This window comes from Streptomyces sp. NPDC018031 (assembly GCF_044327625.1).
Taxonomy (GTDB): domain Bacteria; phylum Actinomycetota; class Actinomycetes; order Streptomycetales; family Streptomycetaceae; genus Streptomyces.
Window position 1 is genome coordinate 1 of sequence record NZ_JBIRFT010000020.1, and the last position, 115,343, is coordinate 115,343.

Here is a 115,343-nt window from a genome sequence, read left to right on the forward strand (position 1 = left end):
GCGGTGCTGACGGCGATGGCGCGGCAGTCGCTGGACGAGGAGGCCGAGGCGGTGTTCGTGCCGGCCCTGCGGGCCCGGCATGCCGAGGTGGCCACTTTCGCCGGGTTCCTGGGACAGGCACAGCTCGCCGGGGCCGGGGTCGACTGGACCGCGTTCTACGCCGGTACCGGCGCCCGCCGGGTCGACCTGCCCACCTACGCCTTCCAGCGCGAACGCTACTGGCTCGCCCCCGCGGCGGACGCCGGTGACCTCAGCGCGGCCGGACTGGGCCAGGTCGAACACCCGCTGCTGGCCGGAGCCGTGCACATCGGCGACCGGGACGAGTGGGTCTTCACCGGCCGGCTGTCCACCGACACCCAGCCGTGGACGCGTGACCACGTCGTCCTGGGCGTGACCATCGTGCCGGGCACCGCGCTCGTCGAACTGGCGCTGGCCGCCGGCCGGCGCGCCGGCACGCCGGCCCTGGACGAACTGGTGCTGGCCGCGCCGCTGCTGCTGGACGAGGGCGTCGCCCTCCAGGTCCAGGTCACCGTCGGACAGGCCGACGACGACGGCCGCCGCGAGGTGGCGGTGTACACCCGGCCCGAAGCCGGCGGGGACGACGACCGCCCGGAGACCACCTGCCATGCGCGCGGCGTGCTCGCGCCGGAGGCCGAGCCCGCCGTCGACTGGCCGGCCGTGTGGCCGCCGGAGGGCGGGGAGCCGGCGTCGGTGGACGCGCTCTACGCGGGCATGGCCGACCTCGGCTACGACTACGGGCCGACGTTCCAGGGCGTACGCGCCGCCTGGAGCGTCGGGGGCGAGGTCTACGCCGAGGTGGCGCTGCCGGACGACACCGGTGGCGAGGGATTCGGGATCCACCCGGCCCTGTTCGACGCCGCCATGCACGGCGGACTGCTCAAGCAGGGCGAGGACGTCTCCGCGATCCTGCCGTTCTCCTGGTCCGGGGTGCAGCTCGGCACACCGGGGCTGTCCCGGGTGCGGGCCCGGATCGCCCCGGCGGGCGACCTCGCGTTCCGCATCGAGATCGTCAGCGAGCACGGCGAGCCGGTGCTGACCATGAACCGCCTGGCGATGCGTCCGGTGGAGCAGACGCAGCTGGAGAACGCGCAGCGCACCAAGCAGAGCCCGCTGTACCGGGTGGACTGGGCCCCGGTGCAGGCCGGCGCCGCCAGGCCGGTACGGCTGGCGGTCCTCGGTGAACTGGACGCGTCCGGCGAGCGGTTCGCCGACCTCGCCGCCCTGCGGCAGGCGCTCGCCGACGGCGCGGAGGCGCCCGACGCGGTGCTCGCCCGGATCGACACCCCGGCCGAGGCCGCCGACGCGGCCGAGAGCGCGCGGGCGGTCGGCGGACGGACGCTGGAACTGCTGCAGCACTGGCTGGCCGACGACGTGTTCGCCGACACCCAGCTGGTGCTCGTCACCCGGCACGCCGTCGCGGTGGGCGGGGAGGCGCCGGACGTGGCGCAGGCCCCGGTGTGGGGTCTGGTGCGCAGTGCGCAGTCCGAGCACCCGGGCCGGTTCCTGCTCGTCGACCTCGACGGCGGCGAGCCGGAGTGGGGCGCGATCCTCGACCTCGACGAGCCGCAACTGGCCGTCCGCCAGGGCGTGCTGTCGGCGCCGCGGCTCGGGCGTGCGGATGCGGCGTCCGATGCGGCGCGGCCGGTGGATCCGGACGGCACGGTGCTGATCACCGGTGGTACCGGTGGTCTGGGCGCGCTGTTCGCCCGGCACCTGGTCGAGCGGCACGGTGCCCGGAACCTGCTGCTGGTCAGCCGGCGCGGCCCGGCCGCGGACGGTGTCGAGCAGCTGGTCGCCGAGCTGGACACGCTCGGCGCCCGGACCCGGGTCGAGGCGTGCGACGTCTCCGACCGGGAGCAGCTGGCGCGGCTGATCAAGTCGCTGGAGCAGCCGCTGACCGCCGTCGTGCACGCCGCGGGCGTGCTCGACGACGGGGTGATCGAAGCGCTCACCCCGGAGCAGCTGGAGCGGGTGATGCGCCCCAAGGTCGACGCGGCGTGGCACCTGCACGAGCTGACCGCGGACACCGAACTGTCGGCGTTCGTGCTGTTCTCCTCGATGGCCGCCCTCATCGGCAGCCCGGGCCAGGGGAACTACGCGGCCGCCAACGCCTCGCTGGACGCCCTCGCCCAGGCCCGGCGCGCGGCCGGGCTGCCGGCCGGCTCGCTGGCCTGGGGCCTGTGGGCGGACGTCTCCGGCATGGCCGGCGAGCTGGACGAGACCGATCTCGCCCGTATGGAGCGGACCGGTATCAGCGCCCTCTCCGCCGAGCTCGGTCTGGACATGTTCGACCGGGCGCTCGGGCAGGACACGGCCCTGCTGGTGCCGGTCCGGCTGGACTCCGCCGCGCTGCGCAACCAGGCGCGGGCGGGTGCGCTCCCGGCGCTGCTGCGCGGGCTGGTGCGGGTCCCGGCGCGCCGGGCCGACTCGGGCGGTTCGCTGGCCCAGCGGCTCGCGGGGGTCGCGGAAGCCGACCGCGAGCAGATCGTGCTCGAGGTGGTGCGGACCCAGGTCGCGGCCGTGCTCGGGCACGCCTCGGCCACCGCGGTCGACCCCGAACGGGCCTTCAAGGAGCTCGGGTTCGACTCGCTGAGCGCCGTCGAGCTGCGGAACGGCCTGACCCAGGTCACCGGGGTCCGGCTGCCCGCCACCCTGGTGTTCGACTACCCCACGCCGGCCGCGATCGCGCAGTACCTGGTCACGGCCGTCACACCGGCGTCCGGGCCGGCGAAACGCCGCTCGGAGGAGGACGACATACGCGCCATGCTGGCGTCGATCCCGGTCGCCCGCCTGCGCCAGGCGGGGTTGCTCGACACCCTGCGCGAGCTGGCCGGCGGCGACCCGCTGGAGAGCGCACCGGCCGAGGGGGCACCGGCGTCGATCGACGACATGGACGCCGCGGCTCTCCTCCGGATGGCTCAGGGGGACATGGCGTGATGTGCCCTCGTGACCGCGATCGTTCAGCCGGCCCGGCCTCCGGGGCCTCGCCGGATCACCTTCTTCCTCCCACAGTTGGAGGTCGGCCGTGCTGATTCGCCTCGCCGACCTCACGATCAGGCGGCCCAAGCGGGTCCTGCTGATCACGCTGCTGGTGGTGATCGGCGCCGGAATTCTGGCGGCCGGACTGACGTCGCGGCTCACGATGGGTGGCTACGAGAGCTCCGAGACGGAATCCGCCCGAGCGGCCGAAGTGCTTGAGGACCACTTCGGCCAGGGGGCGCCCAACCTGGTGATCCTGGTGGCGGATTCCCGCGGGGTGGACCACGCGGACGTCGCTTCGGCCGGCGCCTCGCTGACCGACCGGGTCAGCCGGGAAAAGGGCGTCAGCAATGTCGTCTCCTACTGGACGAGCAAGTCCCCGGCAATGCGCGGTACGTCGGGGGACGAAGCGCTGGTGCTCGGCCGTATCGACGGTGATTTCGACACGGTTCAGGACCGTTCCGAGGAACTCAAAAAGGAATATTCAGGGACGGTTCACGGCCTCGAGGTCAAACTCGGCGGCAGTGGACTGATGTGGCAGGAGAACCTGTCCACGGCGGCCGAGGACGCGCTGAAGGCGGAAGCCGTCGTCGTACCGGTGGTCCTCCTCCTGCTGGTCATCATCTTCAGGAGCGTCCCGGCCGCGCTGGTACCGCTGGCGGTGGCGATCGCCACGACGGTCGTCGTGATGGGAATACTTTTCGTCATTTCCCTCTTCCTGGAGACCTCGGATCTGGTCACCAATGTCACGACATTCCTCGGCCTGGGCCTTGCCGTCGACTACTGCCTGCTCTTCATCACGCGCTACCGGGAAGAGCTGGCCGGCGGCTCCGCCATCCCCGAGGCGATTCGCACCACCATGCAGACGGTCGGCCGCACGGTCATCTTTTCCGCCACCACGCTGGCCGTCGCGCTCGGCTCCATGCTGGCGCTGCCGTTCACCATCTTCCATTCGGCGGCGATCGGCGCCATTTCCACGGGACTGGTGTCCGCGGCCGCCACGCTGGTGATCGCGCCCGCCCTGCTGGTCTGGATGGGGCCGCGGATCGACTCGCTCCGGCTCGGCCGCGGGCGGGCGGCCCAGCCGCCCGCCGGCGGCGGCTTCTGGCGCCGGCTCGCCCTGTTCGTGATGCGCCGCCCGGTGCCCATCCTGCTGGCGGTGGTCGCGTTCCTGCTGCTGCTGGCCTCTCCGGCGCGGGACATGAAGCTGCGGCTGCCCGACGAGCAGGTGCTGCCTGCCTCGGCGCAGTCGGCCCAGGTCGCCAAGGCGGTCGGGAAGGGGTTCGACAACCGGGAGCTGGACGTCCTCCAGGTGGTGGCGGAGGACACCGGCGGCGACCCCGCCGGCCGCAGGGCCGAGATCGACGCTTACGCGGCGCGGCTGTCGAAAATCGAGAACGTCGCCAGAGTGGACGCCCTGACCGGAAGTTACAGCGCAGGCCGGAAAACGGCGCCGCCGAATGCCGGTGCGCAGCGGTTCGCGGTCAAGGACGCCACATATCTCTCGTTGGTTCCCAAGGTCGACGCCTATGGCGAGAGCGGTGAGCGGTTGGTGCGCGCGGTGCGCGGAACCGAGGCGCCGTTCCCGGTCCGGGTCGGTGGCACGCCGGCCGTTTCGGTGGACACCTTCGACCTGCTCGGCGACCGGTTGCCAATTGCCTTGATAATCCTGGCGATCGGGAGCTTCGTGCTACTGTTCCTCTTGACTGGAAGCGTCCTGTTGCCCATAAAGGCGATTCTGATGAGTGCGCTGAGTCTGTCGGCCACCTTCGGCGCTCTGGTGTACATCTTCCAGGAGGGGAACCTCACGTGGCTGGTCGGTGATTTCGTCGTCACCGGCGCCATCACCTGGCTCGTGCCCATCATCGTGATCGCCATCGCGTTCGCGCTTTCGCTCGACTACGCGGTCTTCATCCTGTCGCGTATCATGGAGGAATACCGTCGAACTCATAAGAATGAGGAGGCGGTTGCAGTAGGACTGGAACGTACCGGCCGAGTCGTGACCTATGCGGCGCTGGTACTGTCCCTGGTATTCATCGCACTCGTACCGTCAAGCATCAGCTATATGAAGGCCATCGGCATTGGCCTGCCCTTGGCGGTACTGCTCGACGCAACCCTGGTCCGCGGTCTGCTCGTACCCGCCTTCATGCGGCTGCTGGGCAAGGCGAATTGGTGGGCCCCTGGCCCCTTGCGGCGGATTCACGCGCGATTCGGGATCAATGAATCGCATGAGGTCAAGCACAACGTGGTCGCCCCGGGGCGCCCCGAAAAAGAGGTGAACGAGACATGACGATCGATCAGAACGAGTTCGTCGAGGCGCTCCGAAAGTCGCTGAAGGAAACCGACCGGCTGCGGCAGGAGAACCGCCGCCTCCTGGCCCAGTCGAGTGAGCCGCTGGCCATCGTCGGCATGAGCTGCCGCTACCCGGGCGGGGTGACCTCCCCGGAGGAGCTGTGGGAGCTGGTCGAGTCCGGCCGGGACGCCATCTCCGAGCTGCCGACCGACCGCGGCTGGGACGTGGAGCGGCTGTTCGACCCGGACCCGGAGCAGCCCGGCAAGGTGTACACCCGCGGCGGTGGCTTCGTCGACGAGGTGGCCGACTTCGACGCCGAGTTCTTCGGCGTGAGCCCCCGCGAGGCGCTCGCCATGGACCCGCAGCAGCGACTGATGCTGCCCGCGGCGTGGGAGGCCCTGGAGAACGCCGGCATCGACCCCACGTCCCTGCGCGGCAGTGACACCGGCGTCTTCTGCGGCGTGGTCAGCTCGGACTACGGCAGCGGCACCTCGCTGCCCGAGCTGGAGGGCTACCAGCTGACCGGCAAGGCCACCAGCGTGGTGGCCGGCCGGGTCTCCTACACCCTGGGCCTGGAGGGCCCGGCGGTGTCGGTCGACACCGCGTGCTCCTCCTCGCTGGTGGCGCTGCACCTGGCGTCGCAGGCGCTGCGGTCCGGCGAGTGCTCGCTGGCCCTGGTCGGCGGGGTCACCGTGCTCGCCGGCCCGTTCGTGTTCCTGGAGTTCAGCCGCCAGCGCGGTCTGTCGCCCGACGGGCGCTGCAAGGCGTACGCGGCCGGCGCCGACGGCACCGGGTTCTCCGACGGCGTCGGCATGATCGTCGTGGAGCGGCTCTCGGACGCCCGGCGCAAGGGGCACAAGGTGCTCGCCGTGGTGCGTGGTTCGGCGGTGAACCAGGACGGTGCGAGCAACGGTCTGACCGCGCCGAACGGCCCCTCGCAGGAGCGGGTGATCCGGGCCGCGCTGGCCAACGCCGGCCTGAACCCGGCCGACGTGGACGCGGTCGAGGGCCACGGCACCGGCACCACGCTGGGCGACCCGATCGAGGCACGCGCCCTGCTGGCGACCTACGGCCAGGACCGGGCGGGCGACCCGCTGTGGCTGGGATCGATCAAGTCGAACATCGGGCACGCCTCGGCCGCCGCCGGTGTGGCCGGTGTCATCAAGATGGTGATGGCGATGCGGCACCGGACGCTGCCGCGCACGCTGCACGTCGACGAGCCGTCCCCGCACATCGACTGGCAGGACGGCTCGGTGGAGCTGCTGACCGAGGCGCGGGAGTGGACCGCCTCGGAGCAGCCGCGCCGCGCGGGCGTGTCGTCGTTCGGTGTGAGCGGTACCAACGCGCACGTCATCCTGGAGGAGGCGCCGGCCGAGGACCAGGCGCCGGCCGAGACGCCTGCGGAGCGCGCCCCCGGCGCGGTGCCGGTGGTCGTCTCCGCCCGCGGCGCGGCCGCGCTGCGCGCCCAGGCCGAGCGGCTGCTCGCCCACCTCGTGGCGCGTCCCGAGGTCACCCTGGAGGACGTCGCGTTCTCCGCCCTGACGACGCGGGCGCAGCTGGAGAACCGCGCGGTCGTGGTGGCGTCCGGCCGGAACGAGCTGCTGGCCGGCCTGGAGGCGCTGGCCGCGGGGGAGACCCCCGCGGGTGTCGTCGAGGGACGCCCGGCCGGCGACAAGACCGCGGTGCTGTTCACCGGCCAGGGCTCGCAGCGCGCCCGGATGGGCGCCGAACTGGCCGCCGCCCACCCGCGGTTCGCCGAGGCGCTGGACGCGGTCTGCGCGGAGCTCGACCCGCTGGTGGGCCGGTCGGTGCGGGAGCTGCTGTCGGCCGAGGAGGACTCGGCGGACGCGGCCCTGCTGGACTCCACCGAGTTCACCCAGGTGACCCTGTTCGCCGTCGAGGTGGCGCTGTACCGCCTGGCCGAATCGCTCGGCATCCGCCCGGACTTCCTGATCGGGCACTCGGTCGGCGAGATCGTCGCCGCGCACGTCGCGGGCGTGCTGTCGCTGGCCGACGCCTGCGCCCTGGTGGTGGCGCGCGGCCGGCTGATGGGCGCGCTGCCCGCCGGCGGCGCGATGGTGGCCGTCCGCGCCGAGGAGACCGAGATCACCGCCTCGCTGGCCGGGTACGAGGGCCGGCTGGAGATCGCCGCGGTCAACGGGCCGCGCGCCGTGGTCGTCTCCGGCGACGCGGACGCGATCGAGGAGTGGCTGCCGCAGTGGCAGGACCGCAAGACCACCCGGCTGCGGGTCTCGCACGCCTTCCACTCGCCGCGCATGGAGCCGATGCTGGCGGAGTTCCGGCAGGTGGCCGAGGGGCTGCGGTTCGCCGAGCCGCAGATCCCGATCGTCTCCAACGTCAGCGGCAAGCTGGTGTCCTCGGAGGTCTGCGACCCCGACTACTGGGTGGCGCACGTGCGCCAGGCGGTGCGGTTCGCCGACGGCGTGCAGACCCTGCACGGCCTGGGCGTCCGCCGCTTCCTGGAGCTGGGACCGGACGCCGTGCTGACCGCCATGACCCGCCAGTGCCTGGAGGGCCTCGACGAGCACGAGGCGGTGGTGGTGCCGGCGCTGCGGGCCCGCCACGCCGAGACGGAGTCCTTCGCCGGATTCCTGGGGCAGGCGCACCTCGCCGGGGTCGGCGTCGACTGGACCGCGTTCTTCGCCGGTACCGGCGCCCGGCGGGTGGACCTGCCGACCTACGCCTTCCAGAACGTGCGCTACTGGCACGCGGGCAGCGGTGCCGGTGACGCCGCCGCGGCCGGGCTCGGCCCGGTCGAGCACCCGATCCTGGTCGGCGCGGTCCAGGTGGGGGACCGGGACGAGTGGCTGTTCACCGGCCGCCTGTCCACCGACACCCAGCCGTGGGCCCGGGACCACGTGGTCCTCGGCGCGACCATCATCCCCGGCACGGCCTTCGTCGAACTGGCCCTCACCGCCGGCCGGCAGGTCGGCAGCCCGGTGCTGGACGAGCTGGTGCTCGAGGCGCCGATGTTCCTGGACGAGGGCGTGACCCGCCGGGTCCAGGTCGCCGTCGGGGCGCCCGGTACCGACGGCCGCCGCGAGGTCACCATCTTCTCGCGCCCGGAGACCGACGCCGAGGACGAGTCGCACCAGGTGACCTGCCACGGTCGCGGCTGGCTGGCGGAGGACAGCGAGCCGGTGGAGCCCGCCGAGGGCCTGTGGCCGCCGGCCGAGGCCGAGCCGGTCGCGGTCGACGGGTTCTACGACATGCTGTCCGAGATCGGCTTCGACTACGGCCCGACCTTCCGCAACGTGCGCGCCGTGTGGCGCGCGGACGAGGACATCTTCGCCGAGGTGTCGCTGCCGGACGACGCCTCCGTCGCCGGATTCGGGATCCACCCCGCCCTGTTCGACGCCACGCTGCACGGCGGGATGCTCGACACCCGGCCCGGCGAGTCGGTCGGCCTGCCCTTCGCCTGGTCGGGCATCCGCCTCGCGCGGACCGGCGCGACCAGCCTGCGGGTGCGGATCAGCCCCGAGGGCGAGTCCGCGGTGCGCCTCCACATCTCCGGTGAGGCCGGCGAGCCCGTGGTGAGCGTGGACAAGCTCGCCGTCCGCCCGGTGGAGCCGGCGCAGCTCGGACGGGCCCAGGAGAACGCCCAGCGCTCGCTGTTCCAGCTCGACTGGACCACGGTGTCGGCCACCGCGGAGCGCGAGGTGCGCCTGGCGGTCCTCGGCGCCCCGGTGGCGTCGGGCGAGCGGTTCGGCAGCCTCAACGAGCTGGAGGAGGCGGTCGCCGACGGTGCGCTGTTCCCGGAGGTCGTCATCGCCTCGGTGGACACCCCGTCCGGTGACCCGGCCGAGGGTGCGCGGAAGGCCGCCGCGGCGGCGCTGGACCTGGTCCAGCGGTGGCTGGTCAGCGAGTGGCTGGTCGACGCCCGCCTGGTCGTGGTGACCCGGAACGCGGTGGCGGTCGGCGAGGAGAAGGCCGACCTCGCCCAGGCCGCGGTGTGGGGTCTGGTGCACAGCGCCCAGTCCGAGCACCACGGACAGTTCGTGCTGGTGGACATCGACGGCGGCGAGGAGCCGGACTGGGCCTCGGTGCTCGAGACCGGCGAGCCGCAGCTGGCGGTGCGTGAGGGCCGGCTGCTCGCCCCCCGCCTGGGTCGCGTCACCCCGCTGCCCAGCGGTCCGTGGCGGCTCACCGCCCGGCGCAAGGGCTCGCTGGAGGACCTGGAGATCGTCGCGTCGGACGGCGACCGTCCGCTCGGCGCCGACGAGGTCCGGATCGCGGTGCGCGCCTCGGGCCTGAACTTCCGTGACGTGCTGATCGCGCTGGGGATGTACCCCGGCGAGGCCGCGATGGGCACCGAGGCCTCCGGCGTGGTGCTCGAAGTCGGCCCCGAGGTCACCGACCTGGCGCCGGGCGACCGGGTCTTCGGCCTGGTGGGCGACTCGTTCGGCCCCGTCGCGGTGGTCGAGCGGAACATGATCGCCCCGATGCCGGCCGCCTGGTCGTTCGCCGAGGCCGCCTCGGTGCCGGTGGTGTACCTCACCGCGTACTACGGGCTGGTCGACCTCGCCGGGCTGCAGCCCGGGGAGCGGGTGCTGGTGCACGCCGCCGCCGGTGGTGTCGGCATGGCCGCCGTCCAGCTGGCCCACCACCTCGGCGCGGAGGTCTTCGCGACCGCGAGCGCGCCGAAGTGGCACGCCGTGCAGGGGCTGGGAGTCGCCGAGGAGCGGCTGTCGTCCTCGCGTGACCTGGAGTTCCGGGAGAAGTTCCTGGCGGCGACCGACGGCGCCGGCGTGGACGTGGTGCTGAACTCGCTCGCCGGTGACTACGTCGACCAGTCCCTGGCGCTGCTGCCGCGCGGTGGCCGGTTCCTCGAGATCGGCAAGACCGACATCCGCGACGCCGAGGTCGTGGAGGGCGAGCACGACGGCGTGCGCTACCGGGCCTTCGACCTCATGGAGTCGGGGTCGGAGCGGATCCAGCAGATGCTGCGCGACCTCACCGCGCTGTTCGAGCAGGGCGCGCTCAAGCTCTCCCCGGTGCGGTCGTGGGACGTCCGGCAGAGCCGCGACGCGTTCCGCTTCCTCCGCGAGGGCCGCAACATCGGCAAGGTGGTGCTGACCATCCCGGCCGCGCCGGAACTGGACGGCACCGTCCTGATCACCGGTGGCACCGGCGGTCTGGGCGCGCTGCTCGCCCGTCACCTGGTCGAGCGGCACGGCGCGAGCCGGCTGCTGCTGGTGAGCCGCCGCGGCCCGGAGGCCGAGGGCGCGGCCGAACTGGTCACCGACCTGGAGGCGCTCGGCGCCGAGGTGCGGGTCGCCGCCTGCGACGTGTCCGACAAGGAGCAGCTGGCACGGCTGCTGGGCTCGCTGGAGCAGCCGCTGACCGCGGTCGTCCACGCGGCCGGTCTGCTGGACGACGGCGTGATCGAGTCGATGACCCCGGTCCAGCTGGCCCGGGTGATGGGCCCGAAGGTCGACGCGGCGTGGCACCTGCACGAGCTGACCGCGGACATGGAGCTGTCGGCGTTCGTGCTCTTCTCCTCGGTCGCGTCGCTGATCGGCAGCCCGGGGCAGGCCAACTACGCGGCCGCCAACGCCGCACTCGACGCCCTCGCGGCGCGCCGCCACGCCGAGGGACTGCCGGCCAGCTCGCTGGCGTGGGGCCTGTGGTCCAGTGCCGCCGGCATGGCCAGCCAGCTGGACGAGGCGGACTTCGCGCGGCTGGAGCGGATGGGCGTCCGCTCGCTCGACGCCGCGCTGGGCCTGGACCTGTTCGACCAGGCGCTCGCCCTGGACCTGGCGCTGCTGGCGCCGGTGCGGCTCGACCTCGCCGCGCTGCGCGGCCAGGCGGCGTCCGGGATGCTGCCCCCGCTGCTGCGCGGCCTGGTGCGCGCGCCCTCGCGCACCGTGGAGACGGGTGAGTCGCTGGCTCAGCGGCTGGCCGGGGTGGCCGAGGAGGACCGGGAGCAGACGGTGCTGGACCTGGTCCGCACGCACGTCGCCGCGGTGCTGGGGCACGACTCGCCGGAGGCGATCGACCCGGAGCGGGAGCTCGCGGACTACGGCTTCGACTCGCTGAGCGCGGTCGAACTCAGCAACCAGCTGACCCGGTCCACCGGGCTGCCGATCGAGTCCTCCCTCGTGTTCGACCACCCCTCGTCGGGTGCGATCACCACGCACCTGCTCGGGCTGGTGGAGCTGGACGCGGTCGTGGCCGCGCCGGCGTCGGAGGAGGACGAGATCCGCGCCATGCTGGCCTCGATCCCGATCAGTGAGCTGCGCGAGGCGGGGATGCTCGACGCGCTGCGCGAGCTGGCGAAGGGCGGCGCACAGCAGTAGCCCGGGTGACGAACGCACCTTCCTCCCTGACCTGACCGGTGCTCGGCCGGTCCACGAAAGGCAAGGACAGATATGGATACTTCCAACACGCCGCCACAGAACGTCATACCCTCCAGCGCACTGCCGGGCCCGCGGGCGCCGATGATCTACCAGGGCATCAAGATCTTCCAGCAGCCGACGGGGTACACCCGGGACCTGCGGGAGCGGTACGGCACCCGCTTCCGGCTGAAGATCATGCCCCCGTACAACCTGTACGTGCTCTCGGACCCCGACGACGTCAAGGCGATGTTCCTCGCCCCCCGCGACGTGCTGCACACCGGCCGGGGGAGCGCCGCGCTGGAGAAGTTCACCGGCCAGACCGGTCTGGCGTGGCTGGACGAGGAAGAGCACCTGGCCCGGCGCAAGACGATCATGCCGAGCGTGCGGGGCGGGGCCTTCAAGCGGATCGAGGACTCGGTCGCCGAGATGGCCGAGCGGATCGTGGCCACCTGGCCGCGGGGCGAGCTGGTCTCCCTCTACCCGCACGTCCACCGGTTCACCATCCAGGTGATCCGCGAGGTGGTCTTCGGCAAGCACGTGCCGTCCGTGTGGGACGAGCTGTTCGAGGTCATCTGGCAGATGCTGGGCCTCAACCGCCGCCTGGCGTCGATGATCGAGACGCACAACATGAAGCCCCTCTCGGTGAAGATGCTGAGGGCGATCAAGCCGCTGGGCCTGGACACCTTCTTCAAGCAGCGGGACCGGGCGGACGCGCTGCTCGCCCAGGCCGTCCGGGAGCGCCTGGACTCCGGGGAGTCCGGCGACGACATGCTCTCGGTGCTCCTCAACATCACGCACGAGGACGGCTCGCCGGTGAGCGGGGTCGAACTGCGTGACGAGATGATGACGATGTTCCTCGCGGGCACCGAGACGACCACCGCCGGCATCTGCTGGGCGCTGGAGTACCTGAGCCGGGAACCGGCCATCCTCCAGCGGGTGCTGGACGAGATGGAGGAGGGCACCGACGACGCGTACCTCACGGCCGTGTGCCACGAGGTGCTGCGGGTGCGCCCGCCGACACCGCAGATCATCCCCCGGGAGGTCGTGAAGCCGATCGTGATCGGCGGCGTGCGGTACGTGCCGGGCGACTGGCTGTGGGCCAGCGGCTACCTCATCCACCACGACCCGGCCCTCTACCCGGACCCGGACGTCTTCCGTCCCGAGCGCTTCCTGAACGTCAAGCCCGGTGCCTACACCTGGATCCCGTTCGGTGGCGGCCACACCCGGTGCCTCGGCGACCGGATCGCGATCCTCGAGATGAAGGCCGTGCTCCGCCAGGTGCTCACCACCTGCGAGCTGCGCCGGTCCGACCCGAGGCCGGAGGCCGCCAAGAGCCGCACCGTCACCATCACGACCAAGCACGGTACGCGCCTGGAGCTCCGGCCCAAGGCGGGCGCCGTCGCCGAGAAGGCCGCGAGCTAGCACCGCACCACGCGACATCGGTACCAGGAGGGGGGAGGTCGGCCATGAGGCTGCCGGACACGGCGCACACCGCCACGCCATGGCGGATCCACGAGTTCACGAGCGACTTCACGCTCGAGGACGTGTGGGCGCTGCCGACGCCCGGTGGCCCGGACGACCTCCCCCGCCTGGTCCGGCAGTTCACCTCCGACGACGACGCGGAGCTCTCCGAGCTCGTCATCAGCACCCTGTTCGCGATCCGGTGGAAGCTCGGCGCACTGCTCGGCCTGGACAAGCCGGGGAACGGACTGGGAGAACGGGTGACCTCGCTGCGCGAACGGTTGCCGGACGACCTGCGGGACGGGCCCCGCGGCCCCGACCTGCAGGTGGTTCCCTTCCACTCCGTCTACCAGACCGACACCGAGTGGACCGCCGAGCTCGCCAACCGGACCGTGCACGCGTTGATGCACATCGGCTGGGTCCCGGACGGGGCCGGCCGGTACCGCGGTCAGATGGCGGCGCTGGTGAAACCCAACGGAGCGCTCGGTGAGGCCTACATGGCCGGGATCAAACCCATCCGGCGCACCCTGGTGTACCCGTCCCTGATCCGGTCGATCGGCCGGAACTGGCCGCGTTACACCTGAGTGGTACCCCGGGACGGCGGCGATCAATCATGCGCCGGCCCGCCCCGAAGAATTCGAAAGCTTGACGAAAAGAAAGGTCCACGCACCATGACCGCCACGCCGGGTTGGAATTTCGACAAGTTCGCCGAAGGAATCCGAGGCCTCGGCATCAGCGGCCCGCCGGTGTCCGGCGTCATTCCGGGCGCGATGCACGGCACGGACGAGCTGATGACCAACTTCGCCTCCGTGAACTTCCTGGACCTCCAGCGCCGGGACGACGTCATGCAGGTCCTGCTGGACGCCACCCGCCAGTACGGCCTCGGCAGCGGCGGCTCCCGCATCGTGCAGGGCGTCACCCCGCCGCACCTCGACATGGAGGAGACGGTGGCCGCCTACCTCCAGAAGGAGGCGGCGATCAGCTTCGGCACCGGCACCCTCGCCAACATCGGCTTCATCAACGCGCTGTCCGCCACCCAGTCCTTCATGTCGGGCCTGGCCATGGTGAACCGGGACACCGTCTTCGTGTACGACCGGGACGCCCACTGGTCGCTGTGGAAGGCCGCCGAGGGCCTGAAGTTCGGCGAGCGGCTGTTCTCCTTCAAGCACAACTGCGTGGAGAGCCTGGAGAAGGTCCTCAAGGAGCTCCAGGGCAAGCGGGTCGTCGTGGTCTTCGAGTCGGTGTACTCGATCGACGGCTCCGTCGCGCCGATGCACACGATGGTCGACCTGTGCGAGCGCTACGGCGCCCTGTCGTACGTGGACGACGCCAACGGCTTCCTGGTCTACGGCGCGCCGCACCGGAAGTTCGCCGAGGAGTACGCCGGCATGCTCCGGGCCACCTTCATCATGGTCTCCATGAAGAAGGCCGTCGGCCTCGAGGGCGGTCTGATCGCCGGGCCGCGGGACGCCATCCAGTCCTTCGAGATGCTCTCCGGCACCGGGTCGTTCACCGCCGGGATGTCCGCGCCCGCCGCGGCCGGCGCCGCGTACATCACCCGCCTCCTCACCGAGAGGGAGCCGGAGATCGTCGACGACTACCTGGTGAAGGTGGCCGCGTTCCGCGAGCGGCTGCTCGAGGCGGAGCTGCCGGTCACCGACACCGAGACCTGCTTCTCCTCGATCGTGGTCGGCGACGAGCGCAAGTGCGTGGAGCTCTACGGCGCGTACCTGGAGCACGGCATCCGGGTTCCTCCGTACCTGTACCCGGCCGCCCGCAAGGGCCAGGCGGTGCTCCGCATCATCGTCAACGCGTCCCACACCGAGGAGCAGGTCGACGCCTTCATGGACGTGTCGAAGAAGCTGAAGGACCAGAACTACTTCTCGTAACCCGAATCAGCAGGTGGCGCGGCGACATGCCGGTCGAGTGACCCGAGGGTGGCCGTCATGACGGGGAAGACACCCGTTCGTTGGTTTCGCGAAACACATATCGAAGCTTGTGCTTCCCCGGCTGGGAGAGGTCTGAACTGATGCACGTGAATCAGGTCGAAGGACGATCCGATCGTCCGTTCGGGCATGCCGTCGCCGTCGTCGGGGTGGCGTGCCGGGTTCCGGGGGCCCAGGACCCCCGGGCCTTCTGGCGGCTGCTGCGCGACGGCACGGACGCCATCACAGACGCTCCTGCCGAGCGCCGGCACGACGTCCCGGAACTGGAGCAGTACAGCCGGGGCGGCTTCGTCGACCGCGTCGCCGAATTCGACGCCGGGTTCTTCGGCATATCCCCGCGCGAGGCCGCGGCGATGGACCCGCGCCAGCGCCTGGCGCTGGAACTGAGCTGGGAGGCGCTGGAGGACGCCTGCGCCGCGCCGGAGGGCCTGCGCGGCAGCTCCACCGCGATCTTCCTCGGCGCCACCGGGGACGACTACGCCTCACTCGTCCACCGGCACGGCCCGGACGCCGTGTCCCACCACTCGCTGGCCGGCCTGAGCCGGGGCGTGATCGCCAACCGCATCTCCCACCAGCTCGGCTTCCACGGCCCGAGCGTGACGGTGGACACCGCACAGTCCTCCTCGCTGGTCGCCGTGCACATGGCGTGCGAGAGCCTGGTGTCGGGCGAGACCCGCCTGGCGCTGGCCGGGGGCGTGCACCTGAACCTGGTGTCCGAGGGGACCCTCGCGCTGGCCCGGGCCGGCGCCCTGTCCCCGGACTGCCGCAGCTACACCTTCGACGCGCGCGCCAACGGCTTCGTCCGGGGCGAGGGCGCCGGTGTGGTCGTGCTCAAGCGGCTGGAGGACGCGGTCGCCGACGGCGACCCGGTGTACTGCGTGCTGCTCGGCGGCGCGATGAACCACGACGGCGACGGCCAGGCGCTGACCGTACCGGACGGCGACGCGCAGCAGGCGCTGCTGCGGGAGGCCTACGCCCGGGCGGGCGTGCGTCCCGAGGAGGTCCAGTACGTCGAGCTGCACGGCACCGGCACCCGGGCCGGCGACCCGGTCGAGGCGGGCGCCCTCGGCTCGGTGTTCGGCCCGGCCCGTGAGGCCGGCCGGCCGCTGCTCGTCGGCTCGGTGAAGACCAACATCGGGCACCTCGACGCCGCCGCGGGTGTCATCGGCCTGATCAAGGTCGCGCTGTCGATGAAGCACGGGGAGCTCCCGGCGAGCCTCAACTTCGCCCAGCCGCACCCGTCGATCCCGATGGACGAGTGGAAGCTCCGGGTCAACGCGGCCACCGGGCCGTGGCCCGAGGGCCGCCGGCTCGCCGGTGTCAGCTCCTTCGGCGTCGGCGGCACCAACTGCCACCTGGTGGTCGCCGACCACCCCGCCGCGCCGGAGCCGGCCACCGCCCCCGAGCAGGACACCCCCGTGCCCGTGGTGGTGTCGGGCCGGTCCGCGGCGGGGCTGCGTGCCCAGGCGGAGCGGCTGAAGGAATGGCTGGAGTCCGCCCCCGAGCTGCGCACCGCGGACGTCGGCTACTCCGCGGTGACCACCCGGTCGGCGCTGAAGCACCGCGGCGTGGTGATCGCCGCCGACCGCGCCGAACTGCTGGCCGGGCTGACGGCCCTGGCCGCGGGCGAGGCGTCCGGATCGGTCGCCACGGGCTCCGTCGCCACCGGCTCCAAGGTGGTCTGGGTGTTCCCCGGCCAGGGGTCGCAGTGGCTGGGCATGGCCCGCGGACTGTGGGACTCCTCCCCGGTGTTCGCCGCCCGGATGACGGAGTGCGAGGAAGTGCTGAGCGGCCTGGTCGACTGGTCGCTGCGGGAGGTGCTCGACGACGAGGCCGCGCTGGCACGCGTGGACGTCGTGCAGCCCGTGCTGTTCGCGGTGATGGTGTCCCTGGCCGAGGTGTGGCGGGCGGCGGGCGTGGCGCCCGACGCGGTCGTCGGGCACTCGCAGGGCGAGATCGCCGCCGCCTGCGCGGCCGGCATCATCTCCCTGGCCGACGGGCTGCGCCTGTCGGTCGGCCGGAGCCTGGCCATCGACGCCGGGCTGTCCGGCCGCGGCACCATGGCCTCGCTGGCGATGCCCGCCGAGGACGTGGACCGCGACCGGGTCTCGGTCGCGGCGGTCAACGGCCCCAACGCGGTGGTGATCTCCGGCGACGTCGACGCGGTGCACGAGGTGGTCGCCGAGTGCGAGGCGCGCGGCATCCGCGCCCGGGTCATCCCGGTCGACTACGCGTCCCACTCCGCGCAGGTGGAGGAGATCCGGGACGAGGTGCTGCGGGTCGCCGAGGGCATCGTGCCGACCGACAGCGGGGTCGCGTTCTACTCCACCGTGGCCGGCGGCCGGGTGGACGTGAGCACGCTGGACGCCGACTACTGGTACCGGAACCTCCGGCAGGAGGTGCGGCTCGCGGAGACCGTGAAGGTGCTGGCCGACGCCGGACACGGGGTTTTCGTCGAGGTCAGCCCGCACCCGGTGCTGACCATGGCCATCCAGGACACGGTGGACACCGTCGTGGTCCAGGGCACGCTGCGCCGGCAGGAGGAGGAGTCCCGCCGCCTGCTGCTGTCCATGGCCGAGCTGTACACCAAGGGCGTCGAGGTGGACTGGCGGCCGCTGTTCGCGGGCGCCCGCCGGGTGGACCTGCCGACCTACGCCTTCCAGCGGCAGGAGTTCTGGGTCACCGGCGAGCGCGTCGAGCCGCGGGCCCTGCCGGCGGCCGGCGCCCCGGAGGCGGCACCCGCGGCCGACGAGCCCGCCGCCCGGCTGACCGAGCAGGACCTGTGGACGCTGGTCCGCTCCCAGGCGGCGGCCGTCCTCGGCCTCGCCGACCCCAAGCTGGTCGAGGCCGACAGCACGTTCAAGGAGCTCGGCTTCGACTCGGTGACCGCGGTGGAGATGCGCGACCGGCTGAACACCGCGGCCGGGCTGCGCACGCCCACGTCACTGCTGTTCGACTACCCCACCCCCAGCGCGCTGGTACGGCACCTGAACGACCAGCTGACCGGCCGCGACGCCGGCCCGCGGGTCCACCAGGTGTCCACCGCGGACGCCGACGACCCGATCGCGATCGTCGGCATGAGCTGCCGGCTCCCCGGCGGGGTCACCTCGCCCGAGGACCTGTGGCGGCTGGTCTCCGGCGGCGAGGACGCGATCGAGCCGTTCCCGGAGGACCGCGGCTGGCCCGAGGACCCCGGTGCGCGGCACGCCCGGGCCGGTGGTTTCCTCAGCGGTGCCGGGGACTTCGACGCGGGGTTCTTCCGCATCAGCCCGCGCGAGGCCCTGACCATGGACCCGCAGCAGCGGCTGGTGCTGGAGGTCGTGTGGGAGGCGCTGGAGCGGGCCGGCCAGGACCCGGCGGCGCTGCGCCGCAGCCGGACCGCGGTCTTCATGGGCGCCATGAGCCAGGACTACCTGCCGCGCCTGCACGACGTGCCGGACAACCTCGGCGGCCACGCCCTGACCGGCGGTGCCTCCAGCGTGGTCTCCGGCCGGGTCGCCTACACCCTGGGCCTGGAGGGGCCGGCGGTGAGCGTCGACACGGCGTGCTCGTCGTCGCTGGTGGCGCTGCACCTGGCGGCCCAGTCCCTGCGGTCCGGTGACTGCTCCCTGGCGCTGGCGGGCGGTGTGACGGTGATGTCGACCCCCGGCATCTTCGTCGAGTTCGCGCGGCAGAGCGGGCTGGCGGCCGACGGCCGCTGCAAGGCGTTCGCGGACGCCGCCGACGGCACCGGCTGGTCCGAGGGCGTCGGCGTGCTGGTGCTGGAGCGGCTGTCGGACGCGCGCCGCAACGGCCACCGGGTGCTGGCGGTGCTGCGCGGCTCGGCGATCAACCAGGACGGTGAGAGCAACGGGCTCACCGCCCCCAACGGCCCGTCCCAGGAGCGGGTGATCCGGCAGGCGCTGGCGAGCGCGGGGCTGTCCACGGCGGACGTCGACGCGGTCGAGGCGCACGGCACCGGCACCACGCTGGGCGACCCGATCGAGGCCCAGGCGCTGCTGGCGACCTACGGCCAGGACCGGGAGCAGCCGCTGTGGCTGGGCTCGGTGAAGTCCAACATCGGGCACACCCAGGCGGCGGCGGGCGCGGCCGGCGTGATCAAGATGATCATGGCCATGCGCCACGGCGTGCTGCCGCGGACGCTGCACGTCGACGAGCCGACGCAGCACGTCGACTGGGCCTCCGGCGCCGTGGAGCTGCTGACCGACGAGCAGGTCTGGCCGGAGGCCGGCCGGCCGCGGCGGGCCGGTGTCTCGTCGTTCGGCATCAGCGGGACCAACGCCCACGTGATCCTCGAACAGGGCGACCTCGACGAGCCGGTGGAGCGGGACGGTGACGAGCAGCCGGCCGGCCTGGTGCCGTGGCTGGTGTCCGGCCGGAACGCGGCGGCGCTGACCCGCCAGGCACAGCGGCTGTGGACCGCGGTCTCCGGCGACGACGCACCGCACGCGGCCGACGTGGCGCTCACCCTCGCCACCGAGCGGACGGCGTTCGAGCACCGCGCGGTGGTGCTGGGCTCGGACCGGGCGGAACTGCTGTCCGGGCTGGCGGCGCTGGCCAAGGGCGACCGGTCCTCGGGCGTCGTGGTGGGCGGTGCGGCGGTCGCACCCGGCGTCGGCGTGCTGTTCTCCGGACAGGGCAGCCAGCGGCTCGGCATGAGCCGTGAACTCATCGAGGCGTTCCCGGTGTTCGCCGAGGCGTGGCAGGCGGTCTGCGCGGAGTTCGCCCCGCTGCTGGAGCACTCGATCGACGAGGTGGTCTCGGCCGCCCCCGACTCCGACACCGCCCGGCTGCTCGACGAGACGGCGATGACGCAGCCCGCGCTCTTCGCCTTCGAGGTGGCGGCGTTCCGGCTGCTGGAGTCGCTGGGGGTCGCCCCCGCCGTCCTGGTGGGGCACTCGATCGGTGAACTGGCCGCCGCGCACGTGGCGGGGGTGTTCTCGCTCGCCGACGCGGCCCGCCTGGTGGCGGCCCGGGGCCGGCTGATGCAGGCCCTGCCGCGCGGCGGCGCGATGGTGGCGCTGCAGGCCGAGGAGGCGGACGTCCGCGCCGCGCTGGACGGTCAGGAGGAGTCCGTCTCGATCGCCGCGGTGAACGGCCCCACCTCCGTGGTGATCTCCGGCGCCGAGGACGTGGTCCTCGCGGTGAAGTCGAAGTTCGCCGGCGAGGGCCACAAGACGCAGCGGCTGCGCGTCTCGCACGCGTTCCACTCGCCGCTGATGGAGCCGATGCTGGAGGAGTTCCGGCAGGTCGCGAAGTCGGTGTCGTACGCGGCGCCGCGCATCCCGGTCATCTCCAACGTCACCGGGGCGGCGGCCGAGGACGGCGCGCTGGAGCAGCCCGAGTACTGGGTGCGGCACGTCCGCGAGGCCGTGCGGTTCGCCGACGGCGTCCGCGCTGCGGTCGCGGCCGGCGCCGAGGTGCTGGTCGAGGCCGGCCCCGACGGCGTCCTCGCGGCCATGGCGCAGGAGACCCTGGCCGAGAGCGGCACCGAGCTGCCGGTGGTCGCCCTCGCCCGGAAGGACCGGTCCGAAGCGCGTTCGGCCGTCGAGGCGCTGGCCCGGCTGCACGTCGCGGGCGTGCCGGTGGACTGGCGGTCCTACCTCACCGCCGCCGAGGTCGCCGGACACCGCGTCGACCTGCCCACCTACGCCTTCGACCGGCAGCGGTACTGGGTCGAGCCCGCGAAGCCGCTGGGCGATGTGACCGGTGCCGGACTCGCCGCGGTCGAGCACCCGTTCCTCGCCGCCGCCACCGACCTCGCGGTCGGCGACCAGCTGGTGCTCAGCGGCCGGGTCTCGCCGGCCGACGACCCCTGGCTGGCCGACCATGTCATCTTCGGCAACGTGGTGTTCCCGGGCGCGGCCTTCCTGGAGATGGTGCTGCACGCCCTGGACGACGCCGGCTGCCGCACCGTCGAGGAACTGACCCTGCAGGCGCCCCTGACGCTGGCCGACGACGACGTCCGGCTCCAGATCCTGGTGGGGGCGGCCGAGGAGACGGGCCGGCGGCCGATCAGCGTCCACTCCCGTACGGCGGTCGCCGGGGCGGGGGCCTGGACGCAGCACGCGACCGGTCACCTCTCCGCCGACCCGGCCCCGGCCCCGGAGGCCGCCTCCTCGGAGGTGTGGCCGCCCGAGGGGGCCGAGGCGGTGGAACTGACCGGCTTCTACCCGGAGCTGGTCGACCGCGGCTACACCTACGGGGACGCCTTCCAGGGGCTGCGCGCCGCGTGGCGCCTGGGCGACGAGATGTACGGCGAGGTCCGGCTGCCCGAGGACGTCCGGCACGCCTCCGGCGGGTTCGCCCTGCACCCGGCGCTGTTCGACGCGGCCCTGCACCCGATGCTGGCGCTGCTGACCGGCTCCGACCCCAGCCAGGTGCTCCTGCCGTACTCCTGGTCGGGCGTGTCGTACCACGCCCTCGGCGGCACCGAGCTGCGGGTCCGGATCGCCCGCAAGGGTGAGCAGGAGGTGTCCTTGCGGATCACCGGCCCCGGGGGCACCCCGGTGCTGTCGGTGGACTCGCTGGCGCTGATGCCGGCCTCGGTCGAGCAGCTGGCCGGCGGAACGGCGGCCGACTCCCTGTTCGCGCTGGACTGGACCCCGCTGACCGGCACGGACGGTGCCGCCGGGCCGTCCGCGGAGCTGGAGATCACGCACCTGGCCGCGGACGGGGACGGAGACGTTCCGGCGTCGGCCCGGGCCACCGCGCACGAGACCCTCGGCCTGGTGCAGAAGTGGCTGCGGGACGAGCGGTTCGGCCAGGCCCGGCGGGTGTTCGTGACCCGCAACGCGGTCGCGGTCGGCGCGGACGAGAGTCCCGAGCTGTCCGCCGCTCCGGTCTGGGGCCTGGTGCGGTCGGCCCAGGCCGAACACCCCGACCAGTTCGTGCTGGTCGACACCGACGGGCACGAGGAGTCGCTGCGGGCCCTGGAGTCGCTGGACCTGACCGGTGAGCCGCAGCTGGCGATCCGCCGGGGCGTGGCCTATGTGCCGCGGCTGGCCGCGGCGCCGCAGGCGCGGGCCGCGCAACCGGCCTGGGACGAGCGGGGCACGGTCCTGCTCACCGGCGCCACCGGCGGACTCGGCGCGCTGTTCGCCCGGCACCTGGTGGCCGAGCACGGCGTGCGGAACCTGCTGCTGCTCAGCCGCCAGGGATCGGCGGCCCCCGGCTCGGCCGACCTGGTCGCGGAACTGACCGCGCTCGGCGCCGACGTCACCCAGGCGGCCTGTGACGTGGCCGACCGGGAGGCGCTGGCCGGGACGCTCGCGAAGATCCCGGAGGACCGGCCGCTGACCGGGGTCGTCCACCTGGCGGGTGTGCTGGACGACGCCAGCACCGAGACGCTGACGCCGGAACAGCTGGACCGGGTGCTCCGGCCGAAGGTCGACGCCGCCTGGCACCTGCACGAGCTGACCGAGGACCTGGACCTGTCGGCGTTCGTCCTGTACTCGTCCATCGCCGGCACCATCGGCACGGCCGGGCAGGCCAACTACGCGGCGGCCAACACGTTCCTGGACGCGCTCGCCGCGCGTCGCAGGGCGGCCGGGCTGCCGGCGGTCTCGCTCGCCTGGGGCCCGTGGGAGCTCGGTATGGCGGGCACTCTCGGCCAGGTCGACCTGTCGCGGTTCAAGCGCAACGGGATCGTGCCGCTGGCGGCCGCGAAGGGCACCGCGCTGTTCGACACGGCGCTCGCCCTGGACACCGCGGCGCTGGTGCCGGCCGTGCTGGACCGCACCGCGCTCGCGCAGCTGGACACCGTGCCGGCGCTGCTGCGCGGCCTGGTCAAGCCGCAGCGCAAGCGGGTCGAGGAAGCCACCGAGCTGCCGCTGGTGCAGCGGCTGACGGAGCTGTCGCCCGCGGACCAGGTGAACGAGCTGCTGGAACTGCTGCTGGAGACCGCGGCGATGGTGCTGGACTACCCGTCCGCGGACGACATCGACGCCGACCTGTCCTTCAAGGAGATCGGCTTCGACTCGCTGAGCGGGGTGGAGTTCCGCAACCAGGTCAAGAAGGACACCGGGCTGCAGATCCCGGCGACGGTGATCTTCAACTACCCGACCCCGGCCGCACTGGCCGAACATCTGCGGGACCGGCTCTTCCCGGAGGACGGGCCGGAGCAGGAGCCGCAGGACAACGACGAAGACACGGCAGCGGACGAAGTGGATGACGAGATCGACGCCTTGGACGTCGAGAACCTCATCCAGCGCGCGTTTGACGAGTAGATGGTGGGACGATGAAACCTGAAGACCTGAAGACTGTTCGCCAGTTCGTCAAGAACGAACTGAGCGGTGACAACGCGCAGGTGGATGTCCTGACGGACAAGCCGCTGCAGGTGTACGACACGTTCCGGGAGACCGGGCTCGCGAACTGGTGGCTGCCCGAGGAGCTCGGCGGCCGCGGGCTCACCCTCGAGGACAGCGTCGAGATCGTGAACGAGATCGCCTACGGCGACGCCGGTGTGGCCTTCACGCTGTTCATCTCGATCCTGGGCACCAGCATGGTGCAGCTGTACGGATCGGACGAGCTGAAGGAGCGGTACCTCAAGCCCATGGCGGCCCGCGGTTCGTTCTGCGCCACCCTGGGCAGCGAGCGCAACGCGGGCAGCGAACTCAGCAAGATCGAGACGGTCGCCACCCGGGAGGGTGACGAGCTGGTCCTCACCGGGGAGAAGTTCTTCTCCACCAACACCGACTTCGCCGACTTCATCATCGTCGTCGCCCGGGCGGTGGAGGACCCGGACGTGTACCGCGCGGTCGTGGTCCCGCGGGACACACCGGGCGTGGAGATCGTCAAGCGGTGGGACGTCATCGGGCTGCGGGCCTCGCACACCTACCAGGTGAAGCTGGACCAGGTCCGGGTGCCGGCCGGCAACGAGCTGGAGGGTTCCGGGCTCCGGCTGCTGGAGATCGGCCTGAACGCCAGCCGGATCCTGATCGCCACCACCGCCATCGGCATCGCCCGCCGGGTCCGCGACCACTGCATGACCTATGCCAAGAACAAGCCGTTCCGGGACGGCACGCTGCTCGACAGCCCGGTCTTCGCGCAGCGGCTCGGGCAGATGGAAATGCAGATCGACGTCATGAAGAGCCACTGCCTGCGGGCGGCCCGCGACTACGACGCGATCATGCAGCGGCCCGACGCCGCCGCCTTCTTCGCCCGGCAGGGCACGCTGAAGTCGGCGCTGACGGCGAAGATGTTCTGCGGCCAGGCCGGCTGGGACGTGGCGAGCGTCGGTTCCGAGATGTTCGGCGGGTTGGGGTACACCAACGACCTGCCGATCGGGAAGCTGATGCGGGACATCCGGTACGTCTCGCTGGTCGAGGGCGGCGACGACGTCCTGCGGGAGCTGGTGTTCAGCCGCTACGTCATCCCGGTGCCCCGCCGGTCCTAGCGCCCTTCGGCCCCCGCCCCTCCCGGGCGGGGGCCGGTCCCGGCCTCGGGGCCCGGCAGGGTCCCCGGGGCCGGGGGAGCCGTGTCATCCGGCGGGGTTCTCGGTGCCCAGCCGCACCTGTTCCTCCAGCCGCTCCAGGCTCCGGTCCAGGGCGTCCCGCACGGCGTCGCCCGGGGGAGCGTGCCGCGGGTCGAAGAAGGACAGGTGGACGGTGACCTCACTGGCACCGCTGCCCAGCCCGGCGACCTGGAGCCATCCGGCGTACCTGCCGGTCTCCCGTGTCCCCCACTCCAGCCGCAGCTGTTCCTTGCGGGCCCGGAACAGCCCGCGGGCGTCCTCCCCGGTGCGGTCCTCGTGGACGGTCACCGCGGGGAGGTCGTCGACGCGCACATGGAGATCCCTGGGGAGCCAGCCGTCGAGCTGGTCCACCCGCCCGGCTTGGTCGAATACGTGTTCGGGAAGAGCCGGCATGGTGCGGGAACGCTCGTATTCGGTCATCGGCGGCACCGTCCTTCCGGAAGCGTCGCCGGTCGAGTGCCCAGATCCGGGCGAAGCAAGCCCCCGGGACACCCGCCCCCGGTGCACCCGCGCCGCCGGCCCGGCGGGGCGGCGGCGAGCCCCCGGGCGCCCGGGCCCGCACACCGCCGGGGCGCCCGTACCCGGCCGGCAGGCCCGGGCCCCGTACCGCCGGGGCGCCACGGGCCCCGCAGTCGGCCGGACACGCCCGGCCTCAGCCCGCCGGGGAGAGCGCCGCCCGGGCGGCCCGCGCGGCGCCCCGGAAGGTCATCCGGGCGCCCCGCCGGAACGCCTCCGCGAACGCCGCCTCGCCCAGTGCGGCCGTCACCGCCGCCGTGATCCGGTCCACGTCACCGCGCTCGGCGGCCGGCAGCGGCGCGCCGACACCGCGGCGGGCAGCGTTCGCCGCCCCCAGCAGCAGGGCCGCGCAGCCGGCCCGCCCACCGCCCCCGGGCAGCGCCACGGCTCCCGCCAGGCCCTCCAGGGACAGCGCCACGGCGCGCGGCTCACCGAGCGCACCCGCCACCGCCAGCCCCCGGAGGTGGTGACCGGTGGCCCCGGCCGCGTCCCCGCGCAACTCGGCGACGAAGCCGAGCTCCGCGCAGAGCAGGTGCTCGCCCGGCACGGAGGACGGATACCCGTCGCGGAGCCGGGTCAGCTGGGCCTCGGCGGCGTCGAGGTCACCGGCCCGCCGCGCCCCGAGCGCCAGCCCCATCAGCGCGTGCACCTCGCCGTAGAGATGGCCCTGCCCGGCGGCGAGCCGCCGGGCCTCCTCGTGGAGGTCGCCGGCCCGGTCCCACTCCCGGGCGAGCAGCGCCAGCCTGCCGAGCCCGGACAGCCGCGCGGAGACCTCCGCGGCGAGCGCCAGCTCCCGCGCGATGCGCAGCCCCTCGCGCTGGCGCCGGGTCGCCTCCGGGTAGTCCCCCCGGATCTCGGCGAGCGCGGCGAGCGCCGGGACGGTCTGCAACTCCCCCCACCGGTCCCCGAGGTCCCGGAAGGCCAGGGCGCTGCTGCGGCCGTCGCGTTCGATGGTGGCCAGGTCCCCGCGGATCAGCGCGTGCGTCGACCGCAGCGCGAGGACCGCGGCGGTGCCCCAGCCGTCGTCCGCGGCAGCGAACAGCTCCAGCGCGCGGGCGTTGGACTCCTCGCTCGCGGCGGGGTCGCCGGCGCAGAACAGCGCGTACCCGGTGAGCCAGACGGCCCGGCCGAGCCGCGCCGGGTCCCCGGCCGCCGGGGCGGGGTGCCCGTCCGGCCCGGGCCGGTCCCCGGTCATCAGCGCGAACGCCCGGTGCAGCGTCCGCAGCCCGGCGTCCCCGGGAACGACCGCGCACACCGCGGACAGGGCGCGGCGGCCCTCGTGCAGCCGGCCGCGCAGCAGCCACCACCAGCACAGCGCGGTGGCCAGCCGTACCGCCTCGGCCGTCGCGGCGCGCCGTACCGCCTCGTCCAGCGCCGCGCGCAGGTTGGCCGCCTCGGCGTCGAGGCGGCCGAGCCACTCCCGCTGCTCCGGCCCGCGCAGCCGCGGCTCGGCCCGCTCGGCCAGGTCCAGGTAGTGGCGCAGATGGCGGCCCCGGACCGGGTCGTGGTCCGCCGCCTCGTGCAGGCGCTCCAGCCCGTACTCGGCCACCGACTCCAGCAGCCGGTAGCGGGGGCCGGCCGGCCCGTCGACCATGGTGACCAGCGACCGGTCGACCAGCCGGGTGACCAGGTCGAGGACCTCCTCCGCGGCCACCCCGTCCCCCGCGCACACCGCCTCCGCGGCGTCCAGGGTGCAGCCGTCGCCGTGCACCGCGAGGCGGCGCAGCACGATGCGCTCCGGCACGGAGAGCAGCTCCCAGCTCCAGTCGATCACCGCCCGCAGCGTCCGCTGGCGGGCCGGGGCGCCGCGCTGTCCGGTGGTGAGCACCCGGAACCGGTTGCCCAGTCGCGCCGCCAGCTCCCGTACCCCCAGCGCCCGGACCCGGGTCGCGGCCAGCTCGAGGGCGAGCGGGATGCCGTCGAGGCGGCGGCAGATCTCCGCCACCTGCCGCTCGGTCTCCCCGTCGGCGCCGTCGAGCGAGAAGCCCGGGGCGGCCGCGGCGGCGCGCTCCGCGAACAGCCGTACCGCGTCGGCCGTCGCCAGCGGCTCGACCAGGAAGACCGTCTCGCCGGTCAGGCCGAGCGGTTCCCGGCCGGTGGCCAGCACCCGCAGGCCCGGCGCGGCCCGCAGCAGCAGCTCGACGAGTTCGGCGGCGGGCTCCACGACGTGCTCGCAGTTGTCCAGCACGAGCAGCATCCGGCGGTCCCGCAGCGCGGCGGTGAGCCGGTGCCCGGGGCCGTCCTGCCCGGGCGGCCCCGAGGCCGGGCCGGGGGGCGCGTCGTCCCGGATGCCGAGCACCGTGCAGGTCAGCTGGACCAGGTCGGCCAGGTCCCCGTGGCGGCCGGCGAACTCCACCAGCCACACCCCGTCCGGGTGGTCGCCCCGGTCACGGGCCGCCCGGGACGCGACCTCCACCGCCAGCCGTGTCTTGCCGACCCCGCCCGGACCGGTGAGGGTGACCAGCCGGGCGGTGTCCAGCAGGGCCCGCACCTCGGTCGCGGTCCGGTCGCGGCCGACCAGCGCGGTCAGCGGGGCCGGCAGCCGCGGTCCGCCGCCGGTGGCCGGCGGGGCGGCGGCCGGGGCCGCGGCGGCCGCCGGGGCCGGGGCGGTGGCGGGGTCCGGCGCCGGGACCAGTGACGCGTCCTGGCGCAGGATGGCGTCGTGCAGCGCGGCCAGCTCCGGCCCGGGGTCCAGCCCCAGCTCGTCCGCCAGGCGCTCCCGCAGCTCCCCGTACGAGGCGAGGGCCTCGCTCTGCCGGCCGGTCAGGTACAGGGCGCGCATCTGGACCGCGCGCAGCCTCTCGCGCAGCGGGTGACGGGCCACCAGGTCGGCGAGTTCGCCGGTGAGCAAGGTGTGGTCCCCGCACTCCAGACGCGCCTCGGCCTGCTCCTCCACGACGGCCAGCCGCTGCTCCGCCAGCCGCTGGGCCGCCGCCTTCACGAACCCCTCGTCGGCGAAGTCGGCGTACGCCGGGCCGCGCCACAGCCCCAGCGCCTCGGTGAGCAGCGCCGCCCGGGCCCGCGGGTCGTCCGCCAGCCGGGCCCCGGCCACCAGCGACCGGAAGCGGCCGGCGTCCACGTCGTCCCCGCCGGGGTCCAGGCACAGCCGGTAGCCGGCGGCCTGGTGCACCACCCGGCCGGGCCCCAGCACCCGGCGCAGCTGGGAGACCTTGGCCTGCAACGCGTTGGCGGGATTCCCCGGCAGCCGCTCGCCCCACAGGTCGTCGATGAGCCGGCCGGCGGAGACCGGCCGCCCCTCGTGCACCAGCAGGTCGGCCAGGAGTGCCCGGACCTTCGCCTCGGGCACCTTCACCGGCTCGCCCTCGCCGTTCCACACCACCAGTGGTCCCAGCACCCCGTATCGCATGAGGGCACGCTACACAGCGCTGGTCAACGGGGTGTCAGCGGACCGTCAGCGCCTCCGAAGCGCCTCCCGGGAGAGTCCTCCGTGTCGGAAACACCCCCCCGAAGGGGCGGGGACGCACGGCGGAGACCGCCGGCGGGCCGACACCGCGCACCGCGACCGGAACGACAGGAGCACCCGACATGTCCAGCACCGAGCAGACCGCCTCCGCCCGCCGCCTCTTCCAGCCCGCCCGCCTCGGCGCGCTGGACCTGCCCAACCGCCTGGTGATGGCTCCGATGACCCGCAACCGCGCGGCGGCCGACGGCGTCCCGGAACCGGTCATGGCCACCTACTACGCGCAGCGCGCCTCCGCGGGACTGATCATCGCCGAGGCCGCCACCCCGAACGCGGTGGGCGTCACCTACCCCAACATCCCCGCGATCCACCAGGACCGGCACGTCGCCGGCTGGCGGCGGGTCACCGACGCGGTGCGCGCCGCGGGCGGCCGGATGTTCCTCCAGCTGCAGCACGGCGGCCGGGTGGGCCACCCGGACAACAACGGGGGACTGACGCCGCTGGCACCCTCCCCGGTACCGCTCCCGGACACCATCCACACCCCGGGCGGCCGCCGGCCCTCGGTGGTCCCGCGGGAGATGACGGTCGCGGAGATCCGGTCCACCGTGGCCGACTTCGCCGCCGCCGCCCGCAACGCCGTCGAGGCCGGCTTCGCCGGGGTGGAGGTGCACGGCGCCAACGGCTATCTCCTGCACCAGTTCCTGGCCGACGGGACCAACCTCCGCACCGACGCCTACGGAGGCTCGGTGGCCGGGCGCATCCGGTTCCTGGTCGAGGTGGTCCGGGCCGTCGCCGAGGAGATCGGCCCGGACCGGGTCGGGGTGCGCATCGCGCCCGGGGTCACCGCCAACGGCATGAGCGAGAGCGACGCCGGCAGCGTCTACCCGGCGCTCGTCGAAGCCCTGTCGGGGATCGCGCCGGCCTATCTCCACGTCGTCTTCGCCGACCCCGACCAGCCCCTCTTCCGGCGGATCCGGGAGGGCTGGCAGGGCACGCTGATCGCCAACCCGGCGCTCGGGTGGGGCGGTCCGCTGCCCGCCGACGGCGGCCGGCGGGCCGGCGAGCGGCTGCTCGACGCCGGGGCCGACCTGATCTCGCTGGGCCGCTCCTTCCTGGCCAACCCCGACCTGGTCGAGCGGCTGCGCACCGGGGCGCCGCTCAACCCGCTGCGCGACCAGGGCCTGATGTACGTGGGCGGGGAGACCGGATACACCGACTACCCCACGCTGGCCGAGACCGGCCACCGCGCCGGGGTCCCGGAACCGGCGGCGGCGTGACCGCGCCGGGCGCCGGCCCGCTCGCGGTCGCGCCGGGCGGGACACCGCCCCGGCCGAGGCCGGCCACGCGATGACCACCGGTGCGCTCCGGGCGTCCCGCACGGCCGGCCTCGCCGTCCCCGGCCGGAACCCGCCGCCCGCCCGGTACGTTCGTGCACCACGGCTGCCGCCGCCCGCTCCTGACCACCCGCACCCAGCGGGTACGGACCCCGTACCCCGGTCACTTCCCGAAAGGCCCGGACCATGATCGTCGTCGCCGGTGAAGCCCTCATCGACCTCGTCCCCACCGGGCCGGCCGCCGACGGCGAACTGCCCGCACTGCTGCCCAAGCGCGGCGGCGGCCCCTACAACACCGCCGTCGCCCTGGGCCGCCTCGGTTCCCCCGTCGCCTTCTGCTCCCGGCTGTCCACCGACCACTTCGGCGCCGCGCTGCTGCGCGGCCTGACGGCGGACGGGGTGGACACCTCCCTGGTGCAGCGGTGCGCCCGGCCCACCGCGCTCGCGGTCGCGCACATCGGCGCCGACGGCTCCGCGGCCTACGGCTTCCACACCGAGGGCACCGCGGACCGGTTCTTCCGACTCCCCCCGGCCCTGCCGGAGACCACCCGGGCGGTCTCCTTCGGCACCTGCTCCCTGGTCCTGGAACCCGGCGCCGGCGCCTACGAGCAGCTGCTGCGCCGGGAGGCCGGGCGCGGCGTCTTCACCGCCCTGGACCCGAACATCAGGGCCGGCCTGATCCCCGACGCCGACGCCTACCGGGAACGCTTCCGCAGCTGGCTGCCGTCGGTCGCCCTGCTCAAGCTGTCCGAGGAGGACGCGGCCTGGCTCGCCGGGCCGCGGGACCCGGCGGCCGCCGCCGCGCGGTGGCTCGCCGCCGGCCCCCGCGCCGTGGTGCTCACCCGGGGCGGGAAGGGGCTGACCGTGCTGACCCGGGACGGGCTCGAAGTCTCCGTCCCCGGCGAGCCGGTGGAGGTGGTGGACACCATCGGCGCGGGGGACACGGTGAACGCGGCGCTGCTGCACCGGCTGGACAGCCACGGAGCGCTCACCACCGAACCCGGCCCCGGACTCGACGCGGACCGCTGGCGCGACATCCTCGGCTACGCGGCCCGGGCCGCCGCGATCACCTGCGGCCGGGCCGGCGCCCAGCCGCCGTACGCCGCGGAGCTCGGCGCCGGGACCGGCTGAGGGGCGCTCCGGCCCGGCCGGCGGCTCCGCCGCCCGGCCCGTGATCGGAAGTTCGCGGCGGCAGGCAACCCCCGCGCAGCGGTCACCGTCCTCCGGGAACGGGGAGGCCCCGGGCGCACCCGGGGTCCAGGAGCCGGACCGATGCAAGGAGGACCACCTTGATCAGTGTCCCGCGCATGGTGACCGCCACCGCGGCGGTACTCGTGCTGGCGGTGGGGACGCCGGGACCGGCGCACGCGCGATCCGACGACACCCGGGCGTCCGCGCCACCGGTCAGTGCCGGCACCCCGCTCCCGGCGGGCTGGCAGCTCTCCGGCGACGGCCCCCGCGAGCAGCTGGTGTGGCGCTCGAACGACCCGGTGCCGATGGGCGACGCGCGCGTCGGGTTCTACGCCGGGGAGCGGCTCCTGGGCCACCCGGTGGCGGACCCGGACGGCCGGACGTTCCGGCTGGACCTGGCCGGCGCGTCCGTCGGCTCACCGGCCGAACTGCGGGTCCTGGCCGGCGGGCGCCGGCTGGACGCCGCCGGTCCGGCCCACGGCCCGCGGCCGCTGCGGCCCGTCACACCGGCCCGGCCGCCGGCCCCGCTGCCGGCGAACGAGACCGACCCGGGAGTCCCCGGCCGGTACCGGACCGTCAGCGGTGAGTACGACCTGAAGTCCGTGCGGCTGCCGGGCTTCCCGGCACCGGTGGAGATGCGCGCCACCGTGGTGGGTCCGGCCGACGCCCCGGGCCGCCGCCCGCTCGCGCTGTTCCTGCACGGCCGCCACTACACCTGCTTCAACGACCGGGGCGACGAGGGCGGCGACTGGCCGTGCCGGACCGGTTCGCGGCCGGTGCCCAGCCACCGCGGCTATCTGCGCGACCAGGAACTCCTGGCCTCCCAGGGCTACGTCACGGTGTCCGTCTCCGCCAACGGCATCAACGGGCAGGACCACGCGGCGGAGGACGGCGGCGCGCAGGCCCGCTCCTCCCTGGTGCGGCGCCACCTCGCCCGCTGGGCGGACTGGAGCTCCGGCCGCGCCAAGGCGCCGGAGGCGGTGCGCGCGGTGTCGCGGGCGGACCTGTCCCGGGTCCTGCTGGTCGGCCACTCCCGGGGCGGGGAGGGCGTCAACCGGGCGGCGCTGGACAGCCTCTACCGGGCGCCCGCGGACCAGGACGGTTCCCGCGGGCCGGTGCGCTGGAAGATCCGCGGCACCGTCCTCATCGGCCCCACCATCTTCGGGCAGAACCCGGTCCCGGACGTGCCGTCGCTGACGATCCTGCCGGGCTGCGACGGCGACGTGTCGGACCTCCAGGGCCAGATCTACGTGGACGGCACCCGTGGTGTCGGCCGCGGCACCGCCCTGCACAGCGCCGTGTACATGGTCGGCGCCAACCACAACTACTTCAACAGCGAGTGGACCCCCGGACAGGCCGAGGCGCCGGCCGACGACGACTTCTGGTCCGGTGACACACCGGACCCGCTGTGCGCGGCCGGCAAGAAGAGCCGGCTGACCGCCACCCAGCAGCAGACCGCGGGCGCCACCTACGTCGCCGCGGCCGCGCGGCTGTTCGTCGCCGGTGACGACCGGGTCCGCCCGCTGCTGGACGGCTCCGGCCGCCGCGCCCCCTCCGCGGACCCCGCGCGGGTGCTCAGCCACGCGGTGGGCGCGAACCGCGGGCCCGCGTTCCTGCCGGACGACTCGGTCACCGTCACCGGCGGCCGGCTCTGCGCCCAGGTGCACCCCGAACCCGCGAAGTCCTGCCTGTCCGCGACCAAGGACGGGGTGTCCCCGCACTTCGCCGGCTGGGAGACGTCGCCGGAGCCGGGCCGCCACGCGGTCGCGATGCGCTGGTCGCAGCCCGGCTCGGCGGTGCGGATACGCCCCGCGCGGCCGGTGTCCGTGGCGGGCGCCGAGGCACTGACCCTGCGGGTGATCGTGCCGCCCAACACCACCGGAACCCAGCTCGACGTCGCGCTCGGCGACACCTCGGGCCGGCGTGCGACGCTCGGCCGGATCCGGGTCGACGGCCTGCCGGGCACCGACCGGACCGCCTCCGCCTGGGCCCGTGAGGTCCGGGTGCCGGTGTCCGCGGCCGTCCGCGCCGGGCTGGACCTCCGGCGGGTCGGGACCCTGGAGCTGACCCCGCGCAGCCGGTCCGGCAGGGCCTGGCTGATGGACGCGGCCGGCTGGCGCCCCGGCACCCCGGCGGTGCGGCCGGCCGTGCTTCCGCGGGTCGACATCGGCCGGCTGACGGTCGACGAGGGCGACTCCGGCTCCCGCACCCACCACGTCCCGGTGCGGGTCACCGGGCACGGCAAGGGCCAGGTCCGGCTGTTCGTCGCGGACCCGGACTCCGGACGGGTCACCTCCCGGACGGTGACCGTGGGCACGGGCAGCCGGGAGATCAAGGTGCCGGTCACCGCGCGGGGCAACACCCGCTACGGCTACGACGTCTCCCACGAGGTGTTCGTCAAGGCGGTCCGCGGCGCGGTCGTCGGTGCCCACCGCGGCGGTGTGACCGTGCGGAACGACGACCCGGTCCCCAGGATCACCGTCAAGCCGGTCAAGGACCAGGTCACCGAGGGCCAGAAGCTGACCTGGCGGATCACGCTCTCGGAGAAGGCCGACGCGGACCTGATGGCCGACATCGCCATCCTGCCGGTGACCCAGGGCGCGGAGCTGTCGGGCGAGGACGTCGACCGGAGCTGGCTGGAGGACATGTTCGGCGAGTCGGCGAGCCGCGGCGCCCCGCTGTCCCGGGTGACGGAGGAGCCGTACCTGGGGGCCGAGATCCCCGCCGGCAGGTCCGGCGCCGAGGTGACCGTGCCCACCGTCAGGGACCGGGTCGGCGAGCCGGTGGAGTCGGTCCGGATGCGCCTGATCACCTATGACGAGGAGGGGGAGCCGCAGGAGGGAGCGGTGTTCACCGGCCGGGTGCGGAACGTCTCCTGATCCTGCCGCCGACGCGCTCCCGGCCCCCGGCCCGCACGGCCGGGGGCCGGGAGCGCTTCCGGGCCGTCCACGCGTCGCCGCTTCCGGGCCGGCGGGTACCCCGGCACCCGGCCCCGGCACCGGTCCCGGCCCCGGCCGGTGCTCAGCGGACGGCGACGGCGAGATCCGTGACGTAGTGCTCGTCGATCCAGCCTTCCGGGAACAGCCCGGTGAGGCGGTCGCGCTCGGCGGCGAGGAAGTCGTCCGTGCCCGGCCGGCCGATCAGGAACAGCGAGTGCGTGGACAGCTTGGCCAGGTGGGTGGCGACCGGTACCCGGCGGGACCAGGCCAGCCGCCGCCGGGTGAACTCCAGCCCCGGCGCGGACCGCGCCCGCTCGTTGATGTACCAGCCGGGACCGAACCGCGCCTCGATGCGCGCCTGCTGGGCGGCGATCCACTCCACCGTGACGTCGGGGTCGTTGCACCAGACGGCGAGCGCGCCACCGGGGCGCAGCACCCGCAGCGCCTCCGGGACCGAGCGGGCGGCGTCGGTCCAGTGCCAGGACTGCGCGTAGGTGAGGAAGTCCAGCGAGGCACCGCGCAGCGGGAGCCGGTCGCCGTCCCCGCGCACCAGCGGCAGACCGGGGTTCCGGCGGCGGAACTCGGCGGCCATGCCCGCCCCGGGCTCCACCGCCAGCACGCGGGCGCCCCGCGCGGCGAGCTGGGCGGTGGCGATGCCGGTGCCGGCCCCGACGTCGGCGACCCGGGCGCCTGCGAGGGACCGTCCCGCCAGCTCTTCGACGGTGTCGAAGAGCCCGGACGGGTACGGCGGGCGGTGCGCGGCGTAGCGCGGGGCCGCGGAACCGAACGATCGGGCACGGGGTCCGGTGGTCATGTGCCCATCATGAACCGGTGCGGGCGCCGCGCGGCACCCCGCTCAGCGCCCGGCCGAACCGTTGCCCCGGGCTCCCGGCCTCCGGGTGCCTCTCCGGGAGGCGGAGTGCACGGCCCCCGGTGCCTCCCGCCGGCCGCGGGCGCCCCGCCGCCGCACCCCGCCGGCCGCAGGAGCCCCGCCACGCACCCCACCGGTCACCGGAGCCCCGCCCGCCCCGCGGGCCGCAGGCGCCGAGCCCCGCCGGACGGCAGGCGCCCCCGCCCCCGCCGGACCGCCTCGCCCGGCACCCGGTCGCCACCGGTCTGAGCTGCGGCGCGGAGGCCGGGCGAGAGACGATGGAAGCCGCGGCGGAAGGAGCGGCTGGATGGGCGAGACCGGTATGCCGGCCGGCCCTGGCCCGGCAGGCGGCACGGAGCAGGGCTCCTCCCCGCCGGGCGGGCTGCTGGACGTGCTGGGGGTGGCCGCGATCGTGCTCGACGTGGACGGGCGGATCGTCCTGTGGAGCCCCCAGGCGGAGCAGTTGTTCGGTTACAGCGCCGCCGAGGCGCTGGGCCAGTACGCGGCCCGGCTGATGGTGGACGACAGGCACCTCGCCATGGTGCTGAAGCTGTTCGAGAAGGTGATGCGGACCGGCGAGAGCTGGGCGGGCGCCTTCCCGGTGCGGCACAAGGACGGCGGCACCCGGCTGCTGGAGTTCCGCAACATGCGGTTGCAGGACGACCTCGGCGACCACTACGCCCTGGGACTCGCCTCCGACCAGGCGAAACTGCGCAGGGTGGAGCGCGACCTGGCGCTCTCCGTCCAACTGGTGCAGCAGTCCCCGATCGGCGTCGCGGTGCTGGACACCGAGCTGCGGTACGCCTCCGTCAACCCCGCGCTGGTCGAGCTGGACGGCCTCACCGCCGAGCAGCACCTGGGCCACCGGGTCGGTGAGGTGCTGCCGAGCGTGGACACCGTGGACATCGAGAGGATGATGCGGGAGGTGCTGGCCACCGGCGTGCCCGTGGTGGACCGCGAGATGGTGGGCCGGACACCCGCCGACCCCGACCACGACCACGCCTGGTCGGTGTCGCTGTACCGGCTGGAGTCGGCCGACGGCCGGGTCCTGGGCCTGGCCGCCTCCGTCATCGACGTCACCGACCGGCACCGCGCCGCCGCCCAGGCCGAGCAGGCACGCCACCGGCTGGCGGTGGTCGCCGACGCCTCGGTGCGCATCGGCACCACCCTGGACCTGGAGCAGACCGCCCACGAGCTGGCCGAGGTGGCCGTGCCGGAGCTGGCGGACGTGGCCGCCGTCGATGTGCTCGACGCCGTCCTGAACGGCAGGCCCAGCCGGGTGCCGGCCGACGGTCCGGCCACCTTCCGCGCCCTGGCGGTGGCCTCCGCCTACCCCACCGTCGCGGTGGAGGCGGCCGACCGGCCGGGGGAGCAGGCCCGCTACGCCGCGGACCGGCTCGTCACCCGGTGCGTCAACACCGGCCGGCCGGTCACGGTGCCCCGGGTCACCCGGGAGGACCTGACGGCCATCGCCCGCGACGGCGAGGCCGCCGCGCTGCTCGCCGAGGCCGGGGTGCACTCCTACCTGGCGGTGCCGCTGATCGCCCGCGGCGAGGTGCTCGGCGCGCTGGACCTGAAGCGCGCCCGCACCCCGCACCCGTTCAGCCCCGACGACGTGCTGCTCGCCTCCGAGCTGGCGGCCCGCGCCGCCGTCTGCATCGACAACGCCCGCTGGTACCGGCGGCAGCGCGACGTGGCCCTGACCCTCCAGCGCAGCATGCTGCCCCAGCCGCCGCCCAGCCAGCCGTGGCTGAAGGTCGCCTCCCGCTACCAGCCGGCCGGCGCGGGCAGCGAGGTCGGCGGCGACTGGTTCGACGTCATCCACCTGCACGACGAGGCGACCGCGCTGGTCGTCGGGGACGTCATGGGCAGCGGGATCAACGCGGCCACCACGATGGGACGGCTGCGCACCGCCACCCAGACCCTGACCAAGCTCGGACTCGATCCGGTCGACGTCCTCACCCACCTGGACGAGATCACCTCCGGTTTCGACCCGTACATCGCCACCTGCCTGTACGCCGTGTACGACCCGAAGCGCCGGCAGTGCCGGATGGCCACGGCCGGCCACCTGCCGCCGGTGGTCATCCGCGGCGACGGCACCCCGCGCCTGATCGACCTGCCCACCGGCGCGCCGCTGGGCGTCGGCGCCACGCCCTACCAGGCGGTCACCGTGCCCCTCGACCCCGGCGACCGGCTGGTGCTCTACACCGACGGGCTGGTCGAGAGCCGGCACGAGGACATCGACAGCCGGCTCGAGCTGCTGCTGTCGCTGCTGCACGTCCCGGACCCGTCCCTGGAGGCCACCTGCGACCGGCTGCTGCGGGCGCTGCGCCACCCGGAGGACCACGACGACGTGGCGCTGCTCATCGCGAGCCCCTGCTGAGCGCGGCCCGGTGACCGGCCGCGGCGGGCGGCCGGGGGGCGCCCGGCGGGGCGCCGCCGGACGAGCCGGGCGGCCGGGGCGCCGGGCCGGGCCCGACCGGCCCGGGTGACGGCGGGCACAGCTGCAGGGTCCCTGTCGAACAGGGGTCGATCACGAGATATCTTGATGTCGAGCAATGTTACAGACGTGGAGCGGAGCACCCGGTGACTGACTCGACCATCATCTACACCCACACTGACGAGGCCCCGGCCCTGGCGACGTACTCGTTCCTGCCCGTGGTCCAGGCGTACGCCTCGACGGCCGGGGTCACTGTGGAGACCCGTGACATCTCCCTCGCCGGGCGGATCATCGCCGGTTTCCCCGAGTACCTGGAGGAGGGCCGGCGCATCGACGACGCGCTGGCCGAGCTCGGTGAGCAGGCCAAGACCCCGGCGGCCAACATCATCAAGCTGCCCAACATCTCGGCGTCCATCCCGCAGCTGAAGGCCGCGATCGCCGAGCTGCAGCAGCAGGGCTACGCGCTGCCGGACTACCCGGACGACCCGAAGACCGACGAGGAGCGGGACATCCGCGCCCGTTACGACAAGGTCAAGGGCAGCGCCGTGAACCCGGTGCTGCGCGAGGGCAACTCCGACCGCCGCGCCCCCGCCTCGGTGAAGAACTACGCCAAGACGCACCCGCACCGCATGGGCGCGTGGACCTCCGACTCGAAGACGAACGTCGCCACCATGGGCGTCGACGACTTCCGCTCCACCGAGAAGTCCGCGGTCGTCGCCGCGGACGGCGCGCTGCGCATCGAGCTCAAGGGTGACGACGGCTCCACCACCGTGCTGCGCGAGTCGGTGCCGGTGCTCGCGGGCGAGGTCGTGGACGCGTCCGTGATGCGCGTGGCGGCGCTCCGTGAGTTCCTGACCCGGCAGGTCGCCCGCGCCAAGGCGGAGGGCGTGCTGTTCTCCGTGCACCTGAAGGCCACGATGATGAAGGTCTCCGACCCGATCATCTTCGGTCACGTGGTACGCGCCTTCTTCCCGAAGACGTTCGCCGAGTACGGCGAGGTGCTCGCCAAGGCCGGCCTGACCCCGAACGACGGTCTCGGCGGCATCTTCAAGGGCCTGGAGTCGCTGCCCGAGGGCGCCGCGATCAAGGCGTCCTTCGACGCCGAGCTCGCCGAGGGCCCCGAGCTGGCGATGGTCGACTCCGACCGCGGCATCACCAACCTGCACGTGCCCAGCGACGTCATCGTCGACGCCTCCATGCCGGCCATGATCCGTACCTCCGGCCACATGTGGGGCCCGGACGGCCAGGAGGCGGACACCCTCGCGGTGCTCCCCGACAGCAGCTACGCCGGCATCTACCAGGTCGTCATCGACGACTGCCGCGCCAACGGCGCCTTCGACCCGGCGACCATGGGTTCGGTGCCCAACGTCGGCCTGATGGCGCAGAAGGCCGAGGAGTACGGCAGCCACGACAAGACCTTCGAGATCGGGACCACCGGTACCGTGCGGGTCGTCGACGGCGCCGGGAACGTCGTGCTGGAGCAGGTGGTGAGCGCCGGCGACATCTTCCGCATGTGCCAGACCAAGGACGCGCCGATCAAGGACTGGGTGAAGCTCGCCGTCACCCGCGCCCGCGCGACCGGGGACCCGGCGGTGTTCTGGCTCGACGAGAACCGCGCCCACGACGCGAACCTCATCGAGAAGGTCAAGGCCTACCTGCCCGAGCACGACACCGAGGGCCTGCAGATCGAGATCAAGTCCCCGGTGGACGCGATCGCGTTCTCGCTCGACCGCATCCGCCAGGGCCTGAACGCCATCTCGGTCACCGGCAACGTCCTGCGTGACTACCTGACCGACCTGTTCCCGATCCTGGAGCTGGGCACCAGCGCCAAGATGCTGTCGGTCGTGCCGCTCATGAACGGCGGCGGCCTGTTCGAGACCGGTGCCGGCGGTTCCGCGCCCAAGCACGTCCAGCAGCTGGTCAAGGAGAACTACCTGCGCTGGGACAGCCTCGGCGAGTTCCTCGCCCTGGCGGTCAGCTTCGAGCACCTCGCGCAGACCACGGGCAACGCGCGCGCCCAGATCCTGGCCGACACCCTCGACCGTGCCACCGCGACGTTCCTCAACGAGGACAAGTCGCCGAGCCGCCGCCTCGGTGGCATCGACAACCGCGGCAGCCACTTCTACCTCGCCCTGTACTGGGCGCAGGAGCTGGCGAAGCAGACCGGGGACGCGCAGCTCGCCGAGGCGTTCGGGCCGCTGGCCAAGACGCTGACCGAGCAGGAGAAGACCATCGTCGACGAGCTGATCGCGGTGCAGGGTTCGCCGGCCGACATCGGCGGCTACTACCAGCCCGACCCGGCCAAGGCCGCGGCCGTCATGCGTCCGTCGGCGACGTTCAACCAGGCGATCGCGACCCTCGCCTGACGCCTTCCGCCCCACCCCGACCGCCCCGGCAGACCTCCGTCCGCCGGGGCGGTCCCCTTTCTCCGGCCGGCCTGGCCGCGGCGCCGGCCCGCCCCGCGCGCGGGCCCGGCCGGGCCCGCGCCGGGCCCGGGTGCAGCGCCGCCAGGTGGTCGGTCCGGGGTGACCGCGAGTCACGGCGGAGATCGGCGACAGACATCTGATATGGGTGTATTTCGCATGGTTTGTGACTCGGGTCGGGTGGCCCGCGGCGCACGCGCTCTGTCTCCTCCGAGTCGTCCCCGATCCACCGCCAGGCCTGTCCCCCCACTGGAGGTTTGAGTTGAAGCGCAGAAGTCTACGGACGCGTGGTGCGGTCATCGCCGGTGCCGGGGTGGTGGCGCTGACCACCGCCGCGCTCGCCCTGCCGAGCGCCACCGCCGCTCCCGGCGCCGCCCCCGAACCGATGACGGCCGTCGCGGCCGGGCAGCTGGCCACCACCATCAACTCCGATCTCGGTGCCGACATGGCCGGGTCCTACTACGACGCCGAGGGCCGGGCCCTGGTGGTCAACGTGATGAACGACGACGCCGCGGAGCGGGTCCGGGAGGCCGGCGGCCGGCCCAGGGTCGTCCGGCACTCGCTCGCCTCCCTCGACGAAGCCCGCGCGACCCTGAAGGACCAGGCCGCGATCCCGGGCACCGCCTGGGCGATGGACCCCAGGAGCAACCGGGTCGTCGTCACCGCCGACAGCACCGTCAAGGCCGCCGACATGACACGGCTCAACACGGTGGTGTCCTCGCTCGGCGGCCGCGCCGCGGTCCGCAAGACCACGGGCACGCTGCGTCCGCTGATCGCCGGCGGGGACGCCATCTGGGGCGACACGGCCCGCTGCTCGCTCGGCTTCAACGTGCTCCAGGACGGCGAACCGCACTTCCTGACGGCCGGTCACTGCACCAACCTGGTGCAGATCTGGTCCGACGTCCGCGGCGGCTCGGAGGTCGCCCGGACCGAGGCCGGCAGCTTCCCCGGTGACGACTACGGCCTCGCGGAGTACACCGCCGCCATCGACCACCCCAGCGCGGTCAACCTGTACGGCGGCGGCACCCAGGCGATCAGCCGGGCCGGTGAGGCGATCGTGGGCCAGCAGGTGCAGCGCAGCGGCAGCACCACCCAGGTGCACGGCGGCGTGGTCACCGCGCTGAACGCCACCGTCAACTACGAGGAGGGCACGGTGGAGGGCCTGATCCGGACCACCGTCTGCGCCGAGCCCGGGGACAGCGGCGGCCCGCTCTTCGCGGGTGACACCGGGCTGGGTCTGACCTCTGGCGGCAGCGGCGACTGCACCTCCGGCGGCGAGACCTTCTACCAGCCGCTCACCGAGGCCCTGCAGGCGACCGGTTCCGAGATCGGCTGAGCCGCAGCGCGGTGCCGTCCAATGGCGCGGCTCACCGCCACCGGACGCCCGCGGCACCGCGCCGCCCCCGCCCGGGGCCGCCCCCGCACCGGGTGCCCGCACCGGACCGGGACGCCTCCCCGGCCGCCGGCCCGGCCGACCTCACCGTCCGTCCGGCCGGCGGCCGGTTCCGCTCCGGGCCCGGGTGCCGCGGGCCGCCACCGGTGGCCCGCGCCGCGCCCGCCCGCCGCGCGGTCCGGCCGTCAGAGCTGGAGGCCGCCGAGCCTGCCCTCCAGCAGGACCAGCAGCTCGGACAGCTGCTCCGCGAGGTTTGTCCGGCGCCCCTCGTCCAGGCCCGCCAGCAGGCTGGACTCGTAACCCAGCTGACGCGGCAGCAGCCGGTCGATCAGTTCCCGCCCCGGGTCGGTCAGCGACAGGTGGGACACCCTGCGGTCCCGGGTGTCCGGGCGGCGCTCGACCAGGCCCCGGCCCTCCAGGGTGCGCAGCCGCTTGGTGACCGCCGCGCCCGAGGCGAAGGTCTCCCGGGCGAGCTGTCCCGGGGTCAGCTCGCGGCCGGTGCGCCGCAGGGTCCCGAGGATGTCGAACTCCGGCCGGGTCAGCCCCTCCTGCACCAAGGGGGCGTCGGCGGCCTGCTGGAGGAGCGCGGCGCAGCGGTTGAGCCGGCCGATGACCCCCATCGGCTCGGTGTCCAGTCCGGGATGGACCTGCTGCCACTGCCGCAGTACGCGGGCGACGATGTCCTCGGCCACCTGGGTCTCCTCTCGCCGATGTCCCGGCCCGGGCTCAGCCCAATTCTGCCGTCCACCGGCCGCCGGGCCGCCGCCGGACCAGCTCGGCGAGCAGCCGGTGGCCCTCCCGCTCGGCGGTGGCCGCCCGTTCCTGTGTACCCGCAGGTTGCCACCACTCACCGGAGGCCACCTCGACCGCCTCCCGCAACTCCACCAGCGCCGCCCGCAACCGGTCGCGCACCGGGTCCCCGGAGGTCGCCGGACCCGCCGCCGGGGTGGGGAGCGTGGCGGTGGCCGCGCCCGGGCCGGCGGCCGGTCGGGTGTGCGGGCCGGCGCCCGCGGGGCGGGACCGACGGCCGTCCGGGCCGTCGGGGCCGTGCCGGGTGGCCAGGGACCGCCGGGCCTCGGCCATCGCCCGGTCCGCCTGCCGCAGGGCGGTGCCGACGCGGTCGGTGGCCCGCCGGTTGGTGACCGCGCAGCAGACCAGCATCCCCAGGCCGGCGCCGACCAGGGTGTCGATCCAGCGGGCGCCGATCAGCTCGCCGGCCGGCCGGCTGCCGGCGAACTCGGTGAGCAGCAGCGCCATCGGGGTGACGCACACGCTGCCTAGCCAGTAGTTGCGGCCGATCAGCGCCTCGGCGCCGATCTGGAACGCCAGCGCGAGCAGCACCATCGCGAGATGACCGGTGCGGATCACCGGCAGCAGCGCGGTGAAGAGCACCAGCCCCAGCAGGTTGCCGAGGGTGCGCTGGACGGCCCGCTGCCAGGAGAGGCTGGTGTTGGCCTGGTGGATCGACGCCGCGGTGACCACCGCCCAGTACGGGCGTCCGACCCCGGCCGCGAGCGAGACCCAGCCCGCCAGGGCGCAGCTCGCCGCCACCCGCGCCGCGACCGGCAGCAGGGGCGAACCGGGGCCCAGCGAGCGGAGCAGCCGGCGGCTCCCGGCCGGTCGCCGCGGGCCGGCGGCGGGCCGGCCGCCTCCGGCCCGCTCGATCGCGATCCCGGCGAGTTCCGCGGCCTGCGCGTCGGTGACCGGGGTCCGCGGCAGCGGCCTGCCCGTGCGCAGGTCCCGGGCCCACCCGGCGTACCGCAGGGCCTCCGCGGCCGGGTCGGCGGCCTCCCCGGCCAGCGCGGACTCCGCCCGGACCAGCAGCCGTTCCAGCCCCGCGCGGTGGTCCGCGGCGGTGCGCCGCCCGGGGGCCCGCCGGGCGGCCGGCCGCAGGGTGTGCCAGGCGGCGTTCACGGCGGCGGCGGTGGCGTGCCGGGCCCGCGGCAGGTCGGCCGGGGCCGCGCGCAGCAGCCCGGCCGCCGCCTCCAGCGCCCGGGCCGTGGCGATGCGCTCCGGGCCGTGCGGGCGCACCACCGCCGGGGCCATGCAGACCAGCCAGGCCAGCGCGCCGCAGGCCGACGCGAGCAGCAGATGGCCGGGCACCTCCGGCAGGCGCTGGGGGACGAAGCAGGCGGACGCGGCGATGAAGGTGAGGATCAGGCCGCCCGGCGGGCCGATCCGGGTCGCGTCGCACACCGCCTTGTGCACCGCGGCCAGCAGGGCGGCGAGCAGCACCAGGACGGGGGCGGAGCCGGTGGTGGCGGTGGCCGTCAGCGCCACTCCGAGGCCGGCGACCATGCCGAGCACCACCCACAGCAGGGCGCGGGCACGGGCGGCGTACGGCAGCCCGTGCCCGTAGAGCGCGCACATCGCCCCGGCGGAGGTGTACAGGGCCAGGTCCAGGCGGTCCAGGGCGAGCAGGGTGACGTGCGGGACGGCGAGGGCTGCCGCCGCGCTGAGGGCGGGCTTGTGCCAGCCGTCCACGGCCCGGGTGAGTCGCACGGTGCCGCGGAGCCCGGGCAGCCGGAGGGGTCCGCCCGGCCGCCCGGAGGTGTCCTGGGGCTTGTTCGGCATGCCAGAAGATTAACAGGTGTTTTACTCGTAAAGGATTGGTCGGAGTGCCAGGAGTGCCACCTACCGCTCCCGCGGTCACTCCCCGAGGAGCTCCAGCAGACGGTCCAGGAACACCCGCTGTCCGGCCACGATCCGCTCCCGGGCGTCCCCGGGCCGCCACCAGGCGACCCGGTCCACCTCCGGGAAGCTCTCCTGCCGCCCCGACCTCGGGGGCCACTCCATCGTGAACGTGCCGGGCACCACCGCCCCGGGGTCCAGGTCACCCTCGACCGCCCAGGCGGTCACCCGCTTGCCCCCGGACTGCCGTACCGAGCCCAGCGGGAGCAGCGGTCCCGGAGGCGGCGGCAGGCCCAGTTCCTCCGTGAACTCCCGCCGGGCGGCGGCCTGCGGGTCCTCCTCGCCCGGCTGGTACTCGCCCTTCGGGATCGTCCAGGCCCGGGCGTCCTTCCGGGACCAGAAGGGGCCGCCCATGTGCCCCAGCAGGACCTCGGGGCCGGTGCCGTCCCCGTGCCGGAAGACCAGCAGCCCGGCGCTGTGCTTGCCCGTCACAGGGCCGAGTGTGCCGCGCGTCGGACGCCGCCGCACCGGCGAGGGGTTTTCTGCCGGTCCGGGGTGGATACTGGTGGTGAGTCGTGGAAGCAGTCCGGGCGTCGGGGCCAGCCGGGAAACGAGGCGAAGCAAGGCAAGGACAGTGCCATGAGCGAAATGGGCGACGAGGTCTACCAGCCGGACGGCTCCGAGGTGCAGGACGACGCAGGACTCCTGGAACCGGAGGACACCCTCGTCGACCGGGGCCTGGAATCCGCCTTCGACGAGGGGTATTCACCCCCCGAGCGCCCGCTGGCGGTGGAGAGCTGGGGCACGACGGCGTCCGAGCAGCACACCGGGCGGTCCCTGGAGCGGCGGCTGGCCGACGAGCTCCCGGAAGTCCGGCCACCGGAGGGCGACGGTATCGGCGACCAGCCGTACGGCGACGGCGAGCCGCTGGACGGCGAGGTCGGCGCGGCGCGGGCCGGACGCCTGGTCGCCCCCGACGAAGGCGCGCACAGCGACACCGAGAAGGACCTGATCGGCCGCGACGTGGGCATCGACGGCGCCGCCGCCTCGGCCGAGGAGGCCGCCGTGCACATCGTGCCCGAGGCCGAGCTGGGCTGACGGGCACCCGGAGCGGACCCCTCAGACCTTCCGGTAGCCGTACGCCGCCTCGGCCGCCTCCACCACCGCCTCCAGGCCGGCGCCGGTGGAGGCGGTGACCACCGCGGCCACCGCGCCCTCCAGGAACGGCGCGTCCACCAGCCGGGCGCCCGGAGGCAGTTCGTCCCCCTCGGCCAGCAGCGTCTTCACGGTCAGCACCGCGCTGCCCAGGTCGGTGAGGAGCGCCACGCCGGCGCCGCGGTCGACACCGCGCGCCGCCTCGGCCACCCGTTCCGCACTGGTGCCCACCCCGCCGTCGGCGGTCCCGCCCGCCGCGGCCACCGGGAGGTCCGCCGGCGCGCCCGCGAGGCCGGCCGCCAGCGCGGCGACGGACTCCGCCACCGCCGCACTGTGCGAGACCAGCACCACGCCCACCCGCCGCTCTCCCGTGCCCGCTCCACTCATCACGCGCCTCCGTCCGGTGTCACCGGTGCCCGCCCGGTGCGTCCCGCGGCTCTGCCGAACCGCCCGGTCGCACCGCGGCACCGCCCGTTGTCACGCCGCGGTCTCCGCCAGGGCCGCGATCAGCAGGGCCGAGGAGGCGGCACCGGGGTCCTGGTGCCCGATGCTGCGCTCGCCCAGGTAGCTGGCCCGTCCCTTCCGCGCCTGGAGCGGCACGGTCCCCAGCGCGCCCCGCTCGGCCGCCTCCCGTGCCGCGGCGGGCGAGTCGCCCAGTGCCTCCACCGCCGGGACCAGCGCGTCCAGCATCGTCTTGTCACCCACCGCGGCCCCGCCCAGCTGGGCCACCGCGGCCACTCCGGCGCGCAGTGCGTCCTGCAGCTCCCCGGTGCCGACCCGCTCCGCGTCGCCCAGCGCCTTCCCGGCGCGCCGCAGCAGCGTGCCGTACAGCGGACCGGAGGCGCCGCCCACCGTGGAGATCAGCTGGCGCCCGGCCAGCACGAGCACGCCGCCCGGTGTGTCCGGCGGCCCCTGGTCCAGGGCCGCGCGCACCGCCCGGAAGCCGCGCTGCAGGTTGCTGCCGTGGTCGGCGTCGCCGATCGGGGAGTCCAGCTCGGTGAGGTGGCCGGCCTCCAGCTCCACCACGTCCGCGGTCCGGATGAGCCAGCGCCGGACGAAGGCGGCGTCGTAGCCCGGCTCCCCGGCGTCGTCACTGTCGGTCACGAATCCTCCTGTCCTGGCGGTGGCGCGGCCCGGCACCGGATCAGCATCCCCAGCGCAGCCCCGGGGTCGCCACCGGGGCGTCCCACAACCGCACCAGCTCCTCGTCCGCCTCGCACACGGTGACCGACGCGCCGGCCATGTCCAGCGAGGTGACGTAGTTGCCGACGAGGGTGCGCACCACCGGCACCCCGCGCTCCCCGAGCACCCGGTGGACCTCCGCGCCGAAGCCGTACAGCTCCAGCAGCGGGGTGGCGCCCATGCCGTTGACCAGCAGCAGCACCGGACTGTCCGGCCGCAGGTCGTCCAGCACCGCGTCCACCGCGACATCGGCGATCTCGCCCGAGGTCATCATCGGCCGGCGCTCCCGGCCGGGCTCGCCGTGGATGCCGATGCCCAGCTCCAGCTCGCCGGGCGGCAGGTCGAAGGTGGGCCCGCCCTTGGCCGGGGTGGTGCAGGCGCTCAGTGCCACCCCGAAGCTCCGGGAAGACTCGTTCACCTGCCGTGCCAGGGCCGCCACCCGGTCCAGCGGCGCGCCCTCCTCGGCCGCGGCGCCCGCGATCTTCTCCACGAACAGCGTGCCGCCGGTGCCGCGCCGGCCCGCCGTGTACAGGCTGTCGGTCACCGCCACATCGTCGTTGACCAGCACCTTGGCGATCTGGACCCCCTCGTCCTCGGCCAGTTCGGCGGCCATGTCGAAGTTGAGCACGTCACCGGTGTAGTTCTTCACGACGAACAGCACGCCCTGGCCGCTGTCCACCGCGGCCGCCGCCCGGGCCATCTGGTCCGGTACCGGTGAGGTGAACACCTCACCCGGACACGCGGCGTCCAGCATGCCGCGGCCCACGAACCCGCCGTGCAGCGGCTCGTGCCCCGAGCCGCCGCCGGAGACCAGCCCGACCTTCCCGGCGACCGGCGCGTCCCGCCGGACCACCACCCGGTTCTCGACGTCCACGGTCAGCTCCGGGTGGGCCGCGGCCATGCCCCGCAGGGCGTCGGCGACGACCTTCTCCGGCACGTTGATCAGCATCCTCATGACTACCTCCTGGCCGCCGGTCGTGTGTCCTGCGGGTGGCGGGCGAAGCGGCCCCCTTCCGGCAGTATCGGCGCTCCGGGGGCGGCGGTCACGTGCAGCGACGCTCCCGGGTGCCCCGCGGCCCGGCCGCGGGCCGTCGACCGGGTGCCCGGGTCCGCCCCGCCGAGGCCGCCGACCGGATCGCCGCGGCCGCTCGCCGGCGGCCCGGCGCGGGCCGGGCGCGCGCCGCCGGTTCCGGTGTGCGGCCCGCCGACCGCTGTCCGCCATTCGCCTGCCGCCTGCTGTCCGCCGCCTGCTGTCTGCCCCGCTGTCCGCCGCCCGCTGTCCGCCGCCCGTCGCTGGCTGTCGGTCGTCCGCGCCCGCCGCCCGCACGCCCGCCGTCTGCTGTCCGCCCCGCTGTCCGCCGTCGGCCCCGCCGTCCGCCGCCGGTCCTGTCCGCCGTCCGCCGTCCGCCTCGCCGTCCGTCGCCTGCCGTCCGCCGCACGTCCGCCGGCCGCCCGGCCCCGCCCCACCGCCCGACACCCGCCGTCGGTCGTCCGCGCCCGCCGGGCGGCCCGGCGGCCGGCGCGCGGCCGGATGCGCCCAGGAGGATCATTCACGACAGAAGATGTCGGGTATCCCGCCGAGGATGGCGCCATGACGACCCATTGGAACGACTTCCGCACCGCCGAACCCGCGCTCGCCCGCACCGTCGAGGAGCGCTTCGCCCGGTACCGCCACCACGTCCTCGCCACGCTCCGGTCGGACGGCTCACCCCGCGTCACCGGCATCGAGGCGGACTTCCGCGACGGGGAGCTGTGGCTGGGCATGATGCCGGGCTCCCGCAAGGCACGGGACCTGCACCGCGACCCCCGGTTCGCGCTCCAGGCCAACCCCGGGCCGGACGAGGGGATGGACGGCGGTGACGTGCGGGTGAGCGGGCGAGCCGTGGAGGTGACCGACCCGGCCGCGGTCACCCGGTACGCCGGGGAGATCGGGCAGCCGGAGCCGTTCCACCTCTTCCGCGTCGAGGTCACGGAGGTGGTGCGGACCACCGTGGACGACCCCGATCTGGTGATCCAGGCATGGCGGCCGGGCGGGCCGGTGCGCACCGTGCGGCGCGGCACCGACGACAGCGCGCCGCGCGTGGTCGGCTGACCACGCCCGGCGCCCCGGCCGGCGGCGGCCCACCGTGCGGCCCCCGGGCGCGCTCCGGGCGCGGCGCCGCGGAGGCCGCAGCCCGGCGCGGCACGGGGGGCGCCGCGGGCGCACACCGCCCGCCGGACGGCGCCCCGGCCGGTCTTCCCGACCCGCCACCGGCCCGTCGTCTCCCACCCCGCGCCGATCGGCCGCCATACTGGACGCGGGGCGAGCACGACCGGTACGCGGAGAACGGCGCGGCCCGGGTCCGGTGACGACGACGGGCGTCGGACCGGGCCGGTGGCGCGCGGGCCGGTCGGACGTGGTGCTGCGATGGGAGGGCAAGGAACGGGGGCGGCGGCGAAGAATGGCTGAGACCAGGCTGATCCAGGGCCGGTACCGGCTGCTCGACCTGATCGGGCGCGGGGGCATGGGCGAGGTGTGGCGGGCGCGCGACGAGTCGCTCGGCCGCCGGGTCGCCGTCAAGTGCTTCAAACCGCTGGGCCCGCAGCGCGATTCGTCCTTCATGCGGATACTGCGGGAGCGGTTCCGCCGCGAGGCCAGGGTCGCCGCGTCGCTCCAGCACCGCGGGGTCACCGTGGTGCACGACTTCGGCGAGGACGACGGCGTCCTCTTCCTCGTCATGGAGCTGCTGGACGGCCACAACCTCAGCCAGCTGCTGGCGGACCGCAAGGCGGAACCGCTGCCGGTGCCCGATGTGGTGGACATCGCCGACCAGGTGGCGGCGGCCCTGGCCTACACCCACGGGCAGGGCATCGTGCACCGCGACCTCAAACCGGCCAACATCATGCGGCTCACCGACGGCGCCGTGAAGATCTGCGATTTCGGCATCGCCCGGCTCGGGCACGACATCGGGTTCACCGCCCGGCTCACCGGCCCCGGCAGCGGCATGGCGATGGGCACCCCGCACTACATGTCGCCGGAGCAGATCGAGGGCGCCGCCATCGACCACCGCAGCGACCTCTACTCACTGGGCTGCGTGCTGTACGAACTCGCCACCGGGGCACCGCCGTTCGACCTCGGGGACACCTGGTCCATCATCGTCGGGCACCGGGACACCCCACTGGTGCCACCGCGCCGGCACCGCCCCGAACTGCCCGCGCCGATCGAGGAGATCATCGTGCGGCTGCTGGCCAAGGAGCCCGGCCGGCGACCTCAGGACGCCGCCGACCTGCCGCGGCTGATCGACGCCTGGCGCACCGCCGAGGTCCGGCGCGGCCCCGCTCCGGCCACCGGCGACGGCGGGACCGGCACCCCGGCCGGCCCCGCGGTGGAGCCGCCGGGACCGGAGCCGCTGCCCGGCTGGGCGCGGTCCATGACCACCGGCCGCAAGGTCGGCGCCGCGCACGGCGACGGCCCGGCCGGCCCGCCCGCCGCCCCCGCCGACGGGCTCACCGGAGTCTGGACCGACACCTTCGTCCCCGCGGGCGCCGCGGCGGCGCCGCCCGGCGACCTCGCGCGGCGGCACGGCACCGGGCTCGAACTGGCCCGGCTGGGCCGCTGGGAGGAAGCCCTCGGCGTGCACGGCTCGGTGGCCGCCGAACGCGCACGGACGCTGGGACCGGACCACCCCGACACCCTGGCCAGCCGGTACGAGGTCGCCTACGTGCTCAGCCGGGCCGGCCGGCACGAGGACGCGCTGCACGAGTACCGGTGGGTCGCCGACGGCCGGGAGCGGGTGCTGGGCACCGAACACCCCGACGCCCTCGCCGCCCGCCAGGAGACCGCGTTCGTCCTCGGCGAGCTGGGGCGCCACGACACCGCCCGGGAGGTCTACACCGCCGTGCTCGCCGTCCGGGAGCGGACCATGGGCACCGAGCACCCGGAGACCCTGCGCTGCCGGCACAACCTGGCCTTCACCCTCGCCCGGCTGGGGCGGCTGGAGGACTCCTACGCGATGGCCGGGGCGGTGGCCCGGGCCCGGGCCCGGGTGCTCGGCCCGCGCCACCCGGACACCCTGGTCACCCGGTACGAGGTGGCGCATGTGCTCGGACGGCTGGACCGCTGGGAGGAGGCGCTGCGGGGCTACCGCGAGGTGGCCGAGGCGCGCGCCCGGGAACTCGGCCCGGACCACCCCGACACCCTCGCCGCCCGCTACGAGGTGGGCATCAGCCTGGGACGGCTCGGCGACAGCGCCGGAGCGCTGGCGCTCTACCGGGACCTGGTCGGCGACCGGGCCCGGGCCCAGGGGCCGGACCACCCCGAGACGCTCCGCGCCCGGCACGGGCTGGGCGTCAACCTGGGCAGGCTCGGCCGCTGGACGGAAGCCCTCGCCGAGGCCCGGGAGGTCTGCGCGGCGCGGGAACGCGCCCTCGGTCCGGACCATCCGGACACCCTGATGAGCCGGCGTGAGATCGCGGTGGGGCTGAGCTGGCTCGGCCGCTGGGCCGACGCGCTGACGGTCTACCAGGAGGTGGCCCGGGCCCGGGAACGGGTGCTGGGGGCCGGCCACCCGGACGCCATCACCAGCCGCACCGACGAGGCGCAGTGCCTGGACCAGCTGGGGCGGCGGGAGGAGGCGGCGGAGGTCTACCGCCGGGCGGCGGAGCTGAACGGCGGAACGGTGGTCCCGCGGCCGTGACGCCCGGGCGTTCCGCCGCGATCCGGCGGTTCCGGCCCCGCCCCCGCCGCCGCCCCCGCTCCCGCTCCCGCCGCCCCGGGCCCGCCGCGGCCCGCCGCCTCCGCCACCGGCCGGCGCCCCGCGCCTGCTTCCCCGCGCCCCGGCCGGCGTGCTAACCAGGGCCCATGCCACCGAGCGAGAGCTATGACGCGGTCGTCGTCGGCGGCGGCCACAACGGACTGGTCGCCGCCGCCTACCTGGCCCGGGCGGGGCGCAGTGTGCTGGTGCTGGAGCGGCTGGACCACACCGGCGGCGCGGCCGTCTCCAGCCGCCCGTTCCCCGGCGTCGACGTGCGTCTGTCGCGCTACTCCTACCTGGTCAGCCTGATGCCGCCGAAGATCCTCGGCGACCTCGGGCTGCGCTTCGCGCTCCGCGGACGCGCGGTGTCCTCGTACACCCCGACGGTCCGCGCGGGGCGGCCCACCGGGCTGCTGGTGGAGCGCTCCGGCGGGCACCGCACCCGGGAGGCGTTCGCCCGGCTCACCGGTTCGGACCGGGAGTTCGACGCCTGGCAGCGGTTCCACGCGATGACCGGCCGGGTGGCGGAGCGGGTCTTCCCCACCCTCACCGAACCCCTGCCGACCCGGTCCGCGCTCCGTGCCCGGATCGCCGACGACGCGGCCTGGCGGGCGCTGTTCGAGGAGCCGCTGGGGGTGGCGGTGGAGTCGGCGTTCGCGGACGACCTGGTGCGCGGGGTGGTCCTCACCGACGCGCTGATCGGGACCTTCAGCCACGCCCACGACCCGACCCTGCGGCAGAACCGCTGCTTCCTCTACCACGTGATCGGCGGCGGAACCGGCGACTGGGACGTGCCGGTCGGCGGCATGGGCGCGCTCACCGACGCGCTGGCCGGGGCGGCCCGTTCGGCCGGCGCCCGGATCGCCACCGGCCGCACCGTGACGGCGATCGCCACCGACGGCAGGACGGCGGAGGTGACCTACCGGGACGCCGGCGGGGAGCGGCTGGCCGCCGCCCGCCACGTGCTGGTGAACGCCTCTCCGTCCGGGCTCGCCGCACTGCTCGGCCGGACGCCGCCGGCGCCGCCCGAAGGCGCCCAGCTCAAGGTGAACATGGTGCTGCGCCGGCTGCCCCGGCTGCGGGACCCGGACGTCGAGCCGCGCGAGGCGTTCGCCGGGACCTTCCACGTGGCGGAGGGGTACGGCCAGTTGGCGACGGCGTACCGGCAGGCGGCGGCGGGCCACCTGCCGTCCGCGCCGCCGTCGGAGGTGTACTGCCACTCGCTGACCGACCCCTCCATCCTCGGCCCGGAACCGGCCCGCGCCGGGACCCACACCCTCACCCTGTTCGGACTGCACACCCCCGCCCGGCTGTTCACCGCGGACAACGAGCGGACCCGGGCGGCGGCGCTGGCCGCCACCCTCGCCCAGCTCGACGCCCAGCTCGCCGAGCCGATCGCGGACTGCCTGGCGACGGACGCCGACGGCCGGCCGTGCGTCGAGGCCAAGACCCCGGTGGACCTGGAACGGGAGCTGTGGCTGCCGGGCGGCAACATCTTCCACGGCGACCTCGCCTTCCCGTACGCGGACGACGACGCGGGGGAGACGGACGGCAGCGCCGCCGCCCGCCGCTGGGGCGTGGCGACCGAGCACGCCAACGTGCTGCTGTGCGGGTCGGGCGCGGTGCGCGGCGGCGGCGTCAGCGGCGTCCCCGGCCACAACGCGGCGATGGCGGTCCTCGGCCGGTAGCCGCCCGCGGACGCTCCCGAAACCCGGGGCCGGTGGTCGCCCGCGGACGCCCCCGGAACCCGGCCCCGCGCTCCGCCCGCGGAGCACCGGCCCGGCACCTCGCCCCCCGGAACGTGCCCCGCACCCCGCCCGCGCGGGTCGGCCCCCGGACTCCGGCCCGCCGGCGCGTCGCGTCGTGGCCGGGGGCAGGGCGCGGGACCGAGGCTCCGCGTCGGCCGTCCGGTAGCCTCACCCATATGAGTGATCTTGCGGCCGTCCGGGTCGACGGGGTGCGACTGGCCTACCGGACCTGGGGCACCGCAGGCGGCGGCACCCCCGTCCTGCTGCTGCACTGCCTGGGCGCCGACGGTGCCGACTGGGCGGCCGTCGCGCCGGCGCTGGCGACCGGGCGTCAGGTCATCGCGCTCGACCTGCGCGGCCACGGGGCGAGCGACCGGCCGGGGGAGTACGCGCCGGAGCGGGTACGGGACGATGTCATCGGCTTCGCCGAGGCGCTCGGTCTGGACCGGACCGTGCTCATCGGCCACTCCTACGGCGGGGTGATCGCCTACCTCGTCGCCCAGGCCCGCCCGGCTCTGGTGACGAAACTGGTGGTGGAGGACGCGCCGGTGCTGCTGCCCCAGGACCCGCCGCTGGCGGTGCCCGAGCCCCCCGAGGGCCCGCTCACCCTCGACTGGGGGGTGAAGACCCGGTTCACCGAGGCCCGCAACGCCCCCGACCCGCGGTGGGCCGAGGACCTGGCGGCCGTCACCGCCCCGACGCTGGTGATCGCCGGCGGACCGGCGAGCCACATCGCCCAGCCCGAGGTGGCCGAGCTGGCGGCCCGGGTCCCCGACGGCCGGCTGATCACCATCGACGCCGGCCACCTGGTGCACGAGCGGCGGCCCGAGGAGTTCCTCGCCGCGGTACGGGAGTTCCTCGACCCGCCGCGGTGACCGCCGCGGACGCGCGGGGCAGCGGGGCGCGGCATGACCGGTCGGTCCCGGCCGCCCCGGCCCGCGGCATGGCCGGTCCCGTCGCCGGGCAGCCTGCCCCGGGCAGGCGCCTCGGCGCCGACGCCCGCCACCGAGGTCCAGGGAGGACGACATCCGTGCCGAACCCGTCCGGGCGGCTCACCCGCCCGCTGCGCCGAGCGCTGACCCTCACCGCGGCCGCCGCGCTGCTCGGCACCTCCGCGGCGGTCGCGGCGCCCGCCCCGGAGCCGGCGCCGTCCGGCGCCGCCGCGCACCCGTACCGCGAACTGCTGCCGTTCGCCGACCTGTCGGCCCGCCGGCTGCTCACCGCCGATCTGGTGGCCGCCGCCAAGTGGGGCACCGGCAGCCCCGTCGACGACCCGGTCCGGGAACGGCAGGTGCTGGCGGAGGTGGCGCGGCAGGCCGTGGCGGTCGGTGCCGACCCCCGGCTGACGGTGCGGATCTTCCGCGACCAGATCGAGGCCAACAAGAGCGTGCAGCGCGGCCTGTTCGCCCGGTGGACCGCCGACCCGGCGAGCGCCCCCGCCGAGCGCCCCGATCTGGCCCGGGTGCGCGAGGAGATCAACCGCCTCGACCGCGCGCTGGTCCTGACCGTGGCGGACACCGCCGGAGCCCGCGCCGGCCGCTTCTGCGCCGGCCTGCTGACGGCCGGAGCCGCCCGGGTCGCGCACGACCGGCGGCTCGACGCGCTGCACACCGGCGCGCTGGCCCGCGCGCTGCCGTCGGTGTGCGAACGGACGGCCGGCTGACCCGGGTGCCCCGGTGGGCGGCCCGGCGCCGGTCACGGTCACCGGTGGCCCGGGGTCACTCCGCCGGGCGGCACAGATCGAGGCTGTACTCGGCGGAGCAGTCGGTCAGATGGGGCACCACCCCGCTGCCGCGGACCACCTGGAAGACCCCCACCAGCACCAGCACGGCGAGCAACGCCTTGACCTTCGCGGTGAGTTCACCGTCGACCCGGGCGGCGGAGCGGGCCCGGAACGCGTACCCGACGGCGACGAGTCCGCCGACCAGGGCGGTGAGGTCGAGATAGCTGTAGGAGGTGAGCTCCCCGTTGGTGAACTCCTCGCTCTCGATGGTGACGGGGACGAGGAAGGGCAGTGCGGCGACCACGGCGATCGCGACGGCTATTCGGGTGGCCCGGGGGCGTCTCCGGAGGGATTCGACCATGGTGCGAGGGTAACGGCGGACCGGCGGATACCGGCGGATACCGGTGGCCGCCGGCGGAGCGACGTGCGCGACCGGGGACGCGTGCGCGAACCGGTGAGCTGGCGGGTGCCACGGCCCGGCCGGCCCTCCCGCCGGGGGCTCATACCACACCGGCCGGGTGCGTTGCGGCGCCCTGTGCGCGCCGCCCGCAGATCGCTAGGGTGGGGCGCGGACGACGACCAGGGAGGAGCTGACGACGTGGCCGACACCACCACCGAACAGCGGCTGAACGGCGGCAAGAAGCCGGACCTCGATCTGACCGACGCGCAGTGGCGGTCGAGCAGCCAGGGGGCGGGCGATGTCGAGATCGCCTTCGTCGAGGGGTACATCGCGATGCGGGACGGCCGCAACCCCGAGGGCCCGGCTCTGATCTTCACTCCGGCCGAATGGCGCGCCTTCGTGCTCGGCGCCCGGGACGGCGAGTTCGACCTGACCTGAGCACCCGGCGCTCACCGGCGAGGTGCCCGGCGGCGGGAGCGGGCCCGGCCCGGGCCGCTCGCGGCGGCGGGCACGGCCGGCCGCCGCACCGCTCGCGGGCCCGCCGGTGCCGCCGCCCGCCGGTGCGCGGACCCGCGGCGCGCGGATACCCGAAGCCGCCCCGGGGGCGTCAGGTGAGGACGACGCAGCCGCGCTCCCGCAGCCCGCGCAGCCCCTCGTGCCCGAGGTCGAAGCCCATCCAGCGCAGGTCGAGCTTCTCCAGCGCCGGCAACGTGCCGAGCCAGTCTGGGAGTTCCCGCAGCCGGTTGCCCCGCAGATCGATCCGGCGCAGCCGGGGCAGGGCGCGCAGCGCCTCGGGAACGGTCTCCAGGGCGTTCTCCCGCAGCTCCAGCTCGCGCAGCTCCCGCAGCGCGGCCACCGAAGCCGGAAGCCCGGTCAGCCGGTTGCCCCGCAGCCACAGCTCCCGCAGCCCGGTGAGCCGCCCGATGGTACCGGGCAGCCGGGCCAGCGCGTTGTGCTGCGCGCGGAACTCGACCAGCCCGGTCATGCCGCCGATCTCCGCCGGCAGCCGGACCAGGCGGTTCTCACCCACGTTGAGGTAGCCGAGCCGGGTCAGCCGGCCGAGGGCGGCCGGGAGTTCGGTGAGCAGGTTGTCGTGCAGGTACAGGAACCGGCTCAGGCCGGTCAGCTCGCCGATCTCCCCGGGAAGCCGGGTCAGCCGGTTGTGGCCCAGGTCCAGGGTGTGCAGCCGGGTCAGCCCGCCGATCGCGGCCGGCAGTCCGGTGAGCCGGTTGTCCGCGAGGATCAGCACCCGCAGGTCGGTGCGGTGCCACACCTCCGGCGGCACGTCGCTCAGCCCGGCCTTCCACAGGTCGACCGTGCCGGACCGCGGTCCGGCGCTCATCGCGGCCCCACCAGTCCGGCCTCGTAGGCGATGATGACCAGCTGCACCCGGTCGCGGGCGCCGAGCTTCGCGAGCAGCCGGGTCACGTACGTCTTGACGGTGGCCACGCTGATCACCAGTCGGGCGGCGATCTCCGGGTTGGACAGCCCGCTCCCGACCAGGGTCAGCACCTCGCGCTCGCGGGCGGTGAGGCCCTCGATCGCCCCCCGCCCGGCGGCGGACGCCTCCGCGGGCCGCCCCGCGGCGGGCTCGGGGCGGCCGGCGAACTCCGCGATCAGGCGCCGGGTGACGCTCGGCGCGATCAGCGCGTCCCCGGCGGCGACGACCCGGATCGCGGCCAGGATGTCGTCCAGCGCCATGTCCTTGACCAGGAAGCCGGACGCGCCCGCGCGCAGGGCGCCGTAGACGTGGTCGTCCTCGTCGAACGTGGTGAGGACCACGACCCGTGCGGTGCCCGGCCCGGCGGTGATCAGCCGGGTGGCCTCGATGCCGTCCATGCCGGGCATCCGGATGTCCATCACCACCACGTCCGGCTCGGTCTCCCGGGTCAGCCGGACGGCTTCGGACCCCGTCCCGGCCTCGCCGACGACCCGGAGGTCGGGCGTGTCAGTGACCACCATCTGCAACGCGGTGCGGATCAGCGGCTGGTCGTCGGCGAGCAGCACCCGGACGGTCATCGCACGGCCGCCGGCACGGGCAGCAGGGCCGCGACCCGGAAGCCGCCCCCGGGCCGCGGCCCGGCGGAGAACTCGCCGCGCAGCAGGCCGACCCGCTCCCGCATCCCGGCGAGGCCGTAGCCGCCGCCGGACGGGACGCCGGAGCCGCCGCGCCCGCCGTCGACGACCTCGATGGCCAGGACCTCCGCCCCGCAGTCGATGGAGACCCGGCAGGAGCCGGTGCCCGCGTGCCGCACCACGTTGGTGACCGACTCCTGGACGATCCGGAACGCCGACAGCTCGATCTCCGGGGGCAGCGGGCGCCGCCCCCGCCACCGCACGTCGACCCGGACCCCGGCCGCGGTCGCCGCCGCGGCCAGCCGGTCGACATCGGCCAGCCCCGCCGCCGGGGCGAGCGACCCCGGCTCCGGCCCGGTGCCGTGCTCGGTCTGGCGGAGCGCGCCCAGCATCCGCCGCAGCCCGGCCAGCGTCTCCCGGCCCGCCTCCTCCACCGCGCCGAGCGCCTCCCGCGCCCGGGCCGGCTGGGTGTCGATGACCCGCCGCGCCGCGCCCGCCTGGAGGGCGACGATGCCGATGGTGTGCGCGACCATGTCGTGCAACTCGCGGGCGATCCTCAGTCGTTCGGCGGTCACGGCCTGCACCGCGGCCTGTTCGCGCACCTGCCGGGCGTGCTCCCGGGCCTCGCGCGCCGAACTGCCGATCAGCCAGGCGATGACGGCCGTCAACGCCACTGCCAGCTCCGCCGAGGTGCCCACCTCCCACCCGCACAGCAGGCGGGTGGCGAGGTAGCCGGCGAGGACGCCGAGCGCCATGGCCAGGGCGGTGATCCCGGTCCTGCGCGGCCGGGTTGCGGCGATGAGGTAGAGCGCGACGTCGACCGCCAGGAACTGCGCCATCGGGATCTCGCCCACGCTCAGCGCTATCGACGCGGTCGCGGCACCGGCGAGCAGCAGGCCGATGGCCGCCAGCGGCCGGCGGGCCAGCAGACCGCAGCCGCTCAGCGCCATGGCGGTGGCCACCGTGAGCGTCGCCAGGCCGTCCCAGCGGTAGAAGAGGACCCCCGCGTTCACGGCCGCCTGGCTCTCGCCGGGCAGCCGGGTGCGGATGAGGAACGTGAACGCCGCGCCCGCACACCAGGACAGCGCCGCCAACCACCCCGGCGGCATCCGCCACCACGGGCGGGGGAGCAGGGGAAACGCCCTCGCAGGCGGCGGGGCGGACGGTGCGGCAGCCATGGGCCGCATCGTAACCAGCCGATCCGCGCCGGGCATCGGACCGGGGTCGTACACCCCTGGGTGACCCGCGCGGCCGGGATTGTCCGCCGCGGTCCGACGACGTGCCCGGGCCCGGACCGGCACCGTTGCCCATGTGATCGAAGTCAACGACCTGACGAAGCGTTACGGCGCGACCGCCGCCGTCAAGGGCCTCACCTTCGCCGTGCGCCCCGGGTGCGTCACCGGTTTCCTCGGCCCCAACGGCGCCGGCAAGAGCACCACCCTGCGGCTGATCCTCGGCCTGAACGACCCGACCGGGGGGAGCGCCACCGTCGGTGGCCGTCCGTTCCGGGACCGCCCGCGCGGGCTGCGCCATGTCGGCGCGCTGCTCGACGCGGGCGACGTGCACGGCGGACGCCGCGCGCGGGCCCATCTGTCCGCGCTGGCCCGGGCCAACCGCATCCCGCCCGCCCGGGTCGAGCGGGTGCTGGACGAGGTCGGGCTGGCGGCCGCGGCGGACCGCCGTATCGGGGGGTTCTCCCTCGGCATGAAGCAGCGGCTCGGCATCGCCGCGGCGCTGCTCGGCGACCCCCCGGTGCTGATGTTCGACGAACCGCTCAACGGGCTGGACCCGGAGGGCGTCAAGTGGGTCCGCGGACTGTTCCGGCGGCTGGCCGCCGAAGGCCGCACGGTGTTCGTCTCCAGCCACCTGATGTCCGAGATGGAGAACACCGCCGACCAGCTGATCGTGATCGGGCGGGGCGAACTGATCGCCGCGGAGAGCCTGTCGGACTTCGCGGCCCGCGGCACCCGCCGGAGCGTGACGGTGCGCACGCCCGGCTCCGCCGCGCTGGCGGACCTGCTGACCGGCGAAGGCGCGGCGGTCGACCGGGACGGCGACGCGCTCACCGTGACCGGTCTGGCCGCCGAGCGGATCGGCGAACTGGCGCTCCGCGACCGGGTCGTGCTCCACGAACTGACCACGCACACCGCCTCCCTGGAGGAGGCGTTCATGGAACTCACCGCCGACAGCGCCGAATACGTCCCGGGAGAAGCCCGATGAGCACCCTCGCCCGCTCCGCCGCGGAGCCCCGAGCCCGGTTCCGCGATCTCCTCGCCGCCGAGTGGATCAAACTGTGGTCGCTGCGTTCGACGCCTTGGGCCTGCGTGATCACCGCGCTGGCCGTCGTCGGGTTCAACGCGGGCACCGCGTACGACACCTACCGCTACTGGCCCGCGGACGATCCCCGCCACCGGGCGGGCTTCGTCCGCGACGGCATCGCGCTGACCCATGCCTTCACCGCCAACGCGGCCCTGGTCCTGATGCTCGCCGCCGCGGCCATCGGGGCCGCCGCGGTCGTCGGCGAGTACAGCAGCGGGCTGATCCGCACCACCTTCGCGGCCGTCCCCGCCCGCCGCTCGGTGATGGCGGCCAAGGTGGCCGTGGTCACCGCGGTCACCACCGTGCTGGGGGCGGTGATCGCGGTGGCCTCGTTCGTGGTGACGCAGGCCATCCTGTCCGGGCGGGGCGCCGGCGTGCCGATGAGCCACCCCGGCGCCTGGCGGGTCCTGGTGGCCTCCGCGCTGCTGGCGCCGGTGTGCGCGCTCACCGGCATGGCGATCGGCACCCTGGCGCGGCACATGGGCATCACCCTGGTCGGCGCCGTCGCGCTCCTGCTGCTGCTGCCGCTGGTCTTCACCGACGACCGGTACTGGGCGGCGGTCGTCGACCACGCCCTGCCGGCCGGCGCCTGGGACCGCCTGGTCGCCGTCGGCTACACCCCGGCGGCCGAACGCTGGCCGTCGACGGTCGCCGGAGCCTGGACGGTGGACGCGGTGTGGCTGCTGGCCGCGGCCGCCCTCACCGTCGCCGGGGTGCACCGCCGCGACCAGTGACCGGGGCGGTCCGCGGCCGGGCACCGCGGCGCCCGGCCGGCGGGGTCACCGCGGGCCGCCGAGGTCCCCCCAGGGCCGCTGCCGCCCGCTGCGCACCGCGTCGACGCCCCGCTGGTCGTAGCGCGAGGTCTCCAGGGACCAGGCGAGACTGCCGGCCATCACGTGCCGCATCCCCTCGGTGTACCGGGCGGCGTGGCGCAGCACCTCCGCCGGGGCGCCCTCCTCGGAGAGCACCGAGGGCAGCCGGGCGGCCAGTTCCTCGAAGCGGCGGTACCGGGCGTTGGCGAGTCCGGCGACCCGGCGGACCGCCTCGTCGAGGGTGCCGCCGTGCCGCTCCCGGTGCAGGATCACGCTGTTGTGCACATCGCCGGCGGCCAGCTCCTTGTCGAGCGAGACGATGTCGTTGACGAAGATCACCACATCGTCGGTGGCCTCCCGCATCGCGGCCAGCGGGCCGCCGCCGTGCACCGCGGGGGGCAGGGTGAACCCGCCGAACCGCTCGTGCAGGTCCAGACAGGGCTGGACGCCCACCGAGTGCCGCTTCACCTCCAGCAGGGCCTCCAGGGACGGCAGCGGCCGCCCGGTGCGGTCGCGCGCCTCCCGCTTGTGGGCCTCCAGGTAGCCGCACCAGTGCCGGCGGAACCGGTCCCGCCACACCCGCGGCATCCCGGCGTTGATGCGCCGCCACAGATCGCGGAAGCTGGCCAGCAGCGGACCGGCGTCCCGCGGGTCGGCGCCGGCGTCCTGCCCCGGGGGCTCCCAGGCGATTCGTACGACGCTGTCGACCAGCCGCGCGACCGCCTCCGGCCGGCACCCCAACTCCCCGTCGAACTGGTCGTCGAAGACGAAGAACCAGCCGTTGAGGTCGTTGGCCAGGGCGAGTTCGGCCCCGACGGCCCGCGGGTAGAACAGTGCCGAGAGCCGGTCCAGGCGCAGGGCGTCGTACTCGGCGACCGCCGCGTCCCCCTGGAACACCCCGAAGCGGCACAGCCATCGGATGGTGTGCAGCCGTGCCGCCTCGGCGTCCCGGCTCGCCGCGACCCCCACCGGTATCTCGAACAGCGCCGCCCGTCCGGCGAGATCCGGACCCGGAGCGAGTGCCGTCGACGTGTCCATCGTTCCCCACCTGTTCCCGACGCGATCCATGCAGCCCGTATGAGCCCGATCACCGGTGCGATCGAGCCAACTCCAGCCACGACATCGTGCCGCGATCGGCAATCGATCGATAGTACGTATCCCGAATTGGCTTGTGCCACTGGCTCATGCACACGAAGTTTTTCGGCGCGGGGTGCTACGGAGCGTCCCCTGAGGCTACGCTCAGCGTTACCTGTCGGAGGGGACGGAACGTGAACGAAGGCGCGGAGAACAGGGGCCGACCGGACCGGATGCTGGTCGAGCGGGAACGCGAACTCGACGCCGTGGACCGGGTGCTGACCGAACTCACCGGCTCCGGCAGCGGCACCGGCACGCCCGGCACCGGCGGGGTGATCGCGTTCGCCGGCCCGGCCGGCGGCGGCAAGACGGCGCTGCTGGGCGAACTGCGGCGGCGGGCCGCCGGCCGCGGCTGCACCGTGCTCTCGGCACGCGGCGGCGAGCACGAGCAGAGCGTCGCCTTCCACGTTCTGCGCCAGCTCGTCCAGCCGGTGCTCGCCACCGCGGGCGAGGCCGAGCAGCGCCGCGTCCTGGGCTCCTGGTACGACATCGTCGCGCCCGCCGTCGGGCTGGTCAGGTCACCCGACGGCGGCACCCCCGACCCGCAGGGCGTACGGGACGGCCTGGACTGGCTGGTCACCCGGTACGTCGTGCAGAACGGGCCGGTGGTGACCATCCTCGACGACGCCCACTGGGCGGACCCCGAGTCGCTGGACTGGCTCACCGGGTTCGCGCCGCGCACCCAGGACCTGCCGCTGCTGCTGGCCGTGGGCTACCGCCCGGAGGACCTGTCCGCCGACGCCGTCGCCTTCCGCCGGCTCGCCGAGCGGCAGGGCTCCCGGCCCCATCTGCTGGCCCCGCTGACCCCGCAGGCCGTCGGCCGGATCGTCCGCGACAGCCTCGGCGAGGACGCCGAGGACGCGTTCTGCCGCGAATGCTGGGCGGTCACCGGCGGCAACCCCTTCGAGGTCGTCGAGCTGACCGCCAAGATCCGCGACCGGGAACTGAAACCCCAGTCGGTCAACAACGCCGAACTGCGCGGGCTGGTGTCCACCGCCCGGGACAACGGGCTGATGGACCGGCTCGAGCGCATCGGCACCACCGCGGTCCGCCTCGCCTGGGCGGTGGCCGTGCTCGGCACCGAGGCCACCCCGGCGCTCGCCGCCAACCTCGCCGCGCTCTCCGCCACCGAGACCGCCGACCTGGTCGCGCGGATGCGCGACGCCCGGATCCTGGGCCGCGGCACCGCCGGCCGCGACTCACTGGAGTTCCTGCACCCGCTGATCGCCACCGCCGTGTACCGGGCGATCCCGCCCGCCATGCGGGTGGCGATGCACGGCCAGGCCGCCGCGGTGGTCATCGGCGCCGGCCTCGGCGCGGCCGCCGCCGGGCGCCACATGCTGGAGATGCATCCCGAGGCGGACTCCTGGGTGGTGGAGAAGCTGCGCGAGGCGGCCCGCGAGGACCTGCGGGCCGGTGCTCCGGAGGCCGCCCGCCGCTGCCTGGAACGGGCGCTGCGGGAGCCGCCGAGCCTGGAGGACCGGGCCGCGGTGCTCTTCGAACTCGGCTGCTCCGCGTCGCTCGCCGCACCCGCCACCACCGTCAACCACCTCAGGGCCGCGCTGGAGGAACCGCTGCTCGACCCGGCCCTGCGGGAAGCGGTCACCGTCCGCCTCGCCCAGGCGTACGGGCACACCGGCCGCATGGAGGACGCCGCGCGGCTCGTCGAGGCCGAGGCCCGGCGGGCCACCAGCGCCCGGACCCGGCTGCGGATGCAGGCCGAGCAGTTCATGTGGAACGCCTTCCGCGCCGACGAGCAGGACTCGCCCGCCCGCTCCCGGCGGCTCGCGAAACTGGTGGACCACCTCAGCGGCCGTGGCGTGGCCGAGCGCTATCTGCTCGGGCTGCGCGGCTGGGACGCCGTGGTGCGCGGCGAACCGGTCGCCGACGCCCTGGGGTACGCCGAGACCGCCCTCGGCGACGGCCTGAGCTGGACCGACGACGACTGGGGCTTCGAGGTGCCCATCCTGGTCGCGCTCACCTTCATGTACTGCGACCAGCCGGGGCGGGCCGAGGAACTCTTCCAGGCGGGCATCGGGGAGTGCGAGCGGAAGGGCTGGCGCGGCTCCCACCTCGCCTTCGGCCTCACCCTGCTCGGCTACATCCGCTACCGGCGCGGCCGGCTCGCCGAAGCCGAGGACCTGGTCCGCGAGGGGCTGCGGATCGCCGACCGGGTGGGCGCCTCCACACCCGCCCACTGGGCCGCCGTCGGCACCCTGGTCCAGACCCTGCTGGCCCGCGGCCGGACCGAGGAGGCCCAGCGGGTGGCCGAGGCGCACGACTACGGCAGCGTGGTGCCCAGGGCCGTGGTCTACCCCGACGTCCAGGCCGTCCACGGTGAACTGCTGCTCGCCAGGAACCTGCACCGCGAGGCCCGCCAGCAGCTCACCGCGGTCGGGCGCCGGATGGACGGCCGCGGCATGCGCAACCCCGCATGGTGCCCCTGGCAGCTCCACCTGGCGCAGGCCGTCGCGCTGACCGACCCGGCCCAGGCGGTGGAGCTCGCGGACGAAGCGGTGCGCCGCGCCCGGCAGTTCGGCGCGGCCTCCACCGTCGGACAGGCCCTGCACACCGCCGCCTCGGTGGCCCGCGGCCCGGAACGGATCGGGCTGCTGGCGGAGGCGGTCAGCCGGCTGGAAGGCTCGCCGTCCGCCTACGACCTCGCGCTGGCCCTGGTCGACCACGGCGCCGCGCTGCGCCGCATCGGCCTGCCGCAGGAAGCCGGCGACCGGCTCTACCGCGGGCTGGAGGGCGCGCTCCAGTGCGGCGCCGAGACCCTGGCCGCCCGGGCCCGCGACGAACTGTCCGCCGTCGGGCTCCGCCCGCTCCAGCTGGGCGCCGACGCGACCGGCAGCCTCACCCGGCAGGAGCTGGCCGCCGCCGAGCTGGCCGCGACCGGCCTCGGCGACCCGCGGATCGCCGAGGAACTGGGGGTGCCCGAGCCGGACGTGGCCCGGCTGCTGTCCGGTGTCTACCGCAAGGTGGGCACCGACCGCACCGGGCTGGCCAAGGTGATGCGGGTGGAGACCGACACCGGCTGGCGGTACCGCTGAGGGCCCGCCCCGGCGCCCCTCCCGCGCGGCGCCGGGGCGCCCCGGGCACGTACCATGTCCGCATGTCGTTCCTCCGCCGCCGCAGCGCTGCCACACCCACCGGCCCGGACTTCGACGTCCTGGCCATGGACCCGGGCGACTGGCCCGGAGATCTCGGTGCGGGACTGCTCCCCGCGCCGGACGGCAGCTGCCAGGGGGTCTTCCTTCGCTACGACCTGTTCGGCGGCCGCGGACCCGCCATGATCATCGGCAATCTGCCGGCGGGCTCCCCGGTCCGGGAGCTGGCCGAGGGCCAGGTGCCGTTCGAGGTCACCCAGCTCCTGTCGGCGCTCGGCAACGACGAGCCGGTGCGGGTGGTGGAGTCCGAGGACACGCCCGTCATGCACGAGGACAACCTCCTCATCGTGCGCCGGATCAAGCTCTCGGAGAGCCGGATCTCGTGCGCGCAGTTCGACCGCAGCGACGGGGTTCTCGTCACCATCGCCAGCTGGGACCGGCCCATCACCGACGACCTCTACCGGCTGCTCAAGCCGCTGCCCGCGGAGATGTTCCAGCAGGGCTGACGGGGGCACGGCGCGGGACCGCCGGCCCGGGGCCGGATCGCGGGCGGCCGTACGTTCGGCTTGGCGAAGATTTCCTCCACCTGGAAGCTACCTAGAAGTAACTTCAACTGCTTGGATGTGCGGCGTCCCCTTCCCCCACGCACTCCAGGAGATGCAGTGCCGCACTCCACGCTCCGCCGCGCCGCCGGCGCCGCGCTGGCGACCGCCGCCCTCGCCTCGGCCGCGCTCATGGCCGCCGGCCCCTCGGCCGGCGCCGCCCCGGCCGCCGCCCCCGGGCTGAACGTCCTCACGTACAACACCTTCCTGTTCAGCAAGACCCTCTACCCCAACTGGGGCCAGGACCACCGGGCGAAGGCCATCCCGGCCGCCGACTTCTTCCGGGGCCGTGACGTGGTGGTGATCCAGGAGGCGTTCGACAACTCCTCCTCCGACGCGCTGAAGGCCAACGCGGCGGCGGCCGGGTACCCGCACCAGACGCCGGTGATGGGCCGGAGCAAGGACGGCTGGGACGCCACCGGCGGCGCCTACTCCGCCACCACGCCCGAGGACGGGGGAGTCACCGTCCTCAGCAAGTGGCCGATCATCCGCAAGGAGCAGTTCGTCTACCGGGACGCCTGCGGCGCCGACTGGTACTCCAACAAGGGCTTCGTCTACGCCGTCCTGGACGTCGACGGCAGCCGCGTGCACGTGGTGGGCACCCATGCCCAGTCCACCGACCCCGGCTGCGACGCGGGCGAGGCGGCACAGACGCGCAGCCGGCAGTTCCGGGAACTCGACGCGTTCCTGGACGCCAAGGCCATCCCCGCGGGGGAGCAGGTGATCGTGGCCGGCGACTTCAACGTCGACTCGCACAGCCCGGAGTACGCCTCGATGCTCGCCGACGCCGGCCTCCAGGACGCCCCGCGCACCGGCCACCCGTACTCGTTCGACACCCGGGACAACTCCATCGCCGCCGAGCGCTACCCCGACGACCCGCGCGAGGACCTGGACTACGTGCTGCACCGTCAGGGCCACGTCCGGCCCGAGGGGTGGCACAACGACGTGATCAAGGAGAGCAGCGCGCCCTGGACCGTCTCCAGCTGGGGCACGCGGTACACCTACACCAACCTCAGCGACCACTACCCGGTGACCGGGTCCTGACCCCACCGACCGGGCGGGCCGGCCCGCGGCCGCGTCGCCACGCGTCCGCGGGCCGGCCCCTCGTGCGCCGACCGGCCTCAGCGGCCGGACGGCCGGACCGACACGTCCGACGCCTTGACGAAGGCCACCCGGTGTCCGAACTGGATCTGGTAGTACGCCTCCTGACCCCGCACCACCCGGTGTCCGGCCGGGTCGAAGGTGGTCGCCCAGAGGTACTCGCCCCGGGTGCGCAGGCCCAGCGCGTACTCCTGTCCGGCGGGCAGCGTGTACTGCAGCGGGGAGACCGCCTGGGCGGGCACGCCGTCCGGGTACGCCGACTTCTCCGGATAGGCGCGCCCGTACACCGGCACCTCGGCCACGCCCGGCTTCGGGGTGACCACCAGCCCTCGGGCGTTCACCGCCGTCCGCTGCTTCGGGGGGTTGTGGAACCAGGCCTTCTGCCCGAGATACCACACCGCCGTCCAGTCACCGGCACGGTCCGCCACCGCGAACCGCTGACCGGTCGACGCGCGCGCCCCGGTGTCGTTGACCCCGTCGGTGGACGCGCTGCCGTCGGGCCGCAGCCCGATGTCCTTCACCAGCGGCGCGTCCTGGCTCGGGCCGGTGTGCAGCCGCACCGCGCCCGAGCCGTGCGGCGCGCAGGCGACCTTGGGCTTCTCGCAGCCGGTGTAGACCGGCTGGTGCGTGTCGTAGTCGGGGCGGATGGTGACCAGCCCGCCGTCCGGCCCCGCGGTGGGGTGGAAGGGCGCGCCGATCAGGGTGAAGTAGTGCGCCCAGTCCCAGTACGGGCCCGGGTCGGTGTGCATCCCCCGGACGGCGGACGCGGTGGAACCGGGGACGTTGTCGTGCCCCAGGATGTGCTGCCGGTCCAGCGGGATGTCGTACCGGTGGGCCAGGTGGCGCACCAGCCGGGCCGAGGTGCGGTACATCGCCTCCGTGTACCAGGCGTCCGGGGTGGCCAGGAAGCCCTCGTGCTCCAGCCCCACCGACTTGGCGTTGACGTACCAGTTGCCCGCGTGCCAGCCGACGTCCTTGACCGGCAGGTGCTGGGCGATGTGCCCGTCCGAGGAGCGCAGCGAGTAGTGCCAGGACACATAGGTCGGGTCCTGCACCAGCTTGAGCGTGGTGTCCCAGGTCGCCTCGGTGTCGTGCACGATGATGTAGTCGATCTCCTGCGACACCGGGCGGTCGCCCTTGTCGTGGTTCCCGTAGTCGCCGCCGCCGAGATCCTGGTACGGGGCAGGGATCCACTCGCAGGCCACGCTCCGCGGGCACTCCACGCGGTCGTCCCGCGGCGCGGCGCGCAGCCCCAGGAGGTCGAGTTGCCCGGTGCGCGGGGTGACGCCGGGGCCGGCCTCCAGCACCACCTGCTGCCCCGCCTCGGTGGTCCGCCGCTCACCGCCGCGGATCACGTCGTACACGTCGTCGGCGAAGACTGCGGCGCTCGCGGCGTCGTCCGCCCCGGAGTAGCCGGCCACCGCCGCGTACCAGTCCGCCGGGTCGTCGCTGAACGGCAGGCCCAGCCGCCGCTGGGTGTCGGCGAGCAGCGCCGCTCCGCCGCGGATGTTGGCGGCCTCGTCCCGCCGCAGGTCGTCCGCCGGGAGGCCGGTCAGCGCCGCGGCCCGGTCGAGGGTGCGCAGCCGGGCCGGAAGGTCGGCCGGCTCCGGCAGGTCGGCCTCGGCGGTCCGCGCGGGCCGCGCCGAGTCCCCGCGGGCGTCCTCGTCGCCGTGGCTGTGGTGCGGGGCCTCGGCGATGGCGGTGCGCGCGTCGGTCAGGTGCATCGGACCGTAGCCGCCGGTGACGCTCGGAGCGCCCCGGTGCCCGTCCCACCGGGACTCCAGGTAGGAGACGCCCAGCAGGACGCTCCGCGGGACGTCGTACTCCTCCGCCGCGTCGGCGAAGGCGCCCTGGAGGGCACCGGACCGGGGCTGGTCCGCGGTGGCGGCCGGGGTGGCGGAGATGAGGGGCAGCAGCAGCGCCGCGGACGCGACGGCGCCCGCGGCGCGCCGGGCCAGGGGACGGGTGCCGGGTCTGGAGCTGGTGCGTGCCTGAGCGGAACCTCGCAAAGCAGCCTCCTGAGGTGGGCCGTGCCCTGCGCCGGCTGGGGCGCGGGGGGCCGGACGCACCTACAGGTATCCGCTGTTCGACGTCGCGTCAATCATGTTCGGGCCGGGCGCGTTTCGCCGCCGGTCGCCCGGATCGGTGACTTTCCCGCCCCGGGCGGGCCCGGCCTGCGGGGCGTCAGCGGTCTGGACCGCTGACGCCCCCGCGCGGTCAGCGGGTGCCCACCGCGGCCCGCACCGCACGGCGCGCCATCGCGCAGTCGTCGTGCAGCCGGCGCAGCAGCAGCCGCTGCTCCTCGCTCGCCCCGCCGGCGCCGGGGACCGCGGGGGCGGGATCCGTCATGGTGCGGTGCACCGCCGTCTCGTAGGTGCGGATCTCCCGGGTGAGCACCAGCATGAGGTTCACCAGGAAGGCGTCCCGGGCGGCCGGGCCGTCCTGCTGCGCGAGGGCGCTGATCCGGCGGCGTGCCGCCGGGGCGTCGCCGAGCGCGGTCCACAGGGTGGCCAGGTCGTACCCCGGCAGGTACCAGCCCGCGTGGTCCCAGTCGACCAGCACCGCGCCGGCGGGGGAGAGCAGGACGTTGTTCAGCAGCGCGTCGCCGTGGCAGAACTGCCCCCTGCTCTGCCGGCCCGGCGCGTGCGCCAGCCCGTGCAGCAGCTTCTGCAGGTCGCCCATGTCGCGGTCGGTGAGCAGCCCCAGCTCGTGGTACCGCGCCAGGCGGGCGGGGTAGTCGATCGGCGCGTCGAACCGGCCCGGCGGCGGGCGCCAGCCGTTCACCCGGCAGACGGCGGCCAGCGCGGCCTCGATGTCCGCCCGGGGCGGCGGATCCACCGGATGCCGTTGCAGGGCCGCCACCCGGCCGGGCATCCGTTCCATGATCAACGTGCAGTTCTCCGGGTCCGCGGCGATGAGCCGGGGGACGCGCACCGGGGGACGGTGCCGGACGAACGCACGGTATGCCCCTATTTCGTGCCGGAAGCGCTCCGTCCACGCGGGCGAGTGGTCCAGCAGGCACTTGGCCACCGCGGTGCTGCGTCCGGTGGTCCCCACCAGCAGCAGCGAGCGTCCGCTCCGCCGCAGTACCTGCACGGGGTTGAACTCGGGGCAGATCCGGTGCACCGACGCGATCGCGGCGCGCAGCTGCGCCCCCTGCGGCCCGGACAGGTCCAGCCGCCCGCTGAGCGGTTGCGGACCCACCGCCGGACCCCGCCGTGCCCGCCCGGCATGGGCGGGGTCGAGGTAGGGGCCGCCGCCGGGGGGCTGGCGGCGCGGCCGGGGTGGAACGGACACGGAGGACGACGCTGCGTACATGGGCGAAACAGATCCCTTCGTGTGCCGACAGTTTTCCCCCTGGTGCGCTCCCGGCCCCGGAGGCGCGGGCCGCACCCTGGGGAATGCGGTCCGGCCGCCGGGCCGGGTGGCGCGTTCCTACACCACACCGGCGCGCGGGTGGCCCGACAGCTGGCGAACCCTGGCGGACCCTGGCGAATAGTCACTTGGCCCATGACGGGCCGGTACCGGCCGTTACTGTCGGACCAGCCGAGGAACCTGGGGGCTTGACGTGGCGAGGGAACCCAACACCCGACTTGCGGACCTGTTCGGCCTGGCCGGATGGTCCAAGGGCGAGCTCGCGAGACTCGTGAACCGGAAGGCGGCGGCCATGGGCCACCCGCAGCTGGCGACCGACACCTCCCGGGTCCGGCGCTGGATCGAGACCGGCGAGACGCCGCGCGATCCGGTGCCGAAGGTCTTGGCGGCCCTGTTCACCGAGCGTCTCGGTCGTGTTGTGACCACCGAGGACCTCGGGTTCGGGCGACAAGGGCGTGTGGGGAGAGGGAAGTCCGACGACGGACTGCCCTGGGCGCCCGATCGTGTGGCCGCGGTCCTCACCGAATTCACGGGAATGGACCTTATGTTCAACCGACGCGGCTTGGTGGGCGCCGGCGCAGCGCTCGCCGCAGGCTCAGCACTCAGCAGCGCCATGCACGACTGGCTGCACACCGACCCGGCTCTCGCTTCCGACGCCCCCCGTTTCGACGACCCGTTCCAGGCCGGCCAGGCCGGCTACGACCGCTACGAAGCCGCGCCCGTCGGCTCCCAGGAGATCGACGCGCTGGAGCGCTCGGTCGAGGTTTTCCGCGCCTGGGACGCCTCCCGCGGTGGCGGACTGCAGCGCAAGGCCGTGGTCGGCCAGCTCAACGAGGTCGGCGGCATGCTCTCGTTCCGCCACCCCGACCACCTGCAGCGCCGGCTGTGGGGGGTGGCGGCCAACCTGGCGGTGCTCGCCGGCTGGATGTCCCACGACGTGGGGCTGGAGCCGACCGCCCAGAAGTACTTCGTGATCGCCGCCCACGCCGCCCGGGAGGGCGGCGACCGGCCGCGGGCCAGCGAGGCCCTGTCCCGGGCCGCCCGGCAGATGGTCCACCTCGGCCGTCCGGACGAGGCGCTGGACCTGATGAAGCTGGCCAGGTCGGGCGCCGGTGAGCAGACGCTGCCGCGCACCCGGGCCATGTTCGCCACCATCGAGGCGTGGGCGCAGGCGTCCCTGGGGCGGGGCCAAGCGGTCCGCCGCACCCTGGGCGAGGCGGAGGAGCTGTTCGTCTCGGACAAGAGCGATGTACCCCCGCCGAGTTGGATGCAGCTGTTCAACGAGGCGGACCTGCACGGGATGGAGGGGCTGGTCTACCGCACCCTGGCCGAGCACGAGCCGGCGGCCGCGGGCATCGCGCAGAAGCACGCCAAGGAGGCGCTGCGGATGCGGGAGGACGGGCGTGACCGCTCGCAGATCTTCGACCACATCTCCATCGCCTCGGCCTGCTTCATCGGCGACGATCCGGAGCAGGCGGACCGGTACGCGCGGATGGCCCTGCTGTCCATCGGCGACAACTCCTCGCACCGGACCTGGGACCGGTTGCGCGAGATGTACCGGCTCACCGCCCAGTACTCCGGGTATCCGAGGATCAAGGAGCTGCGCGAGGAGATCGAGCTGGCGCTGCCGAAGGGACGTGGCCCGGCCTGGAGCGCGACGGTCTAGCCGGCCGGCGGTTCCGGCGGTCCCGGAGCCGCCGGCCGGCCCGGGAGCGTCCCTGCCGGTCCGGCCGGCGATTCACCCGATGGTGTGTCCCTCCCGGGGCGCGGCCGTGTTCGTGGGGTCACCGCCTCCGGTGACGCACCGCGGCGCGGGCCGTCGGTCCGGGCCGTGTCTCCGGTCGCGCCGGGGCCGTCGCCGTCAGGCCGGGATCCGGGCGACGAGCACGCAGGCGTCGTCCTCGCGGCCCTCGTCGCCGAACGCCTCGACCACGGTGCGTACGCAGTCCTGTGCGGTGCGGGCCGCGGACAGCCGGGGCGCCAGGCCGAGCAGCCGCCGGGCGTCGCCGTCGGTGTCCAGGGCGGAATCGCGCGGCGAGAGTCCTCCGGTGTGCAGCACCAGCAGATCGCCGGGCCGCAGCGACTCCCGGGCCTGGCCGTAGACGGCGCCGGAGGTGGCGCCGAGCAGTACGCCGTCCGGCGCCCGCAGGGCACGTCCCGTCCCGTCGCGGAAGAGCAGCGGGGCGGGGTGCCCGGCCTGCGCCCAGAGCAGACCGCCGGTCTCCGGGTCGTAGAGCCCGCAGACCGCGCTGCCGAGGGCGGGCTGTGCGGAGGTGTCGAGCAGCTGGTTGAGCCAGCCCATCAGCGGGCCGGGCTCGACCCCGGTGACCGCCATCCCGCGCAGCGCGCCGAGCAGCATGGCCATGCCGGTGGTGGCGGCCACGCCGTGCCCGGTGAGGTCCCCGACGGTCAGCAGTGCCCTGCCGCCGGGCAGCTGGAGGGCGTCGTACCAGTGGCCGCCGATCAGCGAGCCGGTGGCGGAGGGGAGGTAGTGCGCGGCGAGGTCCAGGGCCGCGGGGTCGCCGTGGGAGAGCCGCAGCGGGCCCCGCCAGGGCGGCAGCACGGTCTCCTGGAGTTCGACGGCGACCCGGTGCTCGGTCCGGGCGAGCTGCTGCCGCCGCAGCAGCGAGTCGCAGGTCTCGCGGACCGCCAGCTGGCTGCGGCGCAACTCGCTGACGTCGCGGAACACGGCCCACATGGAGGCGGTGGCGCCGTCCGCGTCCAGCACCGGCTCGCCCGCCATGTGGACGGTGCGGATCTCACCGTCGCTGCGCACGATCCGGAACTCGCCGTCGATGGCCTTCCCGTCCACCAGGCAGTCGGTGACCAGGTCGGTCAGGACGTGCTGGTCCTCGGCGAACAGCCAGCCGGGCAGCTCGTCCAGGGAGAGTCCGCCCTCCTCGGGGCGGCGGCCGAAGATCAGGCACAGGTCCTCGGACCAGGCCACCTCGTCGGTGAGGAAGTTCCACTCGGCGCTGCCCGCGCGGCCGGGAGCCGGCTCGCGTCCGGCGGCCGGCCCGGCCGGGCGGGGCTCGGCGGCGGGCGGCTCGCCGGGCAGCCCCTCGCGCAGCTGGCCGAGGTGTTCACCGAGGTCGTCCAGGTGGTGGGCGGCCAGGTCGCACAGGGCGTGCTGCCAGCGCAGCCGCGGGTCGTCCAGGGCCGACAGGTCGCCGCTGCCCGCGGTGTCCGGGCGGACCGCCTCGATGCCCCCGCGGAGCTCTCTGGTCTGCGAGATGAGGGCGTCGACCGTGCCGCGCCGGGTCGGCTGGGCGGCGGGGTGGTCCGCAGAACGAGGGGACGGCATGACTACTCCGATACAGGCGCGGCGCGGCCAAGTCTGACGGAAGGATCCGGTTACGACTGTTGCACAGGCTGCGACGTCCCGTAAGGGATTCCGCGATACCCGATACGGTGGTGCTTCTGGCATATGCCGTGGGCCTTCCTGCGGCCTGCCCGGCCTCGGACTCGACGGAACGGCCCGTTCCGGTAGGCTGCGGCGCTGGGGAACCCGCAGCTCATGCCGTTCACCAGGCATACCACGGGGGGACACCGGCAAGAATGCCGGTCGACGGAAATCCCGTTGCCACGAAACACACCGCACCGGATGCTGACCTCATGTTCGATCCAGACATAGCGCCCAGCGGCACCCTGCTCGGCCTCCTGCAGCGAGGCCGCGGTGACGGGACCCTGCACGCCCTCGCCGCGCCGCGGGCCGAGGCGCTCGCGGCACTGCACCACTGCGTGCTGCACGACCCCCGTCGCGACTGGCAGGTCGAGAGCCGCTCCCTGTACTACGCCCGGCTGTGCCTGGACCTGCACTGCGACCTCGACGTCATCGAACTGCACCTGTTCCACCCCGACGACCTCGTGGACCCCGCGGAGGAGCGCACCGGGCTGGCCCTGTCCGTCCTCGGCCACCTCGCCTCCTACGGCCGGGCCGACGCCCTGCGGCTGCTCCGCCGCTACGCCGCCACCGGCAGCAACTGGGCCTGGGCCCTGGACGAGCTGGCGCTGCGCGACGACGACGCCGGGCTGCGCTCCCTCGTCGCCCCGGTCCTCGCCCGGTTCGCGGAGACCCCCGAGGGGGACGCCGAACTGTCCGCCGCCGTCCGCGGCGCCTACGAACCCCGGCCCTGGCGGCTGTGGGCCGACGACCCGCGGCACGGCGCCCGGATCCGCGCCGCCCAGGAGCGCGGCGCCTTCGACCGGTGGCAGCGCCAGCTCACCCCCTCCGGACCGCGTCCCGGCTGGAGCGTCCGCGACGTGCTGCTGTGGGCCCAGGGCGACCAGGAAGTGCTGCCCGGGGTGCGCCGCCACGACGCCGCCGCCCGCTGCCTGGCCGCGGTGGCCGGCCCCGAGGACCGGCCGGAACTCCTGGCCGTGGCGGCCGGCGGCCCGGACGCCGCCCGCGCGGCCGCGCTGCGGCACCTCGCCGAGACCGGCGACCCCGAGGTGCTCGACCTTGTCCAGTCCGCCGTCACCGCCCCCGACAGCTCCGAACTCGTGGTCCGGGCCGCGCTGACCGCGTTCGAACGGATGTGCAGCGTCGCCGCCCTGGACCGGGCCCGGCTCTGGGCGCAGCGCCCGGACGCCCTCGGCGACGCGGCCGCCGCGATACTCGCCTGCCGCGGCAGCCAGTACGACTCCGGCCCGGTGCTCGCCGCGCTGCGCCGCACGGTGCGCGGCGCGGGCCCCGACGCCCCGGCCCTGTGGGCCCTGGTGGAGGGCGCCGGCCGGCTCGCCATCGGCTGCGCCGCCCCGGTGCTCCGCCACATCTACCGTGAGACCTCCTCCTCCCACCTGCGCGGACGCGCCGCCCAGGCGCTGGCCGCCACCGACCCCTCGTTCGCCGCCGGCTTCGCCGTCGAATGCCTCTGGGACTGCGAGGAGAGCACCCGCGAGCTGGCCGCCCGGCACGCCGCCACCGCCGACACCCGGGTCGTGGACCAGCTCCGCAGACTCGCCGCCGACCCGGCCGAGGAGGCCGAGGTGCAGACCGCGGTGCGCAGCCGGATCGGACCCGACACCCCGGCGGCGTGACCGCCCGGCAGGCCGGCCGGCCCGCCGGGTCGCCCGTCCGCGACGCCGGCGGCCCGCGGCCGGCCACGGCGCACCGGCCGCTCGGTCCGCGCGCGCCGGGAATCACCGTCCCCCGCACCGCCGTTGGGGTGGATGGCCGCGCCACCGAGGCGCGGCCGCCCGTCGACCGAAGGTGACAGCCGTGAACCCCAGCAGTCCGGCCGCGCGCGCCGCGGAGGTGCTCCTCCGCCCTCTGAGTCTGGGTGGCCTCGCCCTCCGCAACCGGGTGGCGATGGCCCCGATGACCCGCCACTTCTCCCCCGGCGGGGTGCCGGGCCCCGATGTGGCGGCGTACTACGCCCGGCGCGCGGCGGCCGGCGTGGGCCTGATCATCACCGAGGGGACGTACATCGGACACGACTCGGCGGGCACCAGCGACCGCGTCCCCCGCTTCCACGGCGCGGACGCGCTCGCCGGCTGGGCGCGGGTCGCGGACGCGGTCCACCGGGCCGGCGGCAGGATCGTGCCGCAGCTGTGGCACGTCGGGATGGACCGGGCCGCCGGTGCCCCGCCGGTGCCCGAGGCGCCGCGGATCGGACCCTCCGGCATCCCGGTGAAGGGCGACGAGCCGGGCAGGGCGATGACCCAGGACGATCTCGACGCGGTGATCGCCGCCTTCGCCGCGGGGGCCGCCGCGGCCCAGGCCCACGGCTTCGACGGCATCGAACTCCACGGCGCCCACGGCTACCTCATCGACCAGTTCCTGTGGGCGCACACCAACCGGCGCGACGACCGCTACGGCGGCGACCTGGCCTCCCGCACCCGCTTCGCCGCCGAGGTGGTGGCCGCCTGCCGCCGGGCGGTGGCGCCCGACTTCCCGATCATCTTCCGCACCTCCCAGTGGAAGGAGGCCCACTACCAGGCGCGGCTGGCCCAAACACCGGGGGAACTGGAGGCACTGCTCACCCCGATCGCCGAGGCGGGTGCCGACGCCTTCCACTGCTCCACCCGCCGCTACTGGCTGCCGGAGTTCGAAGGCTCGGACCTCAACCTCGCCGGCTGGGCGAAGAAGCTCACCGGCAAGGCCACCGTCAGCGTCGGCTCGGTCGGTCTGGACAACGAGTTCCTCGACGCGATCCGGAAGGGCGAGCGCGGGGGCGTCACGGGCATCGAGCCGCTGCTGGACCGGCTGGAGCGGGACGAGTTCGACGTCATCGCGGTGGGCCGCGCACTGCTGACCGACCCCCAGTGGCTGACGAAGGTCCTGGACGGGCGGACCGAGGAACTCCAGCCCTTCGACGCGCAGGTGCTCCGCACCCTGCACTGAGCGGCACCGCGGGCGCCGGGGCGCCCACGAGCCGCCGCCGGGTGCCCGGGGTGCGTACCCCGGGCCCGTACCGGGCGCCCGGTACGCGCGGGCCGCTCCTGATATGGGCCGTCGCGTCCGCGCGGCGCGGGCGAAAGCTCATGGGACGTTCCCCGCCCGGACAGTTCCCCGCCGCCGGGGCTCTCCCTGGTACGCCGACAACACGGTTATGCGTGTCGCCATAGTGACCGAATCCTTTCCGCCCGACGTCAACGGTGTCGCCCACTGCGCCTTTCAGACCGCCCTCCACCTGCGGCGGCGCGGACACCGTCCGCTGGTCATCGCCCCGGCCGGTGCCCAGGACCCACCACCGGAGGACGCCGCCGGCGACCCGTGCCCGGTCGTCCGTATCCCGTCCGTCCCGCTGCCCGGCTACCCGCAGGTGCGCGTCGCCCTCCCCAGCCGCCGGCTCGCCGCCGCCCTCACCGCGCACCGCACCGACATCGTCCATCTGGCCAGCCCGTTCGTGCTGGGCGCGCGGGCGATGACCGCGGCGATCAGACTGCGCATCCCGGCCGTCGCCGTGTACCAGACCGATCTGGGCGGCTACGCCCGCACCTACCTCGGAGCGGGCGAGAACGCCGCCTGGCGCCGGATCCGCGCCGTGCACACCGCCGCCGACCGCACCCTGGCCCCCTCCACCGCCGCCGCCCGCGACCTGGACGACCGCGGGGTGCCGCGGGTCCGGCTGTGGCCGCGCGGGGTGGACACCGAGCGCTTCCACCCCCGGCACCGGGACACCGCCCTCCGCCGCGAGCTGGCGCCCGGCGGTGAACTCCTCGTCGGATACGTCGGCAGGCTCGCCCCCGAGAAGAGCGTGCACCTGCTGGCCGGGGTCTGCACCCTGCCCGGGGTGCGCGTGGTCGTGGTCGGTGACGGCCCCAGCGCGGCCGCGTTGCGCGCCGCCCTGCCCGGCGCCCGCTTCCTCGGCCGCCGCACCGGCGACGCGCTCGGCCGGATCTTCGCCTCCCTCGACGTCTTCGTGCACACCGGCGCCCAGGAGACGTTCTGCCAGACCGTGCAGGAGGCGCAGGCGGGCGGGGTTCCGGTGATCGCCCCCGCCGCGGGCGGACCGCTGGACCTGATCGACCACGGCCGCACCGGCCTGCTGGTGCCGCCCGGCGACGCCGACGCGGTGCGGGACGCGGTGGCCCGGCTCGCCGGTGACGCCGGACTGCGGGCCCGGCTCGCCGGCCAGGGGCGGTCCGCCGTCGCGGGCCGGACCTGGGCGGCCGTCGGCGACCGGCTGCTGGACCACTACACCGAGGTGCTGGCCGCGCGTACGGCGGTGGCCGCGTGACCCCCGCCGCCCCCGCACTGCGCATCGTCCGGGTCGCCAACTTCGTCACCCCCGCCTCCGGCGGCCTGCGCACCGCCCTGCGGGAGCTCGGCGCCGGGTACCTGGCGGCCGGTCACCAGCCGGTCCTGGTGGTGCCGGGCGAGGCGGCCGGCGACACCGAGACCGAGCAGGGCCGGGTGATCACCCTGCCCGGGCCGCGCGTCCCGGGCACCGGCGGCTACCGGGTACTCACCGACCGGCGGCGGCTGGCCCGGCTCCTCGGCGAACTCGCCCCGGACCGGCTGGAGGTGTCCGACCGCACCACCCTGCGCTGGACCGGCGAGTGGGCCCGCCGCGCCCGGGTGCCGTCGGTGATGGTCTCCCACGAGAGCGCCGACGGGGTGCTGCGCACCTGGGGGGTGCCGGAGGGCGCCGCGCGCCGGGCCGCCGACCGGCTCAACACCCGTACCGCGCTGGCCTATTCGCGGATCGTGTGCACCACCGAGTGGGCGGCGCGCGAGTTCGTACGGATCCGGGCGCGCAACGTCGTACGGGCTCCGCTCGGCGTCGACCTCGACCACTTCCACCCCGCCCGGTACAGCGCGCCGCTGCGCGCCCGCCACCGGCACGGCGGCACCGTGCTGCTGGTCTGCGCCACCCGGCTGTCACCGGAGAAACGTCCCGGCCGGGCCCTCGACACCCTCGCCGAGCTCCGCCGCCGGAACGTCCGCGCCAACCTGGTCGTCGCGGGCGACGGCCCGCTCCGTGCCCGGCTGGAGTCGCGGGCCCGGGCCGAGGGGCTGCCGGTGGTCTTCCTCGGGCACCTGGCCGACCGGGGCGAGCTGGCCGAGCTGCAGGCCAGCGCCGATGTGGTGCTGGCGCCCGGCCCGGCCGAGACCTTCGGGCTGGCCGCCCTGGAGGCACTGGCCTGCGGCTCCCCGGTGGTGGTCAGCGCGCTCTCGGCGCTGCCGGACATCGTCGGCCCGGCCGGGGCCGCCGCCGAGGACCACGGCGAGGCGTTCGCCGACGCGGTGGAACGGGTCCTCGCCCGACCCGAGGCCGACCGCCGGGCCCGGGCCCGCGCCCGGGCCGAACGCTACGGCTGGCCCGCCGCCGTCGACGCCTTCCTCGCCGCCCATGACGCCGCCCCGGTCCGGCCCGCACCCGGCGGCCACCCGGTCCCGGCCGCCGCCCCGGCCCCGATGGCCCTGACCGGTGCCGCCCGGGGTGGCAGCGCGCCCCTGACCGGCGGACCCGCCGCCCGCGGCGAGCCGGACGGCAGCGCGGCCCGGCCCGCCGACGGCCCGGCCGCCACCGCGCCCCCCGCCCGCCGCGGCCGGTGACCGCCCGCCCGCCCCGGCTGGTGACCATCCGCCCGCCGCGGCCGGTGACCACCGGCCCGGCCCCGGCCCGCGTGCCCCCCCGCGGGCGGCGGCTCCGGCGGGCGGCCCCGGGCCCCGGCCCGCAGCCACCGGCGACCGGCGCCACCGGCCCCGCGCCGTCCGGCCGGCAGCGGCCCGCGCTGCGAGAATGGAGGGGTGACGACCGGACGCTGGGAGTTCTGGATCGACCGTGGCGGCACCTTCACGGACGTCATCGGCAGGCGCCCGGACGGTCGGCTGACCACCCGCAAACTCCTCTCCGAGGACCCCGCACGGCCCCGGGACGCCGCGGTCGCCGGAATCCGGGCGATGCTGGGGCTGGACCCGGGCGAGCCGGTGCCGGCCGACCGGATCTCGGTCGTCCGGATGGGCACCACCGTGGCGACCAACGCCCTGCTGGAGCGGAGGGGCGAACCCACCGTCCTGGTGATCACCGCCGGGTTCCGGGACGCGCTGCGCATCGCGTACCAGAACCGCCCCCGCCTGTTCGACCGCCGGATCCTGCTGCCCGAGGCGCTCTACGACCGCGTCGTGGAGGTCCCGGAACGGTACGGCGCACACGGCGACGTGGTGCGGCCGCTGGACCTGGACGCCGCGACCGAGGCGCTCCGCGAAGCCCGGGACGAGGGCTTCCGCAGCGCGGCCGTGGTGTTCCTGCACGGCTACCGCCACCCCGCCCACGAACAGGCGGTCGGCGCCGCCGCCCGCGCGCTGGGCTTCACCCAGGTGAGCTGCTCGCACGAGGTCAGCCCGCTGATGAAGCTGGTGCCGCGCGGGGACACCACGGTGGTCGACGCCTACCTCTCGCCGATCCTGCGCCGCTACGTGCGGGACGTCGCCGCCGAACTGCGCGGCGTCCGCCTGATGTTCATGCAGTCCAACGGCGGGTTGCGGGAAGCGGCCCGGTTCCGCGGCAAGGACGCCGTCCTCTCCGGCCCGGCGGGCGGCGTCGTGGGGATGGCGCGCACCTCCGCGGAGGCCGGGTACGACCGGGTGATCGGCTTCGACATGGGCGGCACCTCCACCGACGTGTCCCACTACGCGGGGGAGTTCGAGCGCGAGTTCGGCACCGAGGTCGCGGGTGTGCGGATGCGCGCGCCGATGATGAACATCCACACGGTGGCCGCCGGCGGCGGCTCCGAACTCCACTTCGACGGACGCCGCTACCGGGTCGGGCCGGGGTCGGCCGGAGCGGTTCCCGGGCCCGCCTGCTACCGGCGCGGCGGGCCGCTCACCGTCACCGACGCCAACGTGATGCTCGGCCGCGTGCAGCCCGGGTACTTCCCCGCCGTGTTCGGGCCGGACGGCGACCAGCCGCTGGACGCCGCCCTGGTCCGGGAGCGCTTCACCGCGCTGGCCGAGGAGATCACCGCCGCCACCGGCGACCGGCGCGGCCCCGAGCAGGTGGCCGCGGGCTTCCTCGACATCGCCGTGCTCAACACGGCCAACGCGGTCAAGCGGATCTCCGTGCAGCGCGGCCACGACGTCACCCGCTACGCCCTGACCAGCTTCGGCGGCGCCGGCGGCCAGCACGCCTGCGCGGTCGCCGACGCGCTGGGCATCGGTACGGTGATCGTGCCGCCGCTGGCCGGGGTGCTCTCCGCGTACGGCATCGGAGTCGCCGACGCCACCGCGATGCGGGAACAGGCGGTGGAACGCGAACTGACCGACGACGCGCTGCCGCACATCCGCCGGGTCCGCGACCGGCTGGCCGACCGGACGCGCGCGGACCTCGCCGCCGACGGCGTCCCCGGGGACACCGTCGCCACCACCGCCCGGGTGCACCTGCGGTACGCGGGCACCGACGCCACCATCCCGGTCCGGTCGGGCCCGGTGGCCGCCATGCGCGCGGAGTTCGCCCGGACCCACCGCACCCGCTACGCCTTCACCATGGACAAGCCGCTGATCGCCGAGGCGGTGTCGGTCGAGGCCACCGGCGCCGCCGGGGGCACCGGCCGGCACACCACCACCCCGCCGGAGCGGTCCGGCGGGCCGCGAGCGGCCGCCGAGGTCCGGGTGTTCGCCTCCGGCGGGTGGCGGCCGGTGCCGCTGTACCGGCGCACCGGCCTGCGGCCCGGTGACGCCCTGACCGGCCCGGTGATCATCGCCGACGACGACGCCACCACCGTGGTCGACCCCGGCTGGCGGGCCACCGTCGGCGACCGGGGCCATCTGCTGCTCGGCCGGGTGCGGCCACGGCCGCGGGAGGCCGCGGTCGGCACCCGGGCCGACCCGGTGCTGCTGGAGGTGTTCAACAGCCTCTTCATGGCGATCGCCGAGCAGATGGGGGTGCGGCTGGAGAACACCGCGCACTCGGTCAACATCAAGGAGCGGCTCGACTTCTCCTGCGCCCTGTTCGACGCGGCGGGGAACCTGATCGCCAACGCCCCGCACATCCCGGTGCACCTGGGCTCGATGGGGGAGTCCATCAAGGAGGTGCTGCGGCGCAACCGGGACACCATGCGGCCCGGCGACGTCTACGCCGTCAACGACCCCTACCACGGGGGGACCCACCTGCCCGACGTCACCGTGGTCACCCCGGTGTTCGACGAGGGGGGCGACCGGCTGCTGTTCCTGGTCGCCTCGCGCGGCCACCACGCCGAGATCGGCGGCATCACCCCGGGCTCCATGCCCGCGTTCAGCCGCACCGTCCAGGAGGAAGGCGTCCTGTTCGACAACTGGCTGCTGGTCCGGGACGGCCGGATGCGGGAGCGGGAGACCAGGGAGCTGCTGACCGCGGGCCCCTACCCGTCCCGCGCCCCGGACACCAACCTCGCCGACCTGCGGGCCCAGATCGCCGCCAACGAGAAGGGCATCGCGGAACTGCGCCGCATGAACGAGCAGTTCGGGCCGGAGGTGGTGGGCGCCTACATGCGGCACGTCCAGGACAACGCCGAGGAGTCGGTGCGGCGGACGGTCGCCGCGCTGCGGGACGGCTCCTGCCGCTACGAGACCGACAGCGGCGCGGTGATCCGGGTCGCGGTGCGCGTGGACCGCCGGGCGCGCCGCGCGGTGCTGGACTTCGAGGGCACCTCGCCGCAGCGGCCGGACAACTCCAACGCGCCCCGCTCGGTGGTCATGGCCGCGGTCCTCTACGTCTTCCGCACCCTGATCGCCGCGGACATCCCGCTCAACAGCGGCTGCCTGAAACCGCTGGAGGTCCGGGTCCCCGCCGGGTCCATGCTGGCCCCGGTGTTCCCCGCCGCCACCGTGGCGGGGAACGTGGAGACCTCGCAGGCGGTCACCGGCGCGCTCTACGCCGCGCTCGGCGCGCAGGCCGAGGGCTCCGGGACGATGAACAACGTCACCTTCGGCAACGACCGGGTGCAGTACTACGAGACGGTGGCCGGCGGCTCCGGCGCCGGGGACGGCTTCCACGGGGCGGACGTCGTGCAGACCCACATGACCAACTCCCGGCTGACCGACCCCGAGGTGCTGGAGTGGCGCTATCCGGTCCGGGTGGAGGAGTTCGCGATCCGCGACGGCAGCGGCGGCCGGGGACGCTGGCACGGCGGTCGCGGGGCCACCCGCCGCATCCGGTTCCTGGAGCCGATGACGGTCGCGCTGCTCACCAACCACCGCCGGGTGCCCCCGTACGGTATGGCGGGTGGCGGGCCGGGGCAGCTCGGCGAGAACCTCCTCGAACGGGCGGACGGCACGGTGCGGCGGCTCGCCGGGTGCGACACCGCGGACGCGGCGCCCGGCGACGTCCTGGTGGTCCGGACCCCGGGCGGCGGCGGATACGGGACACCGGCCGGCTGAACCCGCCGGCCCCGCCGGCCCCGCCGCCCGACCGCGCACCGGAGGACCGTGCTCACCGGAAGACGGCGCTCACCGGAAGATCGCGATCGCCTGCAGCGTCAGCTCCCCGGTCCGCGGGTTCCAGTCCTGCACCTTGCCCAGGCAGCGGGCGTTCCAGCGGGCCTTGGCGCCGGTGGGCCGGAGGAACCGCCGCATGTCCAGCGTGTAGTAGAGCGGCGCCGCGTCCCGGGACTGCGCCTCGGCCACCGGGCCGCCGGTCCTGTCGCGCGCCGCGCCCGGCGGCCGCCGTGCACCCCCGTCAGCCACCCGGTGGTCGGCCAGGGTCTGCGCGTACTCCCGGTAGGTGGCCGGCACGATCGGGCTGACGAACGGCCGGTGGGTCTTGGCGAACGCGTTCTGCCGGGCGCGGGTGTCGGTGATCAGGTCGGCCGCGGGCTGCCCGGAGGGGAAGACGAAGTCGTACCCCTCGATGTCCCGGTTGGCGATCTCCCGGGACCCCATCCTGGTGACGTGCACCCGGATGCCGTGCTTCATCAGGATGCGCTCGACCTCCGGGTCCTCGAAGAAGACCGACTTGGAGGCCATCTTGGCCTCCAGCGTCTCGATGTGCCGGAACGGCAGGGTGAGGTTGCCGGAGAACGCCAGGCTCGCCACGTCGACCAGCGGGAGCACGCAGGCGAAGGCGAGGGTGCGCAGGGAGCGGCGGCCGGGGAAGGCGGGGCCGGGTGGCCGCCGGATGGTCAGACGGGGTTCCTCGAAGGCCGGCTCATCCGGAATGTGCGGTGTATCGGTGCTCACGGGCTCCTCCTGCACACGCGGGGCAGAAGTGTCCCCGCGGGGCGCTGCGGAACGGTGACGTCCACCCGGCCGGACGGTGAAGGCGGCTTGAGGGCCCGGACGGTGAAGCGGCGTCAGGGCAGGGGAGGGGGATTCCGTCAGCGGCCGCGGGGGCGAGCGGCGCGGAGCGTGAAACGCACCGGCGTCCCCGGCGCGGCCTGGGCCGCCGCGGACAGGTACGCCTCGGGGACGACGCCCACCACGGGGTAGCCGCCGGTGGTGGGGTGATCCGCGAGGAACAGCACCGGCCGGCCGTCCGGTGGCACCTGGAGCGCACCGAGCACCATGCCCTCGCTGGGCAGTTCACCCGGTACCGCACGCTCCAGCGCCGGTCCCTCGGTGCGCAGCCCGATCCGGTTGCCGGCGGCCGACACCCGGAAGCCGCCGCCGGTCAGGGTGCGCAGGCCGGCGGCGGTGAACCAGTCGTGGCGCGGGCCGAGGACGACCGGCAGCACCAGCTCGGCGGCGAACCCGGCCCGGGCCGGCGCCGGGGCGGCGGCCGGCGGGCCGGGCGGCGGGCCCAGCGGCAGCACCCGGCCGTCGGTGAGCGGAGCCGGCCCGAGCCCGGAGAGCACGTCGGTGGAGCGGCTGCCGATCTCCGGTTCGACCGCGATCCCGCCGCCGAACGCGAGATAGGAGCGCACCCCGTGGCGGGCCGGCCCGGCCTCCAGCACCGCCCCGGCCGGCACCCGCACCGGCGCGCCCCAGGCCGCGGGCCGCCCGTCCACGGTGACCTCGCAGGCGGCACCGGTCACCGCCGCCCAGACCGCCCGGCGCACCCGCACCGCGCAGCCGGTGACGGTGGTCTCCAGGGTGGCGGCCGTCACCGGATTGCCGACCAGCCGGTTCGCCAGCCGGTGGGCGTCGCCGTCCAGCGCCCCGGAGCGCGGCACGCCCAGATGCGCGTGGCCGGGCCGCCCCAGGTCCTGAACGGTGGTCAGGGCTCCGGCCCGTACCACGGTGAACGCGCCGCCGGTCACCGCTCCACCCCCACCGAGGCCCCGCCGGCCTCCGTCGTGTGCCCCGGCGCCGGCCGCGGCCGGGGCACCGGGGGCCGGGGTGTGAACCGCACCCGGGTGCCGGGGGAGAAGAGCGCGGCCGGTTCCCGGGCGGGGTCCCAGAGCACCGCGTCGGTCGTCCCGATCAGCTGCCAGCCGCCGGGGGACGAGCGGGGGTAGACCCCGGTGTACGGGCCGGCCAGCGCGACGGATCCGGCCGGCACCGAGGTGCGGGGGGTGGCGCGGCGCGGCACATGGAGGTGCTCGGGCAGCCCGGTCAGATAGCCGAACCCCGGCGCGAAGCCGCAGAACGCCACCCGGAACTCGGCGGCGGCGTGGACCGCACCCACCTCGTCCGGCGCCACTCCCCACCGCGCGGCGACCTCGGCCAGGTCCGGCCCGTCGTAGCGCACCGGCACCTCGACGACGGTGGCCTGCCCCGGGGCGAGCGGCGGGACGTGCCAGCGGCGCACCTCCGAGGCGAGCCGCGCCGGGTCCGCCACGCCGTCCAGGAGCACGGTCCGGGCGGCCGGCACGATCTCCCGGACCGGCGGGAGTTCACCGGCCCGCGCCCGGCGGAGGATCTCGGCGTGCAGGGCTTCGGCCGCCGCGCCGCTGCCGGTCTCCAGCAGCAGCGCGTGGTCGCCGACCGGCAGGGCGCGGACCGCTGCCGGCGCGGACCGCCCGCCGCTCCGCCCGGAGGCGCCGGCGCTCATGCGAAGGCCGCCACGCGCACCCCGGCGCCGTCCAGCCCGTCGCGTATCCGGCGGGCCAGGGCGGCGGCCCCGGGGGTGTCGCCGTGTACGCACAGGGAGCGCACCCGGACCGCGAGGCGCCGCCCGTCGGCCGAGGTGACCGAGGCGTCCCGGGCGATGGACACCGAGCGCTCCAGCACCGTGCCGGGGTCGCTGATCACGGCTCCGGGCGAGGTGCGCGGCACCAGGGTCCCGTCGGCGGCGTACGCGCGGTCGGCGAACGCCTCGGGAACCGCGGGCAGTCCGGCCGCCCGGGCGGCCCGGTGCAGCCGGGAGCCGGGCAGCCCGAGCACCGGCAGCCCGCCGCCCGCCATGCGTACCCCCTCGATCACGGCTCCGGCCTGGGCCTCGTCGTGCACGCACCGGTTGTACAGCGCCCCGTGCGGTTTGACGTAGGCGACCCGGGCGCCGGCGGCCCGGGCGAAGATCTCCAGGGCGCCGATCTGGTAGGCGACCTCGTCGGCGAGTTCACGCGGCGGCACGTCCATCGCGCGCCGTCCGAAGCCGGCCAGGTCGCGGTAGGAGACCTGGGCGCCGATGACCACCCCGCGCTCGGCGGCGAGGTCGCAGACCCGGCGCATGGTCGAGGGGTCGCCGCCGTGGAACCCGCACGCCACGTTGGCGCTGGTGACCACCGAGAGCAGGGCCTCGTCGTCGGTGAGCCGCCAGCGGCCGAAGCCCTCGCCGAGGTCGGCGTTGAGGTCGATCGACGGGTCCAGCGCGGTGTCGGTCATGTCCGTCCGTTCGGGCGTTCGGGCGTTCGGGCGGGGGGCGCCCGGTCGCGGGCCGACCGGTGCCGGGGGCACGGGCAGGGCAGAGGTGATCGGCCGGTCCGCGTCCGTAGGCTGCTCCATGAAGGCGCACCGGGCGGTTCCGGTCGCGCTCAACGTACGGGATCGTTGAACGATCCGACAAGAGGGACGGTGTTCCGGTCTCCCTTCTCGGCTCGGCTTCCCGCGCCGCGGCGCGGCCCACGGAGACGGAACCGGCGCCCCCGAGGGCGCCGGGCGCGGCAAGGAGAGCGGTGTGACCAGCGGGACCGACCGGCGACTCGCCGAAGCGACAGCGGTGTCAGTGACCGGACTGGAGACGGACCGGGCGCTGCTGGGACGCACCAGCACCGCGGAGCGGGTGGCGGCCATCCTGCGCGACCGGATCGCCGAGGGGTTCTTCCCACCCGGCGCCCGGCTGTCGGAGGACAGCATCAAGGGCGCGCTCGGCGTCTCCCGCAACACCCTGCGGGAGGCGTTCCGGCTGCTCACCCACGAGCGGCTGCTGGTGCACGAACTCAACCGGGGGGTGTTCGTTCGGGTGGTCACCGTCGAGGACCTGACCGACATCTACCGGGTGCGCGAACTGGTGGAGTGCGCGGCGGTGCGGAGCCTGGGCGAGCCGCCGTACCCGCTGGACGCCGTGGCGGCGGCGGTCCTCGCCGGTGAGCGGGCCGCGCAGGACCGCGAGTGGCAGGACCTGTCCACCGCCAACATCCGCTTCCACCAGTCGATCGCCGCCCTCGCCGGCAGTCCGCGCACCGACGAGCTGATGCGCGGAGTCCTGGCCGAACTGCGGCTGGTCTTCCATGTGATGGACGACCCGCGCCGGTTCCACGCGCCGTACCTGACCCGCAACCGGCAGATCCTGGAGGCGCTGCAGGCCGGGGACGCGGCGGAGGCGGAGCGGCTGCTCGCGTCCTATCTGGACGACTCCCGGCGGCAGCTGTCCGGGGCCTATGCGGAGCGGCTGCCGCAGGGCTGAGACGCGGTGCCGCCGGCCGACGGCGCGGGAGGCGCGGGGCGGGGGCGCGCCTCGAGAGGGGGCGCGCCACGAGCCGGGGCGGCCGCGGGTCCGGGCGCGGGAGCGGGAGCGGGCGTGCGGGACGGGCGGCCGGGGCGGGCCGGCGGGGCGGCCGGGACCGCCCGGGCGCCGGAGCGGGGCGGGCCCGGGGCGCGGAGCGCCGGGGTCGGCGGTCCGGGCCCGGCGGGGCGGGCCGTGGCGAGCGGAGGGCGCCGCGGCCGTATCGGGCCGTGCCGTGTCGGGCCGTCCCGTGCCGCGCCGTGCCGTTCCGGGCCGTGTCGGGTGGTGCCGGCGGTGCCGGGCCGTGTCGGGCGGTGCCGGGGCGGGTCTCTCGGCGGGGGCACCGGGGGCCGGACGGCGGGCGGGCGCGGACGGCGGCGGGCCGTGCGGCGACGGAGCCAGGGCATCCACCGGCGAGCGTGGCCACCGTCCAACGATCACGGATCAACCTCTTGTCGGATCGTTGAACAATCCCCTAGCCTCCGGTCAATCCTCCCCGCCCCCCGCGGGGTCTCCACGCGGAAGGCGGACGCATGATCGTTCTCCTCGGCGTGCTCGTGGTCGTCATCGGCTTCGCCACGAGACGCAACCCCCTGCTGGTGGTAGGGGTGGCAGGCATCGTCACCGGGCTCCTCGGCGGGCTCAGCCCGCGCGAGGTGCTGGCCGCCTTCGGCAACGGCTTCGCCTCCAGCCGGGCCGTGACGATCTTCGCCATCACCCTGCCGGTCATCGGGCTCCTCGAGCGCCACGGCCTCCAGGAGCAGGCCCGGACCCTGATCGCGCGGTTCGCGAAGCTCACCACCGGCCGCTTCCTCACCCTGTACCTGGCGCTGCGCCAGGTCACCGCCGCGCTGGGCCTGGTGAGCGTCGGCGGCCCGGCGCAGACCGTGCGGCCGCTGGTCGCCCCGATGGCCGAGGGCGCCGCCGAACGCCGCCACGGCCCGCTGCCGGAGAAGGTCCGCGAGAAGATCCGGTCCTACTCGGCCAGCGCCGACAACGTGGGCCTCTTCTTCGGCGAGGACGTCTTCCTCGCGGTCGGCTCGATCCTGCTCATCACCGGATTCGTCAACACCACGTACCACACGCACCTGGAACCGCTGCACCTGGCGCTGTGGGCGATCCCCACCGCCGTGTGCGCCCTGGCCGTGCACGGCTGGCGGCTGCTGCGCCTGGACCGGCAGCTGGAGCGGGAGATGCGCACCGCGGGCGGCTCCGCCGCCACCGCACCGGGCCGGGACGCCACGGAGGCCGTCAAGTGATCAAGGCAGAGTGGTTCTTCTGGCTCGTCGGAGCCATCTTCCTGGTGATGGCCGCGCAGATGCTGCGGGACCGCAGCAACCCCAAGCGGCTGGGCACCGCCGCCTTCTGGGGGCTGATCGGCGCCGGATTCGTCTACAGCTCCTGGGTGGTCGAGAAGCGGGCCCCGGCCGAACCGCTCGGCGTCGCCGTCCTCGGCATGGCCGCGCTGGCCGGCTTCGGGCTCACCGGACGCGGCGAGGTGCGCACCACCACGCCCGAGGAACGCGTGCGCAGCGCGGCCCGCCTGGGCAACCGGCTCTTCATCCCCGCCCTCACCATCCCGGTGGTCGCCATGGTGTGCGCGGTGGGCGTCAAGGAACTCTCCGTCGGTGGCGAGCCGGTCCTGCAGAAGGGCAGCGAGACCATCCTGGGCCTGGGCATCGGCGCCGTCGCCGCGCTGGCGGTCGGGATGGTGATGCTCCGCGAGAAGCGGATCGCCACCCCGGTGCACGCCGGGCGCTCGATGCTGGAGGCCATGGGCTGGGCGATGCTGCTGCCGCAACTGCTCGCCACCCTCGGCAGCATCTTCTCGGTCGCCGGGGTGGGCACCGAGGTCGGCAAGCTCACCACCAAGGTGCTGCCGGACGACTCCCTCCTGCTCGCGGTCGTCGTCTACTGCGTCGGCATGGCCCTGTTCACCATGATCATGGGCAACGCCTTCGCCGCCTTCCCGGTGATGACCGCCGCGGTCGGCTGGCCGGTGCTGGTCCAGCAGATGGACGGGGACCCGGCGGCCATCCTCGCCATCGGGATGCTGGCCGGGTTCTGCGGCACCCTGGCCACCCCGATGGCCGCCAACTTCAACATCGTCCCGGCCGCACTGCTGGAGCTCAAGGACCAGTACGGGCCGATCAAGGCGCAGCTGCCCACCGCCGCGGTACTCCTCGGCTGCAACATCGTGATCATGGCACTGGTGGCCTTCTGACGGCTCCGGCCCCCACCGCGGGGCACTCCGCCCGGCGGACCCGCCGCGGAGTGCCCCGCCCCGACCGGGAGAGACACCCGATGACCACAGTCCTGCTGACCGGCTTCGAACCGTTCGACGGCGAACGGACCAACCCCTCATGGCAGGCGGTGCGGGCAGCGGCCGGCCGGCCGCTGCCCGGCCTCACCCTCACCACCGCCGAACTGCCCTGCGTCTTCGGCGACGCGCTCACCGCGCTGCGGGCCGCGGTCGCCGCCACCGACCCGGACGTCGTCATCGCCGTCGGCCAGGCGGGCGGGCGCCCCGACCTCACCGTGGAACGCGTCGCGATCAACCTCGACGACGCCCGGATACCCGACAACGCGGGCCGCCGCCCGATCGACCGGCCGGTCGTCCCGGGCGGCCCCGCGGCCTACTTCGCCACCCTGCCCGTCAAGGCCTGTGTCGCCGCGGCGCGGGCGGCGGGCCTGCCCGCCTCGGTGTCGCACACCGCCGGGACCTTCGTGTGCAACCACGTCTTCTACGGGCTCCTGCACCTGGCGGCCACCGAGCGGCCCGGCCTGCGGGGCGGCTTCGTGCACGTCCCGTACGCCCCGGAACAGGTGCTCGACCGCTCGGCCCCGGCCCTGCCGGTGGCCGCGGTCGCCGACGGGCTGCGGGCGGTGGCCGCCACCGCGGCGGCCCGTACCGAGGACATCCGGGCCGTGGGCGGCGCCACGCACTGACCCGCCCCACCCGCCGCCGCACCCCCGCCGTACCGTGCCGTTTCGTCCGATGTCGGTGCGACGGCCTACGCTGTGCGACGTGACTTCTGTACCCCCGGGGGCGGCTGCGCCCCAGCTCAACGGGCTGGTCCGCCCGGCGCCCGGCCCGGCCGCCGACGAGGGCCTGGCCCGGCGGCTGCGTGCCCTGGCGTGCACCGCCCCGCTGCACGACCTGGACGCGCGCAAGGCGAACCTCGCGGGTGAGTACGGAATCTACGCGATGGCCGAGGTCGCCCTCGCCGCCATCGACCTGGTCACCCTCAACATGGACTTCGACACCGGCGCGGACCACGAGCAGATAGTCGCCAGGCTGCTGCCCCGCGTCGCGGCCCAGGCGCCGGACCGGCCCGCCGCCGAGCACGAGCGGGTGGCCCGCTGGGTGCTGGAGAACCTGATCAACGTCGGCAGCGTGGACCGGGGCTTCCGCGCCGTCTACGGCACCTTCGACGCGGAGGGCGCCTACGTCCGCCGCGACTACGACTTCAAGCTCATCGAGGAGGTGCCGGGCCCGGGCGGCACCGTCTATCTGCGCACCACCGACGAGGCGGTCAACGTCCTGGTCGGCGCCCTGGACACGGACGTCACCAGCGCCCAGATCGCCGCCGAGGTGAAGCTGGAGGTGCTCATCAACCGCGGGCGCCTGGCCGACGCGCAGCTCGCCGCCGAGCAGGCCCGCTACCGGACGGTGCAGTACTCCGAGACGCTGCGCAGGACGCTCGACGCGACCCGCCGCAACGTCCGCGCCGTCGACTGGCTGAGCACCGTCCCGGACATGATCGCCGAGGCGCTGGACCACGTCGCGGACCGCTACCGCCACGAGAACGCCATCCTCACCAACATCCGCCGGGTGCGCGACGAGGCGGCCTCCGGCAGCGACCCGGAGCACAAGCGGCGCGCCGCCGAGCTGGTGGACATAGTCAAGGACTGCATCCGCCGGCACACCCAGTTGCAGTCCCGGCTGCTGGAGGCCGGCCCGCTGTTCCGCGCCGAGCAGGACCGGCAGGCCTTCGCGCCCCCCGCCGCACGCGCCGGACTCGACCTGTACGGACAGCTGGTCGCCCCCGTGCTGCCACTCCCGGTGGAGCGGGCCATCCGGGTCACCGACGCCTTCTTCGCCCGGGGCACGGGCCTGCGCACCCCGGTGGCGGTGCGCGTCGGCGACCTGGTCGACATGCTGCTGACCCCGCCGGTGGAGCGGGAGCACCTGGGGGCCGAGATGCCCGAGCCGGACCTCATCGCCACCCCCGACGACAGCCGGTTCAGCGAGGAGCAGCTCGCCGTCGCCATGGAGCTCCTCGACCTGCCGCCGGACGCGCCCCGCCGGCTCTCCGGCCTGCTCGCCGACGCCCGCCGAACCGACCCCGAACTCCCCTACCTGGTCGCCCTGCTGGCGGTGCACGCGGCCAGCCCCCCGGTGGGCACCGCCTACCGGCAGGGCGAGCAGCGGCTGCTGTTCGCCGTCGACGACGGCACCGAACTGGACGACCCGGAGTTCGGCGGCGCCGACCTCATCGTGGGCACCGCGCTGCTGGACGCGGCCGGCATGGCGGCCGACCGTACGGAGGCGGCCTGATGAGACCCCCGACCAGCGGTCCGGCCGGCCCGGCCGCCCGGCCGCCGGCCGCCGCGAGCCGCCGGCGGACCGCGCACCACGGGCGGCCGCCCCAGGCCGGGCCGCGGCCGGGCGCCCCGCGATCCCCGTGCCCCCGCCCGCTGCCGGCGACCGCCCGCCGCGACACCGGCCGGTCGCGCCGGACCGGCCGCACCACCGACGCCATGGCGCCCGGCGCCGCCCGTAGCACCGCCCCCCGCGAGGAGCTCCACCCGTGACCGAGTACGACGCCGACGACGCGACCCCACCGGACCCGGCGTCCGCCCCGCCCGCCCCGGACACCGCCGCGGCCCCGCACGTCACCCCCGCCGACGCGGCCGACGCCGCGCGCCTGGTGGCCTTCGGACTCCAGCCCAAGCTGCTGCCCGCCCGCGACGCCGAGTACGCCGAACTGCTCCGCCGCCACCGCGACGACCCCGCCTTCGCCCGGCTCGCCGACGCGGTCGCGGCCGGCCTGGGACTGATCGTCCTGGAGGTCTCCACCCGCGCCGGGATGGCGGTCACCGCGGCCGAGGACTCCGTCTTCGCGGTCCGCATGGGCGATTACGCGCGCCGCGCCGCCACCGACTCCGCGGACCGCTTCCTGCACGGCCTCGCCCACCTGGCCGTCGCCGCGATGGCGTTTCCGCGCCCCGAGGACCTCGCCGACGACGGCTACATCGGCCGGATCACGGTCAACGGCGTCGACGCCTTCGTCCGCCAGGCGTGCCGGCGGCTGGAGGAGCGCGCCGAGCGGCAGGGCGAGAACACCGACCCGGCCACCGGCGCCCCCGGGCTGGAAGCCGCCTGGCGGGTCTACGCACGGCGCAGCGCGACCGGCGCCACCAAGGACGCGCGCCGGCTCGCCGGCTCCACCACCGGCATCATCGGCAAGGCCGTCGCCTTCCTCGTCGACTCCGGGTTCCTGCAGCGCACCGGGGACGACGCCGGAGGCGCGTACCGCACCACCGCCCGCTACCAGTTGCAGGTCCGCGACCTGGCAGGCAGCGCCGCGCTGGGCGAGCTGCTGGAGCTGGGCATCGTGCCGGTCGCCGACGGCAGCCCCACCCTGCTGCCGCCGGACGACTCCGACGACCTCGACCTGGTCGCCGACGCCGGGCTGCCGTTCCACTCCTGACCCCGCGCCGCACCCCACCGCACGTCCCACCCGTACCGAAGACCGGCCGCCGGCCCGTCCGGGACCGCGGGAACCGTCCCGCGGCACCGTCCCCCGCCCCTCACGACAACGAGAGTCCGCCGCCATGTACGAGCTGTCCCGGGTCCGCCTCTACTCCATCGGGCCCGCCGGTGCGCGCTACGCCGACACCGTGCTGGACCTGCGGGGAGTCGGCGAGCCGGTGCCCAGCCCGGCGCCCGCCCAGGCGGAGTTCTTCGAGGAGGAGCCGGTCGGCCCGCCGCGCCGCCCGGCGCCCGCCGGCGTGCTCTTCCTGGAGAACGGCGGCGGCAAGTCCGTCCTGCTCAAGCTGATCTTCTCGGTGATGCTGCCCGGACACCGCAACACCCTCGGCGGCGCCAGTTCCGGCGTGCTGCGCAAGTTCCTCCTCGCCGACGACTGCGGGCACGTCGCGCTGGAGTGGCAGCACACCGTCACCGGCGAGACGGTCGTGGTCGGCAAGGTCAGCGAGTGGCGCGGGCGCCAGGTCTCCAACGACCCCAGGAAGTTCGCCGAGGCCTGGTACTCCTTCCGGCCCGGCCCCGGCATGAGCCTGGACTCGCTGCCGGTCGCCGAGTCCACCGCGGTACGCAGGACCGCCGAGGGGGTCTCCGGCGCACGGGGCCGCCGCCGCACCATGAAGGGCTTCCGCGACGCCCTCACCGAGGCGGGCAAGGCCTACCCGCACCTGGACGTGGCCTGGGTGGAGATCCACGAGCGGTGGAACGAGCACCTCGGCGAGCTCGGCCTGGACCCCGAACTCTTCCGCTACCAGCGCGAGATGAACGCCGACGAAGGCGAGGCCGCGGGCCTGTTCGCGGTGAAGAACGACTCCGACTTCACCGATCTGCTGCTCCGCGCCGTCACCGACACCCGCGACACCGACGGGCTCGCCGACCTCGTGCACGGCTTCGCGCACAAACTCGGCCGGCGCGCCGAACTGACCGCCGAACGCGACTTCACCGCCGGATCGGTCGACCTGCTGACCCGTATCAGCGAAGCCGCGGACCGCCGCGACCAGGCACGCGACGTACACGCCGGAGCCGAACGCCGCACCCGCACGCTGGCCCGCCGGCTCTCCGCCCGCGGCGCCGAGGAGCGCGCCCGCGCCGCGGAACTGGCGCAGGCCGTCGCGGCCGCCGCGCACGCCGTCACCGAGGCCGAGGAGGCCCGCGGCCGCGCCTCCCTGGTCGCCGCCGAACTCGCCTACCGGCACGCCTCGCTGGCGCTGGCCGCCGCCGAGAAGGGCGCCGCCGCCCAGCGCCGCGAACTCAACGACGCCCGCACCCTGCACTCCGCCTGGCAGGCCGCCGAGACGGTGCTGCGGCACCGGGCCGCCGCCGACCGCTCGGCCCGGGTCTCCGCCGCGATCCGGGAGGCCGAACGGGACGCGGCGCCCGCCCTCGCCGCCCGCGCCGCGGCCGCCGCCGACCTGGTCCGGGCCCTGCACGCCGCGGCCACCGCCGGCGAGCGGCTCGCCGCCGAGGAGGAGGAGCGCTCCGCCGCGCTCCAGCAGGCCGGGGAAGCCGCCCACCGGGACGCCACCGCCGCCGCCACCGGGGCCCAGCGGGCCCGCAGCGAGGCCGACCACCTGCGCCAGCGGCTGGCCGAGGTCGAACAGGAGACCGCCGAGGCGGTGCGCGCCGGATGGCTGGACGACTCCGCCCCGGACGCCGACCCGGCCCGCGCCGCGCTCGCGGCCAGCGACGCCGAGAAGACCGCCGTCGCCGCCTGGGACAGCGCCCGGGAGGCCGCCCGCGGCACCGCCGAACGGGCCCGGGAGGCGGCCGCCGAGCAGAGCCGCGCGGAACTCGCCGCCGCCCGGGCGGCCGACGCCGCGCAGGCCGCCGAGGCGGCCCACGAGGCGGAGCGGCGCGCCGCGGAGTCGCTCGGCGCCGAGCAGCGGCTGGTGGAACTCCTCGGGCTGCCGCAGCCGGCCGCTCCGGCCGCCACCGTGCCCGGCCCGCGCGGCCCGGAGCGGACGGCCGCGCCCGGCCCCGGCCACCCGCAGGACCCGGCGCCCGGGCCGGGCCGCCGCCCGGTCACCGACGGCCCGCTCACCGCCGAGGAGCTGGACCGGAACGCCGACGCGCTGCGCGAACTCCTCGACGACGGCGTCGCCGCCGCCGAACGCCAGCTGTTCGACCTGCGCACCGCGGCCGCCGAGGACTCCCGCATCCTGGGCGCGCTCGGCGACGGGGGACTGCTGCCGCCGGGCCCCGACGTGCTCGCCGCGGTCGAGTACCTCGGCGAGCACGGCATCCCCGCCCTGCCCGGCTGGCGCTACCTCGCCCAGGCGGTGGACCCGGCCGACCACGCCGCGGTGCTCGCCGCCCGGCCCGAACTGGTCGACGGCGTCGTCATCACCGACCCCGACACCCACGCCCGGGCCCGTGAGGTGCTCGGCGGAGCGTCCCTGCTGCCGCGCTCCGCCGTCGCCGTCGGCACCTCCGCCGCGCTGCTCGCGCCCACCCCGGCACCCGGCGCCGAGGACACCTCGGTCTTCCTGGTGCCGCCGAACCCGGCCATGCACGACGAACGGGCCGCCGACGACGAACGCCGGGAGCTGCGGCAGCGCGCCGCCGCCCGTGACGAGGAGATCCGCGCCCTGGCCGCCAGGCTCTCCGGCGACCGGGCCCTGGCCGCCCGGCTCACCGCGTGGCGGCAGGGCTGCCCGCCCGGGCGCCTCGCCGAACTGGCGACCACCGCGGAGCGGGCCGAGGCCGCCGCCGACACCGCCCGGCGGCAGCTCGCCGAGGCCCGCACCGCCCGCGCCGAGGCCGACGAGACGGCCGCCGAGGCGGCCCGGGTCCGGGACGAGCGCCAGGACGCCGCCCAGCGGGCCCGCCGGGCCGCCGACGCGCTGGCCGGGCTCGCCTTCCGGCTGCGCGAACGCGCCGCCTGGCAGAGCCGCTCCCGGGAACTCGCCGACGAGGCCGCAGAATGGGAGGAACGCGCCGCGGCCTGCGTGGACCGGGCCCGCGCCGCGGACGAGGACCGCCGCGCCGCCCAGCGCGCCGCGGACGACGCGCACCGCACCGCCCGGGCCCTGCGCGCCGAGCGGGCCGAGATCGCCGGCGTACCGGACGACCTCGACGAACACACGGCGGACAGCCCGCCGGAGACCTCACTGCCCGCCCTGCGGGAGGCCTACCGGGCGGCCTCCCAGGTGTACGAGAAGGTCGGCGTCGGCGCCGATCTCCGCGCCGAGCAGGCCCGCGCGGAGAGCGACGAGTCCGCCGCGCTCGCCGCCCTGGACCGGCTCACCAACAAGGTCCGCACCCGCGCCGCCCAGCTGCTGGAAGGCACCGACGGCGCGGACGGCCCCTCCCGGCAGGCCGCCGCCGCCCGTGCCGAGTCCCTGGTGCTGATGCTGGAGGGCCGCGCCTCGGCGGCGAGCGAGCAGCTCGGCCGGCTGCGCGGCGAGGCCGAACGGCTGGCGCCCACCGACGGCGAGGCCCACACCGAGCTGCCCGAGGAGCGGGTGCCGGCCGACGCCGAGCAGGCCAAGGAACTGCTGCGCACCGCCAACACCGAGCTGGCGGTCCGCACCGACGCGCTGGAGACCGCCCGCGGCGGCCACGCCGAACTGCTGCGCGCGCACCGCGCGGCCGAGGACGCCGCGGGCGGCTTCGACGAGATCGCCGCCATGCTGCGCGACCTGCTCCGCGACCACCCCGGGCAGCAGGAGACGCAGTCCGACGGGGCGGCCGAGCCCGAGGGCTACCCCGGCTCGCTCGCCGAGGCCCGGCAGGCCGCCGCCGAGGCCCGCCGTTCGCTGCGCGGCTGTGCCGGCGACCTCTCGGCGGCCGACGCGGCGGTGCGGGAGGCGAGCGACGTCCTGGTCCGGCACGCCAACTCCACCCGCTACGAGCAGGTCCGCACCCCCGCCCGCCAGCAGATCCGGGAGCTGCCCGCGGCCTCGCTCCCGGACCACGCGGCGGCCTGGTCCGAGGCGTTCGCCCCGCGGCTGCGGGTGCTCACCGACGAGCTGGCCCAGCTGGAGCGGAACCGCGACAGCATCGTGGACCGGCTGCGCGGCCTGGTCGAGGCGTGCCTGGCCACGCTGCGCTCCGCGCAGCGGCTGTCCCGGCTGCCGGAGGGCCTGGGGGAGTGGTCCGGGCAGGAGTTCCTGCGCATCCGCTTCGAGGACCCCGACCAGGCGACGCTGACCGAGCGACTCGGCGAGGTCATCGACGAGGCGACCCGGTCGGCGGTGCGGAAGAACTCCGACCTGCGCCGGGACGGCATGTCGCTGCTGCTGCGCGGGGTGCAGGCGGCCCTCCAGCCGCGCGGCGTCGCGGTGGAGATCCTCAAGCCGGACGCGGTGCTGCGCGCCGAGCGGGTGCCGGTGGGGCAGATGGGCGACGTGTTCTCCGGTGGGCAGCTGCTGACCGCCGCCATCGCCCTGTACTGCACCATGGCGGCGCTGCGCAGCAACGACCGCGGGCGGGACAAGCAGCGGCACGCCGGCACGCTCTTCCTGGACAACCCCATCGGGCGGGCCAACGCCACCTATCTGCTGGAGCTCCAGCGCGCGGTCGCCGACGCCCTCGGCGTTCAGCTGCTGTACACCACCGGCCTGTTCGACACCACGGCGCTGGCGGAGTTCCCGCTGGTCATCCGGTTGCGCAACGACGCGGACCTGCGGGCGGGGCTGAAGTACATCAGTGTGGAGGAGCATCTGCGGCCCGGACTGCCGGAGCAGGCCCCGGACGCCGAAGCGGTGCACGGCCAGATCACGGCGACCCGGATGTTCCGCCGCCCGGACGGCGGTGGCGACCCGGGCACGCCGGGGGCACGGCCCGGCGCGCCCGCGGAACACCGTCCCGAGGCGTCCGGCAGCGGGCGGGGCTGAGCCACCGGTACCCGCCCCGGCGGCGGCCCGGCCGCTGCCGGGGCGCGGGCCGCCGTCAGGAGCGGGCCGGCAGCAGGGCGAGCCGCTCGGCGACGCCCGGCTGCCGCCCGTACCGCTCGCGCAGCACCCGCTCCAGGACCGCGCGCAGCCGCCGCAACTCCGCCAGCTGGCCGTCCTCCCGGTGCAGGGCGTCGTCGATGGCGATCAGCACCTCGTCCGGTACCAGGCCGACATAGGTGCGCAGCTCGGCCAGGTCCAGCCGGCGGTTGAAGTCGTGCACCGCGTCCCGCCAGTCGTGCAGCAGGGCCGGCAGGTCCGCGGTCGCCGCTTCCCAGAACACCCCCGACACCAGCGCCGCGTCGGTCGCCGACTGGACCAGCCGCGGATAGACCCGGGCCCTGGGCGCGTGCCGGTCCAGTGGGGCGAACCCCTCCCCGTACAGGATCTCGGTGTTCTTCACCAGCTCGTCGGCGAGCGCGACCAGCGCCTGGTCGCGCCGCTCCCGGGCGGCGGCCCGGCGCTCCGCGAAGACCCCGGTGATCGCCGCGACGAGCGCGAACGTCTGGATGGCCGGTTCGTAGCGGCCCTGGGGCGGCGCCACGGTGAACCAGCGGACGCAGATGCCCAGCGCCAGCAGCAGGCAGGCGAAGGTGACCGCGGCGAAGAACGGCCGGCTCAGCCACTCCGGCGGACCGGGCCGAGGCGGCCGGGGGCCGGCCCCGCTCATGCGAAGGGGTTGGGACCGACCGGGTCGCGCGGCGCGCCGGAGGACTGGAGCAGCAGCAGCGTCATCCCGAACACCGGCCGGTCGAAGGCGGTGTTCCCACCGTCGTACGCCTCACCGGCCTTGACCACCTCGGCCTCGGTCAGCATCTTCTCCAGCCCCTGCTGGGTGTACTTGCGGCTCAGGTACAGCCGGATGGTGTCCTGGTCGGGAAAGGGCACCGAGCTGCGGTCCGGCAGGGTGAGCGTCAGCTCCCCGCCGGTCCGGTTGCGGTAGACGACCTTCACCAGCAGGGCGCGGTCGTCCTCGACGGATCCCTCGCAACTCAGGCTGTTCATGTCGATCTGCAGGTCCGTGTACTGCATGAGCGCGCTGGTGACGAACTCCCGGAAGCGCGGGCTGTTCTCGTACTCCTGGGCCGCGGCGAGCGCCGCCGACCCGTCCTGCCCGGCGGTGTTCGCCACCTCCAGCAGGAACCGGTCCTGCGGCCGCAGGACCTTGTCGACCAGCAGCTTCAGCAACTGGGCGTCGCTGTCGAAGTTGGCCAGGGTGTTGCCGAGCAGCGAGTAGAGCACCGGCTCGTCGCCGACCGTGCGGGCGACCAGCGCCCGCAGCCGGTCCAGGTTGCGCGGCAGCGCGAAGTCCAGTTGCACCGGCAGCACCTCCCCGGGCGGCAACCGGAGGTTCTGCAGCGCGGCCCGCTGCCCCAGCCGCAGCATCTCGGCGCTCACGTCGACCGGTATGTAGCAGCCCGGGGTGCCCCGCTCCGCCAGGTGCCGGAGGATGGCCTGGTCCTTCTCACCGGTGCCGGGCCCGAGGCTGACGTGATGCAGCGGCCCGTCGGGCAGGGCGGCGGCCATCCCGTGCCAGCGCCTGCTGAAGGACTCGATGCTCTCCCGCATCACGGGGTAGTAGAGGTCGTTGCAGGCATGCGCCCAGGCGACCGTGGACTCCAGCCCCCAGTAGGAGAAGCCCGAGGTGATCAGCTTGCCGGAGCCGGTGCGGTCGGGCGGCAGCCGCAGCCCGGCGGTGACCTGCGCCAGTTTGGCCGACTGCTCCTCACCCACCAGGCAGACGGTCCAGCGGGTGTCATGAAGGATTTCCGGAATGCGGTGGACCGCCTGGTCCCGTGCTGCCATGCGCGCCTGACCCCCTGTGAGCGTGACCCGGCTCCCGTGCCGTGGCAGGGGAACCGGTGAGCGTGACACCGGGCCCGCGAGCGCGCCGGACGGCCGGCGCGCCGGACCCCGCGGACCTGCGGAACCCGCGGACACACCGCGTCCGCGGACGTACCGAACCTACCCCCGCCACCTGCTCCCCCGGGAGAGCGATCGCGAAGGCTCACCCCAAGGCGGCCGGAAACCGCCTCAGATTCCCGACAGCCGCCGCGGGCGGCGTGATTGGCGTACTTGACGGGCGGAGCTGCTGGGTGCTGAGACCACACCGTGCCGCTGCCGCCACACCTGCCGGGTGACCCAGACGTCCAGCACCCCCCAGGTGGCCGCGACCGTGCTGCCCACCGTGCACAGCACCATCGGGAACGCCAGCCACGATCCGGCGAGCGTGCACAGCACCGCCACCATCGCCTGCACCAGCGTCACCGCCACGATGATGACCGCCCGGACGGCCGCGTCACGCACCGGATCAGGCAGTCTGTACCGGCGGGCCGGTTCCTCGGTCCACAGCGGACGGATCCCCTCCGCCCGTCCGCCGCTTGGGACGCGCGGCGGGATGTCGCGATCCTTGCCCATGGAGTCCTCACCTCTCTCGGTGGCTGCCCCGGTCCACCCGATTCCAAAAGCCGGACATGGGTCCTATTCCCCCCAGTCTCCCTTGTCGAGGCACGAAAGACAGTGGCGGATGGTTCCGGTGGGGAGGGGATATTCAGCCAGACCTGGAACGGAACTCCGCTGGAACGGCGGCCCGGCACGCGCGGCCGGACGGGGGGTAAGTCGGTTCATCACCGGACACATCGTGATCAAGATCGTCCACGCTGGTGCCCGGCCGCCCGGACGTGTCTTCGAGCCGGCCGACTCACGGTAGTAGGCTCACGCCGCTTGTTGTCGGAACTACGCCCCCGTGTTTCGGGGTTGACGTTGGGGAGGCCATGCGCTTTCGCGGGAAATCCATCCGCAGGAAGATCGTGGCGCTGTTGCTGGTGCCGCTCGTCTCACTGACGGCAATCTGGGCGTTCGCTACAGTGATCACCGGTCGTGAGGCGATGCAGCTGCTGGACGCTGCGGACATCGTGGACGATGTCGGGTATCCGGTCGAGGACACCGTGCACGCGATCCAGAAGGAGCGGCGGCAAGCGCTGATCTACCTGGCCGACCCCAGTCAGTCCGACGCCCTCACCGTGCTCCACGCCCGGCAGCAGGAGACCAACCGGGTCGTCGAGAAACTCCGCGGGAACGCCGAGCACGAGGACACGCTCGACAAGATGAGCGGGGACGCCAGGACCCAGCTCAGCACGATCCTGGAGAAGGCCGACGGCCTGGAGAACCTGCGCCGCCAGATCGACGACCGGGGCATCAGCCGCCGCGACGCCTACGACTACTACAACGGCCTCGTCGACCTCTGCTACAACTTCCGCAGCTCCCTGCACGCGGTGCCCAACGCCGACCTGGACAAGCAGGGGCGGGCCCTGGTCGCGATGATCCGCGGCCGGGAGGCACTCGCCCGCGAGGACTCCCTGTACACCGCGGCGCTCACCGCGCAGAAGATCGACGCCGCCACCCTGCGCGCGCTCTCCGACCTGATCGCCGAGCGCAACCTGATCCAGGCCACCAACATGCCGGTGCTGCCCAGCTCCGAGCAGAAGGTCTTCCTCACCTACCGGAAGACCACCGCCGCGCCCGAGGGGCTGCGCCAGGCCGAGGACGCCATCTTCAAGGCCGGGGCGGCGAACGCGCTGAAGGTGATGAACCAGGAGCGCTGGGACAAGGCCGCCAAGCCGGTCCTCAACGACCTCGACACCCTCAACAGCGCCGCCATGGACCGCTTCCAGGACCGCGTCGAGCCCGAGGCCGAGAGCGTCCTGATCCAGGCCGGCGCGGCCGGCATCCTCGGCTTCCTCGCGCTGGCCGCCTCGATCTTCGTGTCCTTCCGCATCGGCCGGGCGCTCATCCGCGACCTGTCGCAGCTGCGCAAGGACGCCCAGGAGGTCGCCACCGTCCGGCTGCCCAGCGTCATGCGCCGCCTCGGCGCCGGGGAGCAGGTCGACATCGAGACCGAGGCCCCCCGGCTGAGCTACGGCAACGACGAGATGGGCCAGGTGGGCCAGGCCCTCAACACCGTGCAGCGCGCCGCGGTCGAGGCCGCAGTGAAGCAGGCCGAACTCCGGCACGGCGTCTCCGAGGTCTTCGTGAACCTCGCCCGCCGCAGCCAGGTGCTGCTGCACCGTCAGCTGACCCTGCTGGACGAGATGGAGCGGCGCACCGAGGACACCGACGAGCTCGCCGACCTGTTCCGCCTGGACCACATGACCACCCGTATGCGGCGGCACGCCGAGGGTCTGGTCATCCTCTCCGGCGCGGCCCCCTCGCGGCAGTGGCGCAAGCCGATCCAGCTGATGGACGTGGTCCGGGCCGCCGTCGCGGAGGTCGAGGACTACGAGCGGATCGAGGTCCGGCGGCTGCCGCGGCTGGCCGTCAACGGCCCCGCCGTCGCCGACCTCACCCACCTCATCGCCGAACTGCTGGAGAACGCCACGGTGTTCTCGCCGCCGCACACCGCGGTGCAGGTGCTCGGCGAGCGGGTCGCCAACGGGTTCACCCTGGAGATCCACGACCGCGGCCTGGGCATGGCGCCGGAGGCGCTGCTGGAGGCGAACCTCCGCCTCGCCGAGACCCCGGACTTCGAACTGTCCGACACCGACCGGCTGGGCCTGTTCGTGGTCAGCCGGCTCGCCCAGCGGCAGGGCGTCAAGGTCTCGCTGCAGCCCTCGCCGTACGGCGGTACCACCGCGGTGCTGCTCATCCCCGGCAAGCTGCTCACCGACGACGGGGAGCCGGACACCGGCGGCTTCGACGAGGACCCGGCCGGCGCGGACGCGGACTCCCGGACCGCCGGCGACGTCCCCTCGCTCTTCCCCGACCACGCGGCACGCAACTCCTCGCTGCTGCTGGACGGGCCGGTCGAACTGGAGGCCCCGGTCTCCTCGGCCTCCCCGTTCGGTCCGAAGCCGGGCCGCGGCCCCGCGCCGGACGCGCTGGAGGACGACGAGGAGGCGGGCGGCCTGTTCCGCAGCCGCGGACTGCCCTCGGCGCCCCCGCCCGCGCCCCAGCCACCGGTCCAGCCGGTCCAGCAGCTGCCCGTCCCCTCGCCCGAGCACCAGCAGGCCCCCGAGGGACCCGCCCCGGCCCTGCCGCGGCCTCCGGCGGGAGGCGCCCCGGACGCCGGGCCGGCACCGCTGCCCCGCCGGGTACCGCCCGTGCTCGTCTCCGACAACGGACGCCGGGTGGGCGGCCCCCGCTCCACCGGCCGCCACGCCGGCCCGCCCCGGGACGAGCGGGAACAGGGCTGGGACCCGCACGCCGCCCAGCCGGCGCCGCCCCCCGCGCGGCCCGCCCAGCCCCAGGGCCGGCACTCGCAGCCGCGCGCCTCGCAGCCGTCCGCTCCGACCTGGGCCACGCCGGCCGCCCAGCCACCGGCGAACGAGGAGCCCACCATGCCCGTGCCAGGAGCCGCGGCGCCCGGTCTGCCCCGGCGCGTCCGGCAGGCGAACCTCGCCCCGCAGCTGAAGAACGACCCCGCCCCGCACGCGGAGGCGGAGCGATACCCTGCCGAGACCGATCCGGAACGCGATGCCGAGCAGGCGCGGGCCACCATGGCCTCGCTCCAACGGGGCTGGCAGCGCGGCCGGCGGCAGACCTCCGACACACTCGGAGGTCAGGAGCAGATAGCACCTGGAACGAACTACGAGGGGGACGGTCGATGACCACACCGAACGCCGCGGCCCGCAACGCAACCGCACGGTCGGGGGAGTTGAACTGGCTGCTCGACGAGCTGGTCGGACGGGTGGGCAGCATCCGCAAGGCGCTGGTGCTGTCCGGGGACGGGCTCCCCACCGGCGGGTCGCGGGACCTGTCGCGCGAGGACGGGGAGCACCTGGCCGCCGTCGCCTCCGGCTTCCACAGCCTCGCCAAGGGCGTCGGGCGCCACTTCGACGTCGGACGGGTGCGCCAGACCATCGTCGAGCTCGACGACGCCTTCCTGTTCGTCACCGCCGCCGGTGACGGCAGCTGCCTGGCCGTGCTCGCCGACGCCGACTCTGACGTCGGCCAGGTCGCGTACGAGATGACGCTCCTGGTCAAGCGCGTGGGCGTGCATCTGGGCACCGCCCCACGCTCCGGCGGGTGACGGAGTGACATGACGGAGGACGCGGAGGGCTGGTTCGACGACGCGGCGGGACCCGTGGTCCGGCCGTACGCCATGACTCGCGGCCGTACCCGCAGCGCCGCCGAGGGAAAGCTCGATCTCATCGCGGTCGTCGTCGCCGACCGTGTGGACAGACGGTCGGTCACCGACCAGACACTATCCCCGGAACACATCGACATCGTCGAACTGAGCCGGGACACCCCCCTGTCCGTCGCTGAGCTGGCCGCCGAACTCGACCTTCCGGTCGGGGTGGTCCGGGTGCTCATCGGCGACCTGCTGCACGCGGCGCTGGTCCGCGTGTCCCGGCCCGTTCCTCCGGCAGAGCTGCCGGACGAGAGGATTCTGCGCGAGGTGATCAATGGTCTACGGGCACTCTGACCGTGACCTGACCCAGGTGGTCGACCCGGTGACACTGAAGATCCTGGTGGCAGGTGGGTTCGGTGCGGGCAAGACGACCATGGTGGGAGCGGTCAGCGAGATCAAGCCGCTGCGAACCGAGGAACTGCTCACCGAGGCGGGGCGGCCGGTCGACGACCTGGCCGGGGTGGAGGGCAAACGCACCACCACCGTCGCCATGGACTTCGGGCGCATCACGCTCCGCGAGGACCTGGTGCTGTACCTGTTCGGTACCCCCGGCCAGGACCGCTTCTGGTTCCTGTGGGACGAGCTGTCCACCGGTGCGCTCGGCGCGGTGGTCCTCGCGGACACCCGCCGGCTCCAGGACTGCTTCGCCGCGGTCGACTACTTCGAGCGGCGGGGCATCGCCTTCACGGTGGCCGTCAACTGCTTCGACGCCGCCCCCCGTTACCCGGAGGAGGCGGTGCGGGACGCACTCGACCTCGACCCGCAGACCCCCGTCATCCTCTGCGACGCACGGCACCGGGACTCCGTCAAGGAGGTGCTCATCTCGGTCGTGGAGCACGCCATGATGGTCTCCGCCGCCCGGCGGTGAACCGGACCGGGTCCCGCGGGGCCCGGTGATGCGGCCCGTACCCGCCCCAGGGTGCGGGCCGGGGTCATCCGCAGGCCGCGTCCGCCACGCCGGCGGGCCCCGGTGCCTCCCCGAGGACCGGCGCCGCCCCCGTGGCAGCCGCCCGCCCCCGGTGCCCGCACCGCACCTCACGGACCGCCGACCCCGGACGCCCCAGCACCCAGCTGGGCCCGCGCAGCGCCTTGGCGGCCTTCTTCAGCGGGGCCAGACAGGCCGCGGCCTGACGGTGGTCGGTGAGGCTGCCCGGCGGGCAGACCACCGTGGCGAGCGACATGGTCACCGGCAGCCCGCCCGCCGACCACGAGGCGTCCAGCACCGCGGTGGCGATCGGGTCCGGGCCCTCGGGGCCGTCCGGATCGGTGAGGACGAGGAAGTCGTCGCCGCCGATGTGCCCCACCCTGGCGGCCCGCCGCCCCGCGGCCGCGTCGGCCAGCGCCCGGCCCACCGACCGGATCAGCTCGTCCCCCGCCGCGAACCCCGCCCCGTCGTTGACCTGCTTGAAACCGTCCACGTCCAGCCAGCTCAGGGCGAACGCCCGCCCGTCGGCGATCCGCCGGTCCACCTCGGTGTTGACCATGTCGGAACCCGGCAGCCGGGTCAGCGGGTTGAGCCGCGCGGCCTCCTCCACTCGGGTCTCCGCCAACGCCCGCACGATGTCGGCCAGATGCACCACTCCCACGCAGCGCCCCGCGCCGTCCACCACCGCCACGTCGTCGGCGGTCCGGGAGCGGGCGTCGGCCGCCACCACGTCCAGCGCCTCCCAGGCGGTGGCGTCGAGGGGCACCGTGCGCGGGCAGTCGGCCAGCCGCACCGCCGGCCGGTCCGCGTACAGCGCGTGGCCGTAGCGCCCGGACAGCGACAGCAGGAACCGGTCGCGGTGCACCGCCCGCACCGGAACGCCGTCCCCGTCGACCAGCACCACCCCGGCGATCCCCGGCGACCCGGTGAGCAGCGCCCGCACCTGGCCGGCGGACACCGACAGCGGAAGCAGCGCGGCGGGCTGCACGAACTGCGCGATCCGCGGCCCGCGCGGGTCCGCCGGGCCGGCCGGGGCGGGCGCCGAGGGACGGTGGACCTCGGTCACCGGGCGGCGCGCGGGTGGCGCGAAGAGGTTGCCCTGCGCCAGCTGCGCGCCGGCCTCGCGCGCCGCGGCGCACTGCCGCTCGGTCTCCACCCCCTCGGCGGCCAGCAGCGCGCCCAGGCCGTCGCACAACTCCCGCATCGCGGCCACCGCCGCCCGCGCGGCCGCGTCCCGGGGCACCTCCGCCACCAGCGACGGGTCCAGTTTCACCAGGTCGGGGGCGAGCCGGGTGAGCAGCCTCAGCGGTACGTCACCATCGCCCACCCCGTCCGCGCAGACCCGGTACCCCAGCTCGCGCAGCGTGCGCACCCCCGCCAGCAGATCCGCCTGCGGCACCGGAGCGTACGGCGGCCCCAGGTCGATGGTGATCTCCCAGGGACTGCGCCCCGCCTCCCGCACCGCCCGGCCCAGGGCGGCCAGCCGCGGCGCGGCGGCCACGGTGGAGGCGAAGAGGTTCACATGCAGCGGCAGCAGGACCCGGTCGCGCCCCGCGGCGCGCACCGCCATCCCGGCCAGTTCGGTGTCGACCCGCGGATCGAGCCGCGCGGCGGCCAGCACCTCGCCGGTTTCCGGACGCGCCAGTATCTCCAGCGCCGTGACCGAGGCGGTCGAGAGGTTCACGACAGGCTGGTAGGCGAATCCGATGTCGTCCGTCCTGGAGGTCACGGCAGTCAGAATGGCGTGTACTCGACGGTGCGGGAGCGTGGTTCACGCGGAGTTCACGCGCCTTTCCGGAGTGCGCACGGACACCGCGCGCCCCCGTCCCCGAGCCACCGGCCGGAAAGCGCAACCATCCCGGCGAACGCTGCGTCCAGATGAAGTGACCGGCCGGACGGGGCTTACGGGGGTGGCTCCATCCGGCCGGTCACCGCAGGTCGTGCGGGGTGCCGCCGGCCGGTCGGCGGCTAGTGGCGGGCGAGTGACCGCCGGGAGACCGGGAAGTCGAAGTAGGTGTCCGGGAACGGCTCCGGCCGGTAGGTGTAGTGCCACCACTCCTCCGCCAGATTGACGAACCCCACCTTCTCCAGGGTCTCCTTCAGCAGCGTCCGGTTCGCCCGCTGCTCACCCCGGATGCGGGGGTCGAGGGTGTGGGACAGCGTGTCGAAGCAGTCGAAACCGGTCCCCATGTCCACCGAGTTGTCGGGGAACCGCCGCTCCTGCGGCTCGTAGCAGCGCACCAGCGGCTCACCCGGCACATACGGGCGGGTCGGTACCACCGGCAGCTTCACGATCGTCACGTCCGTGGTGCTGCCCCGGCTGTGCCCCGACTTCTCCGCGATGTACCCGTCCAGGAACAGCCGGGACTTGTCCACGTCCGGGTAGAACTCCTCCTTCATGACCTGGTCGTCCAGGTCCCGGGCCCAGGCGACGAAGTGGTCGACCGCGCGCTGCGGCCGGTAGCAGTCGTACACCTTGAGGGTGTAGCCGCGCCGCAGCAGGGTGCGCTGCGCGGTGCGCAGGGCCTCCGCGGCCGGCCGGGTCAGCAGGCAGACCGGCTCCCGGTACCCGTCGATCGGACGGCCGGTGAAGTTGTGCGGGGTGAGGTAGCGGATCTCCTGCACGATGGTCGGGTCCACGGCGCTGAGGGCGACGAACTCCCGCGGTGCCTTCGGTTCCGGCCGCGCCTGGGCCGGGGCGGGCGCGGCCACCGCGGTGAGCAGAGCGGCGACGGGCAGGACGAGCGCGCGGAGCGCGGCGGCGAGACGTGACATGACCCTCTCACGTACCAGTCCTCGGTGCGCACGACAAGACCGCTCCCGCCCCGGGGCGGGAGCGGCGGTCCGGGCCGCGGCCGGCCTACCCGCCGCGCACCCGCACCCGGAAGCCGACCTCGTCCGCCCCCTCCTGCTCCACCACCAGCCGCCCCTCCCGCAGCCGGGTGGTGAACCGCGCCACCGACGGCTGGTCCCCGCCGTCGCCCGGATCGGTGATCAGCAGCCCGCCCCCGCTGCGCCCCGGCGCGGGCGGCCACACCTCCAGTTCCACCGCGCCGTCCGCGCCCACCACCGGCAGCACCGAACCGGCCCGCGCCAGCACCGCGGGGTGCGCCGTCGGAGCGGCCACCCGCACCCGGCCGGGCCCCTCGTGGACCCGCCCGCTCGCCGTCTCGTACCACCGTCCGCGCGGCAGCGGCACCGACCGCTCCCGCACCCCCTCGGCCAGCGCCGGGGCGACCAGCAGCGAATCGCCCAGCAGGAACGCGTCCTCGCAGTCGCGCAGCGCGCGGTCCTGCGGCTGCCGCCACCACACCGGCCGCACGTAGGGGGCGCCGGACCGCCGCGCCACATGCGCCAGGGTGAGGAAGTACGGCATCAGCCGCTGCCGCTCCCGCAGCGCCGCCGCGGCGTGCGCCAGCACCTCGGGGCCGAACTCCCACGGCTCCCGCCGCCCGCCCCCCGGCTCCGCCCGGGTCCGGAACAGCGGGAGATACGCCGCCAGCTGGAACCAGCGCAGGTACAGCTCGGGGGAGGGGACGCCACCGGTGCCGCCGACGTCCGGCCCCGAGTACGGCACCCCGCACAACCCGAGCCCCAGCACCGAGGAGAGCGAGGCCCGCAGCCCGGGCCAGCCGGTGGCCACCTCACCGGACCAGCTGCCCCCGTACCGCTGCAACCCGGCCCAGCCGGACCGGGACAGCAGGAACGGGCGGGCCGCGGGACGGTGCTCGCGCAGCGCCTCGTACCCGGCGCGGGCCATCGCCAGCGCGTACAGGTTGTGCGCCGCACGGTGGTCGCCGCCCCGGCCCTCCAGGTCGTGCCGGGCCGAGCGGGGCAGGGTCCGCTCGCCGAAGGCCACCGACGACACCGGTTCGCACCGGTCGTGGCAGACCCCGGAGAAGCCCTGCGCCAGCAGCTCCGGGTACAGCCCGCCCCACCACTTGCGCACCCTCGGGTCGGTGAAGTCCGGGAACACCGCCTCGCCCGGCCGGCCCATCCCGCGCACCACCCGCCCCCGGGCGTCGCGCACGAACACGTCCTCCCGCGTCCCGCCGTCGTACACGGCGCCGCCCGGCTGCGCCCCCACCGCCGGGTCGACGCTCGACACCAGCCGCACCCCGTCCGCCCGCAACCGGGCGGCCAGCCCCGGCAGGTCGGGGAACCGGCCGGTGTCGACGGTGAACGGCCGGTGCCCCTGGCGGACGTCGAGGTCCAGGTGGAGCCCGGACAGCGGGAGGTCGCGCTCCCGGTAGCCCGCCACCACCCGCCGCACCTCCGCCTCGTCGCCGAACCCGGACCCGCCGTGGTGGTGGCCCAGCGCCCAGGGCGGCGGCAGCACCGGGGCGCCGGTGAGCGCCGTCCAGCCGTGCAGCACCCGGGCCGGGGTGCCCACGATCACCCAGTAGCGCAGCGGACCGCCGTCCATCCGCAGCCCGCACCGCCCGGGCCGGTCGTGCCCCGACCCGTTGCCCTCCTCGCCCTCGGCCAGGGTGACCGTGCCGTCCCAGGAGTTGTCGTGGAACACCAGGTGGGTGCCCGCGTCCGCGACCACCAGCTGCACCGGCATGGTCAGGTGCAGCGGGTCGTCCCCGGGCCCGAAGCCACCCTCGGGCCCGGTGTTCCACAGCCGGTACGAGCCGTCCCGCAGCCGGGGCCCCGCGGACCGGCCGCCCAGCCCGAAGAACCGGGCGTCCGCGGGGACCTCCGACCGCTGCATCCACCGCGCGCCGGCCATCTCACCCGCCGGACCGCCGGGCCCGGGGGCCGGGACGGACCGGTCGCCGGACGGCTCCCACCAGCGCGGCGGCAGGTCCCGGCGCAGCACCACCCCGCCGGGGGTGCGCACCTCCACCGCCCCCAGCCGGGAGACGGCGACCGTCACCCGCTCGGAGACCACCCGCCAGCCGCCGTCGGTGTCCGGCTCCAGCACCGCCCGCTCGTCCACCTCCGGACACGGGCCCGCGAGCGCGTACGACGGCTCGGGACCGGCGCCGTCCCAGCCGCAGAACACCGCGCCCCCCGCGGCCACCCGCACCCGCAACGAGGACCGCGTGAACCGGACCACCCCGCCGCCCGGCTGGGGGTCGGCGCCCTGGGCCGGCCCCGGTACCCGGGCGCGCTCCGTGCCCCGCGGCGGCAGCGCGGCCACGTCGGCCCGGCGGCGCCGCCAGGCCGACCGCACCGACCGCAGCCCCCGAGCCGAACCGACCACCCTCACCGACCGCACCAGGTCCCGCGCATCCATGCTGCTCAGCCTGCCATCGCCGGACCGCGGAACGGGCCGCGTTCAACTGCCGTTCACCCATGGTCCGCCCACATCGTGTGATTCCCGTCTGTGGGGTGGCGGCCCTGGTGCGCGGGGTGATCGCATGGCATCGTCTGCTGAGCCGCGTCACGCGCACACCCTTCGCGTGCGCGTGCGACGCACACGACGCGTACAGCCCCGGGAGCCGATGATGACGACCGAACCGCAGCCCGCCACCCAGCCGGAACCCCTGTGGCGGCCCGGCGACGACCGGATCGCCGGCGCCCAGCTCACCCGGTTCCAGAAGTGGGCGGCCGAGCGGTACGGCGCGCCCGCCGCGATCCCCGGTGACCCGGTGGCCGGCTACGCCGCCCTGCACCGCTGGTCCGTCGAGGAGCTGGAGCGGTTCTGGCAGGCGGTCGCCGAGTGGTTCGACGTCCGCTTCGGCACGCCGTACCGGTCCGTTCTCGGTGACTCCGGGATGCCGGGCGCGACCTGGTTCCCCGGCGCCACCCTCAACTACGCCGAGCACGCGCTGCGCGCCGCCGAGGATCCCGCGCGCGCCACCGAGCCGGCCCTGCTGTACGTGGACGAGACCCATGAGCCGCGGCCGGTCGGCTGGGCCGAGCTGCGGGACCAGGTGGGCTCGGTGGCCGCCGCCCTGCGCCGGCTCGGGGTGCGGCCCGGCGACCGGGTCAGCGGCTACCTCCCCAACATCCCGCAGGCCACCGTCGCCCTGCTGGCCACCGCCGCCGTCGGCGCGGTGTGGACCTCCTGCGCGCCGGACTTCGGCGCCCGCAGCGTGCTGGACCGCTTCCAGCAGGTCGAGCCGGTCGTGCTGTTCACCGTCGACGGCTACCGCTACGGCGGCAAGGAGCACGACCGCACGGACACGGTGGCCGAACTCCGCCGCGAGCTGCCCACGCTCCGCGCCGTGGTGCACATCCCGCTGCTCGGCACCCCGGCGCCCGAGGGAGCGCTGGAGTGGGACGCGGTGGCGGGCGAGGCGACGGTGCCGGTGTTCGAGCAGGTGCCCTTCGACCACCCGCTGTGGGTGCTGTACTCCTCCGGCACCACCGGGCTGCCCAAGGCGATCGTCCAGTCCCAGGGCGGCATCCTCCTGGAGCACCTGAAGCAGCTCGGCCTCCACACCGACCTCGGCCCGGACGACCGGTTCTTCTGGTACACCTCGACCGGCTGGATGATGTGGAACTTCCTCGTCTCCGGCCTGCTGGTCGGCTCCACCGTGGTGCTCTACGACGGCAGCCCCGGCCATCCGGACACCGGGGCCCAGTGGCGGGTGGCCGAACGCACCGGCACCACCTTCTACGGGACCTCCGCCGCGTACATCATGGCCTGCCGCAAGAAGGGCGTGCGGCCCGCCCGCGACTTCGACCTCTCCCGGGTCACCTGCGTCGCCACCACCGGATCCCCGCTGCCTCCGGACGGCTTCCGCTGGATCCACGACGAGGTGGCCGAGGACATGTGGATCGCCTCGGTCAGCGGCGGCACCGACGTGTGCAGCTGCTTCGCCGGCGCGGTGCCCACCCTGCCGGTGTACATCGGCGAGCTGCAGGCGCCCGGTCTCGGCACCGACCTGCAGGCCTGGGACCCGCACGGCAAGCCGGTCACCGACGAGGTGGGCGAGCTGGTGGTCACCCGCCCGATGCCCTCCATGCCGATCCACTTCTGGAACGACCCGGACGGCAGCCGCTACCGGGACAGCTACTTCGAGATGTTCCCGGGCGTCTGGCGGCACGGCGACTGGATCACGCTCACCTCGCGCGGCAGCGTGGTCATCCACGGCCGGTCGGACTCCACGCTCAACCGGCAGGGCGTCCGGATGGGTTCCGCCGACATCTACGAGGCGGTCGAACGGCTCCCGGAGATCCGCGAGTCCCTGGTGCTGGGCGTGGAACAGCCCGACGGCGGCTACTGGATGCCGCTCTTCGTCCACCTCGCCGAGGGCGCGGTGCTGGACGACGCGCTGCGGGACCGGATCAAGCACACCATCCGCGAACAACTCTCGCCGCGGCACGTGCCGGACGAGGTGATCGAGGTGCCCGGGGTGCCGCACACCCTCACCGGCAAGCGCATCGAGGTCCCGGTCAAGCGGCTGATGCAGGGCACCGCACTGGACAAGGCGGTCAATCCGGGCTCGGTCGACAACCTCGAACTGCTCCGCTTCTACGAGCGCATCGCCCGGGAGCGCGGCGGGCGCTGACGGTCCGGCCCCGGCCGCCGGAGCCGCCCGCGGGCCCGTCCGCCCGCCGGGCAGGGCCTGGTCCCGCCGGCCCCGGCCGGGGAGCCGCGGCCGCCCGCGCCGGTCCGGCCGGCCTCCGGCGCCGGGGGCCCGCCGGCCGACCTGCCGCCGGGCGTGCCGATCCCGGCCGGGTCACCCGGCCCGCGCCGACACCGGCCGGGCAACCGCGGCCGGGCCTCGCCGGCCCCCGGGCGACCGTCGCCGGGCGCGCCGCCGGAGCGGGCCCGGCGACGGCGTCCGGTGCGCCGGTCCCGGGGCGCCCGGCACCGGCTCACCCCCCGTACGTCGCCTGTGACTCCGCCAGTACCGCGGCGAAGTCCGCCGCCAGCCGAGCCCCGTCCTCCGGCGGCAGCTCCGCGGTGGTGATCCGCACCCCGGGGGGCGCGGCGAGCCGGAAGCGCGCTCCGGCGGCCACCCACCAGCCCCGCGTCCGCAACCCGTTGACCGCCGCCGCCTCGTCGCGCACCGGCACCCACACGTTCAGCCCGCTCGCCCCGTGCGCGTCCACCCCGTACCCGGCCAGCGCGGCCACCAGCGCCGACCGCCGCTCCGCGTAGGCGTCGCGCGCCCGGCGCACCAGGTCGTGCGTCGCCGGATCGGTCATCAGCCGGGTCACCGTCTCCTGGAGCACATGGCTCACCCAGCCCGAGGTGAGCAGCAGCCGTCCGTCGTGCCGGGCGAGCGTGGCGGCGTCGCAGGCGACCGCGGCCCACCGCAGGTCCGTCCCGAGGTACTTGGTGACGGTGCGCACCTGGGCCCAGCGCGGCAGCCCGGCGGAGGTCAGGGTGTGCAGCGGGGCCCCGGCGATGTCCGCCGCGTGGTCGTTCTCGATGACCAGCACCTCCGGCGCCGCCGCCACCACCTCCGCCAGCGCGTCGCGGCGGGCGCGGGAGAAGCAGCCGCCGTACGGGTTCTGCGACCGCGGGCTGCAGATCACCGCCCGGGCACCGGCCTTCAGTGCGCCGCGCAGCGCCTCCGGCCGCATGCCCTCGTCGTCGACCGCCACCGGCACACTGCGCAGCCCGAGGGCCGCGACCAGGTCCAGCAGGTGGTGGTAGCCGGGGTCCTCCATCGCCACCGGGTCGCCCGGCCGCAGCTCGACCGAGAGCAGCCGTGCCGCGCAGTCCAGTGCGCCGTGCGCGAAGGTGACGTGGTCCGCCGGGACGCCGTCGGCCTCGAACCAGTCCCGGGCGAGCTGCTCCAGCGGCGCCATGCGGGGCGAGGCCCGGTGGGAACGCGCGCCGGGGGAGAGGCGGGCCGGCGGCAGCAGGGCGGGCAGGAACCCCGCGTCGGGGTGGCCGCCGGCCAGGTCGCGCACGCCCTCCGGCACCACCGGCGGCCGGCGCGAGGCGATCGCCGGCGCCGCGGCGACGACCGTGCCGCCCCGGCCGTGGGTGACCACGATGCCGCGCCTGCGCAGCTCCTTGTACGTCGCCGCGACGGTGCCGGGGCTCACCCCCAGCCGCTCGGCGAGCCGGCGCACCGGCGGCAGCAGGGTGCCCGGCGGCAGACCGCCCTCGGCCACCCCGCGCTCGACGGACGCGGCGATCCCCTTGGCGTTCGTACCGGTGATCTCATATTGTATCGCCACAGAGAACAGAATGTATCAATACAAAATTGATGTCAAGGGGGAACTCTGGTGCGCCGGCTTCTCGGACCCACCGCGCTCCGCGATCGCGTCCCCGGCGGCCCCGACGGCCGCCGCATGCTCGCCGTCACCCTCGTCGACCGGATCGGCTCCGGCCTGTGGGCGGCGACCGCGGTCCTGTACTTCACCTACGTCGCCGATCTCGGCACCGCCGAGATCGGCCTGATGCTCGGCGTCTCGGGCGCCGTCGGCATCGCCGGCCCGCCGCTGGGCGGACACCTCGCCGACCGCCTGCCGCTGCGCCCCCTGCTGGTCACCGTGCAGGCCGTGCGCGCCGCCGCCGCACTGGCCCTGCTCACCACCACCGACCTGTGGCCGCTCATCGCGATCACCGCGGTCGGCAGTCTGGGCGACCGGGCCGCGTCGGTCCTCACCAAGCTCTACGCGACCCGGGTCGCCGGCCCCGAACGCGCCCGCTACCAGGCCGTCAACCGCACCGTCGCCAACCTGGGCTGGGCCGTCGGCGGCCTCGCCGCCGCGGCCGCCCTCACCGTCGGCACCACGACCGTCTACCGCTGCCTGCTCGTCGGCGACGGCCTCTCCTTCGTCCTCGCCGCGCTGCTCACCCTCCGCTGCCACGAACCCCCGTCCGCCGCCCGCGTCGTCGCCGCCGGCCCCCGCCCCGCCGCCGGAACCACCCCGGACGGGCCCGTCGCCACCCCGGCGGCCGAAGGACGGCCGGCCCCCGCAACCGGCGCCGAACCCGCGCCGGTCCGGCGCACCACCCCCTGGCGCGACCGCCCCTATCTGCTCTACACCGCCACCGACGCCGTCCTCTGCCTCGACGACTCCGTCTTCAAGGTCGGACTGCCGCTGTGGACCGTCACCGCCACCACCGCCCCGCACGGCCTGGCCCCCCTGCTGCTCGTCCTCAACAACGTCCTCGTGGTGCTCCTCCAGGTGCCGTTCGCCCGCTTCGGCACCACCCCCGCCGCCGCCCGGCGGGCCCTGCTCCCGCTCGGTGCGGTCTGCCTCGCCGGCGCCCTCGCGCTCGCCGCGTCCGCCGCCGAACCCGTGTGGCTCGCCTGCACCGCGCTGATCCTCGCGGCCACCGCCTTCACCCTCGCCGAGATCCTGCACGCGGCCATCTCCTGGGAACTCTCCGTGTCCCTGGCACCCGCCGAGGCACAGGGCGCGTACCTCGGCGTCCACAGCCTCAGCCAGGCGGTGCAGCGCAGCGCCGGCCCGCTCGCCGTCACCGGGGCCATCGCGGTCGGACCGGTCGGCTGGCTCGGCCTCGGCGGAGCCCTCGCGGCGACCTGCCTGGCCCAGCACCGCCTGGTGCGCGGCCGGACCGGCCCGGCGTTGTCAGACCCCCCGGTTACTGTGAGTGAGCATCGATCACCCACGCACTGAGGGGGAAACATGGCACCCATCGACGACCGCGGGGAGCGGCGGCGGGGGAACCGGCGCGGCACCCGGCACGCGCTCCGCCGCGAGGTGCCCAGCACCGTGGCACTGCTCGCCGCCGAGGAGGACTTCGCGGCCATGCGCCGGTACACCTCGTTCGCCTTCGACGACCATCCGAGCTATCTGCGGCAGGTCGAAGGGCTCTTACGGGAGCTCGCCACGCACGAGGTGCACACCACCGTCGCGCTCTTCGACCCGGCCGAGTACGCGCGGTACTGCGCGGACACCCGGATCGACCCCGACTCGGCGGGCAGCCGAACCCGGTACGTCGCCGAGGTCGCCGCCGGCGGCGGCACCGTGACCTATGCGGGCCAGCCCGTCGGCGAACTGCTCCCGGAACTGCTGGACGCGGTCACCCGCCGGGCCGCCTTCGACGCCGCGACCGAACTGCTGGTCCGCGCCGGTGACTGCCCCGACTGCGGGACGGACCTCGGCGACGCGGCCTTCCGCCAGGCCGGTGAACTGCTCCGCGGGCTGCTGGAGGCGGCCGGGCCGGGGGAGCAGCATCTGGTGTGCAGCGTGCCCGCCCGGTCCACCTCGCTGCTCGCCGCCCTCTCCGCCACGGTGCCCCGCACCCCGGCCGGCGCCGCCGGGACACCGCGGCTGGGCGAGTCGGACGCCCTGGTGTTCAGCACCGTGCTGGCCGCCGGCATCGCGACCGGCAGCCCCGCCGGCGTGGTGCTGCGGACCAGCGTCGAC

General features: G+C 75.1%; 74 protein-coding genes (1 of these 74 running past the window's edge). 46 read left to right on the forward strand and 28 right to left on the reverse strand.

The window, feature by feature from the left end:
• The 8 genes from ACH4B3_RS29785 to ACH4B3_RS29820 form a co-directional block, all read left to right on the forward strand.
• Window positions 1–2,958, forward strand: a 2,958-nt coding sequence (locus tag ACH4B3_RS29785) for a type I polyketide synthase (protein WP_398468056.1), incomplete at its 5' end; no start/stop codon positions are given.
• Between the two features lie 88 nt (window positions 2,959–3,046).
• Complete coding sequence (locus tag ACH4B3_RS29790) at window positions 3,047–5,290, forward strand: MMPL family transporter (RefSeq protein WP_398468058.1); 2,244 nt, start codon at window positions 3,047–3,049, stop codon at window positions 5,288–5,290.
• On the forward strand, window positions 5,287–11,613 hold the full coding sequence (locus ACH4B3_RS29795; protein WP_398468060.1) for an SDR family NAD(P)-dependent oxidoreductase: 6,327 nt from the start codon (window positions 5,287–5,289) through the stop codon (window positions 11,611–11,613). The genes ACH4B3_RS29790 and ACH4B3_RS29795 overlap by 4 nt, the downstream gene beginning before the upstream one ends.
• Before the next feature lie 72 nt (window positions 11,614–11,685).
• Window positions 11,686–13,074: a cytochrome P450 gene (locus ACH4B3_RS29800; RefSeq protein ID WP_398468062.1), complete on the forward strand. Its 1,389-nt coding sequence runs from the start codon at window positions 11,686–11,688 to the stop codon at window positions 13,072–13,074.
• 44 nt (window positions 13,075–13,118) lie between these two features.
• Window positions 13,119–13,697: a DUF2867 domain-containing protein gene (locus ACH4B3_RS29805; RefSeq protein ID WP_398468064.1), complete on the forward strand. Its 579-nt coding sequence runs from the start codon at window positions 13,119–13,121 to the stop codon at window positions 13,695–13,697.
• Between the two features lie 87 nt (window positions 13,698–13,784).
• On the forward strand, window positions 13,785–15,002 hold the full coding sequence (locus ACH4B3_RS29810) for an aminotransferase class I/II-fold pyridoxal phosphate-dependent enzyme (RefSeq protein WP_398468066.1): 1,218 nt from the start codon (window positions 13,785–13,787) through the stop codon (window positions 15,000–15,002).
• 140 nt (window positions 15,003–15,142) lie between these two features.
• On the forward strand, window positions 15,143–23,287 hold the full coding sequence (locus ACH4B3_RS29815) for a type I polyketide synthase (RefSeq protein WP_398468068.1): 8,145 nt from the start codon (window positions 15,143–15,145) through the stop codon (window positions 23,285–23,287).
• An 11-nt stretch (window positions 23,288–23,298) separates the two neighbouring features.
• On the forward strand, window positions 23,299–24,456 hold the full coding sequence (locus ACH4B3_RS29820; protein WP_398468070.1) for an acyl-CoA dehydrogenase family protein: 1,158 nt from the start codon (window positions 23,299–23,301) through the stop codon (window positions 24,454–24,456).
• An 84-nt stretch (window positions 24,457–24,540) separates the two neighbouring features.
• Here ACH4B3_RS29820 and ACH4B3_RS29825 read toward each other — a convergent pair whose 3' ends face one another.
• Window positions 24,541–24,954: an SRPBCC family protein gene (locus ACH4B3_RS29825; RefSeq protein ID WP_398468072.1), complete on the reverse strand. Its 414-nt coding sequence runs from the start codon at window positions 24,952–24,954 to the stop codon at window positions 24,541–24,543.
• A 232-nt stretch (window positions 24,955–25,186) separates the two neighbouring features.
• Window positions 25,187–28,417: a BTAD domain-containing putative transcriptional regulator gene (locus ACH4B3_RS29830; protein WP_398468074.1), complete on the reverse strand. Its 3,231-nt coding sequence runs from the start codon at window positions 28,415–28,417 to the stop codon at window positions 25,187–25,189.
• Window positions 28,418–28,596: 179 nt separating this feature from the next.
• Between ACH4B3_RS29830 and ACH4B3_RS29835 the strand changes: the two genes are divergently transcribed.
• The 3 genes from ACH4B3_RS29835 (at window position 28,597) to ACH4B3_RS29845 (ending at window position 33,875) form a co-directional block, all read left to right on the forward strand.
• Window positions 28,597–29,748: an alkene reductase gene (locus tag ACH4B3_RS29835; RefSeq protein ID WP_398468076.1), complete on the forward strand. Its 1,152-nt coding sequence runs from the start codon at window positions 28,597–28,599 to the stop codon at window positions 29,746–29,748.
• 243 nt (window positions 29,749–29,991) lie between these two features.
• A complete protein-coding gene (locus ACH4B3_RS29840) occupies window positions 29,992–30,936 on the forward strand; it encodes a carbohydrate kinase (RefSeq protein WP_398468078.1) in 945 nt (314 codons plus the stop codon).
• A gap of 158 nt (window positions 30,937–31,094) precedes the next feature.
• Window positions 31,095–33,875, forward strand: a complete 2,781-nt coding sequence (locus tag ACH4B3_RS29845) for a hypothetical protein (protein WP_398468080.1) — start codon at window positions 31,095–31,097, stop codon at window positions 33,873–33,875.
• Window positions 33,876–34,017: 142 nt separating this feature from the next.
• Here ACH4B3_RS29845 and ACH4B3_RS29850 read toward each other — a convergent pair whose 3' ends face one another.
• Window positions 34,018–34,749 (reverse strand): class I SAM-dependent methyltransferase, encoded by a 732-nt coding sequence (locus ACH4B3_RS29850; protein ID WP_398468082.1) that lies wholly within the window; start codon window positions 34,747–34,749, stop codon window positions 34,018–34,020.
• Between the two features lie 364 nt (window positions 34,750–35,113).
• Here ACH4B3_RS29850 and ACH4B3_RS29855 point away from each other — a divergent pair, with 364 nt between their 5' ends.
• The 3 genes from ACH4B3_RS29855 (at window position 35,114) to ACH4B3_RS29865 (ending at window position 41,005) form a co-directional block, all read left to right on the forward strand.
• Entirely contained in the window at window positions 35,114–37,189 is a 2,076-nt protein-coding gene (locus ACH4B3_RS29855; protein WP_398468084.1) for a SpoIIE family protein phosphatase, read from the forward strand.
• A gap of 203 nt (window positions 37,190–37,392) precedes the next feature.
• Window positions 37,393–39,612 carry an NADP-dependent isocitrate dehydrogenase gene (locus ACH4B3_RS29860; RefSeq protein ID WP_398468086.1) on the forward strand — a complete coding sequence of 740 codons (2,220 nt, stop codon included), beginning with the start codon at window positions 37,393–37,395 and terminating at the stop codon, window positions 39,610–39,612.
• Between the two features lie 400 nt (window positions 39,613–40,012).
• Complete coding sequence (locus ACH4B3_RS29865) at window positions 40,013–41,005, forward strand: S1 family peptidase (RefSeq protein WP_398468194.1); 993 nt, start codon at window positions 40,013–40,015, stop codon at window positions 41,003–41,005.
• 242 nt (window positions 41,006–41,247) lie between these two features.
• Here ACH4B3_RS29865 and ACH4B3_RS29870 read toward each other — a convergent pair whose 3' ends face one another.
• From ACH4B3_RS29870 to ACH4B3_RS29880, 3 genes are all read right to left on the reverse strand, one after another.
• Window positions 41,248–41,754, reverse strand: a complete 507-nt coding sequence (locus tag ACH4B3_RS29870; protein WP_398468087.1) for a MarR family winged helix-turn-helix transcriptional regulator — start codon at window positions 41,752–41,754, stop codon at window positions 41,248–41,250.
• Window positions 41,755–41,788: 34 nt separating this feature from the next.
• Window positions 41,789–43,636, reverse strand: coding sequence for an FUSC family protein (locus ACH4B3_RS29875; protein ID WP_398468089.1), 1,848 nt, complete (start codon window positions 43,634–43,636; stop codon window positions 41,789–41,791).
• Between the two features lie 75 nt (window positions 43,637–43,711).
• Window positions 43,712–44,185, reverse strand: coding sequence for an NUDIX domain-containing protein (locus ACH4B3_RS29880; protein ID WP_398468091.1), 474 nt, complete (start codon window positions 44,183–44,185; stop codon window positions 43,712–43,714).
• A 147-nt stretch (window positions 44,186–44,332) separates the two neighbouring features.
• Between ACH4B3_RS29880 and ACH4B3_RS29885 the strand changes: the two genes are divergently transcribed.
• Window positions 44,333–44,791 carry a DUF5709 domain-containing protein gene (locus ACH4B3_RS29885; protein WP_398468092.1) on the forward strand — a complete coding sequence of 153 codons (459 nt, stop codon included), beginning with the start codon at window positions 44,333–44,335 and terminating at the stop codon, window positions 44,789–44,791.
• Between the two features lie 21 nt (window positions 44,792–44,812).
• Here the strand turns inward: ACH4B3_RS29885 and ACH4B3_RS29890 are convergent, their stop codons facing one another.
• From ACH4B3_RS29890 to dhaK, 3 genes are all read right to left on the reverse strand, one after another.
• The gene (locus ACH4B3_RS29890) at window positions 44,813–45,235 is read right to left on the reverse strand and encodes a PTS-dependent dihydroxyacetone kinase phosphotransferase subunit DhaM (protein WP_398468093.1); all 423 of its coding nucleotides are present in this window, start codon (window positions 45,233–45,235) and stop codon (window positions 44,813–44,815) included.
• Between the two features lie 90 nt (window positions 45,236–45,325).
• Window positions 45,326–45,952: a dihydroxyacetone kinase subunit DhaL gene (gene dhaL, locus ACH4B3_RS29895; RefSeq protein WP_398468095.1), complete on the reverse strand. Its 627-nt coding sequence runs from the start codon at window positions 45,950–45,952 to the stop codon at window positions 45,326–45,328.
• Between the two features lie 40 nt (window positions 45,953–45,992).
• Window positions 45,993–46,985 (reverse strand): dihydroxyacetone kinase subunit DhaK, encoded by a 993-nt coding sequence (dhaK, locus tag ACH4B3_RS29900; protein ID WP_398468097.1) that lies wholly within the window; start codon window positions 46,983–46,985, stop codon window positions 45,993–45,995.
• A 636-nt stretch (window positions 46,986–47,621) separates the two neighbouring features.
• On the opposite strand from dhaK, the gene ACH4B3_RS29905 reads away from it, so the two are divergent.
• From ACH4B3_RS29905 to ACH4B3_RS29925, 5 genes are all read left to right on the forward strand, one after another.
• Window positions 47,622–48,122 carry a pyridoxamine 5'-phosphate oxidase family protein gene (locus ACH4B3_RS29905; protein ID WP_398468099.1) on the forward strand — a complete coding sequence of 167 codons (501 nt, stop codon included), beginning with the start codon at window positions 47,622–47,624 and terminating at the stop codon, window positions 48,120–48,122.
• A 349-nt stretch (window positions 48,123–48,471) separates the two neighbouring features.
• Window positions 48,472–50,706, forward strand: a complete 2,235-nt coding sequence (locus ACH4B3_RS29910; RefSeq protein ID WP_398468101.1) for a tetratricopeptide repeat protein — start codon at window positions 48,472–48,474, stop codon at window positions 50,704–50,706.
• A gap of 164 nt (window positions 50,707–50,870) precedes the next feature.
• On the forward strand, window positions 50,871–52,451 hold the full coding sequence (locus tag ACH4B3_RS29915) for a phytoene desaturase family protein (protein WP_398468103.1): 1,581 nt from the start codon (window positions 50,871–50,873) through the stop codon (window positions 52,449–52,451).
• Window positions 52,452–52,687: 236 nt separating this feature from the next.
• Window positions 52,688–53,386 carry an alpha/beta fold hydrolase gene (locus ACH4B3_RS29920; protein ID WP_398468105.1) on the forward strand — a complete coding sequence of 233 codons (699 nt, stop codon included), beginning with the start codon at window positions 52,688–52,690 and terminating at the stop codon, window positions 53,384–53,386.
• Window positions 53,387–53,541: 155 nt separating this feature from the next.
• The gene (locus ACH4B3_RS29925) at window positions 53,542–54,174 is read left to right on the forward strand and encodes a chorismate mutase (protein WP_398468107.1); all 633 of its coding nucleotides are present in this window, start codon (window positions 53,542–53,544) and stop codon (window positions 54,172–54,174) included.
• A gap of 55 nt (window positions 54,175–54,229) precedes the next feature.
• Here ACH4B3_RS29925 and ACH4B3_RS29930 read toward each other — a convergent pair whose 3' ends face one another.
• Window positions 54,230–54,595, reverse strand: coding sequence for a hypothetical protein (locus ACH4B3_RS29930; RefSeq protein ID WP_398468109.1), 366 nt, complete (start codon window positions 54,593–54,595; stop codon window positions 54,230–54,232).
• A gap of 237 nt (window positions 54,596–54,832) precedes the next feature.
• Between ACH4B3_RS29930 and ACH4B3_RS29935 the strand changes: the two genes are divergently transcribed.
• Window positions 54,833–55,072 carry a DUF397 domain-containing protein gene (locus tag ACH4B3_RS29935; RefSeq protein WP_398468111.1) on the forward strand — a complete coding sequence of 80 codons (240 nt, stop codon included), beginning with the start codon at window positions 54,833–54,835 and terminating at the stop codon, window positions 55,070–55,072.
• A gap of 169 nt (window positions 55,073–55,241) precedes the next feature.
• Here ACH4B3_RS29935 and ACH4B3_RS29940 read toward each other — a convergent pair whose 3' ends face one another.
• Genes ACH4B3_RS29940 through ACH4B3_RS29950 form a run of 3 tightly spaced genes read right to left on the reverse strand, consistent with a single transcriptional unit; the run spans window position 55,242 to window position 57,888 of the window.
• Window positions 55,242–55,976 (reverse strand): leucine-rich repeat domain-containing protein, encoded by a 735-nt coding sequence (locus ACH4B3_RS29940; RefSeq protein ID WP_398468112.1) that lies wholly within the window; start codon window positions 55,974–55,976, stop codon window positions 55,242–55,244.
• Window positions 55,973–56,653 carry a response regulator gene (locus ACH4B3_RS29945; RefSeq protein WP_398468114.1) on the reverse strand — a complete coding sequence of 227 codons (681 nt, stop codon included), beginning with the start codon at window positions 56,651–56,653 and terminating at the stop codon, window positions 55,973–55,975. Before ACH4B3_RS29945 ends, ACH4B3_RS29940 begins: the two co-directional genes overlap by 4 nt.
• A complete protein-coding gene (locus ACH4B3_RS29950; protein ID WP_398468116.1) occupies window positions 56,650–57,888 on the reverse strand; it encodes a sensor histidine kinase in 1,239 nt (412 codons plus the stop codon). Before ACH4B3_RS29950 ends, ACH4B3_RS29945 begins: the two co-directional genes overlap by 4 nt.
• Window positions 57,889–58,021: 133 nt before the next feature.
• On the opposite strand from ACH4B3_RS29950, the gene ACH4B3_RS29955 reads away from it, so the two are divergent.
• Window positions 58,022–58,930: an ABC transporter ATP-binding protein gene (locus tag ACH4B3_RS29955; protein WP_398468118.1), complete on the forward strand. Its 909-nt coding sequence runs from the start codon at window positions 58,022–58,024 to the stop codon at window positions 58,928–58,930.
• Window positions 58,927–59,763, forward strand: coding sequence for an ABC transporter permease (locus tag ACH4B3_RS29960; protein ID WP_398468120.1), 837 nt, complete (start codon window positions 58,927–58,929; stop codon window positions 59,761–59,763). Before ACH4B3_RS29955 ends, ACH4B3_RS29960 begins: the two co-directional genes overlap by 4 nt.
• A 45-nt stretch (window positions 59,764–59,808) precedes the next feature.
• Here ACH4B3_RS29960 and ACH4B3_RS29965 read toward each other — a convergent pair whose 3' ends face one another.
• Window positions 59,809–60,879: an isoafricanol synthase gene (locus ACH4B3_RS29965; protein WP_398468122.1), complete on the reverse strand. Its 1,071-nt coding sequence runs from the start codon at window positions 60,877–60,879 to the stop codon at window positions 59,809–59,811.
• A 269-nt stretch (window positions 60,880–61,148) separates the two neighbouring features.
• Here ACH4B3_RS29965 and ACH4B3_RS29970 point away from each other — a divergent pair, with 269 nt between their 5' ends.
• The 3 genes from ACH4B3_RS29970 (at window position 61,149) to sph (ending at window position 65,731) form a co-directional block, all read left to right on the forward strand.
• A complete protein-coding gene (locus ACH4B3_RS29970) occupies window positions 61,149–64,028 on the forward strand; it encodes an ATP-binding protein (protein WP_398468196.1) in 2,880 nt (959 codons plus the stop codon).
• A 62-nt stretch (window positions 64,029–64,090) separates the two neighbouring features.
• Window positions 64,091–64,591 (forward strand): hypothetical protein, encoded by a 501-nt coding sequence (locus ACH4B3_RS29975; protein ID WP_398468124.1) that lies wholly within the window; start codon window positions 64,091–64,093, stop codon window positions 64,589–64,591.
• Between the two features lie 156 nt (window positions 64,592–64,747).
• A complete protein-coding gene (sph, locus tag ACH4B3_RS29980) occupies window positions 64,748–65,731 on the forward strand; it encodes a sphingomyelin phosphodiesterase (protein WP_398468126.1) in 984 nt (327 codons plus the stop codon).
• 77 nt (window positions 65,732–65,808) lie between these two features.
• On the opposite strand, the gene ACH4B3_RS29985 is transcribed toward sph, so the two are convergent.
• On the reverse strand, window positions 65,809–67,797 hold the full coding sequence (locus tag ACH4B3_RS29985) for an N-acetylmuramoyl-L-alanine amidase (protein ID WP_398468128.1): 1,989 nt from the start codon (window positions 67,795–67,797) through the stop codon (window positions 65,809–65,811).
• 208 nt (window positions 67,798–68,005) lie between these two features.
• A complete protein-coding gene (locus tag ACH4B3_RS29990; protein ID WP_398468130.1) occupies window positions 68,006–69,106 on the reverse strand; it encodes an aminoglycoside phosphotransferase family protein in 1,101 nt (366 codons plus the stop codon).
• Window positions 69,107–69,356: 250 nt separating this feature from the next.
• Between ACH4B3_RS29990 and ACH4B3_RS29995 the strand changes: the two genes are divergently transcribed.
• Window positions 69,357–70,829, forward strand: a complete 1,473-nt coding sequence (locus ACH4B3_RS29995) for a hypothetical protein (RefSeq protein WP_398468132.1) — start codon at window positions 69,357–69,359, stop codon at window positions 70,827–70,829.
• A 195-nt stretch (window positions 70,830–71,024) separates the two neighbouring features.
• Here the strand turns inward: ACH4B3_RS29995 and ACH4B3_RS30000 are convergent, their stop codons facing one another.
• Window positions 71,025–72,467 (reverse strand): PP2C family protein-serine/threonine phosphatase, encoded by a 1,443-nt coding sequence (locus tag ACH4B3_RS30000; RefSeq protein ID WP_398468134.1) that lies wholly within the window; start codon window positions 72,465–72,467, stop codon window positions 71,025–71,027.
• A gap of 311 nt (window positions 72,468–72,778) precedes the next feature.
• Here ACH4B3_RS30000 and ACH4B3_RS30005 point away from each other — a divergent pair, with 311 nt between their 5' ends.
• From ACH4B3_RS30005 to ACH4B3_RS30025, 5 genes are all read left to right on the forward strand, one after another.
• Window positions 72,779–74,203: a HEAT repeat domain-containing protein gene (locus ACH4B3_RS30005; protein ID WP_398468136.1), complete on the forward strand. Its 1,425-nt coding sequence runs from the start codon at window positions 72,779–72,781 to the stop codon at window positions 74,201–74,203.
• A gap of 172 nt (window positions 74,204–74,375) precedes the next feature.
• Window positions 74,376–75,509, forward strand: a complete 1,134-nt coding sequence (locus ACH4B3_RS30010; protein WP_398468138.1) for an NADH:flavin oxidoreductase — start codon at window positions 74,376–74,378, stop codon at window positions 75,507–75,509.
• A 208-nt stretch (window positions 75,510–75,717) separates the two neighbouring features.
• Window positions 75,718–76,848 (forward strand): glycosyltransferase family 4 protein, encoded by a 1,131-nt coding sequence (locus ACH4B3_RS30015; RefSeq protein ID WP_398468140.1) that lies wholly within the window; start codon window positions 75,718–75,720, stop codon window positions 76,846–76,848.
• Window positions 76,845–78,170: a glycosyltransferase gene (locus ACH4B3_RS30020; protein WP_398468142.1), complete on the forward strand. Its 1,326-nt coding sequence runs from the start codon at window positions 76,845–76,847 to the stop codon at window positions 78,168–78,170. Before ACH4B3_RS30015 ends, ACH4B3_RS30020 begins: the two co-directional genes overlap by 4 nt.
• Window positions 78,171–78,365: 195 nt before the next feature.
• A complete protein-coding gene (locus ACH4B3_RS30025; RefSeq protein WP_398468144.1) occupies window positions 78,366–81,971 on the forward strand; it encodes a hydantoinase B/oxoprolinase family protein in 3,606 nt (1,201 codons plus the stop codon).
• 69 nt (window positions 81,972–82,040) lie between these two features.
• On the opposite strand, the gene ACH4B3_RS30030 is transcribed toward ACH4B3_RS30025, so the two are convergent.
• The 4 genes from ACH4B3_RS30030 to ACH4B3_RS30045 form a co-directional block, all read right to left on the reverse strand.
• The gene (locus ACH4B3_RS30030) at window positions 82,041–82,769 is read right to left on the reverse strand and encodes a hypothetical protein (protein WP_398468146.1); all 729 of its coding nucleotides are present in this window, start codon (window positions 82,767–82,769) and stop codon (window positions 82,041–82,043) included.
• 137 nt (window positions 82,770–82,906) lie between these two features.
• Window positions 82,907–83,788 carry a biotin-dependent carboxyltransferase family protein gene (locus ACH4B3_RS30035; RefSeq protein ID WP_398468148.1) on the reverse strand — a complete coding sequence of 294 codons (882 nt, stop codon included), beginning with the start codon at window positions 83,786–83,788 and terminating at the stop codon, window positions 82,907–82,909.
• Complete coding sequence (gene pxpB / locus ACH4B3_RS30040; RefSeq protein ID WP_398468150.1) at window positions 83,785–84,522, reverse strand: 5-oxoprolinase subunit PxpB; 738 nt, start codon at window positions 84,520–84,522, stop codon at window positions 83,785–83,787. Before pxpB ends, ACH4B3_RS30035 begins: the two co-directional genes overlap by 4 nt.
• Complete coding sequence (locus ACH4B3_RS30045; RefSeq protein ID WP_398468152.1) at window positions 84,519–85,295, reverse strand: LamB/YcsF family protein; 777 nt, start codon at window positions 85,293–85,295, stop codon at window positions 84,519–84,521. The genes pxpB and ACH4B3_RS30045 overlap by 4 nt, the downstream gene beginning before the upstream one ends.
• Window positions 85,296–85,587: 292 nt before the next feature.
• Here ACH4B3_RS30045 and ACH4B3_RS30050 point away from each other — a divergent pair, with 292 nt between their 5' ends.
• The 7 genes from ACH4B3_RS30050 to ACH4B3_RS30080 all read left to right on the forward strand — a co-directional run bounded on the left by ACH4B3_RS30050 (window position 85,588) and on the right by ACH4B3_RS30080 (window position 96,966).
• The gene (locus ACH4B3_RS30050; protein WP_398468154.1) at window positions 85,588–86,316 is read left to right on the forward strand and encodes a GntR family transcriptional regulator; all 729 of its coding nucleotides are present in this window, start codon (window positions 85,588–85,590) and stop codon (window positions 86,314–86,316) included.
• A 572-nt stretch (window positions 86,317–86,888) separates the two neighbouring features.
• Window positions 86,889–87,614 carry a DUF969 domain-containing protein gene (locus ACH4B3_RS30055; protein ID WP_398468156.1) on the forward strand — a complete coding sequence of 242 codons (726 nt, stop codon included), beginning with the start codon at window positions 86,889–86,891 and terminating at the stop codon, window positions 87,612–87,614.
• The gene (locus ACH4B3_RS30060) at window positions 87,611–88,579 is read left to right on the forward strand and encodes a DUF979 domain-containing protein (RefSeq protein ID WP_398468158.1); all 969 of its coding nucleotides are present in this window, start codon (window positions 87,611–87,613) and stop codon (window positions 88,577–88,579) included. The genes ACH4B3_RS30055 and ACH4B3_RS30060 overlap by 4 nt, the downstream gene beginning before the upstream one ends.
• An 80-nt stretch (window positions 88,580–88,659) precedes the next feature.
• Window positions 88,660–89,304: a pyroglutamyl-peptidase I gene (gene pcp / locus ACH4B3_RS30065; RefSeq protein WP_398468160.1), complete on the forward strand. Its 645-nt coding sequence runs from the start codon at window positions 88,660–88,662 to the stop codon at window positions 89,302–89,304.
• Between the two features lie 49 nt (window positions 89,305–89,353).
• Window positions 89,354–90,916, forward strand: coding sequence for a hypothetical protein (locus ACH4B3_RS30070; RefSeq protein ID WP_398468162.1), 1,563 nt, complete (start codon window positions 89,354–89,356; stop codon window positions 90,914–90,916).
• Between the two features lie 253 nt (window positions 90,917–91,169).
• Window positions 91,170–92,072: a hypothetical protein gene (locus ACH4B3_RS30075; RefSeq protein ID WP_398468164.1), complete on the forward strand. Its 903-nt coding sequence runs from the start codon at window positions 91,170–91,172 to the stop codon at window positions 92,070–92,072.
• 124 nt (window positions 92,073–92,196) lie between these two features.
• On the forward strand, window positions 92,197–96,966 hold the full coding sequence (locus ACH4B3_RS30080; RefSeq protein WP_398468166.1) for a hypothetical protein: 4,770 nt from the start codon (window positions 92,197–92,199) through the stop codon (window positions 96,964–96,966).
• Between the two features lie 55 nt (window positions 96,967–97,021).
• Here ACH4B3_RS30080 and ACH4B3_RS30085 read toward each other — a convergent pair whose 3' ends face one another.
• The 3 genes from ACH4B3_RS30085 to ACH4B3_RS30095 all read right to left on the reverse strand — a co-directional run bounded on the left by ACH4B3_RS30085 (window position 97,022) and on the right by ACH4B3_RS30095 (window position 99,441).
• Window positions 97,022–97,693: a hypothetical protein gene (locus tag ACH4B3_RS30085; RefSeq protein WP_398468168.1), complete on the reverse strand. Its 672-nt coding sequence runs from the start codon at window positions 97,691–97,693 to the stop codon at window positions 97,022–97,024.
• Complete coding sequence (locus tag ACH4B3_RS30090; RefSeq protein WP_398468170.1) at window positions 97,690–98,829, reverse strand: L-histidine N(alpha)-methyltransferase; 1,140 nt, start codon at window positions 98,827–98,829, stop codon at window positions 97,690–97,692. Before ACH4B3_RS30090 ends, ACH4B3_RS30085 begins: the two co-directional genes overlap by 4 nt.
• Window positions 98,830–99,057: 228 nt before the next feature.
• The gene (locus tag ACH4B3_RS30095; protein WP_398468172.1) at window positions 99,058–99,441 is read right to left on the reverse strand and encodes a hypothetical protein; all 384 of its coding nucleotides are present in this window, start codon (window positions 99,439–99,441) and stop codon (window positions 99,058–99,060) included.
• A gap of 356 nt (window positions 99,442–99,797) precedes the next feature.
• Here ACH4B3_RS30095 and ACH4B3_RS30100 point away from each other — a divergent pair, with 356 nt between their 5' ends.
• From ACH4B3_RS30100 to ACH4B3_RS30115, 4 genes are read left to right on the forward strand one after another with little or no spacing between them, the layout of a single operon-like run.
• On the forward strand, window positions 99,798–102,629 hold the full coding sequence (locus tag ACH4B3_RS30100; protein WP_398468174.1) for a nitrate- and nitrite sensing domain-containing protein: 2,832 nt from the start codon (window positions 99,798–99,800) through the stop codon (window positions 102,627–102,629).
• Window positions 102,626–103,051 carry a roadblock/LC7 domain-containing protein gene (locus tag ACH4B3_RS30105; protein ID WP_398468175.1) on the forward strand — a complete coding sequence of 142 codons (426 nt, stop codon included), beginning with the start codon at window positions 102,626–102,628 and terminating at the stop codon, window positions 103,049–103,051. Before ACH4B3_RS30100 ends, ACH4B3_RS30105 begins: the two co-directional genes overlap by 4 nt.
• A 9-nt stretch (window positions 103,052–103,060) precedes the next feature.
• Window positions 103,061–103,447 (forward strand): DUF742 domain-containing protein, encoded by a 387-nt coding sequence (locus ACH4B3_RS30110; protein ID WP_398468177.1) that lies wholly within the window; start codon window positions 103,061–103,063, stop codon window positions 103,445–103,447.
• The gene (locus ACH4B3_RS30115) at window positions 103,428–104,021 is read left to right on the forward strand and encodes a GTP-binding protein (RefSeq protein ID WP_398468179.1); all 594 of its coding nucleotides are present in this window, start codon (window positions 103,428–103,430) and stop codon (window positions 104,019–104,021) included. Before ACH4B3_RS30110 ends, ACH4B3_RS30115 begins: the two co-directional genes overlap by 20 nt.
• Window positions 104,022–104,085: 64 nt before the next feature.
• On the opposite strand, the gene ACH4B3_RS30120 is transcribed toward ACH4B3_RS30115, so the two are convergent.
• The 3 genes from ACH4B3_RS30120 to ACH4B3_RS30130 form a co-directional block, all read right to left on the reverse strand.
• The gene (locus ACH4B3_RS30120) at window positions 104,086–105,807 is read right to left on the reverse strand and encodes a GGDEF domain-containing protein (protein WP_398468181.1); all 1,722 of its coding nucleotides are present in this window, start codon (window positions 105,805–105,807) and stop codon (window positions 104,086–104,088) included.
• Window positions 105,808–106,046: 239 nt separating this feature from the next.
• Entirely contained in the window at window positions 106,047–106,853 is an 807-nt protein-coding gene (locus ACH4B3_RS30125; protein ID WP_398468183.1) for a M15 family metallopeptidase, read from the reverse strand.
• An 85-nt stretch (window positions 106,854–106,938) separates the two neighbouring features.
• Window positions 106,939–109,323, reverse strand: coding sequence for a glycoside hydrolase family 31 protein (locus tag ACH4B3_RS30130; RefSeq protein WP_398468185.1), 2,385 nt, complete (start codon window positions 109,321–109,323; stop codon window positions 106,939–106,941).
• Window positions 109,324–109,534: 211 nt separating this feature from the next.
• On the opposite strand from ACH4B3_RS30130, the gene ACH4B3_RS30135 reads away from it, so the two are divergent.
• Window positions 109,535–111,547 carry an acetoacetate--CoA ligase gene (locus ACH4B3_RS30135; RefSeq protein WP_398468186.1) on the forward strand — a complete coding sequence of 671 codons (2,013 nt, stop codon included), beginning with the start codon at window positions 109,535–109,537 and terminating at the stop codon, window positions 111,545–111,547.
• 310 nt (window positions 111,548–111,857) lie between these two features.
• On the opposite strand, the gene ACH4B3_RS30140 is transcribed toward ACH4B3_RS30135, so the two are convergent.
• Window positions 111,858–113,177, reverse strand: a complete 1,320-nt coding sequence (locus tag ACH4B3_RS30140; protein WP_398468188.1) for an aminotransferase class I/II-fold pyridoxal phosphate-dependent enzyme — start codon at window positions 113,175–113,177, stop codon at window positions 111,858–111,860.
• 48 nt (window positions 113,178–113,225) lie between these two features.
• On the opposite strand from ACH4B3_RS30140, the gene ACH4B3_RS30145 reads away from it, so the two are divergent.
• Both ACH4B3_RS30145 and ACH4B3_RS30150 read left to right on the forward strand, forming a co-directional pair.
• Window positions 113,226–114,590 (forward strand): MFS transporter, encoded by a 1,365-nt coding sequence (locus tag ACH4B3_RS30145; RefSeq protein ID WP_398468190.1) that lies wholly within the window; start codon window positions 113,226–113,228, stop codon window positions 114,588–114,590.
• A gap of 9 nt (window positions 114,591–114,599) precedes the next feature.
• Window positions 114,600–115,343: the 5' portion of a hypothetical protein gene (locus ACH4B3_RS30150; protein WP_398468192.1), read on the forward strand. The gene runs 177 nt beyond the window's last position; the window shows 744 of its 921 coding nt (coding positions 1–744); the start codon lies at window positions 114,600–114,602; its stop codon lies off the right edge, out of view.

What these genes read in the sequence shown, in the direction of transcription:
- ACH4B3_RS29795 (WP_398468060.1), top strand. Translation starts at nt 5,287, where the DNA reads ATGACGATCGATCAGAACGAGTTCGTCGAGGCGCTCCGAAAGTCGCTG.
- ACH4B3_RS29800 (WP_398468062.1), top strand. Translation starts at nt 11,686, where the DNA reads ATGGATACTTCCAACACGCCGCCACAGAACGTCATACCCTCCAGCGCA.
- ACH4B3_RS29805 (WP_398468064.1), top strand. Translation starts at nt 13,119, where the DNA reads ATGAGGCTGCCGGACACGGCGCACACCGCCACGCCATGGCGGATCCAC.
- ACH4B3_RS29810 (WP_398468066.1), top strand. Translation starts at nt 13,785, where the DNA reads ATGACCGCCACGCCGGGTTGGAATTTCGACAAGTTCGCCGAAGGAATC.
- ACH4B3_RS29815 (WP_398468068.1), top strand. Translation starts at nt 15,143, where the DNA reads ATGCACGTGAATCAGGTCGAAGGACGATCCGATCGTCCGTTCGGGCAT.
- ACH4B3_RS29820 (WP_398468070.1), top strand. Translation starts at nt 23,299, where the DNA reads ATGAAACCTGAAGACCTGAAGACTGTTCGCCAGTTCGTCAAGAACGAA.
- ACH4B3_RS29825 (WP_398468072.1), bottom strand. Translation starts at nt 24,954, where the DNA reads ATGACCGAATACGAGCGTTCCCGCACCATGCCGGCTCTTCCCGAACAC.
- ACH4B3_RS29830 (WP_398468074.1), bottom strand. Translation starts at nt 28,417, where the DNA reads ATGCGATACGGGGTGCTGGGACCACTGGTGGTGTGGAACGGCGAGGGC.
- ACH4B3_RS29835 (WP_398468076.1), top strand. Translation starts at nt 28,597, where the DNA reads ATGTCCAGCACCGAGCAGACCGCCTCCGCCCGCCGCCTCTTCCAGCCC.
- ACH4B3_RS29840 (WP_398468078.1), top strand. Translation starts at nt 29,992, where the DNA reads ATGATCGTCGTCGCCGGTGAAGCCCTCATCGACCTCGTCCCCACCGGG.
- ACH4B3_RS29850 (WP_398468082.1), bottom strand. Translation starts at nt 34,749, where the DNA reads ATGACCACCGGACCCCGTGCCCGATCGTTCGGTTCCGCGGCCCCGCGC.
- ACH4B3_RS29855 (WP_398468084.1), top strand. Translation starts at nt 35,114, where the DNA reads ATGGGCGAGACCGGTATGCCGGCCGGCCCTGGCCCGGCAGGCGGCACG.
- ACH4B3_RS29875 (WP_398468089.1), bottom strand. Translation starts at nt 43,636, where the DNA reads ATGCCGAACAAGCCCCAGGACACCTCCGGGCGGCCGGGCGGACCCCTC.
- ACH4B3_RS29885 (WP_398468092.1), top strand. Translation starts at nt 44,333, where the DNA reads ATGAGCGAAATGGGCGACGAGGTCTACCAGCCGGACGGCTCCGAGGTG.
- ACH4B3_RS29890 (WP_398468093.1), bottom strand. Translation starts at nt 45,235, where the DNA reads ATGAGTGGAGCGGGCACGGGAGAGCGGCGGGTGGGCGTGGTGCTGGTC.
- dhaK (WP_398468097.1), bottom strand. Translation starts at nt 46,985, where the DNA reads ATGAGGATGCTGATCAACGTGCCGGAGAAGGTCGTCGCCGACGCCCTG.
- ACH4B3_RS29905 (WP_398468099.1), top strand. Translation starts at nt 47,622, where the DNA reads ATGACGACCCATTGGAACGACTTCCGCACCGCCGAACCCGCGCTCGCC.
- ACH4B3_RS29910 (WP_398468101.1), top strand. Translation starts at nt 48,472, where the DNA reads ATGGCTGAGACCAGGCTGATCCAGGGCCGGTACCGGCTGCTCGACCTG.
- ACH4B3_RS29915 (WP_398468103.1), top strand. Translation starts at nt 50,871, where the DNA reads ATGCCACCGAGCGAGAGCTATGACGCGGTCGTCGTCGGCGGCGGCCAC.
- ACH4B3_RS29920 (WP_398468105.1), top strand. Translation starts at nt 52,688, where the DNA reads ATGAGTGATCTTGCGGCCGTCCGGGTCGACGGGGTGCGACTGGCCTAC.
- ACH4B3_RS29930 (WP_398468109.1), bottom strand. Translation starts at nt 54,595, where the DNA reads ATGGTCGAATCCCTCCGGAGACGCCCCCGGGCCACCCGAATAGCCGTC.
- ACH4B3_RS29940 (WP_398468112.1), bottom strand. Translation starts at nt 55,976, where the DNA reads ATGAGCGCCGGACCGCGGTCCGGCACGGTCGACCTGTGGAAGGCCGGG.
- ACH4B3_RS29945 (WP_398468114.1), bottom strand. Translation starts at nt 56,653, where the DNA reads ATGACCGTCCGGGTGCTGCTCGCCGACGACCAGCCGCTGATCCGCACC.
- ACH4B3_RS29950 (WP_398468116.1), bottom strand. Translation starts at nt 57,888, where the DNA reads ATGGCTGCCGCACCGTCCGCCCCGCCGCCTGCGAGGGCGTTTCCCCTG.
- ACH4B3_RS29960 (WP_398468120.1), top strand. Translation starts at nt 58,927, where the DNA reads ATGAGCACCCTCGCCCGCTCCGCCGCGGAGCCCCGAGCCCGGTTCCGC.
- ACH4B3_RS29965 (WP_398468122.1), bottom strand. Translation starts at nt 60,879, where the DNA reads ATGGACACGTCGACGGCACTCGCTCCGGGTCCGGATCTCGCCGGACGG.
- ACH4B3_RS29970 (WP_398468196.1), top strand. Translation starts at nt 61,149, where the DNA reads ATGCTGGTCGAGCGGGAACGCGAACTCGACGCCGTGGACCGGGTGCTG.
- ACH4B3_RS29975 (WP_398468124.1), top strand. Translation starts at nt 64,091, where the DNA reads ATGTCGTTCCTCCGCCGCCGCAGCGCTGCCACACCCACCGGCCCGGAC.
- ACH4B3_RS29990 (WP_398468130.1), bottom strand. Translation starts at nt 69,106, where the DNA reads ATGTACGCAGCGTCGTCCTCCGTGTCCGTTCCACCCCGGCCGCGCCGC.
- ACH4B3_RS30000 (WP_398468134.1), bottom strand. Translation starts at nt 72,467, where the DNA reads ATGCCGTCCCCTCGTTCTGCGGACCACCCCGCCGCCCAGCCGACCCGG.
- ACH4B3_RS30005 (WP_398468136.1), top strand. Translation starts at nt 72,779, where the DNA reads ATGTTCGATCCAGACATAGCGCCCAGCGGCACCCTGCTCGGCCTCCTG.
- ACH4B3_RS30015 (WP_398468140.1), top strand. Translation starts at nt 75,718, where the DNA reads ATGCGTGTCGCCATAGTGACCGAATCCTTTCCGCCCGACGTCAACGGT.
- pxpB (WP_398468150.1), bottom strand. Translation starts at nt 84,522, where the DNA reads ATGAGCGCCGGCGCCTCCGGGCGGAGCGGCGGGCGGTCCGCGCCGGCA.
- ACH4B3_RS30045 (WP_398468152.1), bottom strand. Translation starts at nt 85,295, where the DNA reads ATGACCGACACCGCGCTGGACCCGTCGATCGACCTCAACGCCGACCTC.
- ACH4B3_RS30055 (WP_398468156.1), top strand. Translation starts at nt 86,889, where the DNA reads ATGATCGTTCTCCTCGGCGTGCTCGTGGTCGTCATCGGCTTCGCCACG.
- pcp (WP_398468160.1), top strand. Translation starts at nt 88,660, where the DNA reads ATGACCACAGTCCTGCTGACCGGCTTCGAACCGTTCGACGGCGAACGG.
- ACH4B3_RS30070 (WP_398468162.1), top strand. Translation starts at nt 89,354, where the DNA reads ATGTCGGTGCGACGGCCTACGCTGTGCGACGTGACTTCTGTACCCCCG.
- ACH4B3_RS30080 (WP_398468166.1), top strand. Translation starts at nt 92,197, where the DNA reads ATGTACGAGCTGTCCCGGGTCCGCCTCTACTCCATCGGGCCCGCCGGT.
- ACH4B3_RS30085 (WP_398468168.1), bottom strand. Translation starts at nt 97,693, where the DNA reads ATGAGCGGGGCCGGCCCCCGGCCGCCTCGGCCCGGTCCGCCGGAGTGG.
- ACH4B3_RS30090 (WP_398468170.1), bottom strand. Translation starts at nt 98,829, where the DNA reads ATGGCAGCACGGGACCAGGCGGTCCACCGCATTCCGGAAATCCTTCAT.
- ACH4B3_RS30095 (WP_398468172.1), bottom strand. Translation starts at nt 99,441, where the DNA reads ATGGGCAAGGATCGCGACATCCCGCCGCGCGTCCCAAGCGGCGGACGG.
- ACH4B3_RS30100 (WP_398468174.1), top strand. Translation starts at nt 99,798, where the DNA reads ATGCGCTTTCGCGGGAAATCCATCCGCAGGAAGATCGTGGCGCTGTTG.
- ACH4B3_RS30105 (WP_398468175.1), top strand. Translation starts at nt 102,626, where the DNA reads ATGACCACACCGAACGCCGCGGCCCGCAACGCAACCGCACGGTCGGGG.
- ACH4B3_RS30110 (WP_398468177.1), top strand. Translation starts at nt 103,061, where the DNA reads ATGACGGAGGACGCGGAGGGCTGGTTCGACGACGCGGCGGGACCCGTG.
- ACH4B3_RS30115 (WP_398468179.1), top strand. Translation starts at nt 103,428, where the DNA reads ATGGTCTACGGGCACTCTGACCGTGACCTGACCCAGGTGGTCGACCCG.
- ACH4B3_RS30125 (WP_398468183.1), bottom strand. Translation starts at nt 106,853, where the DNA reads ATGTCACGTCTCGCCGCCGCGCTCCGCGCGCTCGTCCTGCCCGTCGCC.
- ACH4B3_RS30130 (WP_398468185.1), bottom strand. Translation starts at nt 109,323, where the DNA reads ATGGATGCGCGGGACCTGGTGCGGTCGGTGAGGGTGGTCGGTTCGGCT.
- ACH4B3_RS30135 (WP_398468186.1), top strand. Translation starts at nt 109,535, where the DNA reads ATGACGACCGAACCGCAGCCCGCCACCCAGCCGGAACCCCTGTGGCGG.